Raw genomic sequence first — 81,846 nt, forward strand, 5'->3', positions numbered from 1 at the left:
ACGGAACACCGAAAGCATCGCGGCGACATTGCCATACGCACTGGCCTCGACGTCACGCACCAGATCGTCGTCCTCGAAGAACTCAGGAACCGACCCGGCGAGCTGCTCGCTGAGTGTCACGGCGACATCGTCAAGCCGCGCACCCAGATCATGCGCACACTCGATGATCGCGTCATGGGCGGTGAGCGGATCGACCACCGAGACGATGCTACCGGTCACGGTATCGGGGCGGGCGAGCCTTTGTCGCGCCGGTCACCGTACGGGCACCAATCCGGGCGGGCGGGGTGCCGAACCGGTGCTGTCCGAGCCGAGCCGACGTGCCCGACGTCGTCCGGCCCGCATCTCGCGTCGCAACGTCTTGAGGTAGTGGTTGTGATCCACCTGAACCGTATGGCGGGTGGAAGCGACGAAGCGCTTAGCGAGCCAACGTTGATCGGCGTCGATCGCCCGGTTCATCTCATCACGGTCTGGCAGCGCGCAGCGCCCAGCCAGTAGTTCGCCGATCCACTTGCCCTGCAGTTCAGCCAAGGGCTGAATGGCTCCGAGCGGTTGGCAGAGGCCGACGAAGAAGATGCCGGGCCGGTCCGGATGCACCACGCGTTGATACAACGCGATCTGGTTGTCGGGGGCGCAAATGTAGGACTCGTCGAAGAACGGGAACGTGATCTTGTACCCGGTGGCGCACACGATCACGTCGGCTTCCACCAGCGAGCCGTCGACGAACCGGACACGGTCGCCGAGTAGTTCGGCGATCTGCGGTTTGGGCGTTATCCGGCCCAGCCGTAACTCGTCCATGACGGATGCCGACATGGTGGGGTGAGCGTCGCCGAAGGCGTGATCGGGCACCGGCAGCCCGCAGTCTTGGCTGCGGCCATGAGCCAGTCGCATCAACGCTCCCAGCATCATCCGACCGGGTTTGTGCGAGGCCGAGTTCAGCAGCCAGTTCGGCGGCGCCATCCCGAAGACGTACTTCGGCATGATGTGGGCGCCGCGTCGAACCGAAAGGTACGTTTCGTCGGCCATATGGGCAGCTTCGGTCGCGATATCGACTGCGCTGTTGCCGATTCCGACCACTACCACGCGCTTACCGGCGAGAAACGCCGCATCACGGTAGTCCCGTGAGTGCATCAGGATGCCGTCGAATGTTCCCGGGAACATCGGCTCCGGCATGCGCCTGTCCCAGTGATGACCGTTTGCCACCAGCACGGCGTCGTAGTTCTCGGTGCGGCCGTCGGCCAGTCGTACCGAGAAGCCACCTTCTGGCGCAGGTGACACGTTGCTCACCTCGGTCTGGAACTGAATATGTCGGTGGATCCCGAAGTGTCGCGCATAGTCGTCGAAGTACAGGGCGAAGTCCCAGTGGCTGGGGTAGGCAGGCAGGTTGTCGGCCATTGGGAAATCGTGATAGCCCATATACGTTTTAGGAGCATTGGAGCTCAGCGTGCGGTACGCGGCCGCGGTACCGCTGGGATTGTCGAAGACCCACAGGCCGCCGACCCGGTCGCTCTTTTCATAACAATCGAAATCGATCCCGGCACCCTTCAGCCCGACGCACGCGGCCAGTCCGGCCGATCCGGCTCCGATCACGCAGGCGCGGGTGGGCGGCTTGGCAGCGGTCATGATGCGGTCCTTTCCACAAGCGATGACAGAAACGAGATCTGGTGGTCGACAACGGCTTCAAATGCCGGCCCACGGTCATAGACGTCGAAATGCCCGACAGATGGGTACTCGTGCACCACTGCGCGGGCGCGCTCGGCCGCGGCGCGGGCGAGATCGGCCGGGGCGTTGCGGTCGGCCGCAGCGATCTGCACCAGCATCGGGCAGCTGACGCGATCGGCGCGCCGGGCCGGCCGGTAACCGGGGACGGCCAGCAGCATTCGCGCAGCGAACTCGTTGCGCCACAGCGGCGCGTCTGCGGCAGCCGCCAGGTACCCCGGTAGCGCGTCGGAGGTGGTGAGCATCGCCGCGCTGCCCGGCGGTCCCACGGCGGGCAGCAGCACTGGCGAACGCCCAGTGCGGGCGCCGATCGCGTCGCGCACCGCGGCCGCGGTGAGCCGCACCGCCGCCCTCGGCGGGATCTCCCGGCGCATCCGCAGCAGGGTCGCGAGCCCGTCGACGATCGGAGTCAGCGCGACCGCTGCGACCAGGTCACGCCGTTCGGCCGCCACGGCGAACACGTGTCCACCCGACAGCGACGTGCCCCAGATCGCGACACCGTCCACGTGCGGCAGCCCGCGTGCCGCGGCGACGGCGGCGTGGTAGTCCCGACGTTGGCCGGCGAAGTCGATGACCTGGCGCGCGCGGCCGCCGGATGCGCCGAAGCCGCGGTAGTCGAAGCACAGGGCATCGATGCCGGCACCCGCGAAGCGTTCGCCGAAACCCACCAGACCCGCGTCCCTGGTTCCGCAGAACCCGTGCGCCATTACCACGCATGGGCGCCGATGGATGCCATCGGCGGCATAATGCCATGCCGCAACCGTAGTTCCGTCGACGGGCAGTTCGAGCTCGATCCGCTTCATCGCCGGGCCTGGGGAGTGTTGGAACCCGGTGCATCGAGGAACCGGCGATAGGCGGTGGCGAACTCGGGAGTATCGATGCACAGCAGCTGTGCTTCGAGTTCATCGTCGAGCGTATCGTCCCACGTCGGCCGGGCAGCCCGGTCGATGATGCGTTTGGCCAACCCGTTGGCGGTGGTGGAACACGCCAAGAGTTCGTCGGTCAATGCGGATGTGGCGGCCGTCAGCTTGGCAGCCGATGTCACGCGGGTGGCGATGCCGAGTCGCCCGGCCCGCGTTCCGTCGATCATCGCCGACGTGAGGATGAGTTCTTTGGCCCGGCCGGCGCCCAACAGCGACACCAGCCGGCCGGTGCCGCCGACATCCGGTACCACACCCATCCGGGTTTCCGGCAGACCCAACGTGGCGTCCGCGGTGACCACCCGCAGATCGCACGCCAAGGCCAACTCGAATCCCGCACCGATCGCCCAGCCGTGCACGCTCGCCACCGTCGGTAACGGCAGCCGTTCGAGCCGGTCGTAGGCGGCGACGAAAGCGCTGCGAATACGCCGGAGCCCTTCGGCTGTAGCGAGCTTCGCCAGCGTGGAGGCATCGATTCCGGAACTGAATCCGGGCCCCTCACCGCGAACCACCACGCAGCCGATACCTGAGGCGGATTCCAGTTCGGCCACGGCCGCATCGAGCCCGCCGACGAGTTCCTCATCGAGTGCGTTGCGGCGCTCCGGGCGGTCGAGCACCAGGTGCGCGACACGACCGTCGCGGTCAATTCGGACAGGGGCCATGAGTGCAGCTAAGCGCCGTCGGCGGGCATGGGCCATGTCGTCCTGCACAGAGATCCACAGCCGTGTTGTGCAGCCTGCGCGAACCTGGCTGTTGGTCTTCCATATGCGCCCCGCATCACCACAATGAGGCTGAGTCGGTGTCCGATCTCGTTTCGTGTCAACCGATCCCGTCGATGAAAGGCAGGCAGATGACAACCCGGTTTCAAGGCAAGGTGGCCTTTGTCACTGGGGCGGCAAGGGGGCAGGGGCGCGCGCACGCGGTGCGGTTCGCCGAGGAAGGCGCCGACATCATCGCTGTCGACCTGTGCGAACAGCTCGACAGCGTCGACTATCCGATGGCCACAGTCAACGACCTCGACGAGACGGTCAACCTGGTCGAAAAGACGGGACGTCGTATCGTCGCTGAACGTGCCGATGTCCGCGATGTTCAACGGCTGAGCGCGGTGCTGGATGGCGCAGTGGCGGAGTTGGGCCGGATCGACTACGTGCTGGCGAATGCGGGGATCGGGCCGGTCTTCGGAGACCGGTCGCGGCAGCTCAACGCATACCTGGATGCGATCGACGTGATGCTCAACGGCGTTTACTTCACGGTCGAGGCGGCGTTGCCGGCGCTCGTGCGACACGGTGACGGCGGTGCCATCGTGATCACCAGTTCGGCAGCGGGACTCAAATCGGTCGGCCCGGGGTACGCGACGAAAAGCCATGGCGGGGCGGGGTACACCGCTGCCAAACACGGCGTCGTGGGCCTGATGCGGTATTACGCAACCACGCTCGCCGAGCACAGTATCCGGGTCAACTCAGTCCACCCGACCGGTGTCGCCACGCCGATGATCATGAACCCTCAGGTCGAGCGGTATATGGTCGAACACCCAGAAATGGGTGCGGCACTGGAGAACCTGCTGCCCACACCGGTGGTCGAGTGCAGCGATATCACCGAGGCCATGGTGTACCTCTGCTCGGATTCGGGACGGTACATCACCGGTGTGACCCTGCCGGTCGACGCGGGCCTGACGGTCAGGTAGTCATGGTCGCTTCGGTCAACGTGGTCACCGTCCCGATCCGCGCGGCGGGCGGCTTCTTTGCGCTGGCGCTGGACACCCTCCTGCTGACTTTTCAGCGTCCGTTCGCGTGGCGGGAGTTCCTCACGCAGAGTTGGTTCGTCGCCCGAGTGTCCATGCTTCCGACACTGATGCTGTCGATTCCGTTCACGGTGCTGACCGTTTTCACCTTCAACATCCTGTTCGTCGAATTCGGCGCGGGCGACTTCTCCGGTACCGGGGCCGCGTTCGGCGCCGTCACCCAGATCGGACCGATGGTGACCGTGCTCGTCGTCGCGGGAGCCGGTGCCACCGCGATGTGCGCCGACCTTGGAGCGCGGACCATCCGCGAGGAACTCGACGCGCTGCGGGTGCTGGGGGTGAACACGACCCAGGCGTTGGTGGTGCCGCGAGTGTTGGCCGCGACACTCGTTGCGCTGTTGTTGTCGTCCCTGGTGGTGTTGGTCGGTATTGCCGGCGGTTTCGCCTTCTCGGTGTTCTTCCAGCACGTCACCCCCGGGGCGTTCGTCGCCGGACTGACCCTGGTGACCGGGCTGGGGGACGTCATCGTGTCGTTGATCAAAGCCGCGTTGTTCGGGCTCACCGCCGGTCTGATCGCCTGTTACAAAGGCACGTCGGTCGGCGGCGGTCCGGCGGGTGTCGGCAATGCCGTCAATGAGACCGTCGTGTTCTCATTTCTCGCGCTGTTCGTGATCAACGTGGTGGTCACCGCCGTCGGGGTCAAGGTGACGATGTGACCTCTTCGGTGGTGGCGGGCAAGCGATTTCCCCGCACCGGACATCGACTCCGGAAATGGTCAGCGTGGTGGAACCGGATCGGGGAGCAGGCCGAGTTCTACGGCCGGACTGTGCGCTCGATCATCGAAGCGTTCCGGCATTACAAATGGGAACTTGTCCGCCTGATCGCCCAGATGAGTTTGGGCACCGGTGCGTTGGTGGTCATCGGCGGGACGGTCGCGATCGTCGGGTTTCTGACACTGTCCACCGGCGCGCTGGTGGCAGTGCAGGGCTACAACCAGTTCGCGCAGGTCGGCGTGGAGGCTTTGACCGGGTTTGCGTCGGCTTTCTTCAACGTTCGACTCATCGCCCCATTGACGGCGGCCATCGCGATGGCGGCCACCATCGGCGCCGGCGCCACCGCGCAGCTAGGTGCGATGCGGATCAACGAAGAGATCGATGCCCTGGAGGTGATGGGTATCCGGTCGATCGCCTATCTGGCGTCCACGCGGGTAGTGGCGGGCGTTGTCGTGGTGATCCCGTTGTACTGCGTGGCGGTGTTGATGTCGTTCTTCGCGGCCAGGTTCGGTACGACCTACATCTACGGTCAATCCACCGGCGTCTACGACCACTACTTCCGGACCTTCCTGATCCCAACGGATCTGATCTGGTCGTTCGTTCAGGCGATCGCGACCGCGGTGGTGATCATGCTGGTGCACACCTATCACGGTTTCACCGCGTCCGGTGGTCCGGCCGGGGTAGGAGAAGCGGTCGGCAGAGCAACGCGAACGTCGTTGGTGAGCGCGGTGTTCGTGACACTTTTGGTGACTCTGGCCGTCTACGGCCAGACCGGCAACTTCAACCTGGCAGGTTGACGTGATCGGCAACGGACAACGTCGGCTTCACCGCGCTTGGTCGGCCGCGATCCTCGTGGGGACGATCATTGCGATGACCGTGCTGTCCGGTGCCTCGTTCACCCGGTCGTTCAGGTCTTATGTTCCGGTGACGCTCGTGTCAGACCGTGCCGGTCTGGTGATGGAATCGGGCGGCAAGGTGAAGTTGCGTGGCGTGCAGGTGGGTCGCGTGAAAGCGATCGACGCCGGACGCGATGCGGTGAGCCTGGAACTCGAAATCGACCCGAACCAGATCGGCCACATTCCCGCCAACGCCGAAGCGCGTATCGCGGCGACCACAACGTTCGGCGCAAAATTCGTCGACCTCGTCATCCCCGCGAATCCGAGTGCCGCTCGACTGTCCGCAGGTGACGTAGTGCGATCACACAACGTGACGACCGAAGTCAACACCGTCTTCGAGAACCTGGTGGGAGTGGTCCGAAGGGTCGACCCCGCAAAGCTGAACGCCGTGCTCTCGGCGATGGCCGACGGTGTGCGCGGGCGCGGTGAAGCGATGGGCCGGGCTGTCACCGACGCCGGGGAGGTGCTGGCTGCGCTCAACGCGCGCAGTGCCACGATGCAACGAAACTGGCAGGCGCTCAAAGGGTTCAGCGACACCTACGGTGCCGCGAGCCGCGATATTCTCGATATGCTGGCCGCGGTCAGCGTCACGAGCACAACCACAGTTAGCCACGCCGAGGCTTTGGACGCCTTGCTGCTCAACCTGATCGGCCTGTCTCACAGCGGCACCGCACTGCTCGAGCCGAACAAGGATACGTTGGTGCGGGCCGTAAACGGTTTGGAACCCACCACCGAACTGGTCGCCACCTACAACCCGTCGCTGACATGCCTTCTGGTCGGCGGGAAAACCCTTCTGGACAACGGGTACTACGACATCACCGGGGGTTACAACGGCAAGTCCATCATTGTCGACGCCGCGGTGCTGCTCGGCGACGATCCGTATCGCTATCCCGAAAACCTGCCAATCGTACGGGCCAAGGGTGGGCCGGGCGGTAAACCGGGCTGCGGTTCGCTGCCCGACGTCGCCGAGAACTTCCCGGTGCGAGCGCTGGTGACCAACACGGGGTTTGGAGCAGGTTTGGACCATCGACCCAACCCTGGCATCGGGTTCCCGGGTTGGGCGAACTACTTCCCGGTCACCCGAGGGGTACCGGAGCCGCCCAGCATCCGGCATCCCGGCGGACCGGCGCCCGGACCGATGCCAGCTCTCGGACCGCCGGTTGGTGAGCACCCATGAGAGAACACCTACCCGGCATCGTCTGGCGGCTGTCCGTTTTCGTCGTCGTTGCGTTACTCGGCATGTTCGCGTTGTTGACCATCTTCGCCCAGTTCCGGTTCGAGCGCGCGCAGACGTACCACGCCTTGTTCACCAACGTGACCGGGCTCAAGAGCGGGAACTTCGTCCGGATTGCCGGGGTCGAAGTCGGTAAGGTCACGGGTATTTCGTTGCGCGACGACGGCATCGTCGCGGTTTCTTTCACCGCCGAAGATTCGGTTGTGTTGACCGAGGGCAGCCGGGTCGTCATTCGCTTCGACGACCTCATCGGCGGCCGCTACGTCGCCCTGGAGGAGGGACCTGGCAACACCGCGAAACTACCGCCCGGTAGCACCATTCCGATCGCCCGAACCGCACCGGCACTCGATCTCGACGCCTTGATCGGTGGCTTTCGCCCGCTGTTCCGAGCGTTGGACCCTGATCAGGTGAACGCGCTGAGCGGTCAGCTCATCCGAGCGTTCCAGGGCGAGGGTGCCACGATCAGTTCGATACTCGGTCAAACCGCCACATTGACCCACACGTTGGCCGACCGCGACGAGCTCATCGGCGAGGTGATCGACAACCTCAACACGGTGCTGGGTTCATTTGCAGCCCAACGCAGTCAATTCGCCACTGCGGTCGGATCGTTGTCCGAGTTGGTAGAGGTGCTTGCCGACCGCAAAAAGGAGATCGGCGACTGGGTCACCTACGCAAACGCGTCCTCGGCGTCGATCGCCGACCTCCTGCACCATGCGCGTCCACCGCTCCGCAAGGCGCTGCACGAAACCGACCGCACCGCAGGCATCGTGGTCGCCGACCACGACTATGTCGACAATCTGCTGGCGACCCTGCCCGAGACCTACCGGGTGCTGGGACGTCAAGGCATGTACGGGGATTTCTTCAGCTTTTACCTGTGTGATCTGGTGCTCAAACTCAACGGTAAGGGTGGTCAGCCGGTGTACGTCAAACTCGCGGGTCAGTCCTCGGGAAGGTGCACACCCCGGTGAAATCGTTTCAGGAGCGCAACAGGACGCTGATCGGGATCATCGGGCTGATGTCGACGGCCGCCGTTGCAGCCGTCGCGCTCAACTATGACCGAATGCCGCTCATCTCGGGTGCACACCCCTACACCGCGTACTTCGCGGAGGCAGGCGGGCTCACCGAGGGGTCCGACGTTCAGGTCGCCGGCCTGGAAGTCGGTGAGGTGACCGGTGTTTCATTGGTTGACGCCCACGTGGTGGTCACTTTCACGGTAAACCGCGGGGTACGGTTGGGCGATCGCAGTGAAGCGGCGGTCAAGACCAAGGCGCTGCTGGGCAACAAGATTCTCGAGGTCACCCCGCGTGGGCAGGGCTGGCTGTCCGAACCCATACCGATCGCGCGCACCACACCGGCGTATGAACTGCCCGACGCACTGGGGGATTTGACCGCGACGATCAGCGGCCTGGACACCGATCAACTGTCGGAGTCGCTGGACACGCTCGCACACACCTTTTCCGATACCCCGCCACAGCTGAGGGTCGCCGTCCAGGGTGTGGCCCGGTTCTCCAAAACGCTGACCGAGCGCGATGCCCGGCTACGTGAGTTGCTGGTCCACGCCAACCGGGTGACAACTGTGTTGGCCGAACATCGCGATCAGATCGTGCGGTTGGTATCCGACACCAGCGCGTTACTGGCAGAACTGCAGGCACAGGGGTCGGCGTTGAACCGCCTGTCGGCGAACGTCTCTGCGGTGAGCCAACAGATCGGCGGTTTCATCGCAGACAACCGGGAAGCGCTCAAACCCACGCTGGACAAGTTGAACGGTGTCCTCGCCCTCGTGCAGAACCGCAAGGATGAGGTACAGCAATCGATCAAGGGCCTCAACGACTATCTGTTGGCGCTGGGGGAGACGCTGGCATCGGGCCCGTTCTTCAAGGCGTATCTGGCGAACCTGCTGCCCGGCCAGTTCCTTCAGCCCTTTGTCGAGGCGGCCTTCGCCGATCTGGGCTTGGATCCGAACGTTTTACTACCGTCGGAACGCACCGATCCGCAGACAGGTCAACCGGCGCTGCCGGCGCTGCCGGTGCCTTATCCGCGGACCGGCCAGGGTGGTGAACCGCATCTGACCCTGCCCGATGCGATTACCGGAATACCCGGTGACGAGCGTTATCCATACCGCGAACCGCTGCCCGCGCCGCCGCGGGGCGGTCCGCAGCCCGGGCCACCCGCTTCTGCTGGCGAGGCCGGCTCATGACCAGATTCCGGCTGTCATCGGTGCGGACCGGTCTCGCCGTTGCACTCATTGCGGTGCTGATCGGCGGAATAGCGCTGGTTTCCGCGGATCGCAGTACCAACCGAACGCATATCATCGGCTACTTCGACAACAGCAACGGGCTGTTCGTCGGTGATCAGGTGCGCATCCTGGGTATCGCGGTCGGCCGCATCGAGCGAATCGAGCCGCAACCCCACCGGGCAAAGATCCACTTCTGGGTTGACAGCCGCTACCCGGTGCCCGCCGATGTGAACGCCGTGATCCTTTCCCCATCGCTGGTGACTGCGCGCGCCATCCAGTTGACCCCGGCGTACACGCAAGGGCCGACGCTGCAGAATCATTCGGTGGTGCCGCAAGAACGAACCGCGGTGCCGATCGAATGGGACGATTTCCGCGACCAGCTGGAACGGATCACCCATATGCTGCGCCCGACCGAGCAGGGCGGGACCAGCACGCTGGGTTCGTTCATCAACACCGCCGCAGAGAACCTGCGGGGCCAGGGTTCGGACATCCGGCAGGCCGTCATCCAGATGTCGCAGGCGATCGCCGCGCTGGGCGATCACAGCGGCGACATCTTCAGCGCGGTGCGAAATTTGGCGCTGCTGGTATCGGCTCTGCAGGGCAGCACCGAAGTGATGCAGGCGCTCAACCAGAACCTGGCCGACGTCACCGGACGGTTGACCAGCAGTCCCGGTTCGGTGGGCACCGCGATCAAGGATCTCAGCGAGGTGGTGGGCGAGGTGCAGACCTTCGTTGCCGACAACAAGGAGACGGTGGGCGTCACCTCCGAAAAGCTGACCGCCGTATCGCAGACCCTCACAGAAAGTCTCGACGACGTCGAACAGGCGCTACACCTCGCGCCGACGGCTGCGCAGAACTTCATCAACATCTACCAGCCCGCACAGGGAACGTTGACCGGCGCATTGGCGGTGGGCAACTTCGCCGATCCGATCACGTTCATCTGCGGTGCCGTGCAGGCCGCGTCGAGGCTCGGCGGTGAGCACGCCGCCAAGCTGTGCGTGCAGTATCTGGCGCCGATCATCAAGAACCGGCAGTACAACTTTCCGCCGATCGGCCTGAACCCGTTCGTCGGAACCGCCGCACGGCCCAACGAGGTCACTTACAGCGAGGACTGGCTGCGCCCCGATGCGCCTGAGGCGCGCACTACAGACCCGGACGCCGGCTTGACTGGCTTGATGGTGCCGGGGGCAGCACCGTGAGGGCGAACCACCGGTGGCGGCTTACCGCGGCGGCACTGGCGGTCACGTTGACCGCGTCGTTGTCTGGCTGTGGTTGGCGCGGACTGAACACGCTGCCGATGCCGGGCACCGAAGGGCACGGGCCGGGTGCGTACACGATTCAGGCCCAGCTTCCAGACGTCAACAACATTCAACAGAACTCCCGGGTTCGGGTGGGCGATGTGACGGTCGGCAATGTCACCAAGATCGAGCGGCAGGGTTGGCACGCGTTGTTGACCATCAAACTCAACGGCGACGTCGACATGCCGGCCAATTCGACGGTGAAGGTTGGACAGACCAGCCTGCTCGGATCCCTTCACATCGAACTGGACGCGCCGACCAGCGAGCCACCACAGGGCCGGCTGCGCGAGGGTTCGCTGATTCCGCTGGCAGCGGGCGGCGCCTACCCGTCCACCGAGCAGACCCTGGCGGCGGTGTCACTCTTGCTCAACGGTGGTGGTATCGGCCAGATACAGGACATCACAACGGCATTCAGGACTGCGCTGGCCGGTCGTGAAGACGACCTACGCGACCTGCTGAGCGAGCTGGACACGTTCATCGCCGTCGCCAACGATCAGACCGGCGACATCATCGATGCCACGGAGAGTCTCAACCGGCTCGTCGGACAGTTCGCTGACGAGAAACCGATCGTGGACGCGGCGTTAACCACGGTCCCGGACGCCCTGTCCGAGCTGAAGAGCATGAGACATCACCTTGCCGATGCGCTGGACCGTTTGGGCCGGCTGGGCGCCCTGGCCAGCGACTCGGTCGACCAGACCAAGGAGGTTCTGGTCGCGGAGCTGAAACACATTGGGCTGCTGGCAGAGTCGTTGGCCAACGCCGGGCCGGCGTTGACCCGGTCGTTGAGCTTCTTCACGACCTACCCGTTCGCCAAGGAAACGCTCACCAACTGGTTCCGCGGGGATTACGCCAACCTGACCGCCGTGATTGACTTGACGCTGAGCCGTATTGACTCGGCGTTGTTCACCGGCACCCGGTTCGAGGGTGATCTCACCGAACTCGAGATCCAGTGGGGGCGCACCATCGGTCAACTGCCCAGCCCGTACACCGCCGCCAATCCGCTGGTGGCGCCATACCGGTTCGACCAGGGACGGTGACATGCGGCCCAACCGTCGAATATTGACCCAGCTGGCACTTTTCGTGGTGATCACCGTAACCGGCGGTGCCATCATGACGCTGAACTACATGCGCCTGCCCGAACTGCTGTTCGGTGCCGGGCACTACCGGGTGACCGTCGAACTCCCCGCCGCGGCGGGGTTGTACAAGAACGGCAACGTCACCTACCGAGGCACCGAGGTGGGCCGTGTGCACGACATCCGGTTGAGCGGTGACGTAGTGGTGGCCGAGTTGTCGTTGACATCGGCAATCCCCATCCCAGCTGACCTTGACGCCAGCGTGCACAGCCAGTCCGCCATCGGCGAGCAGTACGTGGCGCTTTCACCGCGCGTCGACCACGGCCCGATGTTGCAGGACGGCGACGTGATCCCGCTCGATCGAACTTCGGTGCCCCCCGACATCAACGCGCTTTTGAATGCGACCGACACAGGGCTGGAAGCGATTCCGCGCGATAACTTGCGAACCGTCGTCGACGAGGCGTACCTGGCGTTCGGTGGGATGGGACCCGAGCTGTCTCGGCTGGTCCGCGGATCCATCACGCTGGCCACCGATGCGCGCGCCGACCTGGCCGCACTCACCGGCTTGATCGAGGATGCACCGCCGGTGCTCGAAACTCAAACCCGCACCGCCGGATCGGTTCGTGCATGGTCGGCCCATCTCGCCGACGTCACCGACCAAGTCCGGGCCCATGACGCCGAGCTGACCCGGTTACTCGAACGCGGCCCGGGCGCGGCCGACGAGTTGCGCCAAGCAGTGGACCTTGTTCAGCCCACGCTTCCCGTCTTGCTGGCGAACCTGGTCAGCGTCGGAGAAGTCGCACTGATCTACCAGGACAGCATCGAGCAGTTGCTGGTGCTGTTACCGCAGAACACCGCTGTGGTGCAGGGGGCGGGTTTGGCCAACCGGAATGTCAAGGGGCCGTACAAGGGCGGTTACCTGAGTTTCAATCTGAATGTCAACCTGCCGCCGGTTTGCGCCACCGGATATCTGCCGGCGCAACAGCGAAGATCACCCAGCGAGACCGACTATCCGGCCCGCCCCGCCGGCGACATCTACTGCCGGATCCCTCAGGATGCTCCGTTCAACGTCCGTGGTGCACGCAACCTTCCGTGTCAAACCCGCCCCGGTAAGCGGGCGCCCACGGTGCGGATGTGTGAAAGTGAGGAGAACTACGTCGCGCTCAACGACGGCTTCAACTGGAAAGGTGATCCCAACGCCACGTTGTCCGGACAGCCGATTCCGCAGCTGGCACCGCCGGTGCCTCCGATTGCGTCCGCGGACTACGACCCCGCAACCGGGGCGTACCGAGGTCCCGACGGGCAACAGTTCACGCAGTCCGACCTCGGGCGAAGTGCGCAGGGGCAAACGTGGCAATCAATGCTCGTTCCGCCACAACCGAATTGACCCCGGACGTGCTGAAACCGTCGCGGACGGATCATCTACGCTGGGGCCGATGATCTCATTGTCCCGGCGGCACCTGCTGATCGGCGGGCTCACGCTCGCAGCGGCCGCAAGCACCCAGAGAGTCGCCCTCGCCGACCCGGCCCCCACCATCGAGGCCCAGATCGCAGACTTGGAGCGCCGGCACGCCGCGTTGATTGGGGTCTTCGCCGCGAACCTGGATTCCGGGACCACGGTGGCACACCGGGCACAGGAGCGGTTCGCGATGTGCTCGACGTTCAAGACCTACGCGGCCGCGCGGGTGCTGCAGTTGGCGGAACGCGGCGAATTGTCGCTGGACCAACGGATGTTCGTCGACCCCGCCGACATCGTGAGCAACTCGCCGGTCACCGAATCGCACGCCGGGGGCGAGATGACACTGGCCGAACTGTGTGCGGCGGCGTTGCAGCGCAGCGACAACACTGCAGCCAACCTGCTGCTGGCCAGGCTCGGCGGACCGCAGGCCATCACGGAGTTCGCGCGCAGCATCGGCGATCAGGAGTCGCGTTTGGACCGTTGGGAACCGGCGTTGAACTCGGCGATCCCCGGCGACCCGCGCGATACCAGCACCCCGGAGGCGCTCGGCGGCGGGTACCGCAACCTACTGGCCGGCGACGTTCTCGCCCCGCCGCAGCGCAGCCGGCTCGAGGAGTGGATGCGCGCGAACCAGACGTCGAGCATGCGGGCCGGGCTACCGGCGGGGTGGACCAGCGCGGACAAGACCGGCAGCGGCGACTACGCCAGCACGAACGACGTCGGCATCGCGTACGGCCCCGACGGCCAGCAGGTTCTTCTCGCGCTGATGATCCGCACGCAGACAAGCGATCCGAACGCCTCGGGCTTACGCCCGCTGATCGGTGAGGTCACGGGTCTGGTCCTGCCAGCACTGTTGGCATAACCAGAACCAGCGCCGCCCGACCTCCCCTCATGGCCGGGGGCGATCTGGTTTGAGCGGCTGTCCCCCCGCGCGTGTGATGCGCCAGCCGCTGAAGACAACGCTATGACATACCGCCCGGGGAGGAATCGGGCAAAACCCTATACTTCCCACCTACCCACCCCCTATGTCAACGGGCGCCAGCCCAGGTCGGCAAGCCCCAGCACATCCGGCACGGCGGCGCTGGTCAGCGCGAACGTCGACGTGTGCGGCAGAGCCCGGAACGCGTCCACTTATGAAAAGGCTACGGAATTCCAGCAATAAACCAGCTGAATATTCGGTAAATTACCGGCATGACTGTTGAGAATTCGACCGCCACCGCGATGATGCGACGTCGGCCGAAGGATCTTCAGCCGCCGGCCGTCGACGACGTCGACCGCCGAATCCTCACCGCACTGCACGCCGATGCGCGGATGTCGAACAACGCGCTGGCCGAGCAGGTCGGCATCGCACCGTCGACATGTCACGGCCGGGTGCGGCGCCTGCAGGAGCTGGGGGTGATCCGCGGCTTTTACACCGATATCGATCCGGCGTCGATCGGGCTTTTCCTGCAGGCGATGATCTCGGTGAGCCTGCAGTCCAGCGCCCGCGGCAAGATTCACACTTTCATCGATCAGATCCGGCGCATGCCGCAGGTGATGGACGTCTACTTCCTGGCGGGTGCCGACGATTTCCTCCTGCACGTCGCCGCACGCGACGTCGACGACCTTCGCTCCTTCGTGGTGGAGAACCTCAACGCCGACGCCGACGTGGCGGGCACCCAGACATCGTTGATCTTCGAGCACCTACGCGGCGCGTCGCCGCTGTAGTCAGCGAAAAAGGCTAGGGGGCAACGAGTTCCGGGTGAAACGACGTCACCATGCGGCGCATGCCGTCACGCCAGTCGACCGTGGTGCCAGCCCCGACGAGCTCGCGTAACTGCGTGATGTCGACCGGGTTGCCGCGCAGCGCCTGCTCGCTCACCTCGAAGACCGGCGCGCGGTCGAGCAGCGAGCCGAGGTAGGTGCACCACTGCTGGAGGCTGACGATCTGCTCGCCGGCCCAGTTCACCGTGGTGGCCGGGACCGACGCCGCCTCCAGCAGTTTCGGGAGGGTGGCGATGATGTCGTCCTCGTGGATCGGGTTGTACTGCGCCTCGTCACCGGGTGAAACCGGGATCGGCATACCCGCCAACATCATCTCCATATGGAAGTACGGCCAGCCGCCGTTGTCGCCGTAGGGGACGTTGAGGCGGGCGACGGTGGTTGGCACGCCCAGCGCGCGGGCCATCGAGCGGGCGACGACTTCGCCTGCGATCTTGGAGATGGAATACGTTGGGAACAGCCACTTGTGGTTGTCCCCGAGCGCGGCCTGCTCGGTGCGGGGCTGATCGTCGGGTGGGTCGTAGACCGCCGCCGACGAGCAGTGCAGGAACGCCTCGGCGTCGGCGCAGTGCGCCATGAGCAGCCCCACCGACTCCGCGTTGGCGGCCAGGTCCTTATCCCATCTACCGCTCTTGGCGACGGCGAAGTTGAGGACGTAGTCGAAGTCCGACGGCACCGAGGTGAAATCGCCGGCAGCCAGGTTGACCGTTACGCAGCGCACGCCGGCCAACTCGAGGCGCTCGCGCGCGGCCGGGTCGGTGAAGCGGGCGATGCCCCACACCTCGTTGTCGGCCGAAAGCGCTTGGGCCACGGGCGACGCCACCTGACCGGTCACACCCGAGATCAAGATCTTGGCGTCACGCATGCGGTGATGGTAAGCCCCCGCCGGGGCTTACCGTCGCCACTTTGCCGTCGTCGGCTCGTTAGCCGTCGGAGCCGCTGCCGCCGTCGGAGCTACCGCCGCCACCGGAGCCGTCGCCGCCATCGCCACCGGTGCCGCCGCCACCGCCGAGGCCGCCGGAACCACCGTCGCCGCCGGCGCCGCCGGTACCGGGTCCGGTGCCTGTGCTGCCGCTGCCGCCCGTCGCGCCGTCACCGCCGTTGCTCAGCAGTCCGCCGCCGTCACCGCCGCTGCCCCCATCGCCGCCGGCACTGTCGCCCGCGTTGCCCGAGGACGCGTCGCCACCGATGCCGCCGCTACCGCCACCGCCGAGCACGCTGCCGCCTGAGCCGCCGTCGCCGCCGTCACCAGCGGTGGAGTCGCTGGCAGCGCCAGTGCCGGAGCTGGTCGCGTCGCCGCCCTCACCGCCGTCGCCGCCGGTGCCGAGCAGCCCGGTGTGCCCGGCGTCGCCGCCGTCACCCCCGTTGGTGGCGCCGATCGACGTCGCGTCACCGCCGTCGCCACCGTCCCCGCCGCTGCCCAACACCCCGGTGTCCGCGCCGTCTCCGCCGTCGCCACCGGTGGCCGTGCCGGTGGTGCTGGTCGCGTCGCCGCCACCGCCGCCGTTGCCCGCTGGGCCGAGCACGATCGAGCCGTCGCCCGCGTTGCCGCCGTCGCCGCCGGTGGCGTTGTTGAAGTTGGTGGCCGCATCGCCGCCGTCCCCGCCGTCACCACCGGTGCCGAGCAGTACGGTGTGCCCACCGTCGCCACCGGTGCCGCCGGTCGCGGGGCCCACGATCACGCCGTTGCTGTCGCCGCCGTCGCCGCCGTCGCCGGCGTTGCCGAAGACGATGCCGGAGGCACCACCGTCGCCCCCGTCGCCACCCGGCCCCAACAGCCCGGTGCTGCCTGCCCCGCCGTCGCCGCCGCTGCCGAGCAGGATGCCACCGTTGCCACCGTCACCGCCGTCGGAGCCCGAGGCAAGCGGGTTACCGGTTCCGCCGTCGCCACCGTTGCCGATCAGGCCCGCGTTACCGCCGTCGCCGTCGAACAGCGAGGTGCCGCCGCTGCCGAGGACCAGGCCGCCGTTGCCGCCGTCGCCGGTGAGCGAGATGCCGCCGTTGCCGATCAGCACGGCGCCGTTGCCGCCGGTTCCGGTGCCCGATGCGCCGCCCTGTCCGAGCACCAGGCCGCCGTTGCCGCCGTCGCCGTTGACCGAGGAACCGCCGCTGCCGAACAGCAGGCCGCCGTTGCCACCGTCGCCGTTGACCGAGGATCCCCCGCTGCCGATCAGCAGGCCCGCGTTGCCGCCGTCGCCGTCGACCGACGAGGCGCCGTTACCGATCAACGGCTTGAGCAGGTTCTTGAGCAGGCTGCCCAGGAAGACCAGTTGGACGTCACCTTGTGAGGTCGCGATCGTGGCGGGCGCTGCCACCGACGTCACCGCGGGCGCGCTCAGCGCGACGGTCAAACCCGCGGCGCCACCACCGGCGAGCACACCGGCGGCGAGCGTCGCCGTCAGCATCGTCTTCTTGGAGCTTGTTGTGCTGGCCATCGCACGGTCCCTTCACTGTCGCGGTCAATCAGCTAACTAGGTACGGAAGAACAGCAATATATTGGCACGTTTGCAGCCAAGGCAGTAGCAAAACTTTCCACAATGGTGAATGTCGATCCACACATCTACATCGACAGCGCTTGAATAGAGTGTGTACTGCGGAAATACATTTGCGATTCACGATTTGCGTCAATTTTCAGCCCGACAGTTGTTTCGTTATCCGTCCACATAGAGACATCGTTATGTCGATTCAACACCAACGTCAGTTAACTAGCGGTAGGACAATAGCAACATTGATCGCGGCCGGCGTGCGGGTCAATGGACTTGCCGTCCCTGTCGTCGTTCGGTCCGTCGATAAAGTGTCGGCATGCGTGTCGGAGTGCTGGGAGCCAAGGGCAAGGTCGGTGCCACCATGGTGCAGGCGGTGCAGGCCGCCGAGAACCTGACCTTCACCGCCGGCGTCGACGCCGGTGACCCGCTGGGTCAATTGGTGGACACCGACACTGACGTGGTGATCGACTTCACCCACCCCGACGTGGTGATGGACAACCTGAAGTTTCTGATAGACAACGGTATTCACGCCGTCGTCGGCACCACCGGCTTCACCGACGAACGGTTTGGCCAGGTGCGGGCCTGGTTGGCCGACAAACCGGACGTCGCGGTGCTGATCGCGCCGAACTTCGCGATCGGCGCCGTGCTGTGCATGCACTTCGCCCGCCAGGCGGCCCGCCACTTCGAGTCCGTCGAGGTCATCGAGCTGCACCATCCGCACAAAGCCGACGCACCTTCGGGCACGGCGACACGGACTGCGCAATTGATCGCCGAGGCACGAAAAGATTTGCCGCCCAACCCCGATGCCACCAGCACCGCACTCGACGGGGCGCGCGGCGCCGACGTCGGCGGCGTCCCGGTGCACTCCGTGCGGCTGGCCGGGCTGGTCGCGCACCAGGAAGTGCTGTTCGGTACGCAGGGAGAGACGCTCACGATCCGACACGACAGCATCGACCGGACCTCCTTCGTACCCGGAGTGCTGCTGGCGGTGCGCCGGGTGTCCGAGCGACCCGGGCTCACGATAGGTATCGAGCCGCTACTCGAACTCGAATGACCGAGAGCGGCCGCGCACTGCGCATCCAACTGCTGATCGGCTTCATGTGCGTGGCGCTGGTGGTCTATTTCCTGCTGCTCGGCCGCATCGCGATGGCGTTCATCGGCACGGGGGAGGGCGCCGCTATCGGTCTCGGGCTCGCGCTGATGGTCTTTCCGATGATCGGGGCGTGGGCGATGGTCAGCACGCTGCGCAGCGGGCTCACCCATCAGCGGCTGGCGCGCATCGCCACCGAGGAAGGGATGGAACTCGACGTCAGCGCGCTGCCGCGGATGGCATCGGGCCGTATCCAACGCGAGGCGGCCGACGCGTTGTTCGTCACCGTGCGCCAGGAACTGGAGAACGACCCGGACAACTGGCGGCGCTGGTATCGGCTCGCGCGCGCCTATGACTATGCCGGCGACCGCAGCCGCGCGCGGGAGGCTATGCGGAAGGCAGTCGAAATGGAGGCGCGCTCACCATGAGCAAGACGCTGCTCGTCGTGCACCACACCCCGTCCCCGGGGACCCGGGAACTCCTGGAGGCCGTCCTCGACGGTGCCAAGGATCCCGACATCACCGGCGTCGACGTCCAGGTGCGGCCGGCGTTGGCCGCGACCCTGCCCGACGTGCTCGACGCCGACGGCTACCTGTTCGGCACCACCGCCAACTTCGGCTACATGAGCGGCGCCCTCAAACACTTCTTCGACACCGTGTACTACCCCAGCCTCGATCACGTCGCCGGCCGGCCCTACGGGCTGTGGGTGCACGGCAACAACGACACCGCAGGCGCGGTCAACGCGGTAGAAAAGCTTGCGACCGGGCTGGCGCTGGCCAAGTCCGCCGATGCGCTCGAGATCGTCGGCGGTATCGACAGTGGCGTTCGCGAGCGCGCCTACGAACTCGGGGGCACCTTGGCTGCCATGCTGATGGAATGACGAAGGGGACGCAGTAATGCCGGGTATCGCTGAATTGGCTTTGGGCGCAGCACCTATCGCCGGCGGTGCCATGCTGGGCGTCATCGCGGGTAACCTCAAACCGCCCGACGTGCGCGGCCAGATCGTCAAGGACATCGATCTGCTGGAACGCATTCCGCCCGATCAGACGGAGCGCCGCGCGCGGCTACAGGCCAGCATCGACCAGCGCATCGACGACCTGATCGATGCCGGCGAGCGCAGCCGTGAACTGCGCGCGGCCGCGCTGTCCTACAAGGGCAACTGGCGCGACATCGTGGTGTTTTTGTGCGCGGTGCTGTTCACGATCGTGTGGTGGAACGTCAGCCACGACCGGTCCAACTGGCTGGTGATGTTCATCGCGATGATCGTGCTCTCGGTGGCCGCCGGAATCTACGCCGCCCGCGGTGCGCTGCGCGCGGTCAAGACGTTCCTGGGCAGGCAGGACGAGGACAAACCCTAGTAGTGGTAGGTGTCCGACGGTGCCGGGATGTGTGCGGGATCGTCGACGTCGTCGTACTCGGGCACCTCGATGCCGTACGCGCGGGCCAGGTCGAGGATCTTGTTCGCCCGCGCGATGCGCGGCAGGTCCGAACCGTTGCGGATCTCACCGCCGTCGCGGTCAAACTCGACGAAAAACTCTTTGGCCCAGGCGATTTCATCCGGCGACGGAGAAAGCCCCTCGTTCACCGTCGGGCACTGTTCCGGGGTGAGGCAGATCTTGCCGGTCATGCCGAACTCGGCTGACACCGCGGTCGCCTCGCTGAGCACCAGCGCGCTGTGCCCGACGGTCGGCCCGTCGATCGCGCTCGGCAGGCGGGCCGCCTTGGCCGCGATCGTGAACCGCGACCGCGCATAGGCCAGCGTCGTCGGGTTGTCGCCGAAACCGGTGTCGCGGCGGAAGTCGCCGATGCCGAAGGCGAGCCGGAACGTGCCCTTGGTGGCCGCGATCTGCGTGATGCGTTCCAACCCGCGCGCGGTTTCCACCAGCGCCACGATCGGAACGTTGGGTAGCCGGTTGGCGGTCTCGGTGACGTGGTCGACGGACTCGACCATCGCCAGCATCACCCCGCCGACCGACGTGTCGGCCAGCATCGCCAGGTCGTCTGCCCACCACGGGGTGCCGAAGCCGTTGACGCGTACCCAGTCGCTGTTGCCCTCGGCCAGCCACCGGATCACGTTGTCGCGGGCGTTGTCCTTGTCTTTCGGGGCGACGGCGTCTTCGATGTCGAGGACGACGATGTCGGCGCGGGACCGCGCCGCGGGTGCGAAACGCTCGTACTGCGCGCCGTTGACCAGTAGCCAGCTGCGGGCGAGCACGGGATCGATACGGAATCCGGCGTCGCTGGCGGCCGGTTGGTCAGCCTGCTGCTGGTCGTGCATCTGATAATCGTCGCGTATCGCTCGGTGGCGCTCGGTCGCAGGGTCAGTTCGGCAGCGCGGTCTCGAACAGATCCTGCAGCGCGACCCAGTGCCGTTCGGCGGCTTCCTCGTCGTACGGCGCGTTGTCGGGAACCGCGAAACCGTGTCCGGCGGGATAGAACTCGACGGTGTGGGTGACAGCCGCGGCGGTCAGCGCCTTCTCCAGCGTCTCGGCGTCCCGGCGGGTGAAGCCCTGGTCGTCTTTGGCGCCGGCGACGTACACGGTGGCCTGGATCTGATCGGCGAGCAGATGCGGGCTGGTGGACTCGTCGGTGACCAGGCCGCTGGCGTGAAAGGAGCCCGCCGCGGCGACCCGGTCGGGCACCCGCCCGGCCACGATCACCGAGGTGCGCCCGCCCATGCAGTACCCGCACACGCCGAACGTGTCGCCCTTGACCTCGGGGCGCGCGGCCAGGAAGTCGAAGAACGCCGTCGCGTCGCTGGCCATCATGTCCGGGGTGATGCTCTGGATCATCCGGAACAGCCGCGAGCGTTGTTTGCCGTCGGTGAAGACCGTCGCCATGTCGAACGGCGCCCAGTCGCCGTGGCGGTAGTACACGTCGGGCAGCAGCACCGCGTGGCCGAAGCCGGCGAGGCGGGCCGCCATGTCCTGGAAGAGGTCGCGCACACCGCCGGCGTCGACGTACATGACCACACCGGTCCACGGGCCGCTGCCGTTGGGGGTGTGCAGGGTGACGGGGCACGTGCCGTCGGGGGTGGTGATGGTGGTGGAGATACTCGGCATGGCTTCCGTTCTACCCGTCGGGTCTCGGACTAGGCTTAGCGGCGTGCCGATCGCCACACCGTATGAGGATCTTCTGCGCCTGGTGCTCGAGTCCGGCACGCCGAAATCCGACCGGACCGGCACCGGCACCCGCAGCGTGTTCGGCCATCAGATGCGCTACGACCTGACAGCCGGCTTCCCGTTGATCACCACCAAGAAGGTGCACACCAAGTCCATCGTCTACGAGCTGCTCTGGTTCTTGCGCGGCGACTCCAATGTCCGGTGGCTCCAGGAGCACGGCGTCACCATTTGGGACGAATGGGCAAGTGACACAGGTGAGCTCGGACCGGTCTACGGTGTGCAGTGGCGATCGTGGCCCACCCCGTCGGGGGAGCACATCGACCAGATCAGCGCCGCGCTCGAACTGCTCAAGACCGATCCGGATTCGCGGCGCATCATCGTCTCGGCGTGGAACGTCGGCGAGATCGCACAGATGGCGCTGCCGCCGTGTCACGCCTTCTTCCAGTTCTACGTCGCCGACGGACGGCTGAGCTGCCAGCTGTACCAGCGCAGCGCCGACCTGTTTCTCGGCGTGCCGTTCAACATCGCCAGCTATGCGCTGCTCACCCACATGATGGCCGCGCAAACCGGGCTCGACGTCGGCGAGTTCATCTGGACCGGCGGCGACTGCCACATCTACGACAACCACGTCGAACAGGTCACCGAGCAGCTCAGCCGCGACCCGCGGCCGTACCCGGAACTCGTTCTGGCGCAGAGGGATTCGATCTTCGACTACACCTACGAAGACATCGCGATCCTCAACTACGACCCGCATCCGGCGATCAAGGCCCCCGTGGCCGTATGAGGCCTGCGCGCAGGGCCGAATCATGACCAACAGGCTGGTCGGGCTGATCTGGGCTCAGTCGACCTCGGGGGTCATCGGCCGCGACGGCACCATCCCGTGGCGCCTGCCCGAGGACCAGGCCAGGTTCAAGGAGATCACCATGGGCCACACCGTGGTGATGGGGCGGCTGACCTGGGAGTCGCTGCCGGCCAAGGTGCGTCCGCTGCCGGGGCGGCGAAACGTCGTCCTCACCCGCCGCGCCGAGTATGCGGCCGACGGCGCCGAAGTGGTCGGCGGCCTCGACGATGCGCTCACCGGCGACACGACCTGGGTGATCGGCGGCGCGGAGGTGTACGTGGCCGCGCTGGCCGTCGCGACACACTGCGAGGTCACCGAGGTCGACATCGAGTTGCCGCGCCGCGACGGGGACGCGGTCGCACCGATGCTCGACGAATCCTGGGTCGGCGAAGCGGGGGAGTGGCAGACCAGCAGCTCGGGGCTGCGCTACCGGTTCTACAGCTACCAGCGCGCATAACCCGCCGCCGAGGGGCTGTCGGTGGCGTGCGGCAGGATGACTTCTCGTGGCGACCAGACTGTCGGCGGCCCAGGCGCGCCGTATCGCCGTCGCGGCCCAAGGCCTCGCCGAACCCCGGCCGGCGGGCCCGGTCACCCGCGCCCACCTGCGGCGGCTGATTTCACGGATCCAGGTGCTGCAGCTGGACTCGGTCTCGGTGGCGGTGCGGGCGCACTACGCGCCCGTATTCAGCCGGCTCGGCCCCTACGACCGCGACGTGCTCGACCGGGCGGCGTGGAGCCACACCGCGCGCTCACCACGGCTGCTGGTCGAGTATTGGGCGCACGAAGCCGCCTTGATGGCCGTGGACGACTGGCCGCTGCTGCGTTGGCGCATGCGCGAATACACCCACGGGCGGTGGGGCACCCACATCGTCAAGAAGAACCCGCGGTTGGCCGAGAAGATCCTCGCGGCGGTGCACGAACTCGGGCCCTCGACGGCCGGGCAGATCGAAGCGCACCTGGGTGCGGAACAACGTGGGCGCAAGGGCCCGTGGTGGGACCGCAGCGACACCAAATGGGTGACCGAGGCGCTGTTCGCGTCCGGGCAGTTGACGACGGCCACCCGCGTCGGCTTCGCGCGTCACTACGACCTCACCGAGCGGGTGCTGCCAGCCGAGGTCGTCGCGCGGGAGGTGGCCGACGACGACGCGGTCCGGCAGCTGACGTTGCGCGCCGCGGGTGCGCTGGGCGTGGCCACCGAGGCCGATATCCGCGACTATTTCCGGCTTTCGCCGCGCCAGTCCAAACCTGCCGTAGCCGAGTTGGTGGCCGACGGCGAGCTGGAAGCTGTCGAGGTGGACGGATGGCAGGCGCCCGCCTATCTGCGGGCTGGTCAGAAGGTGCCGCGCCGGGATCGGGGGACGGCGCTGTTGTGCCCATTCGACCCGCTGATCTTCTTCCGGCCGCGCGTCGAGCGGCTGTTCGAGGGGTTCCACTACCGCATCGAGATCTATACGCCCGCGGCCAAGCGGCGCTTCGGGTACTACGTATGGCCGTTTCTGCTCGACGGCATGCTGGTCGGGCGCGTCGACCTGAAAGCCGACCGGGCCAACGACGTGCTGCACGTCGTCGGCGCCTTCGCCGAGCCGGAGCAGACGCCGGCGCGGGTCGCCGCACCGCTGGCCCGAGAGCTGCGCACGATGGCGTCGTGGCTGAACCTGTCGCAGGTCACCGTCGGGACCAGGGGCGAGCTGGTGGCGCCGCTCGCCGCGGCCCTGCGGTGAGCCTCAGGCGCAGTCGGCGCAGATCGTCCGGTTGCCCGAGCGCAGCGCGAGCCGGCTCTCGTGCTGCACCAAAAAGCAGCTCGAGCAGGTGAACTCGTCGGCCTGCTTCGGCACCACCCGCACGGTCAGCTCTTCACCGGAGAGGTCGGCGCCGGGCAGGTCGATCGAATCGACGGCGTCACCGTCGTCGACATCCAGCACTGCGACATCGACCTGACGGCGCCGTGCGGCGATTTCCTGAACCGACTCATCGGCGATGTCGTCGGTGTCTTTGACGCGAGGTGCGTCGTAATCGGTGGACATTCGTCACACTCCCTATCGCTTGTGCGAACAGTGCTTGTTAACACCTCCCGGGATCCGCTTTGTTCCCCGTCCGGTACGGATGCAAACCCACCACGGGCATAACCGCCGCCCGAGCAGGTCAGCGCGGCCGCGTTAGGGTGAGCGCGTGGCCGAGACCGCGCCGCTGCGCGTGCAGTTGATCGCCAGGACGGAGTTCCTGGCGCCCGCCGACCTGCCCTGGAGCACCGACGCCGAGGGCGGACCGGCCCTCGTGGAGTTCGCCGGACGGGCCTGCTATCAGAGTTGGTCCAAGCCCAACCCGCGCACCGCGACCAACGCCGCCTACGTACGACACATCATCGACGTCGGGCATTTCTCGGTGCTCGAGCATGCGTCGGTGTCGTTCTACATCACCGGCATCTCCCGGTCGTGCACCCACGAGTTGATCCGGCACCGGCACTTCTCCTATTCGCAGCTGTCTCAGCGATTCGTTCCCGAGCACGAGGCTCAGGTGGTGGTGCCGCCGGGCATGGAGGACGACGCCGAGTTGCAGGAAATCTTCACCGAGGCCGCCGACGCCAGCCGGGCGGCCTATGTGGAGCTGCTGACGAAGCTGGAGGCCAAGTTCGCCGGTCAAGCCAACGCCGTGCTGCGGCGCAAGCAGGCCCGGCAGGCGGCCCGCTCGGTGTTGCCGAACGCCACCGAGACGCGCATCGTCGTCACCGGCAACTACCGCGCCTGGCGGCATTTCATCGCCGCCCGGGCCAGCGAGCAGGCCGATGTGGAGATCCGGCAGCTGGCCATCGAATGCCTGCGCCAACTGACCGCAGTGGCCCCTGCGGTGTTCGCCGACTTCGAGATCGCGACCCTCGCTGATGGCACCGAGGTGGCCACCAGCCCACTCGCTACGGAATCGTGAGGTCGAGCGGGTAATCTAGGCGCCGTGACGACCAGTGGATTCGACGCATCTGCCCGCTTTGGCACGGTGCTGACTGCGATGGCGACGCCGTACGGATCCGACGGCTCTGTCGACACCGACGCTGCGATACAACTGGCCACCCACCTCATCGATGCCGGCTGTGACGGCTTGGTGCTTTCGGGCACTACTGGTGAGTCGCCGACCACTGCGGACTACGAGAAGGTCACGATGCTTCGTGCGGTGGTCGACGCGGTGGGCGACCGGGCGCGCATCATCGCTGGGGCGGGCAGCAACGACACCGAGCACAGCGTGCGGTTGGCCGAGACATGTGCGGGGGTGGGCGCCCACGGGCTGCTGGTGGTGACGCCGTATTACTCGCGGCCTTCGCAGGCCGGCCTCATCGCGCATTTCACCGCCGTCGCCGACGCCACCACGCTGCCGGTGCTGCTCTACGACATTCCGCCCCGGTCGGTGGTGCCGATCCAGTCCGACACGCTGCGCACACTTGCCGAGCACCCCAACATCGTCGGGGTCAAGGACGCCAAGGGCGACCTGCACGCCGGCGCGCAGGTGATGGCCGAGACGGGGTTGGCCTACTACTCCGGCGACGACGCGCTCAACCTGCCCTGGCTGGCGATGGGGGCCACCGGGTTCATCAGCGTCATCGCGCACTTCGCCGCGAGCCAGTTGCGCGAGTTGATCACCGCTTTCCACGCCGGCGACATCGCCACCGCCCGCAAGGTCAACACCTCGATCGCGCCGCTCTGCAATGCGATGTCGCGGCTGGGTGGTGTGCCGATGGTCAAGGCAGGTCTGCGGCTACAGGGCATCGAGACCGGCGATCCACGCCTGCCGCTGGTGGCGCCGAGCCCCGACGAGGTCGACGCGCTGGCCGCCGATATGCGGGCTGCTTCGGTGTTGCAATAGTGGACGACCAACTCAAGCCCCCGGGACCGCTGGCCCCAGGTGCTCTGCGGGTCACCGCGCTGGGCGGGATCAGCGAAATCGGCCGCAACATGACCGTTTTCGAGCACCTTGGTCGGCTGCTGATCGTCGACTGCGGGGTGTTGTTCCCGACCCATGACGAACCGGGCGTCGACCTGATCCTGCCCGATCTGCGCCTCATCGAGAACCGCCTCGACGAGGTGGAGGCGCTGGTCTTGACCCATGCGCACGAGGACCACATCGGCGCGATCCCGTTTCTGCTCAAGATGCGACCCGACATCCCGGTCGTCGGGTCGAAGTTCACGCTTGCGCTAGTCGCCGAGAAGTGCCGAGAGCACCGCATCAAACCGGCGCTCATCGAGGTCGATGCAGATCAGAGCTCAACGCACGGGGTATTCGAATGTGAATACTTCGCGGTCAACCACTCGATCCCCGGCTGCCTGGCCATCGCGGTCCACACCGGCGCAGGCACGGTGCTGCACACCGGTGACATCAAGCTCGACCAGTCGCCGCCGGACGGCAAACCGACCGATCTGCCCGGGATGTCACGGCTCGGCGACGCCGGGGTGGATCTGTTCCTGTGCGATTCGACGAACGCCGAACTGCCCGGCGTCGGCCCGTCGGAAAGTGAGATCGGGCCGAACATGCACCGGCTGATACGCAGCGCGCAGGGCCGGGTCATCGTGGCATGCTTCGCCTCGAACGTCGGTCGTGTGCAACAGATCATCGATGCCTCCGTCGCGCTCGGTCGCAAGGTGTCGTTCGTCGGCCGGTCGATGGTGCGAAACATGGGAATCGCCAAGGAACTCGGCTATCTCAGAGTCGCCAACGACGACGACATCATCGACATCGGCGTAGCGGAGATGTTGCCGCCCGAGCAGGTGGTCCTGCTCACCACCGGCACACAGGGCGAGCCGATGGCCGCCCTCTCGCGGATGTCGCGCGGTGAGCACCGCAGCATCACGCTGACGTCCGGTGACCTCATCATCATGTCGTCCTCGCAGATACCCGGCAACGAGGAAGCGATTTTCGGCGTGCTGGATGCGCTGGCGAAGATCGGTGCGCGCGTCGTGACCAACCAGCATGTCCGCGTGCATGTATCGGGTCATGCGTACGCCGGTGAACTGTTGTTCCTCTACAACGGAGTACGGCCGCGCAACGTCATGCCGGTGCACGGCACGTGGCGGATGATGCGCGCGAACGCGGCGCTGGCCGAGCGCACGGGAGTACCGGAGGAACACATCGTGCTGGCAGAAAACGGTGTCAGTGTCGACCTGGTGAGCGGTCGGGCGTCGATCGCCGGCGCGGTGCCGACCGGCAAGATGTTCGTCGACGGGTTGATCACCGGCGACGTCGGTGAAACCGTGGTCGGCGAACGTCTCACGCTCTCTTCGGGTTTCATCGCGGTGACGGTGGTGGTGCGGCGCGGAACCGGGCGTGCGACCGCACCCGCGCACCTGCACTCGCGCGGATTCTCCGAGGATCCGAAGTCGCTGGAACCCGCCACGCGCAAGGTGGAGGAAGCGTTGGAAGCCCTTGCCGCCGAGAACGTCACCGACGTCACGCGCATCGCCCAAGCTGTGCGCCGCGCGGTCGGCAAGTGGGTGGGGGAGACCTACCGTCGTCAGCCGATGATCGTGCCGACGGTCATCGAGGTCTAAGCGCTCGGCGATGCGCGGCAGGCGATCTCAGCGCTTGTTGACCGATCCGGCGTCCACCGGCAGCGCCACCCCGGTCACGTAGCGCGCACCGTCGGACACCAACCAGGCCACCGCGTCGGCGATGTCCTCGGCTGAGAGCACCTGGACCGGCAACGCGTTGCCCATGTCCTGCGGTGACTTCTCCTCGATGCTGCCCAGCCACTGCCGCGTGGCGTCGTTGTTGATCATCGGGGTGTCCACGCCGGCCGGATGAATGGAGTTGACCCGGATGCTGTGCTGGGCAAGCAGATTGGCGTAGATGCGCATCAAACCGACGATCCCGTGCTTGGCGGCGACGTACCCGATGGCGCCGGCGTCGTCGCTGCCGACGCCGATCAACCCGGCCACCGAACTGGTGAGCACGATCGAGCCGCCCTGGCCCTGCTGCACCAACGTCGGGATCGCGACCTCGACGGTGTGGTGCACGCCGGTGAGGTTGACGTCGATGACGTCGCGCCAGCCGTCGGCGCCGGACTGCATAGGCGCGATGCCGGCGTTGGCGATGACGATGTCGAGCCGTCCGAGCTCATCGATTCCGGCCTGCAGCGCCGAGGCCAGTGCGCCCTGATCGCGAACGTCGGCCTGGCGGGCCACGATTCGCGCCCCGGTGTCTTCGACCAGCTTGACCGTCGCCGCGAGATCGTCAGGGTTGGCCAACGGATAGGGCACCGACGCGATCTGTTCGCAGATGTCGACCGCGATGATGTCGGCGCCATCGAAGGCCAGCCTGACCGCCTCCGCGCGGCCCTGGCCGCGCGCGGCGCCCGTGATGAACGCAACCTTGCCGTCGAGGCCGCCCATCAGCTGCGGAGCTGACCCTTGCTCGGATCACCGGCGACCACCGGTTGCAGCATCTTGATGTCCGGCGCACCGTCCAGGTGCTCACCGACCGTGCCGAACAGGGTCGCGACCGCGGGCGCGGCGCTGTGCGTCTGCAGGGCGTCGGCATCGGCCCACTGTTCGACGAACACGAACGTGCCGTCGGCCTCGTGCAGCGCATACAGCTCGCAGCCGGGCTCCTGGTGCACCGCCTCGACGGCCTTCTGGCAGGCCGCCCGCACGGTGTCCACGGACTCCGGCTTGGCGGTCATGGTTGCGACGACGACGATCGGCATGGGCGATGAGCTCCTCGATGAGTGCCTGCTGGACGAGTGCACAGCCTACTGCGCGCCGCTCACCCCACGTCGACCTAGACCTGCTGCGGGACGATAACGGCCATACGCAGGGAAAATGTGCTTCGGCGCGATATGCGTGCTTGGAACCGAAGCGATACCTATCTGTGACCAGTGTGGCAGATGTTGTTTCTGGGGCTGTTGCGACTAGGCTGGCAGGCATGGCTAGCAAGACCGTGGCGCGTTCTGGAACCCGTTCGAACAGGTCAAAGGCCGGTTCACGGGGCGGGTCGCGCTCGGCGCCACGGCGCAAGCCGGCGCCGCGGCGGCACCCGTCGCCGGTGGCCACCGCCGGCGCCACCGTGGGCCGCGGCATGCGGGCAGGCTGGCTGATGCTCGCCAAGGGCGCGGGGTCGACGGCCCGTTCGGTGGGACGCGCCCGCGACCTCGAACCGGGACACCGCCGCGACGGCATCGCGCTGGCGCTGCTGGGCATCGCGGTGGTGATCGTCGCGAGTTCCTGGTTCGACGCGGCCCGGCCGGTCGGGGAGTGGATCGACACCTTCCTGCGGGTGCTCATCGGTTCCGCGGTGGTGCTGCTGCCGATCGTGCTGGTCGCGGTGGCGCTGGTGCTGATGCGCACCGAACCCGATCCCGACGCCCGGCCGCGTCTGGTGCTCGGCGCGGCGATGATCGCGCTGCCGGCTCTGGGCCTGTGGCATCTGTGGGCCGGCTCGCCCGCCGATCCGGCCGCCCGCCAGCACGCCGCCGGGTTCTCCGGGTTCGCGATCGGTGGTCCGCTCTCTGATGGGCTCACCCCGTGGATCGCGGCGCCGCTGCTGTTCATGGGGGTGCTCTTCGGTGTGCTGCTGGTCACCGGGACGACGATCCGTGAGGTGCCGTCGACGCTGCAGATGATGTTCTCCACGCGCGGCTTCGGTGGTGAGCACGACGACGAGGACTACGCCGACGAGGACGATGCCGTCGCCGCGCAGCCCGATGATTTCTCCGACGGCTACTACGACGACCCGGCCGGCTACGGCGACGACGGGGCGCAGGCGTGGCCGACGGGCTCGCCGATGGACAACTACCCGATCGACGACGAGGCCCCCACCGTTCCGGAGCCCACCGTGCGGCCGCGGAAGAAGAAGCCCACCAAGAAGCAGGCGCTGTCACTGGACCGCGTGGTCGAGGGTCCCTACACGCTGCCCCCGCTGGACCTGCTCATCGTGGGCGACCCGCCCAAGCTGCGTAGCGCGGCCAACGACCGGATGGTCGACGCCATCAACGAGGTCCTTCAGCAGTTCAAGGTCAACGCCTCGGTCACCGGCTGCACCCGCGGCCCGACCGTCACCCGCTACGAGGTCGAGTTGGGCCCGGGCGTCAAGGTCGAGAAAATCACTGCGCTGCACCGCAATATCGCCTATGCGGTGGCCACCGAGAGCGTGCGGATGCTGGCGCCGATCCCCGGCAAGTCGGCGGTGGGTATCGAGGTACCCAACACCGACCGGGAGATGGTGCGCCTCGCCGACGTGCTGACCGATCCGTCCACCCGCGGCGACCACCACCCGTTGGTGATCGGGCTCGGTAAAGACATTGAGGGCGAATACATTTCGGCGAACCTCGCGAAGATGCCGCACCTGCTGGTGGCCGGCTCGACCGGCTCGGGTAAGTCCAGCTTCGTCAACTCGATGCTGATCTCGCTGCTCGCGCGGGCCACCCCGGAAGAGGTCAGGATGATCCTGATCGACCCGAAGATGGTGGAACTCACCCCCTACGAAGGCATTCCGCACCTGATCACGCCGATCATCACGCAGCCGAAGAAGGCCGCCGCGGCGCTGGCGTGGCTGGTCGAGGAGATGGAGCAGCGCTACCAGGACATGCAGGCCTCGAAGGTGCGTCACATCGACGACTTCAACAAGAAGGTGCGCTCCGGAGAGATCACCACGCCGCTGGGCAGCCAGCGCGAGTACAAGCCCTACCCGTATGTGGTGGCGATCGTCGACGAATTGGCCGACCTGATGATGACCGCACCGCGCGACGTCGAAGACGCGATCGTGCGCATCACACAGAAGGCCCGCGCGGCGGGGATCCACCTCGTGCTGGCCACCCAGCGGCCCTCGGTCGACGTGGTCACCGGCCTGATCAAGACCAACGTGCCGTCCCGGTTGGCGTTCGCGACGTCGTCGCTGACCGACAGCCGGGTGATCCTCGACCAGCAGGGCGCCGAAAAGCTGATCGGCATGGGCGACGGGCTGTTTCTGCCGATGGGCGCCAACAAGCCGATCCGGCTGCAGGGCGCGTTCATCACCGACGACGAGATCCACGCCGTCGTCGAGGCCACCAAGGCCCAGGCCGAGCCCGAATACACCGAGGGCGTCACCACCGCGAAGACCACCAGCGAACGCACCGACGTCGACCCCGACATCGGCGACGATATGGATGTCTTCCTGCAGGCCGTGGAGCTGGTGGTGTCCAGCCAGTTCGGCTCGACGTCGATGTTGCAGCGCAAGCTGCGGGTCGGCTTCGCCAAGGCCGGCCGGTTGATGGACCTGATGGAGACCCGCAACATCGTAGGCCCCAGCGAAGGCTCCAAGGCCCGCGAGGTACTGGTCAAACCCGACGAGCTGGCGGCCACGCTGGCGTCGATCCGCGGCACCGGCGACGGCGGTGACGAAGAGGACGAGGACGCCGAGTGACCCCAGCTGGCGCCGAGATCGACGAAATGGCGGATTTCATTCGGGCTTTGGCGCCCGGCTGTCCCGTTCGGCGAGGGTGAGGAGCATGCGGGTGTTGCCCAGGATGTTGGGCTTGACGAAGGACAGGTCGAGGAACTCCGCGACACCGGTGTCATAGGAGCGGCACATCTCTTCGTAGACCTCCGCGGTCACCGGTGTGCCGTCGATCTCGACGAACCCGTGCGCGGTGAAGAACTCCACCTCGAAGGTGAGCACGAAGATGCGCTCCAGGCGCAGTTCCTCGGCCACTGCCAGCAGCTGGTCGACGATCGCATGCCCGATGCCGCGACTGCGCACTTTTGGATGCACCGCCACGGTGCGCACCTCGCCGAGGTCGGACCACAACACGTGCAGCGCCCCGCAGCCGATCAGCTCGCCGTCCAACTCGGCCACCCAGAACTCCTGGACCGCCTCGTAGAGGTTCACCAGGTTCTTCTCCAGCAGGATCTTGCCGGCGTAGATGTCCACCAACCCTTTGATCGCGGGCACGTCCGAGGTCCGCGCTCGCCGCACGACGACCCGATCGGGATCTGCGCTCACACGTGGAGGGTATCGGTTTGAGCAACCGATATTCTGTGGCGGTGCCGGGCCAACCTCATACTGATCCGCTGGTTCCGCGCGCCCGGGTGGCGAACATCGCAAACATGCTCACCGGCGTGCGGATGGCGTTGGTTCCGGTGTTCGTGGCTTTTCTGTTCGTCGCCGACGGCCATGAAACGTTCTGGCGGATAGCCGCATTCGTGGTATTCGCGGTAGCGGTGATCACCGACCGGTTCGACGGCGCGTTGGCGCGCAGCTACGGCATGGTCACCGAGTTCGGCACGCTCGCCGATCCGATCGCCGACAAGGCGCTGATCGGCGCCGCGCTGATCGGGCTATCGGTGCTCGGTGATCTGCCGTGGTGGATCACCGTGGTGATCCTGGCGCGCGAGATCGGCATCACCGTGCTGCGGTTCGCGGTGCTGCGCCACGGCGTCATCCCGGCCAGCCGCGGCGGCAAACTCAAGACTTTGGTGCAGGCCGTGGCGATCGGCCTGTTCATCCTGCCGCTTTCGGGCGCCTGGCTGGCCGGCGCGTGGGTGGTCATGTGGGCCGCGATCGTGTTGACCGTGCTCACCGGCGTCGACTACGTCATCTCGGCGGCCAGGGATTCCCGGGCCCGGGCCTGACCGCCTTTTGCAGTTGATCTGCGCGATCCGGGAACCATCCCCGTGCTGCGCAGCGTTGGCATATATGAACCCCTCGACCCGACTTCGTAAGGAGAGCACGATGACGGCATTGCTGCGCGAGGTGATCGGCGACGTGCTGCGTCGTGCCCGGATCGAGCAGGGTCGCACGCTGCGCGAAGTGTCCGACTCCGCGCGCGTCAGCCTCGGCTATCTGTCCGAGGTGGAACGCGGCCGCAAGGAAGCCTCCAGTGAGCTGCTCAACGCCATCTGCGGGGCCCTGGACGTCCCGTTGTCGCGGGTGCTGTCGCACGCCGGCGAGGAGATGGAGCGCGAGGAGCACGCCGCGTTCACCGGTGCGGGCGCGGCCAACATCGACGCCAGCACCAAAGTCGTCATTCCCCAGGTCGTGTCGATGGCGGTGGCCTGAGCCGGTTCTGGGTGTGGCGACCGGTGCCGAACCGATAGATTGGGCAGGACGGTGACCCCGGGCGCCGGCGAGTCCGAGAAAACCACAGACACGAAGGCGGAATGATCCATGGCCAATCCGTTCGTCAAGGCGTGGCGCTACCTGATGGCGCTGTTCAGCTCCAAGGTCGACGAGTACGCCGACCCGAAGGTGCAGATTCAGCAGGCCATCGAGGAGGCGCAGCGTCAGCACCAGACGTTGACCCAGCAGGCCGCCCAGGTCATCGGTAATCAGCGGCAGCTGGAGATGCGGCTCAACCGCCAGCTCGCCGATATCGAAAAGCTGCAGGTCAACGTCCGTCAGGCCTTGACCCTGGCCGATCAGGCCACCGAGGCCGGTGACGCCGCCAAGGCCACCGAGTACAACAACGCCGCCGAGGCGTTCGCCGCGCAGCTGGTGACCGCCGAGCAGAGCGTCGAAGACCTCAAGGGCCTGCACGACCAGGCGCTTCAGGCAGCTGGTCAGGCCAAGAAGGCCGTCGAGCAGAACGCGATGATGCTGCAGCAGAAGATCGGCGAACGCACCAAGCTGCTCTCCCAGCTCGAGCAGGCCAAGATGCAGGAGCAGGTCAGCGCGTCGCTGCAGTCGATGAGCGAGCTCGCCGCGCCGGGCGCCACGCCGAGCCTCGACGAGGTGCGGCAGAAGATCGAGCGCCGCTACGCCAACGCCATGGGTTCGGCCGAGCTGGCCCAGAACTCGGTGCAGGGCCGGATGCTCGAAGTGCAGCAGGCCAGCGTGCAGATGGCCGGCCATTCCCGGCTGGAGCAGATCCGGGCCTCGATGCGCGGCGAGCAGCTGCCCGCCGGTGGCACCGCGACGCCCGCTCCGGCCAAGCCGGCCACCGACCAGCAGGCGGCACCGGAAAACCCGCTGTCCCAATAGATTCGTTTGGAAGCACGATGAACCCACGCTCGAGTCGACCAGAGGCCTGGCGGTCGTTGCTGCAGCGTGGGGTCGACACCGCCGCCGAGTGGTCCGACGTGCTGGCCGAGAAGCTCAACGCCGCATCCGATCCGCGCGCCAAGCTGTTGCGGAAGCGGCGCTGGGCGCTGCGGCTGGCGCTGTTCTTCGCCGTGTCGTCGGTGTTCTGGATCGCGGTCACCGCGGTGGTGGCGTCCTGGAGCACCCCGGCGTGGGTGCTGTTCATCCCGATTCCCATCGCTGCCGGTGCGGCGTTCCTGGCGACCCTGACGTTCCTGCGGTATCGATGGCTACGACGCGAGCCATTGCCGCCGCAACGCTCCCGCGCCGCGCGCCGGCTGCCGCCGTGGGGTTCGGCGGCGCGGCAACCCATGGCCGCGCTGGCGTCCTCAGAGCGGGGACTGTTCTCGCTGCTGGGCGTCATGGAGCGAGGCCGGATGCTGCCGCCCGAGGAACTGCGCGAACTGACCGCCGCGGCCCACCAGACGGCCGCGACGATGGCGGCGACCGCCACCGAGGTGGTGTCGATGGAGCGCGCGGTCCGATCGGCGCCGCAGTCGCGGGTGCACCTGGCGCCGACCATCAACGCCTACACCGCCCAACTTCACCAGGGCGCGCGACAGTACGACGAAATGGTCGACGCCGCAGCGCAACTGGTTTCCGCGGTCAACGCCGGGCCGATGTCGCGCTCGCCGATGTCGCAGCAGCGCTACCGCGAGCAGCTGTCCAATGCCACGGACCGGCTGTCCGGATGGGCGCAGGCGTTCGACGAGTTGGGTCAGCTGCGCGGCGCGTAATCGCTTAGATGTCGTGTGAACTCGGCGGGCCCGAGCGGGGACCAAAGCGGTCGATGTAGGCCTGGTGGACGTGCGCCTTCTTGCGGCGTGAGATCTCGTCGACCAGGGCGGGGTCCAGGCCGTGTTTGGCCAGCATGTGCCGGCGCCACACCTTGTTGAGGGCGTGCGAGAAGTAGACGAACGGGATCAGGATCGGCAACGTCATCGTCAGGTGCACGTCCAGCGTCGTCGGGATGAACCAGAACGGCGCCACCACGATGAAGGCGGGGATGAAGACGCGGATCATCATTCGGCGCGTCGCGCCCTCGCCGGCCAGGTCGTTTCGCACCCAGTCGCGCATCGAGTCGGGTAGGCGCCGCCCGTAGCTGTACCCGATGTACTCCCACAGGTTGGGCCGGGTGCGTGTTTCGGTGGTCATATTGACTACCAATGTTACCGACCCGTGGTTACATTCCCGCCCGCAGCGACGGGAACACCGTGGCGACCAGACCGCGCACCGTGCCCTTGAGGAAGTCCAGCGTGTCGAAGTAATCGCGCCACAAGGTGATGCGCCCGCCGTGCACCTCGAACGTGCCGCACACCCAGAACTGGATCCGGAGCGGGCCGAACACCAGCGCGTCGGTGCGCTCGGTCAGCACCGCGCTGCCTTCGCCGGCGATGCGGTGGATCTTGACCTCGAAGCCGGCGCGGCCCTGACCGCGCCGCATCATGTTCACGATCCGTTGCCGACCGCGGATGGTCGGCAATCCGACGTTCTGCCACTCGATCCCGTCGGCGAGCGATCTGTCGACGGTGTCGAAGTCCTCGTCCTGTAGCGCGTAGAGGAACGTCTCCACCGTGCGCACGTTGTCGAGGTCGGGTCTCAGTGCGGCAACCTGGTCGGTCATGGCAGCCAGCCTAGTGCGCCGGACCTGTGGCACGGTAGGCCAATGCGCGTCGCGATAGTTGCCGGACCCGATCCCGGGCACGCCTTTCCGGCGCTCGCGCTGTGCCTTCGGTTTGTGGACGCCGGGGATGCGCCGACGCTGGTGACCGGCAAGGAATGGCTGGACACCGCCCGCGCTGTCGGGGTGGAGGCCGTCGAACTCCTCGGGCTCGACGCGACCGATCTCGACGACGACACCGACGCCGGCGCCAAGATCAACCAGCGCGCGGCCCGCATGGCCGTGCAGAACGCGCCGCAGCTGCGCGCGCTGGCCCCGGACCTGGTGGTGTCGGACGCGATCACGGTCGCCGGCGCGTTCTGCGCCGAACTGCTGGGTCTGCCGTGGATCGAGTTGAACCCGCACCCGCTGTACCGGCCGTCGAAGGGGCTGCCGCCGGTGGGCAGCGGGCTGGCGCCGGGGGTCGGGATGCGGGGCCGGCTGCGTGACGCGGTGATGCGCGCGCTGAGCGCCCGGTCGTGGCGCGAAGGGCTGCGACAGCGCGCGGCGGCCCGCGCCGAAATCGGTTTGCCACCAACCGATCCGGGACCCCTGCGGCGGCTGATCGCGACGCTGCCCGCGCTGGAGGTGCCACGCCCCGACTGGCCTGCCGAGGCCGTGGTGGTCGGGCCGCTGCACTTCGAGCCGACGTCCTCGGTGCTGACGGTGCCGCCTGGTGCGGGTCCGGTGGTGGTGGTCGCCCCGTCGACGGCGACGACGGGGACCGGCGGGCTGGCACAGGTGGCGCTGGAGGCGTTGAGGCCGGGACAGACGCTCCCCGAGGGTTCCCGGCTGGTGGTGTCGCGGCTGTCCGGTCCCGACGTACCGGTGCCGCCGTGGGCGGCCGTCGGCCTGGGCCGCCAGGATGACCTGCTGGCCCACGCCGACGTGGTGGTGTGCGGCGGCGGGCACGGCCTGGTGTCCAAGGCACTGCTGGCCGGGGTGCCGCTGGTGGTGGTGCCCGGTGGTGGTGATCAGTGGGAGATCGCCAATCGCGTTGTGCGCCAAGGTAGTGGACAGCTGGTGCGCCCGTTGACCGCGGACGGGCTGGCGTCGGCGGTGGGTGAGGTGTTGTCGGCGCCGCGTTACCGCGACGCCGCGCGCCGGGCCGGCGCGTCGGTGGCCGACGTCGAGGATCCGGTACGTGTGTGCCATAACGCGCTGACGTAAGTTTGAGTGGTGCGTTTGACCGAATTCCACGAACTCGTCGAGGGGCAGTTCGGCCCCGTGCGCGGCGCGTCGATCGTCGTCGACCACGTGCTGAGCGGGTTGGGCGGTCGCACTGGGGCGCAGGCCATCGAGGACGGCGTCGACCCGCGCGACGTCTGGCGCGCGCTGTGCGCGGACTTCGACGTGCCGCGCGATCAGTGGTGACCGGGACAGCCGCGAGTGTGCGGATTCATACGCGTGCCTCGGCGTGTTGCGGATGAAACCGCACATTCGGCTCAGAAGCGTCTACTGCTTGTCTTCGGCGCGACCCACGCCTGACACGTGAGCCGGACCCGCCCGGTCGTCGTCGCTGTCACGCTCGGATGTCTGCGACGCCGCTTGCTCTTCCGCCGGTGACACAGTGGCTCCGCCCGCGGTCTGGCCGGGTGCCGGCGATTTGTAGTCGGGGTCGCTTGTCGGCGCGCTCGCGCCGCCCGATCTGGCCCCTAAAGCCTGAGTCCGGTCGTCGGTGTCGGCCGACGCCTTACGGCCCTCGTACGGTGGCACCTCCGACTCGACATCGCGCGGGGGTTCGGTGGTGAAGCCCGTTTCGAAGTCGGGCTTCTCGCCGCTGCCGTACGCGGGGACGGACTCGTCACCCTGGTATTCACCCGACGGCCGATCCGCCGGCCCTCCGGACGGCACGTCCGAACCGGTGTCTCGCGATCCCTTTTCTTCCGGCTCTGTCATGGCTATTTACTCCTCACCTTCGCCGCATGGGCTGCGGCGACGTTCTCGATCGGTGCCCATCACTAGCCGCGCTGCCCGAGTACTAGCGCGGTTTCCCGGTGCAACCGCCCAAAGTTGTAGTACGCCGCGCAGGCGCCCTCGGCCGAGACCATGCACGTGCCGATCGGCGTTTCCGGTGTGCACGCGGTGCCGAATACCTTGCACTCCCATGGTTTGATGACGCCTTTGAGTACCTCACCGCACTGGCACGCCTTGGGGTCGGCGACCCGCACGCCGGGCATCTCGAACATGGCCTCGGCATCGAATTGCGCGTAGTCATGGTGAATCTTGAGCGCGCTGTGCGATATGAATCCCAGACCGCGCCATTCGAAGTGTGGACGCAGTTCGAACGTCTGCGCCATGAGCTTCAACGCCTGGGTGTTGCCTTCGGGGCGTACCACCCGGGTGTACTGGTTCTCGACCTCGCAACGGTCGTCCCGGATCTGCTGCAGCAACATGTGAACCGACGCGAGGATGTCGAGCGGTTCGAACCCAGCCACCACGATCGGCTTGCCGTACACGTCGGGTACGAAGCGATACGGGCGCAAACCGACCACCGTCGACACGTGGCCCGGCCCGAGGAACCCCGACAGCCGCAGATCGGGGGATTCGAGGATGGCCTTGATCGGCGGGACGATCGTGACGTGGTTGCAGAACACATGGAAGTTCTTCACCCCCAACGTGCGTGCGCGCACCAGCGTCACGGCCGTCGACGGTGCGGTGGTTTCGAAGCCGACGGCGAAGAACACCACGCGCCGGTCAGGGTTGTCGATGGCCACCTTGAGCGCGTCGAGCGGTGAGTAGACGAACCGCACGTCGGCACCACGGGCCTTGGCGGCGATCAGGGTGCCGTTGGATCCGGGCACGCGCATCATGTCGCCGAAGGTGGTGAAGATGATGCCGGGCTGTTCGGCCAGCCACATCGCGTCGTCGATCCGGCCCATCGGGATGACGCACACCGGACATCCCGGGCCGTGCACCAGTTCGACGGACTCGGGCAACAGATGCTCTATGCCGTGCCGGTAGATGGTGTGGGTGTGGCCGCCGCACACCTCCATGAACTTGAACTCGTCATCACCGGCGAGTTCGGTGATCGCTTTGACCAATACCCGCGCGGCTGCCGGGTCTCGGAACTCGTCGACGAACTTCATATCAGACCTCTCAAGCGATCTCGGATGCGTTGAACGCTTCGATTTCGTTCACGTAGTCGGTGCCCATCTTCTGCACCTGATCAAGGGTCATCGCGGCCTCGCGTTCGTCGATCTTGGCCATCGCGAACCCGACGTGTACCAACACCCAGTCACCCACTTGCAGGTTGTCGTCGGCGAGCAGCCGCACGCTGATGTTGCGGCGCACACCGTTGACGTCGACCTTGGCCAGGGACTGTTCGGCGTCGACGATGTCGACCACCTGCCCCGGAATGCCAAGACACATCGTCGGTCTCCTCTCAACAGATTCGAGGCAGCGGATCACCGACGAGCATGTCGACGATCCGACTGCCACCGAAAGACGTTCGCAGCGCCACAATTCCGGGCGGCTCGGAAACGATCTCGCCGACGACGGCAGCGTCGGAGCCGTGAGGGTGCGTGCGCAGCGCGGATACGGCCGCTTCGGCTTCGTCGGCCGGGACGACGGCGACGAACTTGCCTTCGTTGGCCACATACAACGGGTCGATGCCGAGCATGTCGCATGCGCCGAGCACTTGCGGCGCGACGGGGATCCTGTCCTCGTCGAGGACCAGTGCGAACGGGTGGTCCTTGACCAGTTCGTTGGCCACCGTGCCGACGCCGCCGCGGGTGGGGTCTCGCATCCACCGCGTCGAAGGCGCCGCCGCCAATAGCGCTTCCACCAGTTCGTGCACGGGTGCGGTGTCGGAGGCGATGTCGGCGTCGATCGCCAGATCGCCGCGCGCCAACATGACCGCCATGCCGTGCTCGCCGATGGTCCCGGACAACAACACCTTGTCGCCGGGTTGGACGAGGTCGCCGGAAAGCTTTCTGCCCGCTGGTATCACACCCACACCCGAGGTACAGATGTAGACGCCGTCGGCGGCGCCCTTGTTGACCACCTTGGTGTCGCCGGTGACGATCGCGACGCCGGCGTTGGCTGCCGCTTCGCTCATGTCAGCGACGATCCTGCGCAGTTCGGCGATTCCGAAGCCCTCTTCGATGACGAAGGCCGCCGACAGCCATTGCGGCCGTGCTCCCGACACGGCGAGGTCGTTGATTGTTCCGTGCACCGCGACGTGACCGATCGATCCGCCCGGAAAGTGCCGCGGCGAAACGACGTACGAATCGGTGGAGAACGCCAACCGCTCACCCGTTGGCGTACACAGTGCGGCAGCGTCACCGAGTCGTTCGAGTTCGTCGTTGCGGAACGCCTCCAGGAATACCGCGTCGACCAACGCCGCTGACGACTTGCCGCCTGCGCCATGGGCGAGCGTCACCACGTCATCGAGCAGGCGTGGCCGGCGCTGGCGGTGTCTGTCGATGCGTTCGAGCACCCGGTCTTCGCGCTGCGCAGCGCTACGCGCGCCGTCGACTGTTCCAGTCATCGTGTGTGCACTCCGTTACGGGGACGGGCCATGTGGTCTTGGGCGACCGACCAGAGTCGGTACCCGAGCATGGCGTGGCTTTCCTGGATGCGGTGAATGCTCTGGGAATGCACGGTGAAGCAGTGGTCGAGATCTTCGGCACTGGCCATCCAGCCGCCGTCGTGTCCGGAGAACCCGACCGTGAGTAGACCCCGCTGCTTGGCCTCGGTGATGGCGGTCATCAGGTCCTCGGAATTACCCGATGTGGACAACGCGATCGCGATGTCGCGGTCGCGGGCGTGGGCGATGATCTGGCGTTTGAAGATCAGCTCGAACCCGACGTCGTTGCCCAGCGCGGTGACCACGGCGTTGTCGGCGGCTAGCGACCACGCCGGCACCGGGCGTCCGCGGGCGGGACGGCTGAACAACGATGCCAGCGTCGCGGCGTCGGTGGAGCTGCCGCCGTTTCCGAATGTGTAGAGCCGTCCGCCGCGGCGAAACCGATCAGCCATCTCGATGCCTGCCGACTTCAGCGCATCGTGGTACTCCTCCGACGATTCGCGTTGCAGCCGGGCGCTTTCGGCGGCCTTACCACGCGCGGAGGCGGCCAGATCGTCGAGCAGGCTTGCCGCGTCGGTCTCCTCGGATTCGATGAAGGGATACAGGAATCCGGTGCTTTCCGCGCCTGTCATCGGTTCACCTCCTCGTCGATGTCGTCGAGGCGCGATATGGCCGCGCCGGCGTGCACGAGCACGAGGTCGTTGGGGGCGACGCCACCGAGTAGCGTGACGTCTATCCATTCCTCGCCTTCGGCCGTGCGTACGAGTGCCTGATCGGTTGCGGCAGTGGGTTCGAGGAGTACCTCGGCAACCCGGCCTTGATCGCTGCAGGTGATGCAGACGTCGTCGGTGCACTCGGCTACCGCGGATGTCAGCAGCCCGGAATGCTCGAAGCAGACGTGGGTGAGCTCCCAGAGCAGGTGATAGATCAACACGAACGTTCCGGTGGCCGGCAGCATCGGATCCTCGGAGTCGATCCACAGGATGTGATCTGCTGCGCCGGCTGACGGACGCGGTCCGGAACCGATCCACAGGGTAAGCACACCCCAGGCGGGTGCGCGACGCATGGCGTCGACGACGGCAGGTTCGTCGGCGGACGCGACCGCGATCAGCAGGTCGCCGGGTTGACTGGCCACCCGCGCTTGCGCCACCGGATCGGGTTCGACGAGTGCGACCGATGGCAGCGCGCGCTTGCCCATGATCACCGGATGGACGAACTCGACGGCGACGTGGTGTGCGTGCGGTTCCCACTGCGGTGAGACGACCCAGAGGGTGGCGCCATGGTGAAACCGTCGCGCCATCGCCAGCGCGGCTGCGGCCAGATCGGCGGACAGTGCGGCATCGATGTAGGATCCACCAGGTCGTGTGGCGGTGGTCACGTCAGAACTCCCTGCCTGGTAAGCGAATTGACGAGCCCCAGCGTGGTGCGGGTGGCAGCTTCGAGCGCAGCGCACTCGGCGTCGGTCAGGGTTGCGCACACCCAGTCCCAGTGCGCCGAGACGACGGATCCCGGTGTCGGCGCGGAGGTCAGGGATACGTCGCCCTTCGTCCAGTGCAGGGTCTCGCTCGACGGCGCGCCGAGCAGCAGCGTGCCGTCATCGAATAGCAGTGGGCTCGACGAGATCACCGCGCGCTGATCGTCGACGGATTCGACGGTTCCCCAGCGGATGCGGCAACTCTGCATGACGTGCACGGCGGTGGTGGGGTCGCGGCCGAGGAAGCGCACCCACGGATAGACCACGAACACGTGGAAGCTGTGATGTGCCAACACATCCGATCGGGGTGGAACCAGGTCGAGCAGTCCGGTGACCTGGCCGGTGAACGCCGAGCGTAGCCGGGCGAGCAGTGCGTCGGGATCCACCTGGCCAAGCGCCGGGCCGCCGACCCAGTAGCTGTCGATCACCTGCTCGTTCAGCGCGTCGGAGCCGAGCACTTCGGCGATGGCCTGCAGGTACGGCCAAGCCCCGTCGAACTCGGGGACGTGCGCGGCGAGCCCAGAAGTACCGCCACCGTCGCTGGGACCGCAATAGCCCAGTTCGTTCGGCGGGTAGGCGTACCGCCCGAACAGTGTCTGGCCCGTCGTCAACGCACTCATCCGGAATTCCCCACCAGCAACTGACCCAGGGCGATGCCGCCGTCGTTCGGCGGCACACGGTGATGGGTGATGGCCCCGAAACCGTTGTCGCGCAATTCCTGCAGGGCAAACTTCAGCAGCGTCGCGTTCTGGAACACCCCGCCCGACAGCGCAACCGTCGACGAGATCTCCGACTCCGCGCATGCGATTCGGCCGATCAGCTGCGCGACGGCGCGGTGGAACCGGGCGCCGATGATGCCGGTCGCCACCCCGGCGCGCCGATCGGCGATCACCGCCCGAAGCACCGGCGCCGGATCGATCACATCGTCATGCAGCGTGAACGCGTAAGCGCCTGTGTCGCCGCCGCCCTCGCGGGACAGGCCTTCCAGCTCGATCGCTGCTTGCGCCTCGTAGGCGACCACCTGGCGCACCCCGGCCAGCGCTGACACCGCGTCGAACAGGCGTCCCATGCTCGATGTCGGTACACAGCCGAAGCCGGTGTCGAGTTGACGCATCAGCACTTTTCGTTCGTCGGGCGGACAGGCGGCGATCGGCGCCAGGTCGGCATCCCACGGTATGCCTGCGGCCCACAGGTGCGAAAGCGCCATCCGGTACGGCCGCAGCACGCTGATATCGCCGCCGGCCATCGGCACATACTTGAGGTGCGCCAGCCGCTGGAAGCCCTTGTAGCCGGCCAGAAGTACCTCGCCGCCCCACACCGCGCCGTCGGCGCCGTAACCCGTTCCGTCGAAAGCGAACCCGAGTACCTGCGCCGAGTTGTCAAGACCATGTTCGGCCATCACGGCCGCGATATGGGCGTGGTGGTGCTGGACCGTGCGCACCGGCCGGTCGGCGGCGTTGCGGTGCGCCCATCCGGTCGAGCGGTACTGCGGATGGGCGTCGGCGACCAGCAGCTGCGGTGAAACCGCGGTGAGCGCTTGCAGATGCTGCCGGGCCGAGTCGAACGCCGACAATGTCGCCAGATCGTCCATGTCGCCGATGTACTGGCTCAACCACGCGTACTTCCCGTCGGCGACCGCCATGGTGTTCTTCAGGTCGGCGCCGACGGCCAGGGTCGGCGGCACCGGCACCGGCAATGCGATCGGCAGCGGGGCATAGCCGCGGGACCGGCGGATTGGCAACTCGACACCGGCAACGGCCCGCATGACGGAGTCATCGCACGGCACCAGGATCGCGCGGTCGTGGGTCAGCCAACCGTCGGCGAGGTACGAAAGTCGGTCGAGCGCATCGTCGTCGGCGAAACAGATCGGCTCGCCGGCCAGGTTGCCCGAGGTCATGACCATAACGGCCGGGCCCCGGGGGTCGCCGGGCAGGCCGAACAACAACGGGTGCAACGGCGCATAGGCCAGCAGGACGCCCAGGTCCGGGTTGTGTGGGGCAACGGCGTCGGCCACGGGAGCGTCGGACCGTCGAGGTACCAGCACGATCGGACGCTGCGGACCTGACAGCAGTCGCGCCGACGCGTCGTCGACCTCGGCGATGTCGCGGGCGGCGGCGAGGTCCGGCACCATCACCGCGAACGGCTTGTCGCCGCGACGTTTCCGCGACCGCAGCGCGGACACAGCGCGGGCGTTGCCCGCGTCGCAGGCGAGGTGGTAGCCGCCGATGCCCTTGACTGCCAGCACGCCGCCGTCACGCAGCAACGCTCGCGCGTGCTGGAGAGCAGCTTCGCCCGTCGATGAGTTGGCGGACCCGTCCCGATAGGTCAGCGTGGGTCCGCAGTTCGGACAGCAGATCGGTTGGGCGTGGAACCTTCGGTCGCCGGGATCGTGGTATTCGCGGGCGCATTCGGGACACATCTCGAACGCGGCCATCGTGGTGGATGTGCGGTCGTACGGTAGCGAGCCGATGATCGTGAAGCGGGGACCACAGTTGGTGCAGTTGATGAACGCGTGCCGGTAGCGTCGGTCGCAGGGATCGGCCTGTTCGGTGGCGCATTGCGTGCACATCGCGACATCAGGTGAGGTCAGGGTGCGCCCGCCGTCGGTGCGCGCGGTGTCGGCGATGACGAACCCGGTGCCGCCGACCAGTGGAATTCGCTGGGCGGTGAGGGATTCGATCACCGCCAGCGGCGGTGGATTACCGCGCAGTCGGCTGAGGAAGCTTTCGACGTCACCGGCGTCGCCCTCGACTTCGACGACGGCACCGGCGCTGTCGTTGCGCACACAGCCCGAAAGTCCGAACGCGGCTGCGCACGAGTAGACGAAGGGCCGAAACCCCACGCCTTGTACGACGCCGCCTACGTCAACCCGCAACCGCACCCTGCTGGTCATGGCGGGTCCTCGACGCCTTGACCGCGGCCCATGAGTTCAAGACCCGACATCGCCGCGTCGGCACCGGCTTTGTCGGTTTTGTCCACGACGAATCCCATGTGGATGATCACCCAGTCGCCGGCGGCAAAGGTTTCCTCCGGGAGCATGCCGACGTTGACCTTGCGCTGCTCACCGGCGACATCGACGAGGGCCAGTTGGTCGCCGTACCCGTCGAGCATGCGCACCACCTGTCCCGGTATCCCCAGGCACATGGTTCAGCCCCCCTTCACCGTCGACCGCGCCAACAGGTCGGCGACCACGTCGGCGACCGCTTGCACCGCGTCGGGAACGGCGCCCGCCACGGCGCCGGACAGGCCGATGCCCTCGTTGACGTCGGCGACCTCACAACCGATCACCACCGTGTGCGGCGGCGTGCCGCCCAGCGACACCAAGTTCGCGAACACCGCCTGCGGATCCATCGCGTGTCCGTCCAGACCCGGTTCAGCGGTGGGGGTTTCGTGATCGGATTCGAAAACATGCAACGTTCCCGGTGCACCCTGGTTCGGTACGGCATCGACGAGCACCAGCGCCTCAACGCCGTCCAGCAGGTCATAGGCCAGGTGCACGCCGCGGATCCCGTAATCGATGACCCGCACCCGCGGGGCTTCGAGCGTGTTGTGCACGCGGCGGATCACCTCGGAGCCGAAACCATCGTCGCCGAGAAAGATGTTGCCGATGCCCGCTACCAGAATCTGAGACGTGATGACACCTCGGCTACATCCGACGGATCTTCAGGTAGCGCTGGGCGTCCGGGATCGACATCACACCCAGTACCACGGCAACCAGAACGACCGCGGCGGCAAGGCCGACAGCGATCCAACCCACTACTTCCATCACTGGCTCCTTTCGAGGGGTTCGACTTCGTCGGGGGCGAAGTACAGGTATCGCCCGTACCAGTCGTGCATCTCGGCGGCTGGATCGTCCTCCAGCACAACGCCGATGTGCTGAGCGCCGTCGACGTCTTCGTGCACCGAGGTGACATGTGCGATTCGGTTGGCATAGAAGAGGTCCTGCGCGTCGGCTCGACGCGACGGTCGTAGCCGCACCCGAGTGCCGCGCGCCACCGGTGTGCCGTTGACCAGCACGGCATCGGTTTCCGGACGCACCGCGGTGTCCGCCGACGGGTCCCACCAGTCGACGCCCTCGGGTATGTCGGGAACCAGATCGGGCGCATGTGCGGGCGCATGCGGATCGCGCAGTACGCCATGCAGGTTCAGCATCGCCTCGGGCGACATCGAGTCGCAGCGGTCGATGATCGCCGCGGCCAGCGGGTCGGTGGCGCGGGCTTGAGCCTTCTCCTGCTCGGTCATCGTCATGATCCGCAAGGTGAGGATCTCGTCGATCTCGGTGGAGTCGTACAGCGTGCCCGCGCTCTGTTCGGCGATGTGCGGGTAGTCGTAGAGGATGATCGGGGAGACGAGCATGAGGTCGGAACTGCCCGGCGGTCCGGCGAGCACGGGGAAGCATCGGTGCTGTTGCAACCGCGCCGCCGCGGCGGCGGCCGCATTGGGTGGGTCGAGCAGCGACACGAACTCGCCGCCGGTGACTTCGATGAGCAGATGCGCGCCGATCAGCGAGGTGGCGATCGCATCGTCCTTGTGGGCGGCCGGAGGTGCGGTGTTGCGCATTTCGACGGTGAGCTGCAGCAGATCGCCGTCGCGCTTTGCGGATATCGACAGCACCCCCCGAAGTCGCCGTCGGGTGCGCACCAGCCTGCCGCCATCGACAACTTCGACCTCACCCCCTGCGGGGACGGCGATGTCGATGGTGCGGGGCAGTCCAGCGGCGGGGAAGCGGTCGATCGCGATCTCGCGTTCGACGGCCTCATCCCAGCTCAGCCATGTCTGTGTGCCGGTGGTCAGTTCGTCGACCGGTTCGAACCGACCGTTTCCGAGGTCGCGTTCGGCGCCGCGGTGCTGAAGCTGCAGGAACCGGACCACGCCGGACAACCACGGGACGCCCTGCGGGCGCACCAGCATCTGAGCAGACAGCGCGCTGTCCTCACCGATGCCCGAATCTGCGGCGCCCGAAGGCCCGAGCACGCCGAACTGCCAGCGCGACTGGTTCTTTTGCGAATCGGCTCGATACGGGTACAGCAGGTAGCCCTCGTAGAGCACCGCGTCGGCGACGGCGCGAACCTGATCCCAGTGGACGCTCACCGCGACTCCCTTGCCGAGCACTCCGACAGCAGGGACGTGATCGCATCGTCGAAACCGAGCAACCCGCGCGACGTCCGGTAGGCGGCCAGCGCATCGATGGTGTCGTGGTTCAACCGCATCCATCCGGTGTTCGGGAAGTGCTGCTGCACCAGGTCGTGCCACACGCGCACCGGCATGTCGTAGCGTTCGTCGCGGTCCCAGGGGACCTGGTGGACGACGAAGCCGCGGGTTCCGGCGGTGAAAACCGTTCCACTGAACAGGAACTGGAGCGGAATCGTGCCGTCGCGCAGTGCGTGCAGGTATTTGGCGGCCGCCACCTCGAAGTCATATGTGCATTCGAGCGGCATCTGTATCTGGGTGCTGCTCGTGAAACCTGGCACCATTGCGGCCGCGTTCTGCCACAGGAAGGTGTGCTGGGTGGCCGCCCAGTTCTCCGGCGGGCCGAACAGGTCGGTCAGCCGGACTGCTTCCTCGTCGTCGTACGTCCTGCGCGCCGGCTCGATGCGCACCTGGCATTTCAGGGCGATCGCATGGACCGGTACCTCGCTGAAAGCAGCGATACCGATGCGCGCCATCAGGATCGGCGTCACCGAATAGGGCTCGGGGGCGACGTCGAGGACGACGAAGGTGACGTCGTTCATGTCGGCTCCACCCGTCGGCTACGCGAGTCGAGCAGTTCGAAGAATTCGTCGATGTAGTCGCGGACGTCTTGTCCGCCGTCGAAACCGCGCCACATCATGCGGAGCCGGCCGACGAACTCGTAACAGGCGTCTATCGGAAGCAGATAGGCCAGCGGCGGGCTGTTCTCGTCCTGGGGTACGCGGATCAGAAGCGCCTCGGTGTCGTCGACGAGGGTGTCCACGCGGGGCTCGACGAGGCGGATGTCATTCCACGCCTGCAGGTCCAGTTCCGATTCGGTGGCACCTGCCGGACCCGGATAGAACGCCACCGTCCGGCCCATCGCCGAGTTACGGAAGAAGAACGCGAGACCGACGGGGATCTGCAGGGTCTCCCATTGACGTCGGTCCAATGCGAAATCATCGAAGGTGAGGTAGCGGTCCGGAACGGCTCGGTAGCGCAGTTCGGCTTCAGTGTCGGTGAATAGCAGATAGCAACCGCGACAGACACACAGAAGCTGGCGACCTTCGATGTTCACCACATGCTGGTGCTGGTCGGGGACGGCCTCCGAACACATCTCGCAGCGTTCACCGGCTTGCTGTGGTGTCGTGCGGCCGGCCCGGATCCGGGCGAGAATGTCGGTGACGTTGCCGGGCGCGGTCACGACGCCACCTCCTGCGGGATAGCGATCGACAGCACGCCATCGCGCACCAGCACCGGGATCGGTTCGAGGTGTCCGTCGCCGCCAATACCCGTGCCGGCGTGTATAACATCAAAACCAGCGCCACAGCCCGCACAACTCAACACCGAACGGGACAACCGCGCACCCGCCAACGTGCCTGTGCAGCTGGGACACCGGTCACGGTAGGCGTATAGATCCGCACCCACGCGGCATGCCAGCGCTGTCATACCCTGCACCCGGAAGCCACCGACTTCGCCGTCGCTCAACTCGGTGAACTCTGGCACCGGATGCCATGCGGTCGGCTGGTGCACCCGGCTCATCAAGGTCGAAGCTGGGATGACATGCTGATCGGAGGTTGGTTCGGCCGCAACGACTTCGATCGACGTGACCTCCGGTGCCGCCGCGCGCACCGCGTCCTCGACAGCCAGCTCCAGGGTGGCCGACGAGGAGGGGCAACTCTTGCAGCTGCCCTGAAACTGCAGCCGCACCGTGTGACCGCTAGGTCCATCGGTGACATCGAGCAGTGCGACGTCGCCGCCGTGCGAACCAAGGTACGGCCGTACGGATTCCAGGGCTTGGGCCACCCGCAGCTCGACGGTGTGCGGATGTAGCCCGTGCACCAACAACAGGCTGGCGACGAGGTCGTCGGCCGCGAACCGGTCGGCGAGTTCGGGATGTGTCGCCGACACCGCATCCATGATGCGCTCGAGCGCCGCCCCGTAGAGGTCGGTGACCTCACGGACCAATTGCTCGGCACGTTCGCGCGCGACCGCGCCTGCCGCGGACGACGCGTCGAGGAGGACTGAAATCCGATCGCCCGCCGTGCGCCACTGCGCGTCATCCTGGGTTCCGTCCGGATCGGGCAGTGTCGGCGGGGCCATCTCCTATTCCCCGGTGACGGATTGGGTGGGGGAGTGCAGAAGGTCCAGCGCCTTCCCCTTGCCCAGGTACATGTGCACGCCGCAGGGTAGGCACGGGTCGAAACTTCGTACCGTGCGCATCACATCGATGCCTTTGAAGTGCTCCCTGTCGTTCTCCTCGAAGATCGGCTGGCCCTGCACCGCGTCCTCATACGGGCCCGGCGTACCGTAGCTGTCGCGTGGGCTCGCGTTCCACGGGGTGGGCGGATAAGGGTGGTAGTTCGCGATCTTGCCGTCGCGGATCACCATGTGGTGGCTGAGCACTCCGCGCACTGCCTCGGTGAACCCGCAGCCGATTCCCTCGTCGGGAACTTCGAACTTCTCCCACGTCTTGGTGTGGCCGGCGCGGATCTCGACGAGCGCTTTCTCGGCGAAGTGCAGCGCGCACGCTGCGGCATATGCCTGGAAGTAGGTTCGCGCGCGGTTGCGCTCGATCGTGTTGCTGCCGAATTGCGGGATTTTCCATTCGAGTTCGACCGGCCCCTTGAGCGCGGTCTTCGGCAGGTTGATCTGGACGCTGTTGCCGGTGGCCTTCACGTAGCCCACGTCGACGAGGCCGGCCAACGCCGTGGCCCAGAGCCGGGCCAATGGTCCGCCACCGGTGTCCAGTGCGAGGTAGTCGGTCCCGTCGAACCAGCGCGGAGACATCACCCACGTGTATTTGTCCTCGAAGTCGCGCTTCTGCGGCTTCGGGTTCGTGTGCTGGTTCCACGGGTGGCGCCGGTCCACCGGGTTGCCCAGCGGATCGGTCTTTACGAACATCTCCTGGTCGGTCCAGTCGTCGTAGTAGGAGCTGCCCAACAGGATTCGCAGGCCGAGGTTGATGTCGAGCAGCGACGTCGTGACGAGCTTCCCGTCGACCACGACACCGGGGGTGACGAACATCTTGCGGCCCCAGTCCTCCATGTCCTTGTAGGCGAAGTTGCACACTTCGGGATCCTGGAACGAGCCCCAGCAGCCGAGCAGGGTGCGGCGCAGACCGACCTGGTCGTAACCGGGCAGCGCCTCGTAGAAGAAGTCGAAGAGGTCGTCGTGCATCGGCACAACCCTTTTCATGAACTCCACGTACCGCATCAGCCGCGTCATGTAGTCGGTCATCAACTGAACCGTTGCGGTGGTGCCGATTCCGCCGGGGTACAACGTCGACGGATGGACATGCCTACCTTCCATGAGGCAGAACATCTCCCGTGTCGTTCGGCTCACCTGCAACGCTTCGCGGTAGAACTCGCCGGTGAAGGGGTTGAGCGCCCGCATGATGTCGGCGACCGTGCGGTAGCCGTGCATCTCGCTGTGCGGCGCCTGCGTGTTCTCGGCCTTGGCCAACACACTGGGATTGGTTTCGGCGACCATCTTCTCGCAGTAGTCCACGCCGACCAGGTTCTCCTGGAAGATGTTGTGGTCGAACATGTACTCGGCGGCCTCACCGAGGTTTATCAGCCACTCACCGAGGTGCGGCGGCTTCACGCCGTAGGCCATGTTTTGCGCGTAACAGGAGCATGTGGCGTGATTGTCACCGCAGATACCGCAGATGCGGCTGGTGATGAAATGCGCGTCGCGAGGATCCTTGCCCTTCATGAAGATCGAGTAGCCACGGAAGATCGACGACGTGCTGTGGCACTCCACAACCTCTCTGTTCTCGAAGTCGAGTTTGGTGTAGATACCGAGGCTGCCCACGATGCGGGTGATCGGATCCCACGCCATCTCCACAAGTTGGCCGGGATCGCGCTTCACGTGTGACGGTTCGGGAATGATCGTTGTCATCGAACTGTTCTCTTTCGTCTATTGAGCGGCGCTGCAGTGCGTTTCGTCGGGGACGACAACTATGCAGGCGGTCCGGAAAGACGCGCACCTACCAGGTGCGGGTTGCTCCGGTGGTGAGTTTGGCACCCGGGTGCCGCCACTTCGGTTCCTTGTCGACGGTGCGACCGGTGATGTGGCGCAAGTTCTTGATGACAGAGCCGTACAAACCCGATGCCGCCGTGGACACCTTGCCGCCAGGCGGCTCGTCCATGAACGGCATGAACTTGTCTGGGAAGCCGGGCATCGTGCACGCGATACAGATGCCGCCGACATTCGGACAGCCGCCGACCCCGTTGATCCAACCCCGCTTGGGTACGTTGCATTTGACGACCGGCCCCCAGCAGCCAAGCTTGACAATGCATTTGGGCGAACCGTATTCGGTGGCGAAATCACCTTGTTCGTAGTAGCCACCTCGGTCGCAGCCTTCGTGCACGGTGGCGCCGAAGAGCCACTTGGGCCGCAACGCATCGTCGAGGGGGATCATCGGTGCTTGATCGGTGGCCATGTACAGCAGATACGTCAACGTCTCGGCCAGATTGTCCGGGTGGATCGGACAACCAGGTACACAGACGATCGGGATACCGGCCTTGCTCTTCCAGTCCCATCCGAGATAGTCGGGTACACCCATCGCGCCGGTGGGATTACCCGCCATCGCGTGGATGCCACCGTAGGTGGCGCACGTCCCGGCGGCCACGATCGCCGTTGCCTTGGGTGCGAGCCGGTCCAGCCACTCGCTGGTGGTCATCGGTTGGTTGGTGGCCGGATCGTTGCCGAACCCGCACCAATACCCTTCGTCCTTGATTTTCTCGTTCGGGATCGACCCTTCAACGACCAGGACGAACGGCTCCAGCTCGCCTCGGTCCGCTTTGAAGAACCACTCGAGAAAATCGTCGGCGCCCCCGTTCGGTCCGCATTCGAAATCGATAAGGGGCCAATGGACAGCGATTTTCGGCAGACCGGGAAGAGCGCCGAGCGCGATCTCCTCGATACTGGGTTGCGTGGCGGCAGTCAGCGCCACCGAATCGCCGTCACAACTTAAACCGGCATTGATCCAGAGAACGTGAATCAACGCCTCTTCCGCTTTGACTGCTGCCTCGGTTGGCATGTGTCACAGCTTCCTGGGGGCCGGGCTGGGGCCCTCACGACCGGGAGCCGGGCAGGAACTCCCTACGTCACGGTGGACGTCGCGCCGCCTTCTTGAGCGCTAATTCTGGGTCTACTCCGGGGTTCAGCGCTTGTCAACGGGTGCTGCAGGTATGACGGTGTCTCTACGTTGGTCGATCCACCGATACCAGGCCGCGCTACCCTCGCCCGTCGCCGCTGACATCGCCAGGATCTCCGCACCCGGATTGACGGATCGCACGTCGCGGCAACAACTTTCAAGATCGAAGTCGACGTACGGAAGCAGGTCGGTCTTGTTGACGACGACCAGCCCGGCGACGGCGAACATATGTGGATACTTCATGGGTTTGTCGGCGCCTTCGGTCACCGAGATGACGACGACTTTGGTGTGCTCACCCAGATCGAACAGCGCCGGGCACACGAGGTTGCCGACGTTCTCGATGAACAGAAGCGATCCGGGTTCCGGGTCGAGAGCATGCAGCGCGCGGTGCACCATGGCGGCATCGAGATGACAGCCGGCGCCGGTGTTCACCTGAACGGCACGCGCCCCGGCGGCTCTGATGCGTTCGGCATCCAGCAGCGTCTCCTGATCGCCTTCGATGACGGCCACCGGCCGATCGCGGCTGAGTTCTCGGATGGTGCGCTCGAGCAGCGTCGTCTTGCCCGCCCCCGGTGAGCTGGTCAGGTTGAGCGCAAGGACGTGGCGTTCGGCCAGCCATGCGCGGTTCTGGTCGGCAAACAGGTCGTTCTTGGCGAGTACCTTCTGCTCCAGGGAGACGGTCTGGGTGTGGACATGCCCGTCGTGGTCATGGGGGTGCTCGTGCGGGTGGGGGTGCCCTGCCAGGGTGATCGTCGGTCCGTCATCGCCGCAGCCACATGTTGCGCACATGCTCAACTCACTTCCATCGATAGGATCTTCAGATCGCGGCCCGCGACCACCTCGACATCGGCGCTGCCGCAGGGGCACAACAAGATCAGGTCGGGCAGTACGAAGGTCTCGCCGCAGGCGCGACAGCGCGCCGACCCCGGCTGCACGTCGAGGTCCAGTCGGGCGCCGTCGGCGAGGGTGCCCTCGGTGGCCAGTTCGAAGCAGAACTGCATCGCGTCGGGGACGACGGCGCACAACGCGCCCACTTGCACCCTGACGCTGTGCACCCGCCGACCCGCGGCGTGCTCGCACACCGCTTCGACGACACTCTGCGTTATCGCCATTTCGTGCATGCAGGCCCCGTCCAGCCGGGCGTGATCCCACGATATGACGGTGGCGGCCGCGGGAACAGAGGACAACTTGCCGCAATCTTGCGGTATCAGCAGGCGTCGACCGTCTACCACGGCGTGTCACGCTTGAGTCGAACAGGTGTTCGTCTATGGTAGGCGGTGTTCGACGGCGTTGGTCGGGCCGACTTGTCGGTGGGTGCCTCTAACGTCACCGCCAACAGATCGAAACCGATCGCCGAACACCCGACCAGGATGGAGACCACCATGGCACCGCAGGCCCCTGACCGCGAAAAAGCCCTCGAACTCGCGCTGGCTCAGATCGAAAAGAGCCACGGCAAAGGCTCGGTGATGCGCCTCGGCGACGAGGTGCGTCAGCCGATCTCCGTTATTCCCACCGGTTCGATCGCCCTGGACGTGGCGCTCGGCATCGGCGGGTTGCCCCGTGGCCGGGTAGTGGAGATCTACGGCCCGGAATCCTCGGGTAAGACCACGGTCGCACTGCATGCCGTGGCCAACGCCCAGGCGGCCGGCGGCATCGCGGCGTTCATCGACGCCGAGCACGCGCTGGATCCGGAGTACGCCAAGAAGCTCGGTGTCGACACCGACTCGCTGCTGGTGAGCCAGCCCGACACTGGCGAGCAGGCGCTGGAGATCGCCGATATGCTGATCCGCTCCGGCGCGCTGGACATCCTGGTTGTCGACTCGGTGGCTGCACTGGTGCCGCGTGCCGAGATCGAAGGCGAGATGGGGGATAGCCACGTCGGTCTGCAGGCTCGTCTGATGAGTCAGGCACTGCGGAAGATCACTGGCGCACTAAGCAATTCGGGTACCACCGCGATCTTCATCAACCAGCTCCGCGAAAAAATCGGCGTGATGTTCGGATCTCCTGAAACCACGACGGGCGGAAAGGCTTTGAAGTTCTACGCCTCAGTTCGCTTGGATGTCAGGCGAATTGAGACCCTCAAGGACGGCACCGACGCGGTGGGCAACCGCACCCGCTGCAAGGTTGTGAAGAACAAGGTTTCGCCCCCCTTCCGCCAGGCCGAGTTTGACATCCTTTACGGCAAGGGCATCAGCCGCGAAGGTTCGCTCATCGACATGGGTGTGGAGCAGGGCTTCATCCGCAAGTCCGGCTCCTGGTTCACCTACGAGGGTGAGCAGCTGGGCCAGGGCAAGGAGAACGCCCGCAACTTCCTGCTGGAGAACGTCGACACGGCCAACGAGATCGAGAAGAAGATCAAGGAAAAGCTCGGCATTGGCGCCGTGATGACTGATGACGTGAACGATGATGACGTCCTGCCCGCCCCCGTCGACTTCTGAGGCTTCCCGCGAGGAGCAGGCGCACAACGTTTGTCTGCGCCTGCTCACCGTGCGGGCCCGCACCCGCGCCGAGTTGGCGGGGCAGCTGACCAAGCGGGGTTACCCCGAGGAAGTCAGTGACTGGGTGCTGGACCGGCTCGCCGGCGTCGGTCTGGTGGACGACGCCGACTTCGCCGAGCAGTGGGTCCGGTCGCGGCAGCGCAACGCGGGAAAAGGCAAGCGCGCGTTGGCTGCCGAACTGCGGGACAAGGGCGTGGACAACGAGGTGATCACCGCCGCGTTGGCCGACATCGACGCCGGAGCGGAGCGCACACGGGCCGAGGAACTGGTGCGGGCGAAGCTGCGCCGGGAACGGCTCGACGACGGCGATGACCCCAAGGTCACGCGCAGGCTCGTCGGCATGCTGGCCCGCCGCGGCTACCACCAGTCGATGGCCCTTGACATCGTCACCGTCGAGTTGGCCGCCGAACACGAGCGACGCCGCGTCTAGCATTTCGTCCATGCAGCTATCGGTGAAGCTGGCGCCGACGTTCGACTACGCCACGCTCGCGCAGTTCTGGCGTGCCGCCGACGACCTCGGATTTCCGGCGGTGTGGAACTACGACCACTTCTACGGCCTGATCGACCATGCCGACCCCACGCTGGAAGGATGGACCACCCTGGCGGCGATGGCGGTGCTGGTCCGGCGCGCCCGGGTGGGCTGTCTGGTCAGTGGCGTCACGTACCGGCACCCCGCGGTGTTGGCCAAGATGGCCGCGACGGTCGACCACATCGCCGGCGGGCGAATGGACTTCGGGCTGGGTGCGGGTTGGCACGAGGGTGAGCACCGCGGTTACGGCATCGACTTCCCGTCTCCGGGCGTGCGGGTGGCGATGCTCGACGAAGCGCTCACCGTCATCCGGCGGCTCTGGACCGAGGAGTCGGTCACGTTCGCGGGACGCTTCTTCACGCTCACCGACGCACTGTGCGAACCGAAGCCGATACAGCGTCCCGGCCCGCCGATCATCGTGGGCGCCGCACAACCCAAGATGCTGCGCGTGGCCGCACGCCACGCCGACGAATGGAACATGCCGTCGACCTCCCTGCGGGAATGGTGTACGGCCAGGGACCATCTCGACGCCGCGTGCGCCGAACTAGGACGCGATCCCTCATCGATCCGTCGAGGCGTGCAGCTGTTCTTGCACCCGACCCGTCCCGATCAGGTCGACGCTCAACTGGACAGCATCGCCGACTACGTCGACGCCGGCTGCCAGCACGTCGTGCTGTCGTTCTATCAGCCGCCGGGGGAGTCGTTGTTGCGTCGCTGTGCCGAGCTGCTGTAGCTGTCGGGCTAACCGATCTTCGCGCCCGGCGCGCCTTCCTCCTCGACGGCCTCGGCCTCCATCGGCACCGGCCCGCGCCGCGAGCGCCGCATCCGGGCCTCCACCCACGTCGCGAACCACGACAGCGTGAAGTTGACGGTGATCATGATCACCGCGACGACCATCAACGCGGGGATGTAGTTGCCGTACGCCGCGCCGACCTGGGTGCCCTGGCGCACCAACTCCACGAAGGTGATCACGAACCCGATCGAGGAGTCCTTGAGCACCACCACCAACTGCGAGATCAACACCGGCAGCATCGATGTGATCGCCTGCGGCAACAACACCGACCGCATCGTTTGGCCCCAGCTCAGACCCAGCGCCCACGCGGCCTCGGTCTGCCCGCGCGGCAACGCCGCGACACCTGCCCGCACGATTTCGGCGATCACCGCGGCGTTGTACAGCGTCAGACCGGTGATCACACCGGCCAGCGCCAGGTATTCGCCGGGGACCACGCCGTAGAGCGCATACAGGAAGTACGCGAAGATCATCATGATCAGCACCGGCACCGCGCGGAAGAACTCCACGACCACCGAGCACAGCCACCGCACTGGGAGCACCCGCGACAACCGGCCCACACCGAGCACCAGGCCAAGGGCCAGCGCAAGCACGATCGAGATGCCGGCAGCGGTCAGCGTGCCTTCGACGCCGGGCATGATGTAGGTGGTCCACAGATTCGCCGTCAGGAACGGCTCCCACTTCTGCGCCGTCAACTGACCCTTGGCCTGCAACTGCGAATACACCACCCACAGCGCCACCAGCGCGATCACGACGGTGATCACCGTGATGATGTGGTTGCGTACCCGCGCCCGCGGGCCGGGCGCGTCGAACAGCACCGACCCGCTCATAGTGACCCGTTCTTCGCGCTCATCACCGCGCCACCGCCATCCGCTTACCGAGCCACCCGAACAACAGCCCCAACGGCAACGTCAGGATGACGAACCCGGCGGCGAAAATGCTGCCGATGACCAGCAGCGCGGCCTCGTTCTCGATCATCTCCTTCATCAACAAGGCCGCTTCGGCCACACCGATCGCCGAAGCGATGGTGGTGTTCTTGGTCAACGCGATCAACACCGAACCCAACGGGATGATCACCGCCCGAAACGCCTGTGGCAGCAGGATGAGCCGCAGGTTCTGGCCGAACGACAGCCCGAGCGACCGGGCCGCCTCGGCCTGCCCGAGCGGCACGGTGTTGACACCCGAACGCAACGTCTCACAGACGAAAGAGGCGGTGTAGACGGTCAATCCGAGCACCGCCAGCCGAAAGTTACTGTCTTCGATCGACGTCAGCGATTGGGGATCGACCAGCGTGATGCCCAACGTCTGAGCTATCCCGAACGAACAGAACAGGATGATCAGCGTCAGCGGAGTGTTGCGCACCACGTTGACGTAGGCCGCACCGAGCCATTTGAGCACCGGCACCGGCGCCAACCGCATCGCGGCCAACACCGTACCGAGCACCAGCGCCCCGACGGCGGAGTAGACCGTCAGCTGGATCGTGGTCCAGAACGCCTCGAAGATCTGGGCCTGGTAGCGGGTGAAGATCTCCACGTGCGGCGGTCGACCCTAGGTCTGGTCAATCGCCGGCGGGGTGGGAGCCGGCAGTCCCGACGCGCCAAGGTTGTTGTCCCAGGCCGCCTTCCACGCACCCTCCTGCACCATCTTCACCAGCGCGTCGTTGATCTGCGTCTGCAGTTCGGTGTCGCCCTTCTTCAGGCCGATGCCGTAACGCTCCTCAGAGAAGGTCTCGCCGACGACCTTGAACGTCCCGGGATCCTGGGCGGCGTAGCCCGCCAGGATCACCTCGTCGGTGGTCACCGCGTCGACCGCGCCGTTCTTGAGCGCCTCGACGCACGCCGAGTACGTGTCGTACTGCTGCAACTGCACACCGGGGTACTTGTCCTTGATGCGTTGCGCCGGTGTCGAACCCACCACCGAGCACAGCTTCTTGTTGTTCTCCAGCGACTCGGCGCCGACGATGTCGGTGTTGTCGCTGCGCACCAGCAGGCTCTGGCCCGTGATGAGATACGGTCCCGCGAACGACACCCGTTCCTTGCGGGAGTCGGTGATCGAATACGTCGCGACGATGTAATCGACCTGACCGTTGGCGATCAGCGTCTCGCGTTGCGCTGACGGCGCTTCCTTCCACTGGATCTGGTCCTCGGTGTAACCGAGTTGCTGGGCCACATACCTGGCCACGTCCACGTCGAACCCGCTCATCGTGCCGTCGGGGTTCTTCAGGCCGAGACCGGGCTGGTCGAACTTCGTCCCGATGACGACCTTGTCCCCGTCGCCACCACCGCCGCCACAAGCCGCCAGCGGTAACGCCACGGCGAGCGCGAGAGCGGCGACTACACGCCTCGGAATGGATCGCATTGGGGGGTTCCTTTCCACTAGTGGTGCAGGATCTTGCCTAGGAAGTCTTTGGCCCGGTCGGTGGTCGGGTTGGTGAAGAACTCCGACGGCGGGGCCGACTCGACGATGGCCCCGTCGCACATGAATACCACTCTGTCGGCCGCGCCCTTGGCGAACCCCATCTCGTGGGTGACCACCAGCATCGTCATGCCGTCGGCAGCCAGCGACGTCATCACGTTGAGCACCTCGGTGATCATCTCGGGGTCCAACGCGCTGGTCGGCTCGTCGAACAGCATCACCTTCGGGTTCATCGCCAACGAACGGGCGATCGCCACCCGTTGTTGCTGGCCGCCGGAGAGCTGAGCCGGAAACTTGTCGGCCTGGTTGGCCACGCCGACGCGCTCGAGCAGCGCCATCGCCTTCTCGCGCGCCGCATCCTTGGACGCCTTGCGCACTTTGCGGGGCGCCAGAGTCACGTTCTCCAGGATTGTCTTGTGCGCGAACAGGTTGAACGACTGGAAGACCATGCCCACATCGGAGCGCAGCTGGGCCAGCTTGCGGCCCTCCTCCGGGAGGACCTCACCGTCGATCGCGATGGTCCCCGAATCGATCGACTCCAGCCGGTTGATGGTGCGGCACAACGTCGACTTGCCCGAGCCCGACGGGCCGAGCACGATGATCACCTGGCCGCGCGCGACCTCGAGGTCGATGTCCCTGAGCACGTGCAGGCTGCCGAAGTACTTGTTGACCGCCTGCATCGAGATCATCGGCACGTCGGATCGGGCCGGATCGCCGTCTTTGACCTCCGACCCGGTGGTTCCCATGGGTGCAGACCTTACCGAGGGAAGGTCCAGCGTGCCCGGAAGTCGTTAATCCGCCCATGTCGCCATTACGGCCGGTCCGTACGATGGGGCCGTGACTTCGGTGGTAACGCAACAGGCGCAGGCATCCGCGTCGACGCGCACGCGCACGTCGACCGTCGGCCGCGACACGCGCACCTACCAGGTCCGCACCTACGGCTGTCAGATGAACGTGCACGACTCCGAGCGGTTGGCCGGGCTGTTGGAAGCCGCGGGTTACCGCAGGGTCGACGACGGTCAGGACGCCGATGTTGTGGTGTTCAACACCTGTGCGGTGCGCGAAAACGCCGACAACAAGCTGTACGGAAACCTCAGCCACCTGGCCCCGCGTAAACAGTCCGACCCGAACATGCAGATCGCCGTCGGGGGATGTCTGGCGCAGAAAGACCGTGACACGGTGCTGCAGCGGGCGCCGTGGGTTGACGTGGTGTTCGGCACCCACAACATCGGGTCGTTGCCTGTGCTGCTCGAGCGTGCCCGCCACAACAAAGTTGCGCAGGTCGAGATCGTCGATGCGTTAGAGGAGTTCCCTTCCGCGCTGCCTGCTGCACGTGAATCCGCCTACGCCGCATGGGTTTCGGTGAGTGTCGGCTGCAACAACACCTGCACCTTCTGCATCGTGCCCGCGTTGCGCGGTAAGGAGGTCGACCGCCGACCCGGTGACGTGCTCGCTGAGGTGCAGTCGCTGGTGGACCAGGGTGTGCTGGAGGTGACGCTGCTGGGGCAGAACGTCAACGCCTACGGTGTGTCGTTCGCTGACCTTCAACAACCGCGTGACCGTGGTGCATTCGCCAAGTTGCTTCGGGCCTGTGGTCACATCGACGGCCTGGAACGGGTCCGGTTCACCTCTCCGCACCCCGCCGAGTTCACCGATGACGTCATCGAGGCGATGGCGGAGACGCCCAACGTGTGCCCCACCTTGCACATGCCGTTGCAGTCCGGGTCGGACCGTGTGCTGCGCGCGATGCGTCGGTCCTACCGCGCCGAGCGGTATCTGGGCATCATCGACCGGGTCCGCGCGGCCATCCCGCACGCCGCGATCACCACCGACCTCATCGTCGGCTTCCCCGGCGAGACCGAGGACGACTTCCAAGCCACCCTCGACGTGGTGGCGCAGGCCAGGTTCGCCAGCGCGTTCACCTTCCAGTACTCCAAACGGCCCGGCACGCCCGCGGCGCAGTTCGACGATCAGATTCCCAAAGCCGTTGTCAGTGAACGCTATCAGCGGCTGATCGACCTGCAGGAGAAGATCTCACTCGAGGAGAACCAGGCCCAGCTGGGCCGCACCGTCGAGCTGCTGGTCGCCACCGGAGAGGGCCGCAAGGACGCCAGCACCGCGCGGATGTCCGGTCGCGCCCGTGACGGCCGGTTGGTGCACTTCAACCCGTCCGGCCGCGAGATCCGGCCCGGCGACGTGATCACCACGACGGTCACCGGCGCCGCGCCGCATCATCTGATCGCCGATGCGCCCGTCGGTACCCATCGGCGCACCAGGGCCGGCGACGCCCACGCCGCCGGGCAACGGCCCCGCACCGGCGTCGGTCTCGGGATGCCGGGGATCGGCGCGCCGACGCAGCCCGCGCCGTCGACCGGGTGCGACCGATGAGCACCCCCGAAAACGGCAACTTCGACCAGTTCAAGGAAGAACTGGAAGCCGCCGAACGCCGCGTCGCCGGTGAAATCGATCCGGGCGCGCGGGCTTTGGTCATCGCCATCGGCGTTTTCGTGTTGTTGTTGTCGTTCTTGTTGCCGCACACCGGCGCCGCCAACGGCTGGGATGTGCTCGTCAACAACGGGGACGCCACCGGCGCCGCCGTGTCGCTGCCGTCGCGGTTGTTCATCTGGCTCGCGCTGGTGTTCACCGTCGGGTTCTCGATGTTGGCGCTGTTGACGCGGCGCTGGGCGCTGGCCTGGATCGCGCTGGCTGGTTCCTCGGTGACGTGCGTGCTCGGGCTGCTGGCGGTGTGGTCCCGGCAGACGGCGGCCGAACCGTACCCGGGACCCGGGATCGGGCTCATCCTCGCGTGGCTGACGGTGATCGTGGTGACCTACCACTGGGCGCGCGCGGTGTGGGCCCGCACCGCTGTGCAGCTCGCCGCCGAGGAGGCGCGCCGCCAGGAGGCCGCCAAACGCGAGCAGAGGGGTTTGTTGGAGCGGTTCGACGACGACGACGAACCCGACAAGCCGACGGACTAGCCGGTCAGGACTGGGTCGGACACGCCTCAACCGGAACCTTCATCGTCAGGTCACCCTGCTTTTCGAAGCGGAACGTGACATCCACCGAAGTGGCTGGCCGCGCGGACTCGTCGAGTCCTTCGACGATGACCGTGAAGGGTTTCTCGCCCGGCGGGCGGGGGACATCTTCGATTGGTTGGGCCGCGGCGATCGACGTGCGGGGCGGAATCTCCAGCGTTGCGTTCGGAGCGATGCGGATGGCCTCGGCCGCGTCGGACTCGATGCCGAGCAGTTTCTCCGCCTCGCCGGACCGGTTGTTGGTCGCGGTGAATGTGAGCGCTGCGTCCTCACCGACCTGGATGGCACAGGATCCGGGTAGGAAACGCGGCACGATGTAGGCGTTCTCGACCGACGTCTGCGCTGTCTGCGTGTTGGCGCCGCGGTTGGACGAACCGATCTCCGAGCCGCCCCCGCATCCCGCCGCCAGCAGTGCCAACAACGCCCCGGCCGCAGCGCCGCGGAGGCGTATGGAAGCGAATCGTTGCATATTGCGGGAGTTCCCAGCCGCCGCCGCGTTACACGTCGTCGTACTGCCGACGTCACTGCGAGTGTTCACGGCGCTTTATCAGCAGCAGCTCAGGTAATCGCGCTGCCGCGTCGATAACGTGAATGACAGACCGGTCTGCAGCCCTTGGACATGGGGGATTGCCGACCGGTCTTTGTCATAAGCGATACAGGGAGGTGGCTGTTTTGTCCGCCCTGCTGCAAACAGGCGAACGGATTGAACCCGCACAGCGTGACGACGACTACGCCGACGTCCGCCCCATGTGCAACGAACTGGGCAACGCCCCCGACCACGCGAAGCGACGGCGGTTGCGTGCCCGCATCATTTCCCGATGTTTGCCCTTGGCCGACCATATTGCGCTGCGCTTCGCGGGACGCGGCGAATCGGCCGACGACCTGACACAAGTGGCCCGACTGGGGTTGATCAAAGCCGTCGACCGCTACGAACCCGACCGCGGGCCGTTCTTGCCGTATGCCGTGCCGACCATCATGGGCGAGGTTCGTCGCCATTTCCGCGACCACACCTGGGGCGTGCACGTTCCCCGCTCGATCAAGGATTTGCACCAGCGCGTGTGTGCCTCCATCGGCTTGCTCTCACAGCGGCTGGGTCGCGCGCCGACGGCCAGCGAGGTCGCTGCCAACCTCGACGTCGACCGCGAAGACGTCGTGCGGGCCGTGGACATGTCCGACGCGTATCGGCCGCAGTCGCTGGATGCTACGCCGTCGGGCAGACGGAAAGACCGACCCGCCGCGGCGACTCACGGCGCCACCGATCCCCGCTACGACAGCGTGGAGGATGCGCTCACCGTCGCCGACCTGGTGGGCCGGCTGACTGAGCGGCAACGGCTGATTCTGAGGTTGCGGTTCTGTGATGACCTGCCGCAGAGCAAAATCGGAGAACGTCTCGGCGTCTCCCAAGTACAGGTCTCCCGACTGCTTGCCGCGACATTGGAGCGGCTGCGCGAGTGCATCCACGAGGACGACGCGGTGCCCCCTGCGCGCTGATCGCCGGTCGGGCCTACACGACATGTATGAGTGCTCGCCGAGCCGGGTAGATTGCCGGATGTGAAACGCATCGGTGTCGCTGCGGCATTCGCAACTGTGCTCATCGCCGCATCCGGATGTTCCAATCAGGCCGATCAGCCGTCGGAGGCGTCACCGCCGCCCGCGAGCCCCACCACCACGGCCGCACCGGCCAACGCTCCCAACGCGACACCCGACGTCGGCGCCGGCTTCGCCGATCTCGTCGAACGCGTCAGCCCCAGCGTGGTGACCGTTCAGCGTGACGGCGGCGCGGGCAGCGGGGTGGTGCTGCGGCCCGACGTCGTGGTGACGAACGCGCATGTGGTCGGTGAATCCCGCGATGTGACAATACTTTTCGCTGACGGTGAAAGTTCTTCCGGCCAGGTGGTCGGCACCGACACGGTGACCGATCTGGCGGTCATACGCACCGACCGCAAAGACCTTCCCGTACCCGAGTTCCGCACGGACCTGCCGCGCGCCGGGGAGATCGCGGTGGCCATCGGCAGCCCGCTGGGGTTCCAGAACTCCGTCACCGCCGGCATCATCTCCGGGCTGCACCGCGACATCCCCGGCTCGGCGGCGCAGACCCAGTCGTTGGTCGACCTGATCCAGACCGACGCGCCGATCTCACCGGGCAACTCCGGCGGGGCCCTGCTCGACGCCAGCGGCCGCGTCGTCGGTATCAACGAGGCCTACATCCCACCCGCGGTGGGGGCGGTGTCGCTGGGCTTTGCGATCCCGGCGGCCACCGTGCTCGATGTCACCGACCAGCTGCTCGCCGACGGCCAGGCCACCCATCCGTACCTGGGCATCTCCACCGGCCAGGTCACCGCCGCCATACAGCGCATGCTCGGCGTCGACGCCGAACAGGGAGCGTTGGTCGTCGGCGTCGACCCCGGCGCGCCCGCGGCCGCCGCCGGGTTACGGCCCGGCGACGTGATCGTCGAACTCGGCGGCGAGCCGGTCGAGACCGTAGAGGACTTGCTGAGCGAGCTGCGTCAGACCCAACCGGGCGCCGAGGAGAAAGTGGTATTCGTGCGCGGCAGCGACCGCCAGGAGACGACCGTGACGATCGGATCGCGCACCGGCTGAGCGACGTTCAGCAGGCCGTCGTGATCCGAAACCCCGCGGTCGTTGGTTCGTTCGGGGCCTCGGCGAAATACCCGTAGGCCGTGCCGGTGAAGTTGAGCACCGAACCGTCGCGGCTGACATCCAGTTCTCCGCTTCCGCCTTCCCAGGCGCTGCCGGTGAACCCACCCAAGTTGGCGATCTTGACGAACTTGGCCTCGGGGGTACCGCCCTTGCCGACCATCGCGGTGAAACCGCTCGCCTCGTCACCGCCGTCGATGGTCAGTAGCCACTGAATCTGGTTGCACCGCACGTACAGGCGCCCGCCGGTGTCTTTTCCGTCGACGGCGACCGTAGCGGTGTTGGGCGGCATCGCCGGTGGCTCCGACGGCGGCGAGCCGGTTGAGCATCCCGAAACCACGCCCCCCAGTAATGCGGCGACTACGACGAGTCGAATCATGATCTGTCCTGCGCGGTCGGTGGGCAACGAGATACCCCGAACGCAGCGAGTTCATACCTGCGGCCACGTATAGCGCCCGGCGTTCAGGGGAAACCCGATAGCAGGATTCATCGAGGTGGCAAACATGCACAACCCAATCGCTGTCATCGCGGCAGCCGTCCTGATGATCTCCACCGGCTGCTCATCGGGCGTCAATGCGCTCGGCGAGCACCTGCTGCACCTGCGTGTCAACGAAAACGACGTAGGCGCTTACCCCGTTCACTGCTCCCAGGTGCAGTGGCTGTGGCGCCTCGAGACGTTGGAGCAGACGCCCGGCGTGGTCGCGCAGGTGAACACGGAAGACTCCATCGAGGCGCTTTCGGTGCAGATCAACAACTTAGGTGGATTCACAGGCACCTACTGGGAAGGCACCACGGGCGAGGCCGACGCCAGCCTGGTGGACGGCAAGTTCACGATCACCGGCACGGCGGTCGGGTTCTTTCACGACGATCCCGGCGAGCGCACCAGCGCGCCGTTCGAGATCAACACCGAATGCTGAACCGTTGGTAGGTCCTAACGTCCCTTGCCGAGGGCCTCGACGGCCGCGTCAGCCCACTGGCGCCACTGCTCGGCGTTCGTGCGCGCCTCGGCGGCGTCCTTGTCCCGACCCGCTGCCGCCGCCTTCTCCGCTTGACGCTCGAATTGCTCTGCGCGCACACGGAACTGGTCGGCGCGCGCCTGCGCCTCGGGGTCCACGCCGCGCGTCGGCGCGTCGCGGACCTTCTTCTCCACCGCGCGCAATCGACGCTCCAGTTCAGCCGCGCGCTCACGCGGCACCTTGCCGATCGCCTCCCACTTGTCGCCGATCGCGCGTAAAGCGGCCCTGGCCGCGTTGAGGTCGGAGGTGTCCAGCTTCTCCGCCTCGGCCAACAGCGCCTCCTTGGCTTGCGCGTTGGCGCGGAACTCGGCGTCACGCTCGGCGCTGGCGGCGTTGCGCGCCGCGAAGAAGACGTCCTGGGCGGCCTTGAACCGCTGCCACAACGCGTCGTCGACGTCCTTGGCCGCCCGGCCCGCGGCCTTCCACTCGGCGAGCAGCTCACGGAACGCGGCGCTCGTCGGGCCCCACTCGGTGGAGCCCGACAGCGCCTCGGCGCGTTCGCACAGCGCTTCCTTGGCTTGGCGCGCGCCAGCCCGTTCGCGGTCGAGTTCGGCGAAATGCGATCCGCGTCTGCGGTTGAACGTCTCGCGGGCCGCCGAGTAACGCTTCCACAGCATGTCGTCGGTCTTGCGGTCCAGCCCGGTGATCGTGCGCCATTCGTCGAGGATTTCGCGCAACCTGTCGCCGGCGACCTTCCACTGCGTCGAGTTGGCGGCCAGCTCCTCGGCCTCGGCGGCCAGCGCCTCCTTGCGGGCGGTCTGCGCGGCGCGGTACTCCTCACGCCTGGCCTTCTCGGCCTGGGCGGCCTCGTCGGCGTGGTCGATGATCGCGGTCAACCGGGCAGCCAGCGCGTCCACGTCGCCGAGCACGTGCGCGGTCGGCAGTGACTCGGCCAGCGTGGCCGCGGCGGCCTTGATCTTGCGGGCGTCGCCGCTGCCGGATTCCAGCCGCGTCTCCATCAAGGCGACCTCGGTGTGCAGGTCATCGAAGCGACGACCGAAATGTTCGAAGGCCGCCTCGGGGTCACCCGCCTGCCATGAGCCGATGACCCGTTCGCCTGAGCCGGTGATCAGCCACACCGTGCCGTCGGGGTCGACGCGGCCGAACCGGTGCGGATCGCTGGCCGGTGGCGCGATGACCGCCGGGGCGGGCCGGCCGGAACGCGGAACCGGACGCGGTGCGCCGGGTCTGGGGGTGGGTTTGGGCGGGAGAGAACCCGACGCGGGCTTGGGCGAGGGGGTCGGGCCCCCGGGCTGGCTGGTCGTCATGTCCGTTTCCTCATACCTCCGCGCGCAACCGCGCACCTGCCGCGCAACGCGGCGCCTGTTCGCTGTTCAACGCTATTCAAACAGGTTGCCTCGCCGCATGCGCACGGCTTCGGGATGCACGCTCTAGCCTCTTGTGGACACATCCGAGAAGGAGGCCGATGGGCGGCGTCAACGAGGCGACGGATCTCGCCGCCCTGCTGGCCATCGGCGCTGCCGTGTTCGTCGCGATCGGCGACGTCATCCACCAGCGACAAGCGCATCAGGTCACCGACGAACCGGTCGGCCACGCCGCGTTGTTCATGCGGTTGCTGCGCGATCGCCGGTGGTGGCTGGGCAGCCTGGTCGCCGCCGCCGGATTCGGCTTGCAAGCCGCCGCGCTCGGCCTGGGATCGGTGCTTCTGGTGCAGGCGCTGCTGGTCACGTCGTTGTTGTTCGCGCTGCCGCTCTCCGCGCGGCTGGCGCACCGCCGGGTGACGCGGTGGGAGTGGACCTGGGCGGTGCTGCTCGCGGTGTCGGTGGCCGTCATCATCACCGTCGGCAACCCGACCGCAGGGCAGGCGCGCGGATCGTCGGAGACGTGGATCGCGGTGCTGGCGGTGCTGGTACCCGCGTTGGCGCTGTGCGTGATCGGCGCCCGGATCCTGACCGGCGCCGCCAGCGCGGTGCTGCTGGCATTGGCCTCCGGTGCGCTGTGGGGGCTGTTCGCGGTGCTGACCAAAGGGGTCGTCGCCCAGCTGGACTTCAGTAGTTGGGCCGGCGTCGCGGCGCTGCTGCGCAGCCCCGAGTTGTACGCGTTGGTGGCGGTGGCGATCGGGGGCACCGTGTGGCAGCAGGCGTCGTTTCGGGCCGGGGCGCTGACCGCGTCGCTGCCGACGATGACCGTCGCCGAGCCGGTGGTGGCCTCGGTGCTCAGCGTGGTGGTGCTGGGGGAGGCGTTGCGCCCGGATGACGCCGGTTGGGTGGCGCTGGTGGTCGCGGTGGTCGTCATGGTGGCCGCGACGGGCGCGCTGGCCCGGGGTGAGGCGGCCAGCGCCGGTCAACCCGCCGCATCGCATTAGCGTGGTGGCGTGCTGAGCGCCATTGCCATCGTCCCGTCGGCACCGGTTCTGGTTCCCGAACTCGCCGCCGGCGCCGCCGCGGAGTCGGCGGACCTGCGTCAGGCGGTGCGCACGGCGGCCGCCGCGCTGCCCGCACGCTGGATCGCGGTCGGTGTGGACCGCGTCGACGCCGTCGTCGCGCCGGATCGGCGTGGCACCTTCGCCGGCTACGGCGCCGACGTCCGCGTCACGCTGGGCCCGGGCGTCGACGGAGAACCCACCTGGCTGCCGTTGTGCGCGTTGGTCACCGGCTGGTTGCGCGGTCAGGTAAGCCCCGAAGCGCGCGCCGAGGTGCGGGTGTATGCCGCGACCCACGGCGTCGATACCGCGCTGGCCCGCGGCCGCGCGTTGCGCGCCGACATCGACGAGGCGGCCGAACCGGTCGGCATGCTCGTCGTCGCCGACGGTGCGCACACGCTGACCCCGAGCGCGCCCGGCGGCTACGAGCCGGATTCGATCCCCGCGCAGCACGCGCTCGACGACGCGCTGGCCGCCGGTGACGTCGCGGCGCTGGCCCGGCTGCCCGATGGCGCCGTCGGCCGGGTGGGCTATCAGGTGCTGGCGGGGCTCATGGAAGCCGGGCCCGCAACGGCCACCGAGCTGTACCGCGGCGCGCCGTACGGGGTCGGCTATTTCGTCGGCGTCTGGAAGCCATGACGCGTCCGATCGCGGTCATCGGGCCGACGGGCACCGGCAAGTCGGAGCTGGCGCTTGGGTTGGCCGAACGCGTCGGCGGTGAGATTGTGAACGCCGACGCCATGCAGCTGTACCGGGGGATGGACATCGGCACCGCCAAGCTGACGGTCCCCGAGCGCCGCGGCATACCGCACCACCAGCTCGACGTGCTCGACGTGACCGAGACCGCCAGCGTGGCGCGCTACCAGCAGGCCGCGGCCGCCGACGTGGAGGCCATCGCGGCCCGCGGTGCGGTGCCGATCGTGGTCGGCGGGTCGATGATGTACGTGCAGTCGCTGCTCGACGAGTGGACGTTTCCGGCCACCGACCCGGCGGTGCGGGCCAAATGGGAACAGCGGCTGGCCGAGGTTGGGGTGGCCGCGCTGCACGCCGAACTGGCGCGGGTGGACGCCGACGCCGCGTCGTCGATCCTGCCGACCGACGGCCGGCGCATCGTGCGGGCGCTGGAGGTGGTCGAGCTGACCGGGGAGCCGTTCGCCGCGTCGTTTCCCGAGATCGGCGCGCCGCGCTGGGACACCGTTATCATCGGATTAGATTGGGACACAACCGTTCTCGATGCACGTCTGCGGCAACGCACGGACAAGATGTTCGCCGACGGGCTGGTCGGCGAGGTGCTTGCGCTGCTGGACCGGGGCCTGCGCGACGGCGTCACCGCGTCCCGCGCGCTGGGATATGCCCAGGTGATCGCCGACCTGGACGGCGGCGGCGACGGCGCCGGGGCCCGCGAGCCGACGTTCGTCGGCACCCGACGCTACGTGCGCAGGCAGCGGTCGTGGTTTCGCCGCGACCACCGCATCACCTGGCTCGACGGCGCCGGCGCCGACAACGTCGAGGCGGCTCTACGAGTGTGGCGCGACGTATCCTGAGCACGTGAGGTTCGCCAAGGGGCACGGCACCCAGAACGACTTCGTGCTGCTGCCCGATCCCGAAGCCGCGCTGGTGCTGACACCGGCCGCCGTGGGGGTGCTGTGCGACCGCCGCCGGGGCCTGGGCGCCGACGGTGTCCTGCGGGTGACCCGGGCAGGCGCCGCGCAGCGCGCAGGTGTGCTCGACCGCCTGCCCGAGGGCGTCGACGCCGACGACTGGTACATGGACTACCGCAACGCCGACGGCTCGATCGCGCAGATGTGCGGCAACGGGGTGCGGGTGTTCGCGCACTATTTGCGCGCCAGCGGGCTCGAAACGCGCGACGAGTTCGTCGTCGGATCGCTGGCCGGCCCCCGCCCGGTGGTGTTGCACGACTGGGACGCCACCACCGCCAACGTCACCGTGGAGATGGGCAAGGCCAACCACTTCGGCACGGGGGAGGCGATCGTCGGCGGGCGGCCGTTCGCCGGGCTGGCGATCGACGTGGGCAACCCGCATCTGGCGTGCGTGGATCCCGACCTGACCCTTGACGAGTTGGCCGCACTCGACGTCGCGGCGCCGGTGTCCTTCGACCGGACACAGTTTCCCGACGGGGTCAACGTCGAGGTGCTGACCGCGCCGGCCGACGGTGCGGTGGCGATGCGCGTACACGAACGCGGTGTCGGCGAAACACGTTCGTGCGGAACCGGAACCGTCGCCGCAGCCGTCGCCGCCCTGGCGTTCGCCGGCGCCACCACAGGCACGCTGGACGTGCGCATACCCGGCGGCGAGGTCACCGTCACCGTCACCGACGCCAGCAGCTACCTGCGCGGTCCGTCGGTGCTGGTGGCCCACGGCGAGATATCGGAGGAATGGTGGCGGGCTGCCCAGCGTTAATTGAGGTGCATGAAAAGTGATCTCCGTGCGAACCTTGATTCGCCTATGACCTATCCCGAATTTCCCATCGACGGCACACCCAGCACGGGTGAGCTCGCCCTCGAAGACCGCACCGCGCTGCGCCGTGTCGCCGGCTTGTCCACCGAGTTGGCCGACGTCTCCGAGGTCGAATACCGCCAGCTGCGGCTGGAGCGCGTCGTGCTGGTGGGCGTGTGGACCGAAGGCAGCGCGGCCGACGCCGACGCCAGCCTGGCCGAACTGGCCGCGCTGGCCGAGACCGCGGGCTCCGAAGTGCTCGAAGGGCTGATCCAGCGCCGCGACAAGCCCGATCCGGCGACCTACATCGGCTCCGGCAAGGCGCAGGAACTGCGCGAGGTGGTGCTGGCCACCGGCGCCGACACCGTCATCGCCGATGGTGAGCTCAGCCCCGCGCAGCTCACCGCGCTGGAAAAGGCGGTCCGGGTCAAGGTGATCGACCGCACCGCGCTGATCCTGGACATCTTCGCCCAGCACGCCACCAGCCGGGAAGGCAAGGCGCAGGTGTCGCTGGCGCAGATGGAGTACATGCTGCCGCGGCTTCGCGGGTGGGGCGAATCGATGTCCCGGCAGGCCGGCGGCCGCGCGGGCGGCGCCGGCGGCGGTGTGGGTCTGCGCGGACCCGGCGAGACCAAGATCGAAACCGACCGCCGCCGCATCCGCGAGCGGATGGCCAAGCTGCGCCGCGACATCAAGGACATGAAGAAGGTTCGCGACACCCAGCGCAGCGGGCGTCGGCGCAGCGAGATCCCCTCGATCGCGATCGTCGGCTACACCAACGCGGGCAAGTCCAGCCTGCTCAACTCGCTGACCGGCGCCGGGGTGCTGGTGGAGAACGCGTTGTTCGCCACGCTCGAGCCCACAACGCGGCGTGGACAATTCGACGACGGCCGGCCGTTCGTGCTGACCGACACCGTCGGGTTCGTGCGACACCTGCCCACCCAACTGGTGGAGGCGTTTCGCTCCACGTTGGAGGAGGTGGTCGACGCCGACCTGCTGGTGCACGTCGTCGACGGATCTGACGTCAACCCGTTGGCCCAGATCAACGCCGTACGGGAAGTGGTCAACGAGGTGATTGCCGACCGCAATGTCCAGGCGGTCCCAGAGTTGTTGGTGGTCAACAAAATCGACGCCGCCAGCGATCTCGCGCTGGCACAGCTGCGCCGGGCGCTTCCGGATGCGGTGTTCGTCTCCGCGCATACCGGTGACGGGCTGGTCCGGCTGCAGTCGCGGATGGCCGAGATGATCGCCCCGACCGACACGGCGGTGGACGTGACAATCCCGTATGACCGAGGCGATCTCGTCAACAAGCTGCACGCCGACGGGCGAATCGACGCCACCGAGCACACCGCGGACGGCACGAGAATCAAGGCGCGCGTGCCGATCCCGTTGGCGGCCAGCCTGCGCGCATACGCGACGTTCTAGCGGATCGGAATACGAAAAGGACGCGAAGGGCGGGCTCCGGCGCCCTTCGCGTCCCTTCGGGTCCTAGCGTTACCGTTGTTCGCTTTCCTGGCGTTTCTCAGCGGTTTCGGCCGCGGCGCGGGCGCTTTCGGCTTCGGCTTCCTTCTGCGCGGCGTTGCGCTGCGCATCGGCCTTGTCCTGCTGGGCCTTGCCCTCGCGGTACAGGTCGTCGCGGCCCGCAACCGCGCCGGCGACCTCTTTGGCCTTGCCCTTGACGCCTTCTACGACGCCCTTGATCCCTTCCTCGGGACCGCTCTTGTTGTCGTCCGACATCGCTGTTTCCTCCCTGGCGGGTTGGTGTGTGACCCGCAGATTCCCCGAACGACTCCGTCGCTAAACCAGTCGTGGCCGACGTCACGGCGCCGCCGACCATCCGGTTGGCTGGGGTAAATTTGCGGATTCATCAAAACTCCGACCGGGAGGTTCCCCATGGCCGGCGTCGTCCAATACGAACGCACCCTTTTCGAGCCCGAGCACGACCTGTTTCGCGAGTCGTACCGGGCGTTTCTGGACCGCCACGTCGCGCCGCACCACGAACAGTGGGAACAGGACAAGATCGTCGACCGCACCGTCTGGCTGGAAGCAGGCAAGCAGGGCTTCCTCGGGATGGCCGTGCCCGAGGAGTACGGCGGGGGTGGCAACCCCGACTACCGGTACAACGCAAGGGTGGTCGAGGAGACCACCGCGGGCGGCTACAGCGGACTGGGTTTCGGGCTGCACAACGATGTGGTGGCCCCGTACCTGATCAAGCTGGCCAACGAGGAGCAGAAGCAGCGGTGGCTGCCGAAGTTCTGCACCGGCGAAACCATCACCGCGATCGCGATGACCGAACCGGGCACCGGCAGCGACCTGCAGGGAATCAAGACCCGCGCCGTCAAAGACGGTGACCACTACATCCTCAACGGGGCCAAGACGTTCATCACCAACGGCATCCACGCCGACCTGGTGATCGTCGTCGCCTGCACCGACCCGGACAAAGGCGCGATGGGCTTTTCGCTGTTGGTGGTGGAGCGCGGCATGGCCGGCTTCGAACGCGGCCGCAAACTCGACAAGATCGGGCTGGACGCCCAGGACACCGCCGAACTGTCGTTCACCGACGTGCGGGTGCCGGCCGAAAACCTGCTCGGCGAGGAGGGTCAGGGCTTCGTCTACCTGATGCAGAACCTGCCGCAGGAGCGCATCGGCATCGCGGTGATCGCCGCTGCGGCAATGGAGTCGACGCTGGAGCGCACCCTGCAATATGCCAAGGAGCGCAAGGCTTTCGGCCGTCCGATCGGCAGCCAGCAGAACAGCCGGTTCCTGCTGGCCGAACTCGCCACCGAAGCCACGGCGGTGCGGATCATGGTCGATGAGTTCATCCGCCTGCACCTCGACGGGAAGCTGACCGCCGAGCAGGCCGCGATGGCGAAATGGTATTCGACGGAGAAGCAGGTGTATTTGATCGACCGGTGCCTGCAATTGCACGGCGGGTACGGCTATATGCGGGAATATCCGGTTGCCCGCGCCTATCTGGACGCTCGCGTACAGACCATTTACGGCGGCACGACCGAGATCATGAAGGAGATCGTCGGCCGTTCATTGGGTGTCTAACTGCGAAAAATCCACCTGTGGCCTGGCCGAATAGCTGGTGCGGCATTTTCCGAAGGCGCGAAATTCGACCGTTGTCCTGGGGCACGACTTGGCAGGTGTTCGAAACTTTCCCGCATCGGCCAGGTATTTTCTCTCCAAGGTCGGCGTGTTCCTCTCGTTGTTGACGCCATTTGACGGCACAGTTGACGGCGCGGTACCGAATCAGGAATTAGGCGCCGACCGCGGGAGGATCTGATGAGCGGGCATGGGACCCGGCGTAGGTGGCGGATCGGCCAGTTGGCCGTCGGCCTGTTGTCGGTGGCGGCGTTGGTCTTGACGGCGCCGGCCGCGTCGGCCCAACCGGAGGTCGAAGCCAACACTGCGATCACGGCCGCCTGGGAGGCCAGCGGCGGCGACGGCGGCGTGCTCGGGCCAAGGCAGGGCGAGGTCTATGCCGTCGGCGAGGGCTTCGCCCAGGATTTCGCCGGCGGCAAGATGTTCTTCACCCCGGCCACCGGCGCGCACTTCATGACGGGCGCGATCCTGGAGAAGTACGAATCGCTGGGCGGGGCCGCCCAAGGCGACCTGGGATTCCCCAAGATCGACGAAAGCCCCGGCCGCGCGCCCAACAGCCGCAACTCCACGTTCAGCGCCAGCGACAACCCGGTGATCTTCTGGACACCCGACACCGGCGCGCATGTCGTCCGCGGACCGATCAACGCGGCGTGGGACGAACTCGGCGGATCGTCGGGATCGCTGGGCGTGCCCACCGAGGACGAGCGCTACCAGGGCGACATCGTCAGCCAGAAGTTCAGCGGCGGCGAGATCACCTACAACACCAAGACCGAGACCTTCACCACCGTGCCACCGGAGCTGGCCGCCCAGTTGGAGGGCCTGCAGATCCCGGAAGACCCGGTAGCCGCGATCAACGCCGCGCGACGGGCTGCGGGCGGGCCGACGGGGCCGCTCGGCGCCGCCGAAGGCCCGCCGTATCCCATCGGCGCCGACGGGCTCGCCCAGAACTTCGCAGGCGGCAAGATCTTCTACTCACCGGACACCGGTGCGAACGTCCTGACCGGTCAGGTGCTCGACAAATACGAAAGTGTCGGAGGGCCCGAGGGCGATCTCGGGTTCCCGGTCACCGGCGAGGTCGACGGCGGCATCACCAACAGCCGGATGAGCACGTTCGCCGCCGAGGACAAGCCGGTCATCTTCTGGACCCCCGATTACGGTGCGGTCATCGTGCGCGGCCCGATCAACGCGGCATGGGCCGAACTGGGCGGCGGCGAGGGGCCGCTCGGGGCTCCCACGGCCGATCAGACCGAGGACGGCGACGTCATCACGCAGCGGTTCAGCGAGGGCGCCATCTCGTGGGACCGGTCGACGAACTCGTTTACCACCGAGCCGGCCAACCTGGCGACGCAACTGGCCGGGATGGACGTACCGGGCGCGACCGCGCCCGCCGCGCCCCCGCCGGCGCAAGGCGCAACCGGTAACGACGGCAACGGTTTTCAGTGGAGCTGGTGGTGGCTGCTGGCCATCGTGCCCGCGCTGATACTCATCGGGTTGGTGGTCTTTGCGACGCTGCGCAACCGCCGCGGCGGCGGTGACGACGAGTTCGCACTTCGCCGCGACGGGTTGGACGACGGCGGGTACGAGCAGGACCGGTTCGGCGCAGACGACGACGCCGCACCTCTGTACAGCACCGGGGACGACGACGTCGCACCCCTGTACAGCGCCGGAGACGACGACGTACCCGATTACAGCGCAGCGGACGCCCCGGAACCCGGGGTGTTCGGCGACGACTACGACGCGGCGCTGTTCGGCGACCGCTACGCGCGTGAGGGCTTGGACTCGCTGTCGTCGCCGAGCGACGAGGCTGCCACCGGCGAGCCGGTGTCGTCGAGCCCGTGGGAAGCGCCACCGCCCGTCGACGTCGGCGCGGAACCAGAACCCGAAGCCGAGGACGAACCGTTGGCCGCGGAGTTCGACGAGGAAGACCCCGACAACGTCGACACCGCGCCGACGCGGGTGCCCACGGAGGCCGAACACAGCGCGCTGACCGACACCGGCCGGCACGCCCGCATCGACCCCGACGAGCCCGAGCCCGCACACCCGGCGTTCCGCCTGCCCCTCGACGACTCCAACGACGCGCCGGAGGGTTATCCGATCAAGGCCGACACCCAGTCGGGCCGGTACTGGCTACCCGGCACCGTGGGCTATGAGGATACGCGGGCCGAAATCTGGTTCACCAGCGAAGAATTCGCGCGCGCGAACGGCTTCGTCCGGGCCGACTAGACCTTACGGATCACGGTTACGACCTTGCCGAGCACGGCCGCCTCGTTACCGGGGATCGGGTCGAACGCCGGATTGTGGGGCATCAGCCACACCTGGTCGCTGGTGCGTTTGAACGTCTTGACCGTTGCTTCGCCGTCGATCATCGCCGCCACGATGTCACCGTTCTCCGCGACGTTCTGCTGACGGACGACCACCCAATCCCCGTCGCAGATCGCGGCGTCCACCATCGATTCCCCGACGACCTTGAGCAGGAACAACGACCCCTCGCCGACCAGCTCACGCGGCAGCGGGAAGACATCCTCGACGGCCTCCTCGGCCAGGATCGGCCCACCCGCGGCGATGCGCCCGAGCACCGGCACGAAGGTCGGCTCCGGTAGCGCGTCCGAGCCTGCCACCTCGGTGACGGCGGGCGTCACGTGGTCGTCGACCCCCCGTACGTCGACGGCCCTGGGCCGGTTGGGGTCGCGGCGCAGATAGCCCTTGCGTTCCAGCGTGCGCAGCTGATGAGCCACCGACGACGTCGACGTCAAGCCGACCGCATCACCGATTTCGCGGATGCTCGGCGGATATCCGCGGGTGCTGACCGAGGCGCGGATGACCTCGAGGATGGTGCGCTGACGCTCGGTCAGACCCGTATCGGGCCGTCGGCGCGCACCGGTGTTGTCGGTATCGCCGGGGGAATCGCTGCTGGAATCCATGGCGCCGAATGTAACGCGCCACCGACGATTAATCAAACATGTGTTCGACGCGTGTCGCGAACAAGCGGAGCGGCATTCGCGCGCCGGGATTTGTCAGACCGCCTCGCTATCGTTTGCAACAGTTCGATCACACGTTCTATTAATCGAACATGTGATCGACTATCTTCGAACACAAGAGCGAATGACGCGAGCTGGAAGGCAGGCAGATGACGATCATCGAGACCCGGAAGAATTCAGCGGCTCCCGCGGTCAGGCCGGGTGTCCGGCCGTCCGGCGCGCGACGGAGGCGGCCGACCCGGCGGCCAGGCGGGGCGCCGATCAGGTACCGGGGGACCGGTGTGGTGGTGTCGCGGGCACCGCATCGGCGCCGCCCGATCACCCCGGCCACCACGGTGGTTCTCGCGCTGATCGCAGCGGCGATCACGGTGTGGCTCGGACTGGTCGCGCAGTTCGGCGGGGTCGTCGGTAACCCCGCCGCGGTGCCGGATCGGCTCGCGGTGGTGCAGGTGCACACCGGGGAGACGCTGAACCAGGTGGCTACGCGGGTGGCGCCGGACGCGCCGGTCGGCGCGGTGGTGGAACGGATCCGTGAGCTCAACGAACTCGACTCCGCGGTGCTGGACGCGGGCCAGACGCTCATCACGCCGGTCGGCTGACGACATCGTGGGCGCTGAAAAGAGGTGCCGCACACCGGTGTTCGTTGACATCTCGGCCAGGTATGCCCGATTCGCCCCGGCGCTGGGCCATCGCGGTGCGGCGCAGGTACGCTCGGAGTCGTCCCAGGTAGTCGTGTGTTGGCGTGGCGAAGGAGCGGTGATGCACTGTCCGTTCTGCCGCCATCCCGATTCGCGGGTGGTCGATTCCCGCGAGACCGACGAAGGCCAGGCCATCCGCCGACGCCGCTCCTGCCCGGAGTGCGGCAAGCGGTTCACCACGGTGGAGACGGCGGTGCTCGCGGTGGTCAAACGCAGCGGGGTCACCGAGCCGTTCAGCCGCGAAAAGGTCGTCGACGGCGTCCGGCGCGCCTGTCAGGGCCGCCAGGTCGACGATGACGCGTTGAACTTGCTCGCCCAGCAGGTCGAGGACACCGTGCGGGCGGCCGGCCCTGAGGTGCCCAGCCATGAGGTCGGGCTCGCCATTCTGGGTCCGCTGCGCGAGCTCGATGAGGTCGCCTATCTGCGGTTCGCCTCCGTGTACCGGGGTTTCAGCTCAGCGGAAGACTTCGAACGCGAGATCGAAGCGCTGCGGGCCCATCGTGAGGCTCCCCAGCCGTCCGCCGGCTGAGCCCTGGCGCCGACGCTCAGTCGATCTGGCGGGGACCGTCGCTGACCACGCGTCCCGAGATGCGCACCCAACCCTCGGCGCTCCACTGGGTGTAGATCTCGGACCCCTTGCCTTGCACGATGGTCAGGTCTCGGCTGAGGTAGTCGGTGATGCGTGCGGCCGCGGAGCCGGTGGCCTCGTCTTCGGGCACGCCTAGGTCGGTCGCGAACATCCGCGACCGCACCACCCCCTCGTCCCGGTCGAGCCACGTCCACAGGTAGTGGTTCACGTCGTCGGGATAGTCCGCCGGGTCGGCGTCCAGCAACTCCTCGGTCGAGGCGATGTCGTGGATCGCGAACTCCGGCGCCCACTCCGAACGTGCGCTGACCGCGGTCAGGTCGTCGTCGTAACTCACCTGGACGATGCCGGCCGGGACCCGCAGGGTGTGGATCGGGGTGCCCTGTTCGCGCAACCACCACGCGGCGCCGACCGTCGGATGCCCGGCGAAGGGCATCTCGGTGCCCGGTGTGTAGATGCGGGCGTGTGCGGTGTTGGTTCCCGGCTGCGGACCTTCGACGAACACGGTTTCGCTGTAACCCAATTGGGTGGCGATCCGTTGCCGATCGTCAGGGTCCACGGCACCGGCGTCGACAACACCGAGCGGATTTCCGTGCTTGCCGTCGCGGTCGGTGAACACCCGCAACACGGTCACGTCGATGGCCATGCGCCGATGCTACTTTGTGCTCTCCTCGCGTCGGCCGCCCCCGACGGTGAGGTGGTCTGGGCGCCCGGGTGGCGCTAGCGGGTGTCGTCGCCGTCCTGGAAGGGATCCCTGGACTTGTCGTCGGACTGTTGAGCGAGGAACCGTTCGAACTCGGCGCCGAGCTCGTCGCCGCTGGGCAGCTCCTCGTCACGCGCCAGCAGCGACCGGTTCTCCTGGGCCGCGACGAACGCATCGTACTGGCGCTCCAGCGCGGTCACCACCTGGGCGACCTCGCTGCTGTCTTCGACCTGTTCGTTCACCTTCATCAGCACTTCGGCGCCCGCCTCGACCAGAGCGTCCAGCGGAAGCTGCAGTGACCCGCTCTTGGCGACCTCGGCCAGCAGCGCTTCCGCGGCCGCGGGGTAGGCGGTCTGCGCCAGGTAGTGCGGGACGTGCACGGTGAACCCGACCACTTCGTGGCCGTGCTGGGCCATCCGGAACTCCAACAGGTTGGACACGCTGGCGGGCACCTGCACCTCGCCGACCCACGGTTGGTGGTCGGCGATCAGCTCCTTGTCGTTGGAGTGCGCTGTGAGCGTGATCGGGCGCGTGTGGGGGACCGCCATCGGGATGGTGCCCAGCCCGATCACCCGGCGCACCCCGAGCCGTTCGGCCAGCAGCCGCACGGCGGTGATGAACCGCTCCCAGCGCAGATCCGGCTCCATCCCGGCGAGCAGCAGGAACGGCGTCCCGACGCTGTCGCGCAGCGCGTAGAGGTTGAGCTCGGGGTCTTCGTAGCTGGTGAAGTGGTCGGTCTTGAACGTCATCAGCGGACGCCGGGAGCGGTAGTCCAGCAGTTCGTCGATGGCGAACGACGCCACCAACTCGGTGTCGAGAGTGTCGCGCAGATGCTGCGCGGCCAGTTTGATCGCGTGGCCGGCGTCGGAGAAGCCTTCGAGCGCATGGATCATCACCGGCCCACGCCCGTCCGCAGAGGACAGTTTGGGCGCCGGGAACTCCAGCTCGTACATGCCGGTCTGCTCCGGCTGGTACTGCTGTTCAGGACTCCCTGGACTGTCGGTCATATGTTTTCGTCTCCTCACCGCGGTGCCAAGACATTAACTCTTCTATCGTTCCAACTGATTTCTGACTCGTTGCGTTCCCGCTGGGCGAGCAAACATTCGTCAGGCACGGAAGTGGTTCAAGGCCCACAGCTTGTTCATCACGTCCAGCGCCGCGACCTTGTAGGCCTCGGAGAACGTCGGATAGTTGAACACGGCGTCGACCAGGTACTCCACCGTGCCGCCGCAGCCCATCACCGCCTGGCCGATGTGCACCATCTCGGTGGCGCTGGTGCCGAAGATGTGCACGCCGAGCAGCTTGAGGTCATCGGTGGAGACCAGCAATTTGAGCATGCCGTAGGAATCGCCGGCGATCTGCGCGCGCGCCAACTCGCGGTAACGCGATACCCCGACCTCGTAGGGGATGGCGTTGCGGGTCAGTTCGACCTCGGTGGCGCCGACATAGGACACCTCCGGAATGCAGTAGATGCCGATCGGCTGCAGGTCGGTCATCCCCTTGGCGGGTTCGCCGAACGCGTGACAGGCCGCGAGCCTGCCCTGATCCATCGACGTGGCGGCCAGCGCAGGGAACCCGATCACGTCGCCGACGGCGTAGATGTGGTCGATCTTGGTCTGGTAGTTGCTGTCGACGGCGATGCGGCCGCGGTCATCGGTCTGCAGCCCGGCCTTGCTCAGGTCGAGCTTGTCGGTCTGGCCCTGCCTGCCGGCCGAGTACATCACGGTCTCGGCAGGGATCTGCTTGCCGCTGGCCAGTGTGGTGACCGTGCCCGCGGACCCGACGTCCACGGCGGTCACCTCCTCACCGAACCGAAACGTCACCGCGATGTCGCGCAGGTGAAACCTCAGCGCCTCCACGATCTCGGGGTCGCAGAAGTCCAGCATGCTGTCGCGCTTCTCGACGACGGTGACCTTCGTGCCCAGCGCGGCGAACATCGATGCGTACTCCAACCCGATCACCCCGGCGCCGACGACCACCATCGTGGCGGGCAGCGACTTGAGGTCGAGGATGCCGTCGGAGTCCAGCACCCGCTCCTCGTCGAACTCGACGCCCGCGGGGCGGGCCGGTTTGGTGCCCGTGGCGATCACGACGTAATCGCCGCTGACCGTGGTGCGCTCGCCGCGCGTCGGCTCCTCGACCAGCACGGTGTGGGCGTCGATGAACCGGCCGTGGCCCTGGATCAGGTCGATGCGGTTGCGCATCAACTGCGAGCGGACGACGTCTTGCTCCTTGCCGATCACATGGGTGGTGCGCGCCAGCAGGTCGGCCGGGGTGATCTTCTCCTTGACGCGGTAGCTGCTTCCGTACAACTCGCGCTGGCTCAGGCCGGTGAGGTACACCACGGCCTCGCGCAGTGTCTTGGACGGGATGGTCCCGGTGTTGACGCAGACGCCACCGAGCATGCGGCCGCGTTCGACGACCGCGACAGTCTTGCCCAGTTTTCGCCGCGGCGATCGCGGCCTTCTGTCCGCCCGGACCGGAACCGATGACCACGAGGTCGTACTCGAGCATGGAACCCATGCAAAAGGTGTACGCCAGTCGCCCCCATCTTGCAGCGCGACTCGCATGACTTCCCGCCATCGTCTGCGTGGGGCGCTGACGCGCGCCTGACCGCCACCCGGCCCGGGCGATGAGACGATGACCGCGATGGTGAACACGAGGTCGTGGTGGGCGTGTGGATGTGCGCTGGTCATGGCGTCGACGATGCTGACGGGCTGCGCCAGGGTGGTCGCCGGGTCCGCCCGCGTCGCGGACTCCGCGCCGGTTCCGATCGCCCAGCTACTGATCGAACCGGCACGCTTTCCGCCGCAGTATCCGGCCGCGGTGCTCGACGGCACCGCGGTGTATCGGGCCTTGCACGACATCGGCGGCGTCGCGGCCGGGTCGGTGGTGACGCCGGCCGACTGCGCGCCGCCGCCGGTCGCAGCCCACCAGAGCGTGGCCGCCGAAGGCATCGACAGCACCACGGCCAGCAGCCTGATCGTCACGGTGACCCGGCCCGCCCCGGCGCTGCGCAAAAGAGGTGAGCAATTGCGCCGGTGCTCGTCGTTCACCGCCGCGCACCACGGCGTCCCGTCCGATGTGACCGTGACGATGCTGCCCAAGCCGCCGGTCGACGCCGACGACAGCCTGGCCGTCGACCAGACCGTCACCCCGCAGACGGGGCCCGCGCGCCGGACCCTGACCTTCGCGGCGCAGATCGGTGACACCCGGGTCAGCGCGACCTGGCTGCATCAAGGTGACGCCGAGGTGCCCGACACCGCCTCGCTGCACACGCTGTTCAACGACGCGGTGTTGAAGGTGCGGCGAAGC

Annotated in this window: 89 protein-coding genes and 2 pseudogenes (1 of these 91 cut by a window edge); 46 read left to right on the top strand and 45 right to left on the bottom strand. The window is 66.9% G+C overall.

Going from position 1 to position 81,846, the window contains the following annotated elements:
• The 4 genes in view from ABQE93_RS15120 to ABQE93_RS15135 are tightly spaced (at most 54 nt apart) and all read right to left on the bottom strand, a layout consistent with a single transcriptional unit that may run on beyond the window.
• Positions 1-198, bottom strand: partial view of a PucR family transcriptional regulator gene (locus ABQE93_RS15120; protein ID WP_448408205.1) — the start only. 1,059 nt of this gene lie to the left of the window's left edge; only the first 198 of its 1,257 coding nucleotides appear in the window; it begins with the start codon at positions 196-198; its stop codon lies off the left edge, out of view.
• Positions 199-252: 54 nt separating this feature from the next.
• Positions 253-1,620, bottom strand: coding sequence for a flavin-containing monooxygenase (locus tag ABQE93_RS15125; RefSeq protein WP_448408204.1), 1,368 nt, complete (start codon positions 1,618-1,620; stop codon positions 253-255).
• Positions 1,617-2,519 (bottom strand): alpha/beta hydrolase, encoded by a 903-nt coding sequence (locus tag ABQE93_RS15130; protein ID WP_448408202.1) that lies wholly within the window; start codon positions 2,517-2,519, stop codon positions 1,617-1,619. The genes ABQE93_RS15125 and ABQE93_RS15130 overlap by 4 nt, the downstream gene beginning before the upstream one ends.
• Positions 2,516-3,298 carry an enoyl-CoA hydratase/isomerase family protein gene (locus ABQE93_RS15135; protein ID WP_448408200.1) on the bottom strand — a complete coding sequence of 261 codons (783 nt, stop codon included), beginning with the start codon at positions 3,296-3,298 and terminating at the stop codon, positions 2,516-2,518. Before ABQE93_RS15135 ends, ABQE93_RS15130 begins: the two co-directional genes overlap by 4 nt.
• A gap of 188 nt (positions 3,299-3,486) precedes the next feature.
• Between ABQE93_RS15135 and ABQE93_RS15140 the strand changes: the two genes are divergently transcribed.
• The 11 genes from ABQE93_RS15140 (at position 3,487) to ABQE93_RS15190 (ending at position 15,053) form a co-directional block, all read left to right on the top strand.
• Positions 3,487-4,320, top strand: coding sequence for a mycofactocin-coupled SDR family oxidoreductase (locus ABQE93_RS15140; protein ID WP_448408697.1), 834 nt, complete (start codon positions 3,487-3,489; stop codon positions 4,318-4,320).
• Positions 4,321-4,322: 2 nt separating this feature from the next.
• A complete protein-coding gene (locus ABQE93_RS15145) occupies positions 4,323-5,093 on the top strand; it encodes an MlaE family ABC transporter permease (RefSeq protein ID WP_448408198.1) in 771 nt (256 codons plus the stop codon).
• Between the two features lie 11 nt (positions 5,094-5,104).
• Positions 5,105-5,947, top strand: coding sequence for an ABC transporter permease (locus ABQE93_RS15150; protein ID WP_448408695.1), 843 nt, complete (start codon positions 5,105-5,107; stop codon positions 5,945-5,947).
• A 1-nt stretch (position 5,948) separates the two neighbouring features.
• A complete protein-coding gene (locus tag ABQE93_RS15155) occupies positions 5,949-7,223 on the top strand; it encodes an MCE family protein (protein ID WP_448408196.1) in 1,275 nt (424 codons plus the stop codon).
• A complete protein-coding gene (locus tag ABQE93_RS15160) occupies positions 7,220-8,248 on the top strand; it encodes an MCE family protein (protein WP_448408195.1) in 1,029 nt (342 codons plus the stop codon). The genes ABQE93_RS15155 and ABQE93_RS15160 overlap by 4 nt, the downstream gene beginning before the upstream one ends.
• Positions 8,245-9,477 carry an MCE family protein gene (locus ABQE93_RS15165; RefSeq protein ID WP_448408193.1) on the top strand — a complete coding sequence of 411 codons (1,233 nt, stop codon included), beginning with the start codon at positions 8,245-8,247 and terminating at the stop codon, positions 9,475-9,477. Before ABQE93_RS15160 ends, ABQE93_RS15165 begins: the two co-directional genes overlap by 4 nt.
• Positions 9,474-10,715: an MCE family protein gene (locus tag ABQE93_RS15170; RefSeq protein WP_448408191.1), complete on the top strand. Its 1,242-nt coding sequence runs from the start codon at positions 9,474-9,476 to the stop codon at positions 10,713-10,715. The genes ABQE93_RS15165 and ABQE93_RS15170 overlap by 4 nt, the downstream gene beginning before the upstream one ends.
• Positions 10,712-11,851, top strand: a complete 1,140-nt coding sequence (locus ABQE93_RS15175) for an MCE family protein (protein WP_448408189.1) — start codon at positions 10,712-10,714, stop codon at positions 11,849-11,851. The genes ABQE93_RS15170 and ABQE93_RS15175 overlap by 4 nt, the downstream gene beginning before the upstream one ends.
• A 1-nt stretch (position 11,852) precedes the next feature.
• Positions 11,853-13,274 (top strand): MCE family protein, encoded by a 1,422-nt coding sequence (locus ABQE93_RS15180; RefSeq protein WP_448408188.1) that lies wholly within the window; start codon positions 11,853-11,855, stop codon positions 13,272-13,274.
• A 49-nt stretch (positions 13,275-13,323) separates the two neighbouring features.
• Positions 13,324-14,208 carry a class A beta-lactamase gene (gene bla / locus ABQE93_RS15185; protein WP_448408186.1) on the top strand — a complete coding sequence of 295 codons (885 nt, stop codon included), beginning with the start codon at positions 13,324-13,326 and terminating at the stop codon, positions 14,206-14,208.
• Positions 14,209-14,567: 359 nt separating this feature from the next.
• Positions 14,568-15,053, top strand: a complete 486-nt coding sequence (locus ABQE93_RS15190) for an HTH-type transcriptional regulator AldR (protein ID WP_448408694.1) — start codon at positions 14,568-14,570, stop codon at positions 15,051-15,053.
• Positions 15,054-15,066: 13 nt separating this feature from the next.
• Here ABQE93_RS15190 and ABQE93_RS15195 read toward each other — a convergent pair whose 3' ends face one another.
• The gene (locus ABQE93_RS15195) at positions 15,067-15,972 is read right to left on the bottom strand and encodes an NAD-dependent epimerase/dehydratase family protein (protein WP_448408185.1); all 906 of its coding nucleotides are present in this window, start codon (positions 15,970-15,972) and stop codon (positions 15,067-15,069) included.
• A gap of 58 nt (positions 15,973-16,030) precedes the next feature.
• Positions 16,031-17,542 carry a hypothetical protein gene (locus tag ABQE93_RS15200; protein WP_448408183.1) on the bottom strand — a complete coding sequence of 504 codons (1,512 nt, stop codon included), beginning with the start codon at positions 17,540-17,542 and terminating at the stop codon, positions 16,031-16,033.
• A gap of 367 nt (positions 17,543-17,909) precedes the next feature.
• On the opposite strand from ABQE93_RS15200, the gene dapB reads away from it, so the two are divergent.
• The 4 genes from dapB to ABQE93_RS15220 are packed head-to-tail and all read left to right on the top strand — an operon-like array spanning position 17,910 to position 20,041.
• Positions 17,910-18,647, top strand: a complete 738-nt coding sequence (dapB, locus tag ABQE93_RS15205; RefSeq protein WP_448408182.1) for a 4-hydroxy-tetrahydrodipicolinate reductase — start codon at positions 17,910-17,912, stop codon at positions 18,645-18,647.
• Positions 18,644-19,111 carry a tetratricopeptide repeat protein gene (locus ABQE93_RS15210; RefSeq protein WP_448408181.1) on the top strand — a complete coding sequence of 156 codons (468 nt, stop codon included), beginning with the start codon at positions 18,644-18,646 and terminating at the stop codon, positions 19,109-19,111. Before dapB ends, ABQE93_RS15210 begins: the two co-directional genes overlap by 4 nt.
• Positions 19,108-19,563, top strand: coding sequence for a flavodoxin family protein (locus ABQE93_RS15215; protein ID WP_448408179.1), 456 nt, complete (start codon positions 19,108-19,110; stop codon positions 19,561-19,563). Before ABQE93_RS15210 ends, ABQE93_RS15215 begins: the two co-directional genes overlap by 4 nt.
• Before the next feature lie 16 nt (positions 19,564-19,579).
• Positions 19,580-20,041, top strand: coding sequence for a hypothetical protein (locus ABQE93_RS15220; RefSeq protein ID WP_448408177.1), 462 nt, complete (start codon positions 19,580-19,582; stop codon positions 20,039-20,041).
• Here the strand turns inward: ABQE93_RS15220 and ABQE93_RS15225 are convergent.
• Both ABQE93_RS15225 and ABQE93_RS15230 read right to left on the bottom strand, forming a co-directional pair.
• Complete coding sequence (locus ABQE93_RS15225) at positions 20,038-20,961, bottom strand: HpcH/HpaI aldolase/citrate lyase family protein (RefSeq protein ID WP_448408176.1); 924 nt, start codon at positions 20,959-20,961, stop codon at positions 20,038-20,040. The genes ABQE93_RS15220 and ABQE93_RS15225 overlap by 4 nt on opposite strands.
• A gap of 43 nt (positions 20,962-21,004) precedes the next feature.
• Positions 21,005-21,745, bottom strand: coding sequence for a dienelactone hydrolase family protein (locus tag ABQE93_RS15230; RefSeq protein WP_448408175.1), 741 nt, complete (start codon positions 21,743-21,745; stop codon positions 21,005-21,007).
• A 43-nt stretch (positions 21,746-21,788) separates the two neighbouring features.
• On the opposite strand from ABQE93_RS15230, the gene ABQE93_RS15235 reads away from it, so the two are divergent.
• The 3 genes from ABQE93_RS15235 to ABQE93_RS15245 are packed head-to-tail and all read left to right on the top strand — an operon-like array spanning position 21,789 to position 24,367.
• On the top strand, positions 21,789-22,589 hold the full coding sequence (locus ABQE93_RS15235) for a thymidylate synthase (protein WP_448408174.1): 801 nt from the start codon (positions 21,789-21,791) through the stop codon (positions 22,587-22,589).
• A 22-nt stretch (positions 22,590-22,611) separates the two neighbouring features.
• Positions 22,612-23,103 carry a dihydrofolate reductase gene (locus tag ABQE93_RS15240; RefSeq protein WP_448408172.1) on the top strand — a complete coding sequence of 164 codons (492 nt, stop codon included), beginning with the start codon at positions 22,612-22,614 and terminating at the stop codon, positions 23,101-23,103.
• Between the two features lie 46 nt (positions 23,104-23,149).
• Positions 23,150-24,367 carry a winged helix-turn-helix domain-containing protein gene (locus tag ABQE93_RS15245; protein WP_448408171.1) on the top strand — a complete coding sequence of 406 codons (1,218 nt, stop codon included), beginning with the start codon at positions 23,150-23,152 and terminating at the stop codon, positions 24,365-24,367.
• 3 nt (positions 24,368-24,370) lie between these two features.
• Here ABQE93_RS15245 and ABQE93_RS15250 read toward each other — a convergent pair whose 3' ends face one another.
• Positions 24,371-24,670, bottom strand: a complete 300-nt coding sequence (locus ABQE93_RS15250) for a DUF4193 domain-containing protein (RefSeq protein ID WP_448408170.1) — start codon at positions 24,668-24,670, stop codon at positions 24,371-24,373.
• A gap of 145 nt (positions 24,671-24,815) precedes the next feature.
• Here ABQE93_RS15250 and thyX point away from each other — a divergent pair, with 145 nt between their 5' ends.
• From thyX to ABQE93_RS15265, 3 genes are read left to right on the top strand one after another with little or no spacing between them, the layout of a single operon-like run.
• The gene (thyX, locus tag ABQE93_RS15255) at positions 24,816-25,568 is read left to right on the top strand and encodes an FAD-dependent thymidylate synthase (protein WP_448408168.1); all 753 of its coding nucleotides are present in this window, start codon (positions 24,816-24,818) and stop codon (positions 25,566-25,568) included.
• 24 nt (positions 25,569-25,592) lie between these two features.
• Entirely contained in the window at positions 25,593-26,495 is a 903-nt protein-coding gene (dapA, locus tag ABQE93_RS15260) for a 4-hydroxy-tetrahydrodipicolinate synthase (protein ID WP_448408166.1), read from the top strand.
• Positions 26,495-28,174, top strand: a complete 1,680-nt coding sequence (locus ABQE93_RS15265) for a ribonuclease J (protein WP_448408165.1) — start codon at positions 26,495-26,497, stop codon at positions 28,172-28,174. Before dapA ends, ABQE93_RS15265 begins: the two co-directional genes overlap by 1 nt.
• 27 nt (positions 28,175-28,201) lie before the next feature.
• Here the strand turns inward: ABQE93_RS15265 and ABQE93_RS15270 are convergent, their stop codons facing one another.
• Both ABQE93_RS15270 and ABQE93_RS15275 read right to left on the bottom strand, forming a co-directional pair.
• The gene (locus tag ABQE93_RS15270) at positions 28,202-29,014 is read right to left on the bottom strand and encodes a mycofactocin-coupled SDR family oxidoreductase (protein WP_448408164.1); all 813 of its coding nucleotides are present in this window, start codon (positions 29,012-29,014) and stop codon (positions 28,202-28,204) included.
• Entirely contained in the window at positions 29,014-29,328 is a 315-nt protein-coding gene (locus ABQE93_RS15275; RefSeq protein WP_448408162.1) for a putative quinol monooxygenase, read from the bottom strand. Before ABQE93_RS15275 ends, ABQE93_RS15270 begins: the two co-directional genes overlap by 1 nt.
• Positions 29,329-29,486: 158 nt before the next feature.
• Here ABQE93_RS15275 and ABQE93_RS15280 point away from each other — a divergent pair.
• Positions 29,487-32,024 (top strand): annotated as a pseudogene (locus ABQE93_RS15280) (DNA translocase FtsK); the annotation flags it as partial.
• A gap of 36 nt (positions 32,025-32,060) precedes the next feature.
• On the opposite strand, the gene ABQE93_RS15285 reads toward ABQE93_RS15280, so the two are convergent.
• Positions 32,061-32,576 (bottom strand): amino-acid N-acetyltransferase, encoded by a 516-nt coding sequence (locus ABQE93_RS15285; protein ID WP_448408693.1) that lies wholly within the window; start codon positions 32,574-32,576, stop codon positions 32,061-32,063.
• Positions 32,577-32,644: 68 nt separating this feature from the next.
• Between ABQE93_RS15285 and pgsA the strand changes: the two genes are divergently transcribed.
• The 4 genes from pgsA (at position 32,645) to pspM (ending at position 35,416) form a co-directional block, all read left to right on the top strand.
• Positions 32,645-33,232 carry a CDP-diacylglycerol--glycerol-3-phosphate 3-phosphatidyltransferase gene (pgsA, locus tag ABQE93_RS15290; protein ID WP_448408160.1) on the top strand — a complete coding sequence of 196 codons (588 nt, stop codon included), beginning with the start codon at positions 32,645-32,647 and terminating at the stop codon, positions 33,230-33,232.
• A 100-nt stretch (positions 33,233-33,332) separates the two neighbouring features.
• Positions 33,333-33,659 (top strand): transcriptional regulator ClgR, encoded by a 327-nt coding sequence (gene clgR, locus ABQE93_RS15295; RefSeq protein WP_448408158.1) that lies wholly within the window; start codon positions 33,333-33,335, stop codon positions 33,657-33,659.
• A 108-nt stretch (positions 33,660-33,767) separates the two neighbouring features.
• Entirely contained in the window at positions 33,768-34,580 is an 813-nt protein-coding gene (gene pspA / locus ABQE93_RS15300) for a phage shock protein PspA (protein WP_448391026.1), read from the top strand.
• A gap of 17 nt (positions 34,581-34,597) precedes the next feature.
• Positions 34,598-35,416, top strand: coding sequence for a phage shock envelope stress response protein PspM (gene pspM / locus ABQE93_RS15305; protein ID WP_448408156.1), 819 nt, complete (start codon positions 34,598-34,600; stop codon positions 35,414-35,416).
• A 4-nt stretch (positions 35,417-35,420) separates the two neighbouring features.
• On the opposite strand, the gene ABQE93_RS15310 is transcribed toward pspM, so the two are convergent.
• The gene (locus ABQE93_RS15310; RefSeq protein WP_448408154.1) at positions 35,421-35,834 is read right to left on the bottom strand and encodes a DUF5313 domain-containing protein; all 414 of its coding nucleotides are present in this window, start codon (positions 35,832-35,834) and stop codon (positions 35,421-35,423) included.
• Between the two features lie 28 nt (positions 35,835-35,862).
• Positions 35,863-36,303, bottom strand: a complete 441-nt coding sequence (locus tag ABQE93_RS15315) for a limonene-1,2-epoxide hydrolase family protein (protein WP_448408153.1) — start codon at positions 36,301-36,303, stop codon at positions 35,863-35,865.
• A gap of 42 nt (positions 36,304-36,345) precedes the next feature.
• Here ABQE93_RS15315 and ABQE93_RS15320 point away from each other — a divergent pair, with 42 nt between their 5' ends.
• Entirely contained in the window at positions 36,346-37,509 is a 1,164-nt protein-coding gene (locus ABQE93_RS15320; RefSeq protein WP_448408151.1) for a glycosyltransferase, read from the top strand.
• Between the two features lie 9 nt (positions 37,510-37,518).
• The gene (locus tag ABQE93_RS15325) at positions 37,519-37,713 is read left to right on the top strand and encodes a DUF3046 domain-containing protein (protein WP_448408149.1); all 195 of its coding nucleotides are present in this window, start codon (positions 37,519-37,521) and stop codon (positions 37,711-37,713) included.
• An 81-nt stretch (positions 37,714-37,794) separates the two neighbouring features.
• Here ABQE93_RS15325 and ABQE93_RS15330 read toward each other — a convergent pair whose 3' ends face one another.
• The 19 genes from ABQE93_RS15330 to ABQE93_RS15420 all read right to left on the bottom strand — a co-directional run bounded on the left by ABQE93_RS15330 (position 37,795) and on the right by ABQE93_RS15420 (position 53,798).
• The gene (locus tag ABQE93_RS15330) at positions 37,795-38,238 is read right to left on the bottom strand and encodes a hypothetical protein (protein ID WP_448408147.1); all 444 of its coding nucleotides are present in this window, start codon (positions 38,236-38,238) and stop codon (positions 37,795-37,797) included.
• A 62-nt stretch (positions 38,239-38,300) separates the two neighbouring features.
• The gene (gene hypD / locus ABQE93_RS15335) at positions 38,301-39,428 is read right to left on the bottom strand and encodes a hydrogenase formation protein HypD (RefSeq protein WP_448408145.1); all 1,128 of its coding nucleotides are present in this window, start codon (positions 39,426-39,428) and stop codon (positions 38,301-38,303) included.
• Between the two features lie 10 nt (positions 39,429-39,438).
• Positions 39,439-39,711, bottom strand: a complete 273-nt coding sequence (locus ABQE93_RS15340; protein ID WP_448408144.1) for a HypC/HybG/HupF family hydrogenase formation chaperone — start codon at positions 39,709-39,711, stop codon at positions 39,439-39,441.
• 13 nt (positions 39,712-39,724) lie between these two features.
• Complete coding sequence (hypE, locus tag ABQE93_RS15345) at positions 39,725-40,831, bottom strand: hydrogenase expression/formation protein HypE (RefSeq protein WP_448408143.1); 1,107 nt, start codon at positions 40,829-40,831, stop codon at positions 39,725-39,727.
• Positions 40,828-41,502 carry a D-sedoheptulose-7-phosphate isomerase gene (locus ABQE93_RS15350; protein ID WP_448408141.1) on the bottom strand — a complete coding sequence of 225 codons (675 nt, stop codon included), beginning with the start codon at positions 41,500-41,502 and terminating at the stop codon, positions 40,828-40,830. Before ABQE93_RS15350 ends, hypE begins: the two co-directional genes overlap by 4 nt.
• Complete coding sequence (locus tag ABQE93_RS15355) at positions 41,499-42,248, bottom strand: HypC/HybG/HupF family hydrogenase formation chaperone (protein ID WP_448408139.1); 750 nt, start codon at positions 42,246-42,248, stop codon at positions 41,499-41,501. The genes ABQE93_RS15350 and ABQE93_RS15355 overlap by 4 nt, the downstream gene beginning before the upstream one ends.
• Positions 42,245-42,964 (bottom strand): DUF6390 family protein, encoded by a 720-nt coding sequence (locus ABQE93_RS15360; protein WP_448408137.1) that lies wholly within the window; start codon positions 42,962-42,964, stop codon positions 42,245-42,247. The genes ABQE93_RS15355 and ABQE93_RS15360 overlap by 4 nt, the downstream gene beginning before the upstream one ends.
• Positions 42,961-45,237 (bottom strand): carbamoyltransferase HypF, encoded by a 2,277-nt coding sequence (hypF, locus tag ABQE93_RS15365; RefSeq protein ID WP_448408135.1) that lies wholly within the window; start codon positions 45,235-45,237, stop codon positions 42,961-42,963. The genes ABQE93_RS15360 and hypF overlap by 4 nt, the downstream gene beginning before the upstream one ends.
• Positions 45,234-45,488 carry a HypC/HybG/HupF family hydrogenase formation chaperone gene (locus ABQE93_RS15370; protein ID WP_448408133.1) on the bottom strand — a complete coding sequence of 85 codons (255 nt, stop codon included), beginning with the start codon at positions 45,486-45,488 and terminating at the stop codon, positions 45,234-45,236. The genes hypF and ABQE93_RS15370 overlap by 4 nt, the downstream gene beginning before the upstream one ends.
• 3 nt (positions 45,489-45,491) lie before the next feature.
• On the bottom strand, positions 45,492-45,980 hold the full coding sequence (locus ABQE93_RS15375; RefSeq protein ID WP_448408691.1) for a hydrogenase maturation protease: 489 nt from the start codon (positions 45,978-45,980) through the stop codon (positions 45,492-45,494).
• Positions 45,981-45,990: 10 nt separating this feature from the next.
• Positions 45,991-46,110 carry a DUF6893 family small protein gene (locus tag ABQE93_RS15380; RefSeq protein WP_448408131.1) on the bottom strand — a complete coding sequence of 40 codons (120 nt, stop codon included), beginning with the start codon at positions 46,108-46,110 and terminating at the stop codon, positions 45,991-45,993.
• Entirely contained in the window at positions 46,110-47,435 is a 1,326-nt protein-coding gene (locus ABQE93_RS15385; protein ID WP_448408130.1) for a hypothetical protein, read from the bottom strand. The genes ABQE93_RS15380 and ABQE93_RS15385 overlap by 1 nt, the downstream gene beginning before the upstream one ends.
• Positions 47,432-48,076 (bottom strand): DUF6084 family protein, encoded by a 645-nt coding sequence (locus ABQE93_RS15390; protein ID WP_448408128.1) that lies wholly within the window; start codon positions 48,074-48,076, stop codon positions 47,432-47,434. Before ABQE93_RS15390 ends, ABQE93_RS15385 begins: the two co-directional genes overlap by 4 nt.
• Positions 48,073-48,717, bottom strand: a complete 645-nt coding sequence (locus ABQE93_RS15395) for a DUF5947 family protein (protein ID WP_448408127.1) — start codon at positions 48,715-48,717, stop codon at positions 48,073-48,075. Before ABQE93_RS15395 ends, ABQE93_RS15390 begins: the two co-directional genes overlap by 4 nt.
• Positions 48,714-49,616 (bottom strand): NifU family protein, encoded by a 903-nt coding sequence (locus tag ABQE93_RS15400; protein ID WP_448408126.1) that lies wholly within the window; start codon positions 49,614-49,616, stop codon positions 48,714-48,716. Before ABQE93_RS15400 ends, ABQE93_RS15395 begins: the two co-directional genes overlap by 4 nt.
• Positions 49,617-49,619: 3 nt before the next feature.
• Positions 49,620-51,416 carry a nickel-dependent hydrogenase large subunit gene (locus tag ABQE93_RS15405; RefSeq protein ID WP_448408124.1) on the bottom strand — a complete coding sequence of 599 codons (1,797 nt, stop codon included), beginning with the start codon at positions 51,414-51,416 and terminating at the stop codon, positions 49,620-49,622.
• Positions 51,417-51,504: 88 nt separating this feature from the next.
• A complete protein-coding gene (locus ABQE93_RS15410; protein ID WP_448408122.1) occupies positions 51,505-52,560 on the bottom strand; it encodes an NADH-quinone oxidoreductase subunit B family protein in 1,056 nt (351 codons plus the stop codon).
• A 123-nt stretch (positions 52,561-52,683) separates the two neighbouring features.
• Positions 52,684-53,466, bottom strand: a complete 783-nt coding sequence (gene hypB, locus ABQE93_RS15415; RefSeq protein ID WP_448408121.1) for a hydrogenase nickel incorporation protein HypB — start codon at positions 53,464-53,466, stop codon at positions 52,684-52,686.
• 2 nt (positions 53,467-53,468) lie between these two features.
• Positions 53,469-53,798, bottom strand: coding sequence for a hydrogenase maturation nickel metallochaperone HypA/HybF (locus ABQE93_RS15420; protein ID WP_448408690.1), 330 nt, complete (start codon positions 53,796-53,798; stop codon positions 53,469-53,471).
• A gap of 261 nt (positions 53,799-54,059) precedes the next feature.
• Between ABQE93_RS15420 and recA the strand changes: the two genes are divergently transcribed.
• From recA to ABQE93_RS15435, 3 genes are read left to right on the top strand one after another with little or no spacing between them, the layout of a single operon-like run.
• Positions 54,060-55,115: a recombinase RecA gene (recA, locus tag ABQE93_RS15425; protein ID WP_448408688.1), complete on the top strand. Its 1,056-nt coding sequence runs from the start codon at positions 54,060-54,062 to the stop codon at positions 55,113-55,115.
• Positions 55,081-55,605: a recombination regulator RecX gene (gene recX, locus ABQE93_RS15430; protein WP_448408120.1), complete on the top strand. Its 525-nt coding sequence runs from the start codon at positions 55,081-55,083 to the stop codon at positions 55,603-55,605. Before recA ends, recX begins: the two co-directional genes overlap by 35 nt.
• A gap of 10 nt (positions 55,606-55,615) precedes the next feature.
• On the top strand, positions 55,616-56,437 hold the full coding sequence (locus tag ABQE93_RS15435) for a TIGR03560 family F420-dependent LLM class oxidoreductase (protein ID WP_448408118.1): 822 nt from the start codon (positions 55,616-55,618) through the stop codon (positions 56,435-56,437).
• 8 nt (positions 56,438-56,445) lie between these two features.
• Here ABQE93_RS15435 and ABQE93_RS15440 read toward each other — a convergent pair whose 3' ends face one another.
• Genes ABQE93_RS15440 through ABQE93_RS15455 form a run of 4 tightly spaced genes read right to left on the bottom strand, consistent with a single transcriptional unit; the run spans position 56,446 to position 59,598 of the window.
• Positions 56,446-57,324, bottom strand: a complete 879-nt coding sequence (locus tag ABQE93_RS15440) for an amino acid ABC transporter permease (RefSeq protein WP_448408117.1) — start codon at positions 57,322-57,324, stop codon at positions 56,446-56,448.
• 22 nt (positions 57,325-57,346) lie between these two features.
• Entirely contained in the window at positions 57,347-58,027 is a 681-nt protein-coding gene (locus tag ABQE93_RS15445; protein WP_448408115.1) for an amino acid ABC transporter permease, read from the bottom strand.
• Between the two features lie 15 nt (positions 58,028-58,042).
• Positions 58,043-58,852 carry a glutamate ABC transporter substrate-binding protein gene (locus ABQE93_RS15450; RefSeq protein ID WP_448408113.1) on the bottom strand — a complete coding sequence of 270 codons (810 nt, stop codon included), beginning with the start codon at positions 58,850-58,852 and terminating at the stop codon, positions 58,043-58,045.
• 17 nt (positions 58,853-58,869) lie between these two features.
• Positions 58,870-59,598: an amino acid ABC transporter ATP-binding protein gene (locus ABQE93_RS15455; protein ID WP_448408686.1), complete on the bottom strand. Its 729-nt coding sequence runs from the start codon at positions 59,596-59,598 to the stop codon at positions 58,870-58,872.
• 148 nt (positions 59,599-59,746) lie between these two features.
• On the opposite strand from ABQE93_RS15455, the gene miaB reads away from it, so the two are divergent.
• Positions 59,747-61,297 (top strand): tRNA (N6-isopentenyl adenosine(37)-C2)-methylthiotransferase MiaB, encoded by a 1,551-nt coding sequence (gene miaB / locus ABQE93_RS15460; protein WP_448408111.1) that lies wholly within the window; start codon positions 59,747-59,749, stop codon positions 61,295-61,297.
• On the top strand, positions 61,294-61,887 hold the full coding sequence (locus ABQE93_RS15465; protein WP_448408109.1) for an Rv2732c family membrane protein: 594 nt from the start codon (positions 61,294-61,296) through the stop codon (positions 61,885-61,887). Before miaB ends, ABQE93_RS15465 begins: the two co-directional genes overlap by 4 nt.
• Before the next feature lie 4 nt (positions 61,888-61,891).
• Here ABQE93_RS15465 and ABQE93_RS15470 read toward each other — a convergent pair whose 3' ends face one another.
• Positions 61,892-62,413: a copper chaperone PCu(A)C domain-containing protein gene (locus ABQE93_RS15470; RefSeq protein WP_448408107.1), complete on the bottom strand. Its 522-nt coding sequence runs from the start codon at positions 62,411-62,413 to the stop codon at positions 61,892-61,894.
• A 194-nt stretch (positions 62,414-62,607) separates the two neighbouring features.
• On the opposite strand from ABQE93_RS15470, the gene ABQE93_RS15475 reads away from it, so the two are divergent.
• The gene (locus ABQE93_RS15475) at positions 62,608-63,435 is read left to right on the top strand and encodes a SigB/SigF/SigG family RNA polymerase sigma factor (RefSeq protein WP_448408105.1); all 828 of its coding nucleotides are present in this window, start codon (positions 62,608-62,610) and stop codon (positions 63,433-63,435) included.
• 60 nt (positions 63,436-63,495) lie between these two features.
• Positions 63,496-64,545, top strand: coding sequence for a S1C family serine protease (locus tag ABQE93_RS15480; protein WP_448408104.1), 1,050 nt, complete (start codon positions 63,496-63,498; stop codon positions 64,543-64,545).
• Between the two features lie 7 nt (positions 64,546-64,552).
• On the opposite strand, the gene ABQE93_RS15485 is transcribed toward ABQE93_RS15480, so the two are convergent.
• Positions 64,553-64,981, bottom strand: a complete 429-nt coding sequence (locus ABQE93_RS15485; protein ID WP_448412404.1) for a lipoprotein LpqH — start codon at positions 64,979-64,981, stop codon at positions 64,553-64,555.
• Positions 64,982-65,105: 124 nt separating this feature from the next.
• Between ABQE93_RS15485 and ABQE93_RS15490 the strand changes: the two genes are divergently transcribed.
• Entirely contained in the window at positions 65,106-65,519 is a 414-nt protein-coding gene (locus tag ABQE93_RS15490) for a lipoprotein LpqH (RefSeq protein ID WP_448408101.1), read from the top strand.
• 14 nt (positions 65,520-65,533) lie between these two features.
• Here the strand turns inward: ABQE93_RS15490 and ABQE93_RS15495 are convergent, their stop codons facing one another.
• Positions 65,534-66,886, bottom strand: a complete 1,353-nt coding sequence (locus ABQE93_RS15495; RefSeq protein WP_448408100.1) for a DUF349 domain-containing protein — start codon at positions 66,884-66,886, stop codon at positions 65,534-65,536.
• 158 nt (positions 66,887-67,044) lie between these two features.
• Between ABQE93_RS15495 and ABQE93_RS15500 the strand changes: the two genes are divergently transcribed.
• From ABQE93_RS15500 to hflX, 5 genes are read left to right on the top strand one after another with little or no spacing between them, the layout of a single operon-like run.
• Positions 67,045-67,944, top strand: a complete 900-nt coding sequence (locus ABQE93_RS15500; protein WP_448408098.1) for a DMT family transporter — start codon at positions 67,045-67,047, stop codon at positions 67,942-67,944.
• A gap of 9 nt (positions 67,945-67,953) precedes the next feature.
• Complete coding sequence (locus ABQE93_RS15505) at positions 67,954-68,640, top strand: class III extradiol ring-cleavage dioxygenase family protein (protein ID WP_448408096.1); 687 nt, start codon at positions 67,954-67,956, stop codon at positions 68,638-68,640.
• Entirely contained in the window at positions 68,637-69,545 is a 909-nt protein-coding gene (miaA, locus tag ABQE93_RS15510) for a tRNA (adenosine(37)-N6)-dimethylallyltransferase MiaA (RefSeq protein ID WP_448408094.1), read from the top strand. Before ABQE93_RS15505 ends, miaA begins: the two co-directional genes overlap by 4 nt.
• A 4-nt stretch (positions 69,546-69,549) precedes the next feature.
• The gene (gene dapF / locus ABQE93_RS15515; protein ID WP_448408092.1) at positions 69,550-70,422 is read left to right on the top strand and encodes a diaminopimelate epimerase; all 873 of its coding nucleotides are present in this window, start codon (positions 69,550-69,552) and stop codon (positions 70,420-70,422) included.
• Between the two features lie 45 nt (positions 70,423-70,467).
• Positions 70,468-71,883, top strand: a complete 1,416-nt coding sequence (gene hflX / locus ABQE93_RS15520; RefSeq protein WP_448408090.1) for a GTPase HflX — start codon at positions 70,468-70,470, stop codon at positions 71,881-71,883.
• A gap of 69 nt (positions 71,884-71,952) precedes the next feature.
• Here hflX and mbp1 read toward each other — a convergent pair whose 3' ends face one another.
• Positions 71,953-72,195 carry a microaggregate-binding protein 1 gene (gene mbp1 / locus ABQE93_RS15525; protein ID WP_448408088.1) on the bottom strand — a complete coding sequence of 81 codons (243 nt, stop codon included), beginning with the start codon at positions 72,193-72,195 and terminating at the stop codon, positions 71,953-71,955.
• 156 nt (positions 72,196-72,351) lie between these two features.
• Here mbp1 and ABQE93_RS15530 point away from each other — a divergent pair, with 156 nt between their 5' ends.
• Positions 72,352-73,512 carry an acyl-CoA dehydrogenase family protein gene (locus ABQE93_RS15530; protein WP_448408086.1) on the top strand — a complete coding sequence of 387 codons (1,161 nt, stop codon included), beginning with the start codon at positions 72,352-72,354 and terminating at the stop codon, positions 73,510-73,512.
• A gap of 234 nt (positions 73,513-73,746) precedes the next feature.
• A complete protein-coding gene (locus tag ABQE93_RS15535; RefSeq protein ID WP_448408084.1) occupies positions 73,747-75,789 on the top strand; it encodes an LGFP repeat-containing protein in 2,043 nt (680 codons plus the stop codon).
• Here ABQE93_RS15535 and lexA read toward each other — a convergent pair.
• Positions 75,786-76,487 carry a transcriptional repressor LexA gene (gene lexA / locus ABQE93_RS15540; protein ID WP_448408082.1) on the bottom strand — a complete coding sequence of 234 codons (702 nt, stop codon included), beginning with the start codon at positions 76,485-76,487 and terminating at the stop codon, positions 75,786-75,788. The genes ABQE93_RS15535 and lexA overlap by 4 nt on opposite strands.
• Before the next feature lie 206 nt (positions 76,488-76,693).
• Between lexA and ABQE93_RS15545 the strand changes: the two genes are divergently transcribed.
• Both ABQE93_RS15545 and nrdR read left to right on the top strand, forming a co-directional pair.
• On the top strand, positions 76,694-77,143 hold the full coding sequence (locus ABQE93_RS15545) for a LysM peptidoglycan-binding domain-containing protein (RefSeq protein ID WP_448408080.1): 450 nt from the start codon (positions 76,694-76,696) through the stop codon (positions 77,141-77,143).
• A gap of 160 nt (positions 77,144-77,303) precedes the next feature.
• Positions 77,304-77,771 (top strand): transcriptional regulator NrdR, encoded by a 468-nt coding sequence (gene nrdR, locus ABQE93_RS15550; protein WP_448391084.1) that lies wholly within the window; start codon positions 77,304-77,306, stop codon positions 77,769-77,771.
• Positions 77,772-77,787: 16 nt separating this feature from the next.
• Here the strand turns inward: nrdR and ABQE93_RS15555 are convergent, their stop codons facing one another.
• From ABQE93_RS15555 to sthA, 3 genes and pseudogenes are all read right to left on the bottom strand, one after another.
• Positions 77,788-78,474, bottom strand: coding sequence for a PhzF family protein (locus ABQE93_RS15555; protein ID WP_448408078.1), 687 nt, complete (start codon positions 78,472-78,474; stop codon positions 77,788-77,790).
• A gap of 74 nt (positions 78,475-78,548) precedes the next feature.
• Positions 78,549-79,538, bottom strand: coding sequence for a proteasome assembly chaperone family protein (locus tag ABQE93_RS15560; RefSeq protein ID WP_448408077.1), 990 nt, complete (start codon positions 79,536-79,538; stop codon positions 78,549-78,551).
• A gap of 99 nt (positions 79,539-79,637) precedes the next feature.
• Positions 79,638-81,045, bottom strand: a pseudogene (sthA, locus tag ABQE93_RS15565) (Si-specific NAD(P)(+) transhydrogenase).
• 126 nt (positions 81,046-81,171) lie between these two features.
• On the opposite strand from sthA, the gene ABQE93_RS15570 reads away from it, so the two are divergent.
• Positions 81,172-81,846: hypothetical protein (locus tag ABQE93_RS15570; RefSeq protein ID WP_448408075.1), on the top strand; the 675-nt coding region annotated here is incomplete at its 3' end.

The sequence above is a fragment of the Mycolicibacterium sp. XJ662 genome (assembly GCF_053484035.1).

Coding starts and splice junctions, on each gene's coding strand:
- ABQE93_RS15130 (WP_448408202.1), bottom strand. CDS start 2,519: ATGAAGCGGATCGAGCTCGAACTGCCCGTCGACGGAACTACGGTTGCG.
- nrdR (WP_448391084.1), top strand. CDS start 77,304: ATGCACTGTCCGTTCTGCCGCCATCCCGATTCGCGGGTGGTCGATTCC.
- ABQE93_RS15320 (WP_448408151.1), top strand. CDS start 36,346: ATGCGCGTCGCGATAGTTGCCGGACCCGATCCCGGGCACGCCTTTCCG.
- ABQE93_RS15195 (WP_448408185.1), bottom strand. CDS start 15,972: ATGCGTGACGCCAAGATCTTGATCTCGGGTGTGACCGGTCAGGTGGCG.
- ABQE93_RS15270 (WP_448408164.1), bottom strand. CDS start 29,014: ATGGGCGGCCTCGACGGCAAGGTTGCGTTCATCACGGGCGCCGCGCGC.
- ABQE93_RS15440 (WP_448408117.1), bottom strand. CDS start 57,324: ATGAGCGGGTCGGTGCTGTTCGACGCGCCCGGCCCGCGGGCGCGGGTA.
- ABQE93_RS15535 (WP_448408084.1), top strand. CDS start 73,747: ATGAGCGGGCATGGGACCCGGCGTAGGTGGCGGATCGGCCAGTTGGCC.
- hypD (WP_448408145.1), bottom strand. CDS start 39,428: ATGAAGTTCGTCGACGAGTTCCGAGACCCGGCAGCCGCGCGGGTATTG.
- ABQE93_RS15530 (WP_448408086.1), top strand. CDS start 72,352: ATGGCCGGCGTCGTCCAATACGAACGCACCCTTTTCGAGCCCGAGCAC.
- ABQE93_RS15180 (WP_448408188.1), top strand. CDS start 11,853: ATGCGGCCCAACCGTCGAATATTGACCCAGCTGGCACTTTTCGTGGTG.
- ABQE93_RS15405 (WP_448408124.1), bottom strand. CDS start 51,416: ATGACAACGATCATTCCCGAACCGTCACACGTGAAGCGCGATCCCGGC.
- ABQE93_RS15560 (WP_448408077.1), bottom strand. CDS start 79,538: ATGACCGACAGTCCAGGGAGTCCTGAACAGCAGTACCAGCCGGAGCAG.
- ABQE93_RS15435 (WP_448408118.1), top strand. CDS start 55,616: ATGCAGCTATCGGTGAAGCTGGCGCCGACGTTCGACTACGCCACGCTC.
- ABQE93_RS15555 (WP_448408078.1), bottom strand. CDS start 78,474: ATGGCCATCGACGTGACCGTGTTGCGGGTGTTCACCGACCGCGACGGC.
- dapB (WP_448408182.1), top strand. CDS start 17,910: ATGCGTGTCGGAGTGCTGGGAGCCAAGGGCAAGGTCGGTGCCACCATG.
- ABQE93_RS15390 (WP_448408128.1), bottom strand. CDS start 48,076: ATGAACGACGTCACCTTCGTCGTCCTCGACGTCGCCCCCGAGCCCTAT.
- miaA (WP_448408094.1), top strand. CDS start 68,637: ATGACGCGTCCGATCGCGGTCATCGGGCCGACGGGCACCGGCAAGTCG.
- ABQE93_RS15135 (WP_448408200.1), bottom strand. CDS start 3,298: ATGGCCCCTGTCCGAATTGACCGCGACGGTCGTGTCGCGCACCTGGTG.
- ABQE93_RS15310 (WP_448408154.1), bottom strand. CDS start 35,834: ATGACCACCGAAACACGCACCCGGCCCAACCTGTGGGAGTACATCGGG.
- ABQE93_RS15455 (WP_448408686.1), bottom strand. CDS start 59,598: ATGATCTCGATGCAGGCGGTCAACAAGTACTTCGGCAGCCTGCACGTG.
- ABQE93_RS15490 (WP_448408101.1), top strand. CDS start 65,106: ATGCACAACCCAATCGCTGTCATCGCGGCAGCCGTCCTGATGATCTCC.
- ABQE93_RS15125 (WP_448408204.1), bottom strand. CDS start 1,620: ATGACCGCTGCCAAGCCGCCCACCCGCGCCTGCGTGATCGGAGCCGGA.
- hypE (WP_448408143.1), bottom strand. CDS start 40,831: ATGACTGGAACAGTCGACGGCGCGCGTAGCGCTGCGCAGCGCGAAGAC.
- ABQE93_RS15140 (WP_448408697.1), top strand. CDS start 3,487: ATGACAACCCGGTTTCAAGGCAAGGTGGCCTTTGTCACTGGGGCGGCA.
- ABQE93_RS15410 (WP_448408122.1), bottom strand. CDS start 52,560: ATGCCAACCGAGGCAGCAGTCAAAGCGGAAGAGGCGTTGATTCACGTT.
- mbp1 (WP_448408088.1), bottom strand. CDS start 72,195: ATGTCGGACGACAACAAGAGCGGTCCCGAGGAAGGGATCAAGGGCGTC.
- ABQE93_RS15250 (WP_448408170.1), bottom strand. CDS start 24,670: ATGTCCACCGATTACGACGCACCTCGCGTCAAAGACACCGACGACATC.
- ABQE93_RS15350 (WP_448408141.1), bottom strand. CDS start 41,502: ATGACAGGCGCGGAAAGCACCGGATTCCTGTATCCCTTCATCGAATCC.
- ABQE93_RS15360 (WP_448408137.1), bottom strand. CDS start 42,964: ATGAGTGCGTTGACGACGGGCCAGACACTGTTCGGGCGGTACGCCTAC.
- ABQE93_RS15495 (WP_448408100.1), bottom strand. CDS start 66,886: ATGACGACCAGCCAGCCCGGGGGCCCGACCCCCTCGCCCAAGCCCGCG.
- clgR (WP_448408158.1), top strand. CDS start 33,333: ATGACGGCATTGCTGCGCGAGGTGATCGGCGACGTGCTGCGTCGTGCC.
- ABQE93_RS15240 (WP_448408172.1), top strand. CDS start 22,612: ATGACCAACAGGCTGGTCGGGCTGATCTGGGCTCAGTCGACCTCGGGG.
- ABQE93_RS15400 (WP_448408126.1), bottom strand. CDS start 49,616: ATGGCCCCGCCGACACTGCCCGATCCGGACGGAACCCAGGATGACGCG.
- ABQE93_RS15545 (WP_448408080.1), top strand. CDS start 76,694: ATGACGATCATCGAGACCCGGAAGAATTCAGCGGCTCCCGCGGTCAGG.
- ABQE93_RS15470 (WP_448408107.1), bottom strand. CDS start 62,413: ATGCAACGATTCGCTTCCATACGCCTCCGCGGCGCTGCGGCCGGGGCG.
- ABQE93_RS15450 (WP_448408113.1), bottom strand. CDS start 58,852: ATGCGATCCATTCCGAGGCGTGTAGTCGCCGCTCTCGCGCTCGCCGTG.
- lexA (WP_448408082.1), bottom strand. CDS start 76,487: ATGGATTCCAGCAGCGATTCCCCCGGCGATACCGACAACACCGGTGCG.
- ABQE93_RS15225 (WP_448408176.1), bottom strand. CDS start 20,961: ATGCACGACCAGCAGCAGGCTGACCAACCGGCCGCCAGCGACGCCGGA.
- hypB (WP_448408121.1), bottom strand. CDS start 53,466: ATGTGCGCAACATGTGGCTGCGGCGATGACGGACCGACGATCACCCTG.
- hypF (WP_448408135.1), bottom strand. CDS start 45,237: ATGACCAGCAGGGTGCGGTTGCGGGTTGACGTAGGCGGCGTCGTACAA.
- ABQE93_RS15340 (WP_448408144.1), bottom strand. CDS start 39,711: ATGTGTCTTGGCATTCCGGGGCAGGTGGTCGACATCGTCGACGCCGAA.
- ABQE93_RS15160 (WP_448408195.1), top strand. CDS start 7,220: ATGAGAGAACACCTACCCGGCATCGTCTGGCGGCTGTCCGTTTTCGTC.
- ABQE93_RS15210 (WP_448408181.1), top strand. CDS start 18,644: ATGACCGAGAGCGGCCGCGCACTGCGCATCCAACTGCTGATCGGCTTC.
- pspM (WP_448408156.1), top strand. CDS start 34,598: ATGAACCCACGCTCGAGTCGACCAGAGGCCTGGCGGTCGTTGCTGCAG.
- recX (WP_448408120.1), top strand. CDS start 55,081: ATGATGACGTCCTGCCCGCCCCCGTCGACTTCTGAGGCTTCCCGCGAG.
- ABQE93_RS15145 (WP_448408198.1), top strand. CDS start 4,323: ATGGTCGCTTCGGTCAACGTGGTCACCGTCCCGATCCGCGCGGCGGGC.
- ABQE93_RS15500 (WP_448408098.1), top strand. CDS start 67,045: ATGGGCGGCGTCAACGAGGCGACGGATCTCGCCGCCCTGCTGGCCATC.
- ABQE93_RS15485 (WP_448412404.1), bottom strand. CDS start 64,981: ATGATTCGACTCGTCGTAGTCGCCGCATTACTGGGGGGCGTGGTTTCG.
- recA (WP_448408688.1), top strand. CDS start 54,060: ATGGCACCGCAGGCCCCTGACCGCGAAAAAGCCCTCGAACTCGCGCTG.
- ABQE93_RS15200 (WP_448408183.1), bottom strand. CDS start 17,542: ATGGCCAGCACAACAAGCTCCAAGAAGACGATGCTGACGGCGACGCTC.
- ABQE93_RS15215 (WP_448408179.1), top strand. CDS start 19,108: ATGAGCAAGACGCTGCTCGTCGTGCACCACACCCCGTCCCCGGGGACC.
- ABQE93_RS15370 (WP_448408133.1), bottom strand. CDS start 45,488: ATGTGCCTGGGGATACCGGGACAGGTGGTGCGCATGCTCGACGGGTAC.
- ABQE93_RS15380 (WP_448408131.1), bottom strand. CDS start 46,110: ATGGAAGTAGTGGGTTGGATCGCTGTCGGCCTTGCCGCCGCGGTCGTT.
- hflX (WP_448408090.1), top strand. CDS start 70,468: ATGACCTATCCCGAATTTCCCATCGACGGCACACCCAGCACGGGTGAG.
- ABQE93_RS15170 (WP_448408191.1), top strand. CDS start 9,474: ATGACCAGATTCCGGCTGTCATCGGTGCGGACCGGTCTCGCCGTTGCA.
- pspA (WP_448391026.1), top strand. CDS start 33,768: ATGGCCAATCCGTTCGTCAAGGCGTGGCGCTACCTGATGGCGCTGTTC.
- ABQE93_RS15220 (WP_448408177.1), top strand. CDS start 19,580: ATGCCGGGTATCGCTGAATTGGCTTTGGGCGCAGCACCTATCGCCGGC.
- ABQE93_RS15465 (WP_448408109.1), top strand. CDS start 61,294: ATGAGCACCCCCGAAAACGGCAACTTCGACCAGTTCAAGGAAGAACTG.
- ABQE93_RS15275 (WP_448408162.1), bottom strand. CDS start 29,328: ATGCCGATCGTCGTCGTCGCAACCATGACCGCCAAGCCGGAGTCCGTG.
- bla (WP_448408186.1), top strand. CDS start 13,324: ATGATCTCATTGTCCCGGCGGCACCTGCTGATCGGCGGGCTCACGCTC.
- ABQE93_RS15420 (WP_448408690.1), bottom strand. CDS start 53,798: ATGCACGAAATGGCGATAACGCAGAGTGTCGTCGAAGCGGTGTGCGAG.
- ABQE93_RS15190 (WP_448408694.1), top strand. CDS start 14,568: ATGATGCGACGTCGGCCGAAGGATCTTCAGCCGCCGGCCGTCGACGAC.
- ABQE93_RS15315 (WP_448408153.1), bottom strand. CDS start 36,303: ATGACCGACCAGGTTGCCGCACTGAGACCCGACCTCGACAACGTGCGC.
- ABQE93_RS15230 (WP_448408175.1), bottom strand. CDS start 21,745: ATGCCGAGTATCTCCACCACCATCACCACCCCCGACGGCACGTGCCCC.
- ABQE93_RS15330 (WP_448408147.1), bottom strand. CDS start 38,238: ATGACAGAGCCGGAAGAAAAGGGATCGCGAGACACCGGTTCGGACGTG.